This is a genomic window from Streptosporangium sp. NPDC000396 (assembly GCF_042898655.1).
In the GTDB taxonomy this organism is placed as follows: Bacteria; Actinomycetota; Actinomycetes; order Streptosporangiales; family Streptosporangiaceae; genus Streptosporangium.
Genome location: NZ_JBIAZA010000014.1, coordinates 33,941 through 145,690, shown reverse-complemented (window position 1 = coordinate 145,690; position 111,750 = coordinate 33,941). Strand labels below are relative to the sequence as shown.

The following is a 111,750-nucleotide window of genomic DNA, read 5'->3' as shown; positions in this document are numbered from 1 at the left end:
GTGCTGGTCCCGCTGGCCGGATCCGTCGCCCTCGCCGTGCTGCTCGGTGTCGCCGCCTTCGTGATCATCAACCGTGACCGGGGATGCGCCGGAGACGGCGTCACCCTGCGGGTCACCGCCTCGCCCGACATCGAACCCGCCGTGTCCCAGATCGCCGAGCGCTTCAACAAGGCCGGTCACGACGTCGACGGCAAATGCGTCACCACCGCGGTCACCAAGGGCACTCCGGCGACCGTGGCCTCGGGGCTGGGCGGCAGCGGCGGCAAAGTCAGCGCGATGGACCTGTGGATCCCGGACTCGACCCTGTGGGTGGCCAACCTGAAGGCCAAGAACGCGCTGGTTCCCGCCCCCGGCGCGACCATCGCCCACTCGCCCATCGTCATGGCGGCCTCCGGCTCGGTGATACCGAACCTGAAGAAGAGCTTCGGCGAGGCCAGCTGGAGCGGCATGATCAACGCCGCGAACGTGGCCAACCTCGACGGACCCGGCCGCAAGGTGCGCGTGCTCGCGCTGGAACCCTCGCTCAACGCCGCCGGGCTCGGCGCGCTTCTGGCCGCCTCCGGGGTGGCCACGGCCTCCGGCACCGGCCAGGGGCAGTTGGTGGGAGCGCTGAAGAAACTGTCGGAGTCAACGGTCCGCGACCAGGAGGCGCTGCTGTCCAGCCTTGGCGTCAAGGGCAGCCGGTCCCCTCTCGGCATCGCCTCGGAGCAGAGCGTCTGGGCGTTCAACAACGACAAGAAGCCCGACGTCCCCGTCGTGCCGCTCTATCCGGCCGAGGGCACCATCAACCTCGATTACCCGGTGGTGGTCACCGCCAAGGACGCCACCCTGCGTAAGGCCGCCGAAGCCTTCCAGAAGGAGCTCGGCACCGAGGCCGCCAAGAAGACTCTCCAGGACCAGGGCTTCCGCACTCCGGACGGCAAGGGCGGCAAAGCGATCTCCGACGCGGGGGGCTTCCAGGCCGAGGCGCCCCAGACCCTGGAGACCCCCGACGCCAAGACCGTCGCGAAGCTCTCGCAGACCTGGTCCCGGATGAACCTCGGCACGCGGCTGCTGGCGCTGATGGACGTCTCCGGCACCATGGCCCTGCCGGTCCCCGGCACCGGCCTGGACCGGATGCGCATGATCTCGAAGATCGCCGGTGAGGGCATGCGGCTGTTCCCGGCCAAGAGCGAGATCGGCGTGTGGGAGTTCTCGACGGACCTCGCCGGCCAGGGCGTGGACTTCCGCAAGACGGTTCCCGTCGGCCCGCTGGCCGAGAGCGTCAACGGCGTGCTCCGCAAGGACCTGCTGATTCAGAAGCTCGCCATGTTCCGGGCCAAGCCCACCGGCGACACCGGCCTGAACGACACGCTCAAGGCCGCCTACGGGCAGATGACCAAGGAGTATCAGGCCGACAAGATGAACACGGTGCTGATCCTCACCGACGGGGCGGGCAACGACGACCGGAACGGCATCTCCAACGCCGAGATCCTGAGCTACCTCAAGAAGACCTACAACCCGGAGAAGCCGGTGAGCATCCTGCTCATCGCCTTCGGCCCCGACGCCGTCGCGGGCAAGAAGCAGATGGACGCGCTGGCCAAGGCCACCGGGGGCGAGGCGTTCATCGCCCGGGACATCCTGGAGGTCCGCAAGTTCTTCCTGAAGGGCATGGAGCGCCGCATCTGCGCGCCCAACTGCTGATCCTCTCCCCTTCGTTCACCCTGTACGGCTGGCGTCCCAAGGACCCAGCCGTTTCAGTTTTACCAGGTCATACCGGGTCGGCATGATGCCGAACGGACAGGGCAACCCGCCGCGGTCACATGACGTCCTACGCGTGCGGGGTCTCGGGCATGACCCGTGAACGAGCCTGTCCCTCGGGGAGGAATGTCCGTGCCCGTGATGGCCGACCGTCGGCCGAGCCGACGACCGACGGCTTGTGGAGGCGCTGCGGCGCGCCGACGTCACGGCACCGGCGCGCCTCCACGACATCCGGTTCCGAGTCGGAGACGGCCTGACCGCCCGGCCTCTTTTGATCAACTAATTGATCACTTATCGGTCGGGACCGCAGTTATTGATCATCATTTCATGATCAATAACTGCAACTTCCCTCCGCAGCGCGGTAAACCCCACAGGTATGTCAGGCGTCGGCATTGACGCGCCCGCGGGAGATTGGTCACATGAATGTGCGATCAATCCACTCGATCACCAGCCAGGAGCCTGGAGATGCCGACCCGACGCAAGGTGCTCAGATGGGCTCTCGGCCTTGCGTGCGCGGCGGGAGCCATGATCGCCCTGGTCGGAATAGACACCCCATTGAGTTTGATCTTAGTCCCTTTGTTCCTTTTGTTAGTTCCCGGAATTGCCGCAGCGGGAATGTTGCGCGATCGTGACCATCTCGCGGCAATATCGGCTGGAGTGGCGGCAAGTCTCGTCATAAACGCTCTTCTTGCCACTGCGATGCTCTCTTTTGACGCATGGTCACCCCGCGCCGGAGTGGCAACGATTGCGGTGCTCAGCGGCTTCATCTACGCACTACGCCTGGTGCACCAGGGGAAGGCACGTTCACGGACCGGACAGGGGGCCAGGTCAGGGTGAAGATCACTGTTGTAAGCCCGCAAGAGCTCGGCGAGTCCGAAAAATCCCGATGGCGCACGCTCCAGAAAGCCTCCCCCAGCCTCGACAACCCTTTTCTCTCCGTGGACTTCACCCTGGCCATGGGCCGGCTACGTGACCATGTCAGGGTCGCGGTGATCGAAGACGCGGGTGAGATCGCGGGATTCTTTCCCCACGAACGGCACAGCCTCGGCATCGGCAAACCCCTGGGGGGATTCCTCACGACCTGCCACGGGCTGATTTCGGTTTCCGAGCTGAAGATCGATCCGCGGGACCTGCTCCGCGCCTGCAAACTGTCCGCCATCGACTTCGACTATCTGGTCGCAGGCCAGCCCACGTTCGCGCCATATGAGACGGATGTGCGGCCGTCCCCCGTCATGGATCTCCGCGGCGGTTTCGACGCCTATATCGACCAGGTGCGCGCCGGATCGCCGAAAAACTACAAGACCGTCCGTTACAAGGAGCGCAAGCTCGGCCGCGAGCAAGGTGAGCTCCGGTTCGAGTGGGATTCCACGGACGCCGGGACACTGCGCACGATCATGAACTGGAAGTCCGACCAGTACCAGCGGACGGGGCGGATCGACCGCTTCGCCCAGCCATGGATCGTGCGGCTCGTCGAAGAGCTGCACTCCCACCGGTCAGACGACTTCTCCGGCGTGCTCACCATGGTTTACGCCGGAGACACTCCCGTCGCCGGGCACTTCGGCCTGCGCACCGCGCGCACCCTGGTCGGCTGGTTTCCCGCCTACGACCCCGCCTTCGCGCGCTACTCCCCCGGGATCACGCATCACCTGCAAATGGCCGAACACGCCGCGAAAGCGGGCCTGCACCAGGTGGACATGGGCAAGGGCGGCCGCGAATACAAGGAGTGGCTCAAGACCGGCGCCCTGATGGTGGCCGAGGCTCGCATCGCGCGCCCGTCTCCGATGGCCACCGCCCAGTGGCTGCGCCGGGTCCCCGTCAGCAAACTCCGCACCGTCGTGGTGGACAACCCCACCCTCTTCCGAGCCGCGGACCGGCTGCTCAAGAGCTACGGACGGGCGAGATCCCACCTTCAGTCACGCTTCACCGCAAAGCAATCGCCCAGGGCGCGATAACCGCAGCCCCTCAAGCCCTCGCCCTCAAGCCCTCGCCTTCATCCCCTCGGCCTCAGCTCCTCACCCCCCGACCATCCCTCACTCCCAACCCCCTCGTTCTCAATCCCTCAGTCCCGAAGTCCCGAAATCCCTCAGTCCCGAAGTCCCGAAATCCCTCAGTCCCGAAGCAAAGGCTCCCTCGATCGAAGTCGTGTCGTTCTCACTCCCCGGCGAGAGCGGACGCACGGAAGGACCAAGGAACATCCGTCATCATGAATCCCGAGACCGTCAGACATAACGGTAAACAGCACGGCATGCTGCGCGCCATGCCGTCAATCGAGCGGTTCACCCCGCTCACCCCTCACATGGCCATCTCCCCGACCGTCAGCGTCGTCGTTCCCGCGATGAACGAGGCGGAGAACCTCCCGCACGTCTTCGCCACGCTCCCGCAGTGGATAGACGAGATCGTGCTGGTCGACGGCAACTCGGTGGACGACACCGTCGCCGTCGCCCGGCGCCTGCGGCCCAACATAAAAATCGTCACCCAGCGGGGCAAGGGCAAGGGCGACGCTCTTGCCGCCGGTTTCGCCGCGTGCACCAGCGAGATCATCGTCATGATCGACGCCGACGGCTCCACCGACGGCCGCGAGATCATCCAGTTCGTCGGTGCCCTGGTCACCGGGGCGGACTTCGTCAAGGGGTCCCGCTACGCCACCGGCGGAGGCAGTGACGACCTCACCTTCAGCCGCCGTGCCGGCAACAAGGTCCTGACCACCCTGGTGAACTGGATCTACGGCACCCGCTACAGCGATCTGTGCTACGGCTACAACGCCTTCTGGACCCGGCACCTGCCGGTGCTCGATCTCGACTGCGAGGGTTTCGAAGTCGAGACGCTGATGAACATCCGCGCGGCCAAGGCCGGACTTCGCATTCAGGAGGTGCCCAGCCACGAGCGGTGCCGGATCCACGGCGAGAGCAATCTGCGCGCGATCCGAGACGGGCTGCGCGTGTTCAGGACCATCCTGCGTGAGTGGCGCCGGAATCCCGACCCACCGGATCCTGAGCTCCAGACCGCTCCGGCGGCGGACCAGGGCGCGGCGTAGCCATGAGGAGCAGCGTCGTCATCTGTGTTTACACCGAGGAACGCTGGAAGGACATCCAGGCGGCCGTCGAGTCGGTCAAGAACCAGCGACGCAGGCCGTACGAGATCATTCTGGTCGTCGATCACAATCCGGATCTGAACCTTCGGCTCAAGCAGGAATATCGCGACGCGCTCGTGGTGGAGAACACGCACGAGAAAGGGCTGTCCGGCGGCAAGAACACCGGCGCGGCGGCCGCCTCCGGCGACATCGTGGCCTATCTGGACGACGACGCGGTGGCGGAACCCGGCTGGCTGGAGGCTCTGGAGGAGGGCTTCGGGGACCCGACCGTCGTGGGGGTGGGCGGGTTGACCAGGCCGCTGTGGAGCACGGGGCGCCGCCCCCGATGGTTCCCGTGCGAGTTCGACTGGACCGTGGGGTGCACCTACCGGGGCATGCCCACACGGCGGGCGCCGATCCGCAACGTCATGGGCGGCAACGCGGCCTTCCGCAGGGAGGTCATCGGCGAGGTCGGCGGGTTCCACACCGGGATAGGCCGCAGCGTGCAAGGCCGCAGGAGCCGCCCGCTCGGCTGTGAGGAGACCGAGTTCTGCATCCGCCTGTCCCAGAGGCGCCCCGGCGCGGTGATGCTGTTCGAGCCGGGCGCGGTGATCGGGCACAAGGTCTCCGCGCAGCGGGCGGGGTTCGCCTATTTCCGGTCGCGATGCTACGCCGAGGGCCTGTCCAAGGCCCTCGTCGCGTCGAATGTCGGAGCCGGCGACGGGCTTTCGAGCGAGCGGGCCTACGTGGTCAGGACCCTGCCCCTGGGGGTGCTGCGCGGTGTCGGTGACGCGCTGCGGGGCGACCTTCCGGGGCTCGGCCGGGCCTCGGCCATCGTGGTCGGCCTGGCCTGGACCACCTGGGGCTATCTGATGGGTACGGCACGCCTGAAGTTTGGACGATCATGACTCGCGTTCCGATCTTGATGTACCACTCGGTGAACGACTCCCCGAACGACGAGACACGGCCGCTGGCGGTCTCGCCAGGGCGGTTCGCCGAGCAGCTCGGCATGCTCCGCGAGCGAGGCTTCACTCCGATGACGCTGTCCGACCTGGTCGCGGCGATGCACCGGGCCGAGAAGATGCCCGCCAACCCGGTGGCGATCACCTTCGACGACGGATACGCCGACTTCCACAGCGAGGCGCTGCCGCTCCTCCAGCGGTTCGGGTATCCGGCCACGGTCTTCGTCACCAGCGGCTGGGTGCAGGACTCCGGCCCCGCGCAGGCCGGGCGGCGGCTGGCTCCCATGCTGACCTGGAGCCAGATACGGGAGGCCGTCTCCTGCGGCGTGGAGATCGGCGGTCACAGCCACAGTCACCCGCAGCTCGACCAGCTCCCGGACCGGGATCTCCGCAACGAGCTGCGAACGAACAAGGCCCTTCTCGAAGACCAGATCAGCCGGCCGGTGGCCACCATGGCCTACCCCTATGGCTACTCCAGCGCGCGGGTGCGGCAGGAGGTGCGCAAGGCGGGCTACTGGACCGCCTGCGCGGTGGCCAATGACGCCTTCCGGGAAGGTGACGAGATGCTGGCGCTGCCCCGGCTGACGGTCACCGAGCAGACCTCGATGACGAAGTTCGGCAAGGCGATCGCCGGGCGGAACCTCCCGGTGCTCTACATGAGGGAGCGAGCCCTCACCAAGGGATACGCGCTGGTCCGCCGTACGCGCTACGGGCTGCGGCAGATCTCTTCGAGCATCCACCGGGACGGGTAACGGGCGGTGACCGACACGAGTGTGACCGGCAGGAGTCTCTCCGGCGGCACGGCGAGCCGGCGGCGAGGGCCGCTGCGAACCCTGTGGAGCCGTCTCCCCAAAGACCTGAACGATCCCCTGCTGCGCAACGCCTACTCGCTGATCGTCAACGCGGGCGCCGCCGGAGCCCTTGGCCTGGCCTACTGGACCGTCGCGGTGCGCTTCTACGCCCACGAGGGCGACTACGGCCGAGGCTTCGCGCTGATCGCCACGATGCGCCTGCTCGCGGCGCTGACCGCGTTCGGGTTCGTCGGGGCGCTGACCCGCTTCCTGCCCGAAGGAGGCCGGACGACGGGCCGCCTGGTCGGTTACGCCTATCTGGTGGGCGGTGGCGCGGCGAGCGTCGCGACCGTGCTCTTCCTGTTCACCCTGGACATGTGGGGCCCCAACTTCGGCGAGCTGCGCGGGTTCGGCATGGCCGGCTGGTTCCTGCTGTCGGTCTTCCTCTGGTGCATGTTCACGCTCCAGGACGTGGTGCTCACCGCGCTGGGCAAGGCCACGTGGGTTCCCCTGATCGGGATAGCCGTCGGGGTGGCCAAAGTCGCGCTGCTGGTCGTGCTGGCCCCGTTCTTCCCCCGCACCGGGATCTTCCTGGCCTGGACGATCCCGGTGGCCGTCACCGTCATCCCGGTCAGTATCGCGATCTTCGGCAGGCTGGCTCCGACCGCCGCCGCGCGCAACGCCCACCGCGCCCCGCCCCGGCTCCGCCGTATGGGCCGCTTCCTCGCCGGAGACTTCCCCGGCACGCTGTTCATCCTGGCCAGCGTCTACCTCGTGCCGGCGTTGGTGTCCGCGGGCGTGGACGCGAGGACGGCGGGTTACTACGGCGCGGCGGTCACGCTCGTCGGTGTCTTCGACATGCTCGCGCTCAACATGGCCATCTCCCTGACCATCGAGGGCTCCGGAGACCCTTCACTGCTCGCGGGCAAGTGCAGGCTGGCACTCCGGCGGACCATGATGCTCCTCGTCCCCGTGGTGGCGGTGGCCGCGCTGACCGCGCCGCTGATCCTCCGGCTCGGCTGGGACCCGTCGTATGCCGAACACGGCGCGAACGTCCTGCGGTTGCTCGCCCTCGCGTCCATCCCGCACGCGGTCATCGAGATCTATCTGGGGGTGCTTCGCGCCCGCAGCAGGGTGCGGGCGCTGCTCGCGCTCCAGGCGCTGCTGTGCGTCCTGGTCGTGGGGCTGTCGTTCGTCCTCTTCCAGTTCCACGGCATCACCGGCGTGGGCCTCGGCACCCTCGCCGCCCAGGCGATCGTCGCGATCGCCGTCACGCCGGGCCTGGTCAAGGTGCTGCGAGGGGTACGGGCACCGGACATCGAGCTTTCCCCGGACGAGACTCCGACGCTGGTGATGATGATCGTCGATGCGCAGCCCACCCTGGCCGCCGTGCCCGGCCGGATGCCCTCCGCCGACATGGAGATGCCCGCGCGGCCCCGCACGCCGTGGCCGGTGCGGGCGAGGTCGTGGCTGCCACCGCTGATCACCGCCGAGGGCCTGGCGATCGTCGCGCTCGCCTTCGTGTCCGGCGGATCGTTCGCCCTCCCACCGGCCGCCGCGACGGCCCTGGCGGGCGTCGGGCTGGTGGTCGTGGCCTTCGTCGCCGAACTTGCCATGAGCCGCCGGCGGCCGGTGCTCTGGGCGCAGCTTGTCGCCGTGACCCTGTGCCTGCACGGGATGGAGGCGCCGGCCGGCTCGGCCGGTGCCCTCGCCGGGAAGGTCGCGCAGATCATGACCACGGGGAAGGCATCCGGCGGAGACCTGCTCCTGGCCCTGCCCGCCTTCGTGGCCCGCGCCATGGGGCTCGCCGATCCCGCTCCGCTGCTGGTGTGGGGACCGGTCGCCTTCGCCGTCGTGGCACTCGCCCCCGCCCTGCTGGTGGCCCGGACCGTCCACCGTGACGAACGGTTCCGGTGGCCGCTGGCGATGCTGACGACGATCGGCCTCTGGCTCGCTCCCGCGGAATCCATCCAGACGTCTCTGCTCTGCCTGCTCGGCCTCTGCGTTCTCGCCCTCACCCTGGCGCTGGCGCGCAAGGGGCGACGGCGTCCCGAGACGGTGGAGACGGTCGACAACGAGACGATGAGAACGGCGGCCTAGATGAACGTGATCACTGACGACCTGGCTGATCTGGCGTTCTGGACGCAGCCTCCGCAGGCGCGGCTCGCGGCTTTCGCCCGGCTGCGGGAGCTCCCGGAACCGAGGTTCTTCCCCGAGCGCCGTGTTCCCCTTCTACGCTCGGGCACCGGTTTCCACGCTCTGGTGAGGCATGCGGACGTGGTGGAGGCGAGCAGGCGTCCCGCGACGTTCAGCAGCGAGCCCGCCGTGTCGAGCCCGGAGCCTCCCGGGTGGGTGCGGCACGTGTTCGGTGAGGCGCTGGTCAACATGGACGATCCCCGTCATGCCCGGCTGCGGCGGATCGTGGCCCGTGCCTTCACTCCCCGGATGCTGGCCAAGATGGAGGAGGATCTGCGAAGGACCAGCGCCGAGATCGTGGACGACGTGCTCGCGCACCGGCCCGGCGACTTCGTCACGGCCGTGGCCGCCCGCCTGCCCATCAACGTCATCTGCGACATGATGGGCATCCCCGGCGAGGCCAGGCGCGAGGTCCACCGGCACGTGGACACCTCTACGGAGTACTCCGGGGTCCGCTCCGATCTGCTCCGGGCGCTGCGCATGGGCGTGCGGAACGCCTCGGCCCTGATGAGCCTGCAACGCCTGGTGATCCGCCTCGGACGGCTGCGCAGGGACGATCCGTCCGACGACCTGATCTCCGCCCTGGTCCACGCGAACGTCGACGGCGAGCGTCTGACGGCGCGCGAGCTCGGCTCGTTCTTCACCCTGCTTCTCGTGGCGGGCAACGAGACCACCCGCAACGCGATCGCGCACGGGCTCCATCTGCTCTCCGCCCATCCCGAGCAGCGGGAGTTGCTGCTGTCCGACTTTGACCGGTACATCCCCACGGCGATCGAGGAGATCGTCCGCCACGCGACGCCGATCATGCAGTTCCGCCGTACGGTCACCGAAGACTGCGAGCTGAACGGCCACGCCTTCCGGCGCGGCGACAGGGTCGCGTTGCTCTACGTCTCGGCCAACCGTGACGGGGCGGTCTTCGCCGACCCGGACGCCTTCGACATCACCCGGTCGCCGAACCCCCATGTGGGGTTCGGAGGTCCGGGCCCGCATTTCTGCCTGGGTGCCCATCTGGCCAGGCGGGAACTCACCGTGATCTTCCGTGAGCTGTTCACCCGCCTGCCCGGCATCCGGGCCACCGACGAGCCCGAATACCTGCTTTCCAACTTCGACAACGGCATCCAGCGCCTGAGCTTCGACTTCTAGGATTTCGAGAAAGGACCCGCCGTGAACGACTGGCCGGCGATCACCGTAGTGATCCCGACCCGCAACCGCACCGGGCTGCTCCAGGAGACGATCGACTCGATCCTCGGCCAGGACTACCCGGGCGAGCTGACCTGCGTCACCGTCTTCGACCAGAGCCCGCCGGACGAGTCGTTCGCCGTCGACGGTCCGGGCCGCCGGGTCGTGGTGACCGCCAACACCCGCGATCCGGGGATCGCCGGGGCACGCAACACCGGCGTGCTTCTGGACGACGGCGAGCTGGTCGCCTTCTGCGACGACACCGATCTCTGGCTGCCGCACAAGCTGCGTTCGCAGGTGACCGCCCTCGGGTCGGGCCACTTCGCGACGTGCGGGATCGAACTGTTCAACGACGAGGTCGCCTTCGCCAGGTCGGTGCCCATGCCGAGGGTGACCCTGCGGGACCTGCTGCGCAAGCAGCTCCCCTCGATGCATCCTTCCACCTACCTGATGCGCCGTGAGGCGCTGGTCGACGGGTTCGGGCTGGTCAGCGAGGAGTTGCCCGGCGGATATGGCGAGGACTACGAACTGCTGCTGCGGGCCGCCCGGTTCGGGCCGATCACCAACCTGCCGGAGACGGGGGTGAGAGTCAGGCTGCACACCGCCTCTCACTTCTCCGTCGTCGAGTCCAGCGAGACGATCTCCTCGGCGCTGCGCTGGATGCTGGACCGGTATCCGGAGTTCGCGGGAGCGCCCGGCGGTTACGCCCAGCTCGCCGGGAAGATCGCATTCGCCGAGGCGGCCCTGGGGCGGCCTGCCCAGGCACTGCGCTGGATCGGTCGCACCGTACGGCGGCGCCCCTGGGAGCCCCGCGCCTACCTGGCGCTGGCCGTCACCGCGGGAGTGCCCGCGGGCACGATCATCGGCCGGCTGCACCGGATGGGGCGCGGCATATGAAGATCACCGTTATCCGGCCGGAAGAGCTCGGCGCGGCCGAGATCAGCGCCTGGCGCGAGATGCAACGGGCCACCCCGCATCTGGCCAACCCGTTCCTCAGCCCGGAGTTCGTGATCGCGATTGGCGCGGTCAACGCCGAGGCCCGGGTCGCGGTGATCTCCGAGGAGAGCGGGCCCGTCGGGTTCTTCCCCTTCGAGCGGCACGCCGGCGGGGTGGGCACCGCGATCGGCGCCTGGGTGTCGCTCTGCCAGGGGGTGATCCACTCGCCCGGCGCGGAGTTCGACGCCGAGACCCTGCTCAGGGGGTGCGGGCTGCACGTGTGGGAGTTCGGCTGCATGGTCGACGGGCAGCCGTGGTTCCAGCCGTTCGAGGTCCTGCGTCAGGAGGCGGTGGTCCTCGACCTCGCCGGCGGGTATCCGGCCTACCTGGAAGGGCTGCGCGAGCGTTCGCCCAAGTTCCTCAAGAGCACCCTCTACAAGGAGCGCAAGCTCGGCCGCGACATCGGCGAGCTCACCTTCGAGTTCGCGGTCCGCGACGAGGAGCAGTTCCGTCTGCTGCGGCGCTGGAAGTCGGACCAGTACCGGCGTATGGGCCGCCCGGACCGGTTCGGCAAGGCGTGGGTCGTGGAACTCGCCGAGCGGCTGCACGCGATCGACACCGGCGACTTCGCCGGGCCCCTGTCCATGCTCTACTGCGACGGCAAGCCGATCGCGGGCCATTTCGGCCTTCGGTCGGACAGGATCCTGATCGGGTGGTTCCCCGCCTACGATCCCGCCTTCGCCAAATACTCCCCCGGCCTGATCCAGCACCTGAGGATGGCCGAGGCGGCCGCGGCGATCGGGATCCAGACGATGGATCTCGGGATCGGGACCGGCTCGGAATACAAGGAGGCGCTGCGCAGCCGGGGTGAGCCGGTGACGGAGGGATGCGTGCGGCGGAGATCGGCCGGAGCGGCGGCACACTGGCTGCGCAGCACACCGATCCGGCGGGTGCGGCAGTTCATCCTCGACAGCCCTGTTCTGTACGGCGCGGCCGACCGGACCATGAAGCGCTACGGCGATCTGAGAAGCCGGATGAGGTCACGATGAGCTCCGCTCTCGAATCCACCATGCGCGCCCGCGTCGGCGCCGAGTGTCTTCACGTGCCCTCGGCCAGGTTCGGGCTCTACCTCGCCCTGCGCCACTGGTTCGGCGCCGGTGACCGGGTGCTGATCGCCCCGACCAACTGCGAGACCGTACTGTTCGTCGTGCTCGCGGCGGGACTGCGACCGGTCATGGCACCGGTGTCTCCTCTCGACGGCAACATCGACCTGCCGCACGTGGACTGGAGCGGCCTGTCCGGCGTGCTCACCACCCACTTGTACGGCCAGCCCGACCAGGTGGTCCGGCTACGGGCCGAATGCGACCGCCGCGGTCTCATCCTGATCGACGACGCCGCGCACGCCATGCTGACGACGGTGGACGGCCGCCCCGCGGGCACGTTCGGCACGGCGGGTGTGTTCAGCCTGGCCAAGCATGGCAGGGCGATGTCCGGCGGGTTCCTCGTCGTGGAGGATCCCGGCACGCTGCCGGAACTGGCCAAGCGACGTGACAGGCTGCTGCTCGGCGGAGGGCTGCGCGGCGAGCTTCTCGGCACGTTGCGCCCGGTGCTCCGGGAGACGATCTACAAGACCGGGCTGGTCCGGCCGATGTGGCGGATGCTCAGGGCTGTGGGCGCGATCGAGTGGACGGGGCACCGCTGCGCTCCCCGTGAGGACGAGCTTCGTGCGGCTCTGGAGTCACCGGCGGAGCTCGCCGCGCTCGACTACTGGCTCAAGATCGATCTTGACGACTGGAGAACGCGGCAGGGGCCGTTGCTGCGGCGCTATCTCCGCTCCCGCTTCCGGGTGATCGACCGGGAGCGGGAACGCAGGCTGGCGGGCGTCGAGCTGCTTCGCCGCCTGCCGTGGGCGGCGCGCGGCGTTCGCGAGGCGCCGGTCCAGCCACTGCTGCGCGTGCCTTTGATGGTGGAGGATCGCGATGAGGTCGTCACCCGGCTGGAACGGTACGGCGTCGTGCCCGGATTCGTCTACGATCCGCCGCTGGACGACTATTTGGATCTCGTCCCGCCCGGACCCAGCCCGGAGATCGCGCGCTGGTGGACGAGCCACGTGCTCCCGGTGGACCCGCTTCGCGCGCACCGTATCGCCACGCTGCTGACCAGGCTGAACGTCCATACCGTGGTCGAGCCCGGGATGGAAGCGTAAGGTCGGGGCAGCGATCTGCTCGCGACGCCGACGTCCCTCCTTACGCTCGCCATAACCGCCGATTGCCAGGATTTTCGTAGAAAAATTAATTAAAATTCAAACAAGCGGAAAGTCGCGATTCATGCTGGCCATAACCGGCTCGCCGGCACCGAGTGCCTGGACGATCACATGACCCCGCCCGCCAAGAGAAGGCACGCCCGGCCGGCGAAGCTCGCGGCGTCGCGATGGATCCCCGTCGGCCTGGTCGCCGCCCTCGTGGTCGCGGCCGGCGTCTACGTCTACGCCGGGCGGGAATCCGCGGGCGGCGGGACGCCGGTGGTGCCGGGGGCCCAGGTCGCGCCCACGTCGTGCGCCCCGACCTCCACGCTCGTGCCGCCCTGCGGCGCCTGGTGGGGCATGCACGTGCCACCGGACGGCGACCGCAGGCTGGTTCCCGACGTGACCGCGATGGAGAAGAGAATCGGGCGCAGGCTCGACCTCACCATCAGCTATCACGACATGTCCAACAGCGACGCCGGACGGTTCTTCCGGGACGACGAGAGCGAGCTCGGCGCCGACCGCATCCTGTTCCTCGGCTGGGAGTCGAGCATCTGGAGCGAGAACCTCGACATCGCCTGGCGCGACATCGCCGCCGGACACTACGACCAGGCGATCACCGACCAGGCCGAACGGGTGAAAAAGTACGGCAGGCCCGTCCTCGTCGGCTTCGACGGGGAGAAGGACCGGGACGAGAGCGGCCAGACCCCGCAGGAGTACATCGCGGCCTACAAGCGCATCGTCGACGGCTTCCGGCAAGCGGGGGCGACCAACGCGCTCTGGGTCTGGGGCGTCACCGGCTACTACCCGTTCCGGGACCGGTGGAAGCCCTACTACCCGGGTGACGCCTATGTCGACTGGATCAGCTACGACCCCTACAACTTCGCCTCCTGCCGGGGCGCGACATGGCAGGACTTCGAGGAGACCGTACGGCCCACCTACGAGTGGTTCCAGCAGAACGGCTTCTCGCACAAGCCTCTGATCCTCGCCGAGTACGGCACGGAAAGCCACAGGAGCGACCCGTCGGCACGCGCCGACTGGTATCGCGACATCCCGGCGGCGATGAAGGCGATGCCCAACCTCAAGGCGATCATCCAGTGGAACAACACCGACAAGGACGGCTGCGACTTCTCACTCACCGGCCCCGGTGTCCTGGAATCGTTCGCGGAGGCGGGGAAGGATCCCTATTTCCACCAGCCCGTCGCCCGGCCACCGGCGGCCGGGCAGTCCACCGGCTGAGCAGGCGCATCGGGTTCGAACGCCTACCGGGGCACCGTCGGATCCGGACGGGGGACGAAGAGGAACACCTGGTCGGCCCGGCCGGTGCAGGTGTGCTGGGCGAGTTCGGCACCGGCGTCGACGTCGGCCTCACCGCCCAGGAGGCCGACGCATCGGCCGCTGTGGACGGGGTGGACCACGAAACCCGCCGGGGAACGCGAGCCGGTCCGCTCCAGCCCGAAGCTCTGGTGAGCGGCCCCGGTGCAGTTCGCCGGACCGATCAGCGCCCCGTTGCCGCGGTAGGCCTGGTCGACCGTCAGGCAGCCGACGCCCTGAACGGGGCTGTGCCATTCGATCTGGTAGACGCCGTGCCCGACGGCCCGCACGTAGGTGTCGGGGGAAAGACCTCGGCAGGGGCGCTGGACGGCCAGCTCCCGGGCGGTGCGTTGGTTGCGCTCGTGCCCTTCGCCCACGCACAGGTCACGCCTGGCGATGTGGGAGGGCATGATCCGGTACCAGCCGTTGGCGAGCACCTGCCCCGGGGCGATGGGGGCCGGGGTCTGCGAGCTCGGCGGGTTCGCCGTGGACGAGCGTGGCGGGCTCGCCGTGAGGACGCCGGTCAGGAACACCACCGCGAAGCCGGTCACGGCCAGCACCGCCGCGATCCCCAGCACCACCGGCATAGGCCGTCGCCACCAGGGCCTCACCGCCGGATCGGCAGGACCCGGGCGTGCGGACTTCCCGCCCGCGGAACCCGGATCGGTGAGCTCCACGTCGGCGGAACCCGGGCGGGTGGGATCCGTGTCGGCGGAACCCGGGCCGGTGGGGTCCAGGCCGGGAGGATCCTGATCGGCGGGATCGAGATCGGAAGGACTCCGATCGGAGGAAGTCCGGTGGGGGGAATCCTCCCCGGAAGGGTGCGGGCGGGCGGGGCTCTCCCCGGACGGATCCCGGTAAGACTCCCCGGACGGATCCCGGTAAGAGGAGTCATCCTCGGAAGGATCCAGGCCGGGAGCGTGAGGGATGTCGTCCCGCCGGGACTCGGCGGGGGAAAGAGCGTCGTGGGCCTCCTCGACGGGCAACAGCGGTCGCGGAGCGGCGGAGACCGCGAGGTGCCTGCGAACGGAGACCCAGTGGGCGACACCCGCCTCCCCCACTCCGCAGGCCCGAACGAAGGCGGCCACCAGCTCTTCTCTCGGCAGCATGGCCCGGCTGAGCGCACCGGCCGCGGTGCTGGGGGGCAGGACCTCGCCGGACGCCTCCGCCTTGGCCGCGAGCTGCCGGTAACTCAGGCCCGACCACTGCCGCAGCCGTCCCAGCGCCATGACGAACTCCGCCGGACTCGTGGCGTCGTCCGGATCTGGAGGAGCGCTGGTCGAGTACGGCACGCAGCCCCCTGTTTGCCGATGGATGCTTGATCAGCGGAAGATTAACTGCATCCATGGCAAAACACCACCCTTCCAGTCAATGTGGAATCGCTTCCATTTCCACGTGACCGGAAGGGCGGCCGGAGTTCTTCTATTGTCCGTTTCCTATGAATTCGCGGCTGATCATTGGTCCCGGCGGGTGGTGTAGACGAAATCGCCGAGGTTGAATCCGGATTCCAGTCCGCCGTCGGCGTCCCACTGGTAGTGCACGCCGAGGTAGACCCGGCTGCGCGCGTTCTCCTCCGCCGCCGCGGCGAAACTGGTGAAGGTACGGCTCCTCACCGTGGCGTGGGGGTCTTCCGTGGTGGCGGTGAAGGTGAGGTCGTGGCCGAACCACCGCTGCATGACGCCGGCCCAGGCCCCGGCGAAGGTGGCGTGCCCGGAGACGTAGGCCGGGAAGGGCGGGGAGAAGGGCGTGCCGTCCCGGCCCTTCGACAGGGGCACCCAGGCCGGGTCAGCCGTGGTCGCCGCGTTGTTGTCGGTGTCCGCGAGCCTGACGGCGGACTCGGGCCGCCAGAGGTCGATCGGGGTGGCGTACTTCGCGTCCCAGGCCACGATCGAGGCGTCGGCCAGTGCCATGGAGACGAGGTTGAACAGCTCGGCGTTCTCGCTCTGCTTGAGCCCCTTCAGCTTCGAGACGGTGGCGGTGATGTCGAGCAGGTGCCCCGGCGGCTTGTACGTACCGTCGAGGTCGTTGGCCCAGAAGTGCGCCACCTGGGTCTGCTCCGCGGTGCGGGTCGTGGAGGTCGCGGATCCGAGTGACTTGACCTCGTTGACCTGCGAGGCGTACTCCGGGCTGCGCAGGAGCTGGTCGTAGGAGGTGAACCCGGCCGGAGGCCGGGGCCGGAACTGCGTGGCCGACGTCATGGCGAACGGCCTGAGCCGCGCCCAGTTCGGATTGAGCGCCGCCGTCGAGCCGGTCGGACGCCAGGATCCCGGAACCCCGTCCAGTGTGTAGGCCGGGTCGAAGGCCGACGCGTCCCCGGAGCGCTCGGCGATCATCAAGGCGGCGATCTTCTCTCCGTCCGCCTTACCACCCGCGATGTAGGCGGGATTCACCCAGGAAGGGATCTGGGAGGTCGCGGTGTTCAGGGCCGACGTGAGGTCGTAGTCGGGAAACAGGTGCTTCAGGACGCCGTAGGCGGCGGCGTCCATGGTGGCCTCGATCGAGTCGTTCGGGTTCTGCTGCGTGATCCGAGGCAGGTAGGTTCTCGGCGCGGCGGGCCAGTTCGCGTCGTGCACGGCGATGTTCATCATGGCCGCGGCCCGGGCCAGCGTTCCGGGGGAGGCATCCGCTCCCCTGCGGGAACGATAGATCTTCAACAGGACGTCGTTCCAGTGCAGAGCGTGATCGAATGAGGACGCCTGCGGCGGTGGCCCCGTGACCGCCGCAGTCGCCGCCCGCGGCACCGCGGTCGTCACACATGCGGCGACCAATGTGGCGGTGACCAGACCCGCGACACGTCCTCGAGTGAACGATCTCTTCAAGTGCGACCTCCATATGTGGCCCGAATACCGACATGGCGGCAACAGGGAGAAACAGGAGGATCGTGAGTGACATCGAGGAAAGTCCGCAAGATCATCGCTGTCCCGGACAGTGCGGAACGGTACCGCTCCCTTCAGGCAGGAGCCACGCTCACGGGGCGGCGAAAGAGGATGCACGCGGAGTAAAGTTTGGGCCAAGCGATCGCATCGACTGGGCTGGGAAAGGATGCGCGTGGAGGGCAGGAAGGCCGAAGAGGTAATCGACGAAACGATCACCCGCCCGACAGGACGATCGGCCTCCGATTCGGCCCCGCGCCCCGGAGATCCCAGCGAGGCCGCGGACTCCGAGAAGACCGCGAACCTCAGGAGACCCGAGAGAGCCGGAATCCCGAGGAAAGCCGAAGGCGGCGAGGAGAAGCCGCCGGAGAACCTGGCGGTCGTCGCACCGGACGTCGAGGACGTCGAGGACTCCGGCGCCACCGTCACCTGGCGCATCCCGAACGTCGACGGAAAGCCGTACCGGCCGCGCGGAGAGCGGCACGAGGAGCACGAGAAGCCCGAAGACGAGCGCGAGCGCCAGGACAAGCGCGCGGAAGGACACGAAGACGAGCGTGAGGAGCGAGCCGCGGGGCCGACCCTGTCGGTCGTCGTCGTCAGCGGCTCGCCGGACTCGCGCCTCCGCCTTTCCGCCCTGATCAGGGCGTTACGCGCGCAGCAACCGGCTCCGGAGGAGATCGTGCTGGTCGTCGACCACTGCCCCGAGCTGGTCACGTGGGCCGAGGCCACGCTTGAAGGCGTCGTGGTCGCGCACAGCCAGGAAGCCGTCGGCGCGGCGGCGGCATGGAACCTGGGGCTGGCGAGCGCGCGAGGAGACGTGGTCGCGTTTCTCGACGACGACTCCTTCCCCGAACCGGGCTGGACCGCCTCCCTCCTGGCCGCCTATGCCGACGACGACGTGATCGGGGTTCGCGGCCGGATCGCGGTGCGCTGGAGCACCGGCAAGCCCGACTGGTTCCCCACCCAGCTGGGGTGGGTGCTGGGGGTGCCGTGCACCGGCTCGCCGTCCGAGCCGGGTCCGATAGACGACCTGTACGGCAGCGCCCTGTCGTTGCGCCGCGAGGTGCTGTCCGAGGCGGGCGGCTTCCCGGGAGAGCCGGACCGCCGGCCCGGCGGCGGCTCCGGCCTCGCCGGAGGGACCGCGACCGAGCTCCGCTCCCGCCTGCGCGATCTGAGACCCGAGGCGAAGCTGCTCCACCAGCCCTCGGCGATCGTGCGGGTGAACGTGCCGGCGCACCGGGCCCGGTTGTCCTATTTCCTGGCCCGGTGCGTCGCCGAGGGCCGATCACACGCCGGCGTCCCGCGGCGGACCGTCGGCCGGGAAGGGCTGCTGGCCCATCTGGGCCCGGTCAGGGCCGGGCTGCCGAGGGCCCTGTTCCGGGCCGTCACGTTCACCGGGCCGGCGGAGGTCAAGGGCTGGAAGGCCCTGCTGGTGATGTTCCTCGGTCTGGCGGCGGCCAATCTCGGCTACGCGACCGGGCGGCTGCGCACGACGCGGACCGACGGGGCGGCACGGCGGGCCGGCGGCGTGACGTGGTTCCTCGCCCGCACGTCGCTGCCGATCGCCACCGTGCTCTGGGGGCTCTCGCTCCGCCAGGTCAACCTCGACGACATGACCGACCTGGGACTGATCACGGTCCTGCCCGCCACGTTCTGGATCGCGATCGTGGTCATGGTCGTCGGGTTCGTCGCCCTGCTCGGCGACCGGCAGGCACTCGAACTCTGGCACACGGGATACACGCTCGTGCTGATCGCGGTGTTGCACGCGACGCCCGCCCTGCTCTACCCGTCCCTTCGCTACTCGTGGGCGTGGAAACACGTCTCGGTCATCGACTACCTGATACGGCACGGCGCGACCGACCCGGAGATCAGCCCGCTGTCCGCCTATCACCAGTGGCCCGGGTTCTTCTCGTTCTTCTCGCTGCTGACCGAGGCCGCCGGGCTGGAGAACGCGCTCTCCGTCGCCGTGTGGGGACCGGCCGTCTTCAATGTCGCGATGCTTCTGCCGCTGCTGTTGCTGTTCCGGACGGTGACGCGGAACCGCCAGCTGGTGTGGGGCGCGGTGTGGGTCTACTTCTCCTGCTCCTGGGTCGGGCAGGACTACTTCTCCCCACAGGCCACCACACTGGTCCTGTATCTGATCGTGCTCTCGGTCGTGGTGAGACGCTTCCGGCGCGGACCGATCAAGGCGGGCGACGATCCGCAGGGGCTGGCCGCGGAGCCGCCGCCCGTCTCCGGCACCTCCACCCGTCTGCTCTGGACGCTCATCCTGATCATCCCGATCGTGGCGATCGCCTCGTCCCACCAGCTCACCCCGCTGGTGCTGACGGTCGGCCTCGTCGCCCTGTTCATCCTGCGGCGGCATCGGAACCTGGGCATCCTGCTGGTCACCGGCATCACCGTGGTGACATGGGACGCCGTGTCCGCCTGGCAGCTTCTGGAGAGCAGGTTCAGCGACATCGTCGATTCGCTCGGCGATGCCGGCGGCAACCTGGACGACGGTTTCATCGCCCTCGGAGCGGCCTCCCCGGGGCAGGTGATCGTCGCCTACGCCGACCGCGCGCTCTCGGCCGGACTGTGGCTGCTGGCCATCGCCGGCGCGGTCGTCCGCCGTGGCTGGCTGCGGCGGGCGGGTTTGCCGCTGCTCGCGATCGGCCTGAGCCCGTTGCTGTTCCTCGCCGCGGGAAGCTACGGCGGCGAGATCATCTTCCGCGTCTACCTGTTCACGTTGCCGCTCACGGCGTTCCTGGCGGCGGCGCTCTTCCTGCCGGTCCGCCGGGGCTGGGTCCGGGCGCTGGTTCTTCCTCTCGTCTTCCTGCTCATGGTCACGGGCTTCTTCTTCGGCAACTACGGCAAGGAACAGACGAACTACTTCACCGCGGACGAGGTCCGGCTCGTCCGGCAGATCCACCGCGTGGCCCCGCCCGGCTCGCTGATCGTGGCGCCCACGTTCTTCCTTCCCGCGGCATACGACTACTACGAGCGCTACGACCACGCCTGGCTGGATGAGTTGCCGCCGTCGCGCACCGCCGTACGCGGCCTGCCGAAATACGTCCCCACCCTTCCCGAGCTGGTCCGGAGCCCGTTGCCGTCGCTGATCAGCCTCATGTCCAAGGTTCCGCCCGGGGCCAGGGCCTACCTGGTGATCAACCGTGCGCAGAAGGCCGCCACCGAGACGGCGGGGATCTTCCCCAAGGGGACCGTCGACCGGCTGAACCGGGAGATCGGCAAGTCAAGCCGTTTCAAGGTGCTGACACGCAACTCCGGCGGCACCGTCTACGAGTTGATCCCGGCGAGGACCCCATGAACACCTCACGCTGGCCGACGCTGCTGCTCGCCGTCTCCGGATGGCTCGCCCTGCTCGCCACCCAGGCCGCGGGCGGCGGTGTCCTGCGCGTCGCCGTGTCGCTGATCTTCCTGCTCACCTGCCCGGGTGCCGCCGTGCTCGCCCTGGTGCACCCGTTCCTCGGCCCTCGTGACCACACGGGTGACGCCATGGAGAGCATGGCGCTCACGCTGGCGATCAGCGTCGCCCTGGGCATCATCGTGAGCGAGGCGTTCTTCCTGAGCGGCACCTTCACGATGCCCGCCGCGATGGCGACGCTGGCCGCCATCACCTCGGCCGCGGCTCTGGGCTCGTTGCTGACCGCGCGGCGCGCCCGGCGGGGTCCGGCCGGACGCGCGCGAAAATAGCCTCGCCAACGGACTACCAGGTCACGTGGCCACGCCAGGAGACCGAGGAGCATAGATCCATCAGATTAGATGCATCAAGTTTGATGTATCTAATCTGATGGATTATGATCGAAGCAGAACGAAGCGGTTGTCCCCCGAACGGAAGGGTCTCCAATGAACACCACGAAGACCGGCACACTGCCCGTACCGGGCGCCACCCTCTACTACGAGGTCCGCGGCACCGGCCCCCTGCTGCTCATCTCCCAGAGCGGCGAAGGTGACGCCCGGCGCAGCACCGACCTGGTCGACCAGCTCGTCGAGGACTACACGGTGGTGACCTACGACCGCCGCGGCCTGTCACGCAGCACGCTCGACGACCCCGCCCGGGGGGTGACCATGGAGGAGCACGCCGACGACGTCCACCGCCTGCTGGCCGCCCTCACCGACGAACCGGCACTCATGCTCGGCTGCAGCCTCGGCGCCTTCATCGGACTCCACCTCGCCGTCGCCCACCCCGGGCAGCTGAGCACCCTGATCGCGCACGAGCCCGTCGCGCCGCGGCTGCTGCCCGACGCCGAGCGGGTCCACCACGAGCGCGAGCTGGCCGGCATCCAGGAGCTCTACCACCGTGAAGGCCTGGCCGCGACCTTCAAGGAGGTCGCCAAGGTCCTCGGCATCAACCTCGCCGACCCGGACGTGGAGCCGGGCCTCACCCCCCAGCCGATGACCCCCCAGCGGACCGCCAACTTCGCGTTCTTCCTCACCCACGACTTCACCGCGATCCTGCGCGACACCCTGAACGTCGCCGACGTCGCCGCCCTGAAAGACTCACCGATCCGCATCGTGCCGATCGCCGGTCGCGCCACCCCGCGCACCGTCTTCGACTACCGCTGCGCCGAAGAGCTGGCGGGCCTGCTCGGCACCGAGATCACGGAGTTCCCCGGTGGCCACAACGGCAACACCACCCACCCGAAGGCATACGCGGCACGGCTGCGCGAGGTCCTGCGCGGCGCGGCCTGATCCAGGACAGGTCGTGGTGCCGCGCCCATCGAAGACAGCACGCACACCGGTCCGGTCACCGCACCGTGACCGTATCCCCGACCGGATGAGCGCACCGGCGAAGCACCGGACCAGACCCCACGCGACGACTTCGAAGCGGCGCAGGATCATGTGTCGTCATCGCCGGGACTCGCTCCGCAGCTCGGCCAGCAGGATGCCCTGATCGGCCAGCATCTCCGTCAAGATCCGGCGCGCGGCGCGCAGCAGCTCCACCACATCCGGGGTGGACAGCGCGTACATCACCGTCGTGCCCTCACGCGCGGCGATCACGATCCCGGTCCGGCGCAACACCGCCAGCTGCTGCGACAGGCTGGAGGCCTCGACGTCGATCTCGGCCAGAAGATCGCGCACCGGCAGTGGACCATCCTGCAGCAGCTCCAGCACCCGGATCCGGACCGGGTGTCCCAGCGTGCGGAAGAACTCAGCCTTGGCCTGATACAGCGGCACCGGCATGATCACACCCCCGGCCTGCTGTCGCCGCGCCTCCGCTCCGGGCTCGACACCCCTTTGCGCACTCGCTCATATCGTGCAGTCCCCTGACCACGGAATCCGCCCGCCGCCTTTACCTCTATGAAGGCATGAAGGCATCTGGAAGATGCAGACTCATTAAAACCACACATTGCGGTGATACGCGACATCGGTTCTCGCGTCGCCACCGGTGGCGACGCGAGAACCGATCACAGGCGTTTCACCACGCTCTGCGACCTTTCAACCCTGTCTCCTTCGGCGGCGATTACCGAGGTTCTCGGCTTGCGTCCACGAGAGCGATATTTCATCTAGTAGTTATATCGCTGTCCGGGCTGTCCTCCATCGGTTCCTCACAAGTCGAGGGCTTCCTCGATGGAGCGGAGCGTGTGCCGGGCGAGCGCCAGGTTGGCCCGCTGCCGGTCGAGGGCGAGATAGAGGAAGAGCCCCTTGCCTCCGCGGCCGCTCACCGGACGGATGACGTGGTACTGCGAGTCGAGCGTCATGAGGACGTCCTCGATCGAGTCCTTGAGTCCCAGACTCTCCATGGTCCGCATCTTGGCCCTGATGACCTCGGTGTTGCCCGCAGCCGCGACCTGCAGATCGAGACTCTTGGACCCGCCGAGCATGCCGAGGGCCATCCCGCTGCCGTAGTCCACGATCACCGCGCCCAGAGCGCCGTCGATCGTCATCATCTCCTTGAGGGAGATGTCCATGCTGGCCATTGCGTCTCCTGTCACTGGGTTCGGACATGCACTGACGGTCGACCGACTCACCGCAACCTTCCCGCGGCCCCCGACCGGCTTCCAGGCCTGCGGGACGGTCTTGACCGTGGGCAACGTGGGAGCTTTTCCGGCTTCGGACCACGCCGCCCGGCCAGCGTAGACATGCACTGGACACCCGAATTTGATGTGAATAGTTAGAGTTGAAGAAATCATCAACCGCATAGGACTTCATGCATGCTCAGGCGGAGAGACTTAATCTCACGCGAACGGCGGCGAGTGACGCTCCACACCGCACGAAACTCCGCACAGCAGCAATGAGCTTTGGCTTCCTCAAGAACGCGAAGCTGGAATGAATAACATTCGCGTTATTCCGCCCGCTTCACATGATCATGGTTCGGGTGCTCGGCCCGCGCGTCAGAGACCCTCATCCGGCGCCCGGTGCGCCCTCGGCCGACGCGTCAGAGACCTTCGTCCAGTGCCCGGTGCGCCCTCGCGACCAGCGTCGGCACCGAGGCGCCGATCTGCTCGAAACCCTCACCGACGGTCTTGCCCTGCATGAAGCGGGCATGGATGCCCTCCACGATGACCGCCAGTTTGAAGTTCCCGAACGCCACGTAGAAATCCAGGTCGGCCAGGTCGGCCCCGGACACCCGCGCGTAGTGCTCGGCGAACCGCCTGGTGTCGAGGAAACCCGGGGTGAGCGTGATGTCGCCCGCCACCGGGATGGAGGAACGCTCGATGTCTCCCGGGTCCTGCCAGTAGGTCAGGGTCAGGCCGAGATCGGCGATCGGGTCTCCCAGGGTCGACATCTCCCAGTCGACCACCGCCAGGATGTCGGGGTCCGCGTCCGGCGCGAGCCGTACCAGCGTGTTGTCCAGGCGGTAGTCACCGTGCACGAGACCGGACGGGGAGTGGGCCGGGAGGCGCCGGTGCAGGCGTGCGGCGAGCCGGTCGTATTCGGGGAGGTCACGGGTCTTCGACCGCGCCCACTGCTGGCCCCAGCGTTCGAGCTGGCGGGCCATGTAGCCGTCGGGGCGGCCGAAGTCGCCCAGGCCGACCCCGGCGTAGTCCACGGCGTGGATGGCGGCGAGCACCTCGGCGAGCCGCTCCGACAGCGCGCGGGCCTGCGCCGGCGACAACTTGGTCTCGTCACGGTTGCGGACGGCTTCGCCCTCGACATGGCCCATCAGATAGAAGGGCGCTCCGATCACGTCCTCGTCGGTGCAGAGCGCGACCGGCTCGGGCACCGGGACCGCCGTCTTCGCCAGCGCCGAGATGACCCGCCACTCCCGGCGCATGTCGTGTGCCGTGGGCAGGACGTGGCCCAGAGGAGGACGGCGCAGGACGAGGGGGCGGGCCTGCGTGTCGATCCGGTAGGTCAGGTTGGACCTGCCGCCGGAGATGAGAGAGACCCCGACGGGCTCCCCCACGTCGGCGACGTTGGCGGCCATCCAGGCGACCAGGCGGGACCAGTCGATGCCGGGTGTGCTCATGACCCACCATTAGAACGCCACTCGCCTTCATTGACCAGCCGAGGTCCGGATCAGGTCGGCGACTATCGCGACACCCCGTCTGACATCGGCGAGCGAGGCGGAGCCGTACCCGATCACCAGCCCGTGCCTGCGCACCTCGCCGTAGTGGTGCCGGGCGGCGGTCGAATCCAGCAGCACACCGCGCTCCATCGCCCTCCGCAGAAGGGACGGGATGACGTCGGCCGGCAGCTCGACCATGACGTGCAGCCCCGCCGTGTCGCCCGTGACCATGGGGCCGAGAACGTCCACGATGGCGGCCCGGCGGCGGGCGTACTCCAGCCGCATGCGGCGCAGGTGCCGTTCCAGGTCCCCCCGCTCCAGCAGTACGGCCACCGCCTGCTGCGCCGGGCCACTCGTGCGGTCGCCCAGGTCGTCGCGGGTCCGGGCGACGGAGGCGAGCAGATCCGGAGCGGCGACCAGCCAGCCCACGCCGATGTCCGGGGCCAGGGACTTCGACAGCGTGCCGAGCAGGACGACCCGGTCCGGGTCCAGGCCGTGGAGGGCGGGCAACGGGGCGACGTCGTAGCGGAACTCGGCGTCGTAGTCGTCCTCCACGATGATCGCACCGGTACGGCGGGCCCAGGCGAGCAGGCGTTCCCTCCGCGGGACGGGCAGGCGCCCGCCGAGGGGATATTGGTGGGCGGGGGTGGTGTAGAGGACGCGCAGATCGTCGGGCAGCCCCTCCACGACGACGCCGTCTCCGTCGACCGGGCAGGGCACGACCTCCGCTCCCCGCGCGGCGAAGACGTTCCGCGCGACACGGTAGCCGGGGTCCTCGACACCCGCCCGGTCCCCGGCACGCAGAAGCGTGGCGGCGATGAGATCGAGGCCGTTGCCGGTGCCCCGGGTGACCATGACGTTCTCCGGGCCCACGGGGACCGCCCGGGTCCTGCGGAGGTGCCCGGCCAGGGCCTCGCGGAGCCTGAGCAGGCCGTAGGGATCGGGATTGTCCCCCGGCGGCAGGTCGGCCGCCTTACGCCAGGCCCTGCGCCAGGCCGCCTCGTCGTAGTCACGGACCCACGGCTGGCCGGGCCGCAGATCGATCATGGTCTCTCGCGCCGCGCCCGGGACGTGCGCGGCGGGAGGCCCCGCGACCGAGGCGCCGTCCGTCCGGGGCCCGTCACCGCGCCCCCGCCCGGCGGCGGCTTCGGCGGCGCCGCGCCCCGAGGCGCCGTCCGGGGTGCCACTCGAAGTGCCGTCCGGGGTGCCGATGGCCAGATCCGCCACGTAGGTGCCCGAGCCGTGACGGCCGTCGAGCCAGCCTTCGGCATAAAGCTGCTGGTAGGCCTCCGTGACGACGGTGCGGCTGATGGCGAGCTGGCGGGCGAGGGCGCGGGTGGAGGGCAGACGTTCACCCGATTTGAGGGTGCCGTCGCGCATGGCGGCGCGGAGCCTGTCACCGAGCTGGACGGTGAGGGCGATGGGAGCCTCCCGATCCACCGAGAGGGGCAGGTCGACGGAGGTACGCGGCAAAGTGGTCTCCCGAAAGCAGCAAGAAGTGGATGTGTTCTCGATGTCCACTTCTTCCTAGGTTAGTGGCATGCTCTCTACGACTTCCCGCACCACTCTCGGCCGCGCGAAGGACCGGGGCCGGACCGGCCGTGAAGATCTGTACGCGGTGCTGGACGCCGGGCTGATCTGTCACCTGGGCGTCGTGATCGACGGATCCCCGATGGTCGTCCCCACCGGCTACGGCCGGATCGGCGACACCCTCTACCTGCACGGGTCCACCGGCGCCACCTCCCTGCGAGGCACCGGCGAGGTCTGCGTCACGGTAACCCACCTGGACGGCGTCGTGCTGGCCCGATCGGCCTTCCACCACTCGATGAACTACCGCTCCGCCATGATCTACGGCCGTCCCCGCCTCGTGGAAGACCCCGAGGAACGCCTGGCGGGCCTGCGCGCGCTCACCGAACAGCTCGCCCCCGGCCAGTGGGACGCCACCCGTAAGCCGAGCAGGAAGGAACTCGCCGCGACCACCGTGCTCGCCCTCTCCCTGTCCGAAGCGTCGGTGAAGGTACGGCAGGGCCCGCCGGTCGACGACGAGGAGGATTACGCGCTGCCGGTCTGGGCGGGGGTCCTGCCCCTCCACACGACCTGGGGAACTCCCGAACCCGACCCCGCCATGACCGCGGACCTGGACGTTCCCGAGCACATCGCGTCTCGAACCATAGCCATGAAGTAAGCATTCTCTGGCAAACCAGGCCCCCAGATCACACGTCTCATAGGGAGGACCTTCACCCGGAACGCTGGAGGGGCGGCGATGGCAACCGGCGAATGGAACCTTCCCGGATACACCGAGCTGCGCCGGCTCGGTGCGGGCGGTGGCGGCCGGGTGGTGCTCGCCCGGCACGACGAATCGGGCGCCCAGGTCGCGATCAAATATCTGGCGGAGCGTCTGAGAGACGATCCGCACTTCCTCGCCCGCTTCAGGACCGAGGCCAGGCTCCTGGTGGAGCTGGTCGACGAGAACGTGGTCCAGCTCTACGAATACGTCGAGGTGGCCGGGGGTGCCGCCATCGTCATGGAGGCCATAGACGGCGTCTCCCTGCGGGAGTTGCTCCGCGAGCACGGCTCGACCGGCCCCGAGGCGGCCCTGGCCGTGCTCAAGGGCTCGCTCATGGGGTTGAGCGCCGCCCACCTGACCGGGGTGGTGCACCGGGACTACAAACCGGAGAACGTGCTCGTCCGGTCAGACGGCGCCAGCAAGCTGGTCGACTTCGGCATCGCCGTACAGGCCGGAGAGGCCGACCGTCCCGCGGGCACCCCGCCCTACATGGCGCCCGAGCAGTGGGCGGGCGGCCCGGCATCCCCGGCCACGGACGTCTACGCCGCGACGGCGGTCTTCTTCGAGTGCCTGACCGGGCACCGGCCGTACCGGGCGATCGATCCGGCCGTGCTGATGCACCAGCACCGCAACGCGCCGATCCCGGCGGAGGAGGTGCCCGAGCCGATCAGGGCGCTGGTCACCAGGGGCATGGCCAAAGATCCGATGGACCGGCCGGCCACCGCCGCCGGATTCGTGGTCGAGCTGGAGGCCGCGGCCGTCGCGGGATACGGCCAGGACTGGGAGGAGCGGGGCAGGCACAGGCTGGCCACGCTGGCCGCGCTCCTGCCGCTGCTGTTCCGGGTCCATCCCCCTGAGCCGAGCACCGGGACCACATTGTTCCGCACGGTGCTCGGCGCACTGCAGAAGAAGGCCGCGGGTGTCGCGATCGGGGCCGGGCTGGTGGTGATCGCGGGTGGCACCAGCGCGTACGTGCTGGCCGGTGCCCGAGCGCCGGAGGTCCGGAGAATCGAGACCGCCGCCGCCCAGCCGTCGCCGTCCCCGTCGCCCGAGCCGCCGGGCCCGGCGACCTTCTCACCGGCGCCGTCTCCCTCCGAGTCTCCTTCCACGGCCCCCTCCGAATCGCCCTCCGCGAACCCGGGAGGCGCCGGGCCCACCGCGGGGCCGTCCGGCGGGCCGTCGGCCGAACCGTCGCCCTTCCCGACCGGCACCGGAACGGCGAGACCGCCTGTCAAGACCCCGAAGCCCACTCCCACGGTCACCGCCTCCCCGTCTCCGACGCGGTCCCCGGAGCCGACCCCCAGCCCCTCCCCCACCCCGACCCGCACACCCTCCCCGAGCCAAACGCCGACCCCCAGCCCGTCCCAGCCGGAGGTGCGAGGGGTGGACGTGCTGCGGGCCGGCGTCGACGCGCGGGGGGCGGCCGTGGTCTCGGTCGCCGTCACCACGGGAAACTCCCAGCGAGTGAGCCTGAACGTGGCCTTCCGGGTCGGCCAGGCGGTGCAGCGGGCGGTCGTGCCGCTGTCCGGGGAGACGCGCTACACGCGGACGTTCAGGTTCGCCTTCCCCGGGGCGGCCTGCGGATCCACGTGGAACGTGGTGGCGACGACCGACCCGCCGGGCGGCTCCGGCAGCGCGAGCGGCCGGACGACTCCGTGCGCCGAGCCGACACCCGAGCCAACGCCCAAACCGACGCCCAAACCGACGTCGCCCCCCGAGCCGACGCCCAGGCCGACCGCGACCCGCACCCCCCGGCCCACCATCTCGACGCCCAAGCCGACCGCGACCCGCACCCCCCGGCCCACCATCTCGACGCCCAAGCCGACCGCGACCCGCACCCCCCGGCCCACCGTCACCCCGAAGCCCTCCACGAGGGTCACCGACAAGCCGTCCGACGGCACCGACGAATCGGAAAACGACTGATCGTACCCACCTCGCGTGGTTGATTCATGATTGATGACCAGAATTCCTTGGTCTATCGCTAAGCTACGGTCCGTCTGTTATGGGTGGGGGCCCAGGCATCTGAGGAGATCGCTATGTACGGCACGGCATCGGCCTGGCGAGTCCCCGGCTACTCGGAGATTCGCGAGTTGGGCGCCGGCGCCGCCGGGCGCGTGGTGATGGCGCGGCAGGACGCCGACGGTGTCCTGGTAGCGATCAAATATCTGTCCGACGAGCTCAGAAACGACGTCGGGTTCGTGGCGCGTTTCCGGCACGAGGCACGGGTGCTCAACACCCTGGACAGCCCGCATGCCGTCCGGCTGTACGACTACGTCGAGACCGGCGAGGGCGCCGCCATCGTCATGGAGCTGGTCAACGGCGTCTCGCTGCGCGAGATCCTCCGCTCGGAGGGACCGACCGGCCCCGAGGCCGCGCTGCTCGTGCTCAAGGGCTCGCTCCTGGGGCTGGCCACCGCGCACAAGGCTCGCATCGTGCATCGCGACTTCAAGCCGGAGAACGTGATGGTCGAAGCCGACGGCACGAGCAGGCTCGTCGACTTCGGCATCGCGGTCCGCTCCGGCGACGGAGACGCCCCGGCCGGCACGCCCCCTTACATGGCGCCCGAGCAATGGACGGGCGCCTCGGCGGGGCCGTCCACCGACGTCTACGCCGCCACCGTCGTGTTCTTCGAGTGCCTGACGGGCATCCGCCCCTTCCGTGCGACGAACATCGCCGCGCTGGCCAGGCAGCACCAGGCCACGCCGCCGCCCGTCGAGGAGGTGCCGGCGCCCCTGCAGGGCCTGGTGGAGCGAGGCCTCGCCAAGCATCCGGCCGACCGGCCGCCGTCCGCCATCGCCTTCCTCACCGAGCTGGAGGCGGTCGCCGCCGACGCCTACGGGCCCGACTGGGAGGAGCGCGGGCGGCGCCGCCTGGCCGCGCTCGCCGGGCTCATGGCCTCGCTGTTCCCGTTCCCGCAGAAGGCCAAGGCTCCCGAGAGCGACACCTCGCTGGCCGAGACGGAACTCGGCGAGCGCGACGCCACGTCCATGGTCAGCAAGCTGAGCTTCAAGATCCTGGTGGGCATCGGCTGTGTCGCGGTGATCAGCGGCGTGACCGCGGTGCTGGTCAACTCCGGCAGCAGCACCGAACTCCAGTCGCAGAGCTCGACCATCACGCAGAGCGCGGCCCCCTCGGAGCCGCTGGAGACGGTCATCCCGGGCGAGGAGACCGACGAGCCCACCGCGGAGCCGTCGGCGGAGAGCACGCCCGAGCCGACACCGAGCACGGGCGCCGACACCGGCACCGGTCCCACATCCGGCCCTCCGTCGGCGGCTCCCACCCTGAAGCCGACCCCGACGCCCAGGCCGTCGGCGACACGCGCCAGGAGGCCGGCGAAGAAGGCGACCTCCTCGCCCTCGGCGACCTCCACGGCGGAAGAGAACTCCGACCTCCGCGAATCGGGCGACCGGCCGTCCGGCTCGCCCTCGGCGAAGCCGACTCCCATTCCGACCAAGCCGACAGCCGGCCCGACGCAGACGACACGGCCGACGCCCCGGCCCACGCGGACGACGTCCCAGCCGACGACCACGCCCTCTCCCACCGACTCGACGAACCCGACCACCAGCCCGAGCCCCTCGGGAGGGGAGACGACGCCGCCACCCGCCGTCGTGGGTATGGGGTCGTCGGCGTCCACGACCGATGCGGCTCCCGCCGCGCTTGTCGCCTTCGGGCTCGTGACGGGCGGCGCCGTTCCGTTCACACTGGCGGTGAAACGGGGTGTGGCCGGACGGCACCGGAGGCGGCGGTAGATGGCAGAGCGGGCACGATCATGAACACGAACCGGGGGACCATCGCCGGGTTCCAGCTGACCCACCGGACCTGGACCGGCGAGTCGGGCACCTGGTCGTCCGCGGTCGCGCCCGACGGGCGGCCGGGGAGCGCGCTCAGGCTCGACCTGCGGCTGATCGCCGACCCGGCGGCCCGTGAACGGCTGGTCGCGGCCGTGATGGCGGACCGCGGGCTGGCCCAGGGCGGGCTGACCGGTCTGGTCCCGATCGCCGACCTGATCGCGGCCGGGAACGAGGTCTGGCTGCTCACGGCCGAGCCGGCCGGCCCGACCCTGACCGATCTGCTGTCCGTGACGCCGGGCGTCTCCCGGCCCGACGCCGGCAGCGTGGCCACCGTCCTGACAGAGACCGCGCAGACCCTGCTGGCGCTGCACGCCGCCGGGCTCGCCCACGGGGCGCTGCACCCCGGCACCGTGGTGATCGCCGCGGACGGATCCGCGCTGCTCTCCGAACGAGGGCTGGCCGAGGCCCTGCACGGGCACCCCGCCACGCCGGAACGAGACGTCACCGCTTGGGCCTCGCTCGCCCGGGGCCTGGCCGCGAGCTGGGCCACGGCCTCTCCGGAAGCGGCCGGGCTGTTCGAGCGGGCGGCGGCGACGGCCGTCACCCACGGGCTCGCACCCGCCCGCGACGTCCTGCTCGCCGGACGCGACCTGCTGCCGTCGGGATTCACCACCCGGGACAGGCTGGTGAAGACTCTGCACCAGTGGTCGGCACGCGACGTGCCCACCCAGCCCAGGCACCCGGCTCCGGCCGCCCAGGGCGGGGGAGGTGATGCGGGAGACGAGGGAGACATCGTCACGCTGCTGCACGTGCCGAAGGCCGGCGAGAGCCGCGCCGAGGATGTGATCATGCGCTTCGGCCCCGGAGTGCCGGTGGAGACCACAGCCGCGCAGATCTGGCGGGCCGGCAGGGACCAGCAGCAGACCGAGCTTCCCTCTGACAGGTTGCCCGACCGCGGAGCCCCTGCCAGGCGACGCCGGAACCGTACGGCCCTCGCCTCGGTGATCCTCGCCCTGATGGTCGTGGGCATCCTGGCCGTCTGGCTGCTTCGCGGCTCGGCGCCTCCCCTCGCGGTGACGGGGGTGGAGGTGACGGCTCCGAAGAAAACGCAGGGGTGTGACACAGCGGTCAAGATCACTGGCGTGCTCACCACCAACGGCTCGGCCGGAGAGATCCGCTACCGGTGGAAGCGGAGCGACCGCAAGGAGCCGATCGACCAGGCCGAGCAGGTGGCGGCCGGGAAGACCTCTCACGAGGTGAGCCTGGAATGGACGGTCAAGGGCGAGGGAAGCTTCAAGGGAACGGCCAGCCTGCAGCTGCTCTCGCCGCTGCCCGAGGGCAAGAAACTCCAGGACAAGGCGAGTTTCACCTACAAGTGCTCATAAAAAGACCATCAGGTCGACAATGCGCGGCAAACCCGTTCTTACTACTCTGGCGCCCATGACCACGCAGACCCCCTCCGGCTGGTATCCCGATCCCTACGGTTCACCACGGTTACGTTGGTGGGACGGCAACCAGTGGACCGACGCCACCCATCCGGTGGAGGCCCCCTCCGGGCAGGCCGTGCCCCAGGGGCCGCAGACCGGGCCATCGCCCCAGCCGGCGGGGCAGCCACCCGGTTCCACCGGACCGTGGAACCAGCCCACCCCGCCACAAGGACCTGCGAACCAGGGCACCCCGCCGCAGGGACCCTGGAACCAGGGCGCCTCACCGCAGGGACCCTGGAACCAGGGCGCCCCGCCGCAGGGACCGGCGACGGGCCAGATGGGGCAGCCGCAGTGGGGTGGCGCCCAGCCCGCCGGCGGCACCACGATGCAGATGCCGGCCGGAGAATTCGGCTACCCGGCAGGTCCGCCACCGGCCAGGCGCAGCCCGTGGCCGTGGATCCTGGGTGGCGGCGGAGTGGTGGTCCTGATCGGGATCGTGGTCGCGGCCATGTTCCTGCTGAACCCCCGGTCCAAGACGACCGCGAGCGACTCCACCCCCGTCCCGACCGTGACGCAGGAACCGACCTCCGAGCCGACTCCGGAGCCGACGCCCGAGCCGTCGGACTCGCAGAGCCCACAGGAGTCGGAGAGCGCCACCGACCTGCCCCAGCCGCAGGACGGACGCCTCACGGACCCCGTGACCGGGCTGTCCTACGAGTTCCCCGGTGACCCGTGGCAGGTGCCTCCCCGTGCCGGCGCCAGTGAGCTCGGGTTCGCGTGGACCAGCGCGGCCCTGGCCCCCTCCCAGGAGAACTACGACGGCAAGGGGAGCAACTGGCTCGGCAACATCTTCGTCGGGGAGCTTCCCGACAAGTTCGGCTACGACGGTGTCCCCAGCATGCGCGCGACCCTCGCGACGCTGCTGCTCGCGGTCGAGCCGACCTTCTACAGCCCCCAGCACACCCGGAAGATCCTCCAGAGCAAAGCCCTCAAGGTGAGCGGCAAGGACGCCTGGGTGCTCATGTTCGAACTGGACTTCTCAAAGGAGGCCGCGGCCAACGGATGGAAGTGGAAAAAGGAGCGAGCCGCCTTCGTGCTCGTGGAACGGGGCGGGGGCAGGCGCCCGGCGCTGATGTACGTGTCCGTGCCAGACAATCTCGACGCCTCGGTGGCCAACCAGGTGGTCGACTCGCTCAAGCTCTCCTGAAGGGAGTACTACCCTGAAGGCTATGAGTGACCTGCTGGTCTGGATCGACTGCGAGATGACAGGGCTTGATCTCGGCCGAGACGCGCTCGTCGAGGTGGCCTGCGTGGTCACCGACGGCGAGCTGAACCGGCTTGACGAGGGTGTGGACGTGGTCATCAAGCCCCCACCGGAGGCGGTGGAGCAGATGTCGGGGGTGGTCCGCGAGATGCACACCGCCTCCGGGCTGCTGGACGTGCTCGGCAGCGGTGTCACGCTGGCAGAGGCCGAATCCATGGTGCTCGAATACATCAAGAGCCACATCCCGGATCCGAAGAAGGCTCCGCTGTGCGGCAACTCCATCGCCACCGACCGGTCGTTCATCGCGCGTGACATGCCGGCCGTGGACGCGTTCCTGCACTACCGGATGATCGACGTGTCCTCGGTGAAGGAGCTCGCCCGGCGGTGGTATCCACGGGTCTACTTCGCCTCACCCGAGAAGCAGGGCGGTCATCGGGCGCTGGCCGACATCACCGAGAGCATCCGCGAGATGCGCTACTACCGCGCGGCGATCTTCGTGCCCCAGCCGGGCCCCGATTCCGTCACCGCTCGTGAGCTGGCCAACAACATCTCCGCGAAAGCGACCTAGGGTCTCCTCCCCCGCGAGTGGTGATCCGGACGAGTGCCTCGCGAGACGGAGGAGCCGACACCGGAAAACCCTGTGCGAAACGACTCCCGGAAACCGCTACACTTTTCATGTGTCGCTGCGGCGGACATGGTGGGCGTAGCTCAGTTGGCAGAGCGCCAGGTTGTGGTCCTGGATGCCGGGGGTTCAAGTCCCCTCGCTCACCCCAAGAGAACGGCCGGTCCTATGGGACCGGCCGTTCTGCTTTCCTCACCCCTGACTAGTCCACCAAAGATGGATATTGCGAGCTATGCTCGCTCCTATCGTTACGCCGTAAAACCGGGGGTATCGGCGACCTGACCGTGTTGATGCCACGGAGGCCGAATGAGAGTCGATGATGCCCCATTCGACGCCGAACCCAGAGTCGTGACGGGCTTGAGCAGGCGTGAGACCGAAGTCATGGAGCTGATAGCCACGGGGCGCTCCAACGGGCAGATCGCCCAGCACCTGTTTCTCAGCGAGAAAACCGTGAAGAACCACGTGAATCGGATCTATGCCAAGCTGGGCGTGGACTCACGGGTGACCGCGATAGGTGTCTGGCTGGCACGAACCACCCCCGAGGATCCCCCGGACTTCTAGTGGGTTCGCGGCGGAGGCCAGGCCCCGACGCCCGCGAAGCATGTGCCAGGGTCCTGCGGATCCTCGCCGAGCCGTGGATCCGCAGGACACCTCCCGGAACCGGGGGGTGGAACGGGTGCCCGTGCCCCCTATGCCGACATGCGCAGGTCCTGGGAGGTCGTCAGGGCCCGGCGGATGGCCGCGGCGCCTTCCTGCAGCTCCTCGGAGGTGACCGAGAGCGCCGGGCGGAACCGTACCGACCGCTCGCCACAGGGCAGGGCCAGCACGCCCTCGTCCTGCCTGAGCCGGGTCACCAGGCGGTCGCGCTCGGCCGTGTCCGGTAGGTCGAAGGCGCACATGAGGCCGCGGCCACGGGCGTTCTCGACCAGTTCGGGGAACTGGGCCTGGATCTTCAGCAGCGCGGTGAGGAGTTCGTCGCCGAGCTCCGCGGCACGCGCGATCAGACCGTCGCGCTCCACGATCTCCAGTATCCGGCGGGAGCGGACCATGTCGACCAGGCCGCCACCCCAGGTGGAGTTGATCCGGCCGCTGACCCGGAACACGTTGTCCGGCACCAGATCGACCCTGCGGCCCGCCATGATGCCGCCGACCTGGACCTTCTTGGCGAAGGCCACGATGTCGGGACGCACGCCGAGCTGCTGGTGGGCCCAGGCGGTTCCGGTGATCCCGGCACCGGTCTGCACCTCGTCCATGACGAACAACGCGTCGTGCTCGTGACAGAGCCTCTCCATGGCCTGCAGGAACTCGGGCCGCATGTGGTTGTCGCCGCCCTCACCCTGGATGGGCTCGGCGATGAAGCAGGCGATGTCGTGCGGGTGCCGTTCGAAGGCCGCCCGCGCCTGGACCAGCGCCCGCTCCTCGGCCGCCTCGACGTCGCCGAAGTGAATCGCGGGCACGTCGATCCGGGGCCAGCCGAACGTCGGGAAGCGGTCGGTCTTGACCGGGTCGGTGTTGGTCAGCGAAAGGGTGTAACCGCTGCGCCCGTGGAAGGCACGGGTCAGATGGAGCACCTTGGTGCCGAGTTCCGGGGAGCGGCCGTTCGCCTCGTTGTGCCGGCTCTTCCAGTCGAATGCGCACTTCAACGCGTTCTCGACGGCCAGTGCGCCGCCTTCCACGAAGAACAGGTACGGCAGTTCCGGATCGCCCAGCACCCGGCTGAACGTCTCGGTGAAGTCGGCGAGATGGCTGGTGTAGAGGTCGGAGTTGGCTGGCTTGTTCGCGGCGATCCGGCCGAGCAGGGCGAGGAACTCCGGGTCGTCGTCGAACGGGTTCACGCCGAGCGGCGCCGAGGCGAAGAAGGTGTAGAAGTCCAGGTAGCTCCGGCCGGTGCGGGCGTCGACGAGCCGGGATCCCCGGCTCCGTTCGAGGTCCAGCACCAGCCGGTAGCCGTCGACCAGCAGGTGACGAGCGAGACGGCCATGCACGTCCATGTCCCCTCCACATTGAGTCGGACAGATGATTCCCCGGTTAAGGGCCCATCAATATGGAGACATTACGCATATAAGCCGATTTTTGTGAAGATTCTCGCGATTACGCGACTCTCGGAGCGGCTCCCGAGGGTCCCGGCCTGTGAGAACCCAGAGACTTGACCTTGAAGGCCAGCCCTATCAGGGCGATGCCGTAAATGATGGCCATGGTGCCGATGAGCCAGACGACGGCCAGTGCGCCGGGTCCGGGCCGGGCGAGCAGCAGGATGCCGAACAGCACCGACAGCACGCCGCTGACGATGAACATCCACTCACCCTGCATCTCCTTGCGCAGCCGGATGGCGGCCACGATCTCGACGATGCCGGTGACGATGGCCCAGGTCGCGATGAGGACCAGCAGGGCGAGCGCGGTTATCTGCGGCCAGACGAAAGCCGCGATGCCGGCCAGGATCCCGAGGATGCCATAGATGATCATCCATATCCGGGAGCCGCCCCGCCCCGAGCCGAACAGGGCGAACACACCGTCGGCGATGGCGTAGGCCCCGAAAAGGATCACCAGCGCATAGATTGTGATGCCTGGCCAGATGATGGCCAGAAGGCCGAACAGGATCGCACAGGCCCCGCGGATCAAATAGACCCACCAAGTACGAGATAGCTCTTCCATATGCCCTCCCCGTGTGATCCATTCCTTTCCAGAAGTCCCCCAAGGCGAGACCACAAGTCGGCCAAATCGGGACTACTGTGCGTCCAGGTCACACGACTGCCAGGAGGAATGCCCGGTGTCACTTCGTGAATCCGCCGCCGACATGCGGGACGAGCTGGTCCGTCTCCGCCACGCCCTGCACCGGGAGCCCGAGCTCGGTCTCGATCTGCCGCGAACCCAGGAGAAGGTGCTGACGGCGTTGTCGGGCCTTCCCCTGGAAGTACGGCTCGGCCAGAAACTGAGCTCGATCACGGCCGTGCTGCGGGGCGCCCGGCCGGGCCCGACCGTCCTGCTCCGGGGCGACATGGACGCCCTGCCGGTCTCCGAGCGCAGCGGCGCGGCGGTCACCTCACAGGTGCACGGCCGGATGCACGCCTGCGGCCACGACCTGCACACCACCATGCTGGCCGGGGCGGCGCACCTGCTGGCGGCCAGACGCGACCGGCTCGCCGGGAACGTGGTCTTCATGTTCCAGCCGGGCGAGGAGGGCCAGGGCGGCGCGAAGATCATGATTGACGAGGGCGTGCTCGACGCGGCGGGCGAGCGCCCGGTCGCGGCCTACGCGCTGCACGTGATCAGCTCGGTGCTTCCCCAAGGGGTGTTCGTCACCAAGAGCGGGCCGATAATGGCCGCCGCGGACAGGCTCATCGTGACCGTCCGCGGCGCCGGCGGCCACGGCTCGGCCCCGCACCGCGCCAACGACCCGATCCCCGCCGCCTGCGAGATGGTCACCGCGCTGCAGACCATGGTGACGCGGGGATTCGACGTGTTCGACCCGGTGGTCGTCACCGTCGGCAGTTTCCACGCGGGCACCACCGACAACGTGATCCCGGAGGAGGCCCGGTTCGAGGCGACGATCCGGTCGTTCTCCTCCGCCTCCCACGCGCGGATCCAGGAGCGTGCGGTGAGCCTGGTCAAGGGCATCGCGGCCGCCCACGGGCTGGACGTTGAGGCCGAGTACGAGGTGAGCTACCCGGTCACGGTCAACGACGGCTCCGAGGCCGACTTCGTCGGCTCGACCATTCGCGAGGTGTACGGCGAGCAGCGGTTCATCAAGGCTCCGCAGCCGTTCACGGGATCGGAGGATTTCTCGTTCGTCTGCGACCAGGTGCCGTCGGCGTTCGTGGCGCTGGGAGCGTGTCCCTCTGACGCCGACCCCGGCAAGGCCGCCTACAACCACGCTCCGGAGGCGCTGTTCGACGACGCGGTACTGTCTGACGGAACCGCGCTCTACGCGGAGCTGGCGGCACGCCGCCTCGGGCTCGCCGCGACCTGACCCGCCCTACGCCGCCGCGTAGACCACCAGCGACACCGCGACGTACTGGATCAGGTAGGCGGCGACGGTGAAGGCGTGGAAGACCTCGTGGAAGCCGAACCAGCGGGGAGAGGGGTCGGGACGGCGCAGGCCGTAGACGATTCCGCCCGCCGTGTAGAGCAGCCCGCCCACGAAGACCAGGACCACCGCGGCCACCCCCGCGCCCTCCATCAGCTGAGGCAGCACGAAGACCGCCGTCCAGCCGAGGCCGATGTAGAGCGCGGTGGAGAGCCAGCGGGGAGCACCGGTCCACAGCACCCGGAACAGCACCCCGGCGACCGCGCCGGTCCAGATGACGCCGAGGACCACCGCGCTGGCCGGGCCGTCCAGGGCGAGCAGCGCGAAAGGCGTGTAGGTGCCCGCGATGATGAGGTAGATGTTGGCGTGGTCGAGGCGGCGCAGCACCTCTCCCAGGCGGGGGGAGAGCGCGCCCCGGTGGTAGGTGGCCGAGATGCCGAAGAGCAGGCCCGAGGTGATCGCGTAGACCGCGGCGGCGAGCCGCGCCTGCAGCGTGGGCCCGAGGGCGACGAGGACGAATCCGGCGATGAGCGCGACGGGCAGGGTTCCGGCGTGCAGCCAGCCGCGGAGACGCGGCTTGATCGACTCCGGGACCGTGAGCCTGGGGGCGGCGGTCGTGGTCATGAACCTACGCTAGCGTAACTTACGCCGTCGTAGGTTGTGACCTCGGCTACAGAGGACTCGCGGCTCCGGAGAAGCGGTGCTCCGGAGGACCGGTGCGACGAGCGGGGGCGACGAGCGCGGGGACCGCTCAGATGCGCGTACGGTTTCTTCAAAAAGGTGCCCCCGGAGTCTTCTTCCGAAGGCGCCCTGGAGCCACGCGTCAGAGGAAAGAGGATCAAGGGTGATGGGCAGGCGGGAATCGCGAGAGCCGATGCCGGGTCGCTATCCGGTGACCTTCGGCGAGGTCGAGCTCCTGGCGGACCTCGACCGCCCCTCCGGCTGGGTGATCTCCAAGGACGGCGTGCCCCAGTCCTACGTGGACCTGGACGACCCCACCTACCTCGACTTCGAATACGTCCAGCTGATGGCCGTCGTGATCGACTTGCTCGACGAGGGCCCGCTGGACGCCGTGCACGTGGGCGGCTGTGCCTGCACCCTGCCCCGCTACATCGCGGCGACCCGGCCGGGGTCGCGGCAGATCGTCGCCGAGCCCGACGGGAGCCTCGTCCAGCTCGTCAGGGACCAGCTCCGGCTGAAGTCGGTGCCCCGGCTCAAGGTCAAGGTCCTTGACGGCCGTACGGCCACCGCCGAACTCCCGGACGCCTCGGCCGACCTGGTCGTGCTGGACGCCTTCAGCGGCGCCACGATGCCGATCGACCTGGCCACCTCCGAATACATGGGCGACGTCGCCCGCGTCCTGCGCCCGGCGGGAACCCTGCTGATCAACGTGGCCGACGGCAAGGGCCTGCCCTTCGCCCGCCGGGTGCTCGCCACCGTCGGCGGCACCTTCCCCCACACGGCTCTGCTCGCCGAGCCCGGTGTCCTGCGGGGGCGCCGCTTCGGCAACCTCATCGTCGCCGCCTCCCGCGCCGGGCTGCCCCTCGCCGGCCTGACCCGCCGGGCCGCCGGAGGCCTCACTCAGGCCCGGTGCGTGTACGGCGAGGACCTGACCAACTTCATCGCCGGAGCGCGGCCTCTCAATGACGGTGACGCCGTCGTCGCCCCCGTGCCCCCGCCGGGAGTGTTCGGCTGAGAGGCGTGAGCCACGCCTTCAGGCGGGTGAGGGCACCCAGGCGCGCACCCGCGTGCCCTCACCCGGCCCACCCGTCAGATCCAGTCCCCCGCCGAGGGCGGTCATCCGGTCGGCCAGCGCGCCCAGCCCTCCGCGTTCTCCCGGTCCTCTGCGGCCGGTCGCGCCGGGGTCGAAGCCCTTCCCGTTGTCCGACACCACCGCCTGGAGCCGCCCGTCGGCGTGCGTCAGCCGTACCTCGATCCGGGAGGCCGCGGCGTGCTTGAGCGCGTTGGCGATCGCCTCGCTCACCGTGAAGTACAGCGCGCCCTCGATATGGTCGGGGAAGCGCCGCGTACGCAGCGCGGCGTCGGCGGCCACCGTCGTCGCCACCGGCAGCCGCGAGCAACGCTCCTCGACCGCCTCCACCAGCCCGCCCTGGCTGAGTACGGACGGGTGGATGCCCGCCGCGAGCTCCCGCAGGTCGGTGAGGGTCTGCCGGGCCTGCTCGCGCAGGAGCGTCAGGATCTCGGGCCCGCCACCGGTCGCCCGTGCCAGCTCCAGCCCGGCGATCAGCGCGACAAGCTGCTGCTGCGCCCCGTCATGGATGTTGCGCTCGATCCGCCGCCGCTCGGCCTCCTGCGCGTCGACCAGCCGGGCCGCCAGCCCCGCGCTCTGGATCGCCAGCCCGATCGGCACCGCCAGCGCCCCGAGCAGCCGCCGGTCCTCTACGGTGAAGCGCCCGGCGGTCTTGGGACCGCACGCGATGTGTCCCAGGCCGGCCGGAACGGTCAGCACGGCCTCGCCGTCCTCCTGCCCGGCCACCACGCGTGTACCGTCGGCGAGCGCGACGACGGCCCACCGAGCCTCCAGCCCGACCCGTACGGCCTCCGCCAGCCTGCCCAGTTGCTCGACCGGCTCCGCCTCCTCCAGCGCCGGGCCGAGTTCGGTCAGGAGCTCGTCCACCGTCGGCCGGAGGTCGAAGACCACGAAGAGCCGGGAGCCCCTGATGTCCACCTGGATGTCGAGGAGGTTGTGCCGGAATATGGCCGCCGCGATCACGGCGGGCAGCGAGGCCACGGTGGTCACGACGCCGATCCAGAGCCCCGCGCTGTAACCGCTGTATTGCAGGGGCCCCAGCAGCACGAACCCGCCCAGGGTGCCCACGACACCCATGATCATCAAGCGGAGCCGTCGGCGCTCGGCCGGGACGCTCCGCCGTAGCCGCAGGACGAGAGAGACCAGCACCGACAGCGCCACGAGGAAGGTCACGCCCTGCCCCAGCCCGCCTACCATGGCGGCGATCAGCCCCGCCATGCCGCTGAGCCCGATCGGGTTTCCGTTCGGAAAGGTTATGGAGTAGACCTCGTCGGGGCTCACCAGCACGCCTGCCCAGTGGGCGGTGATCGCCGTCGCGGCGACCCAGACACCCGCGCGCCAGCGTCGCGAGGGCAGCCGCCCGTCGGGGAACAGAAGGGGGATGAAAACCCAGGTCAGACCGTAGAAAACGGTGAACAGCGAGGTCAGTACGGCGCCGATGACGGCCACGGGTCCCTCGCCTGTGGCGTCCCTCACCAAGAGGGCGGTGCCGAGGCCGCCCAGCCCCATGCAGCCGGAGGCGGCCAGCAACAGCCAGCCGTAGACGTTGCCGGGGCGTCTGGCCGCGATCAGCCAGCCCAGCGCGGGCATGGTCAGACAGGCCGTGATGAACAGCCACTGGCTGAACGGTGCGGGCACTCCGGTTTCCAGCAGCCCACCCCCGACGATTCCGGCCACGGCCACCACGGCCGCCGACGTGGCCAGCGCGCGGACCGAGGTCATGGAAGGCATGGACCGCAGCGTGACCCACCGCGAAAGCCGTCGTCTATGAGGTTGTCCGCACACACGGTGCAGTTTGCCGCACCCCGTAAGCCGGAGGCTGACCGGGTACTGCGGCGTTCCCGGCTGCCCTAGTTTCAGTTGGGGCCGCTGAGGGTGGTGGCCGCGACATCCGTCTCGACAAGGAGTTTCACGTGAGAGTGCCGTTCCGATCGACCCGTTTGCTCGCTCTTGCCGCCGTCACCGCGGTCATCCCCCTGGCGGCGCTCGCGGGCGGCGGACAGGCCGCCGTGGCGGCGGTGGTCACCGCCGCCCCGCAGATCCCGGACAGCCCGGCCGGCAGGCAGCTGAGCTGGCTCCTCGACGCCGTCCCGAAGGCGCCCATCGCCGAGAGCGAGCTTCAGGAGCACTTCAGCGCGGGGTTCTTCAAGTCGATCTCCGTCGACGACCTCAACACCTTCATCAAGAACATGAACGGGATCAAGCTGGAGAAGCTGGTCGCCGTCAAGCCCGACTCCCTGGTCGGCGCGGTGACGGTCGCCGGGCAGAAGTTCGTCCTCGCGATCTCCGTGGACGGCGACGGGAAGATCGACTCACTGCGCGCGGCCCCCGAGGAGAAGCCGGTCCCCCCGGTTCCCGGAAGCTGGGACCAGCTCGACACCCGGCTGCGCAAGGTCGCCCCCGAGGTCGGCTTCCTCGCCGCCGAGATCGACGCCCGGGGCCGGTGCGAGATCGTGCACGCCGTGGCTCCGGACAAGGTCCAGCCGCTGGGATCGATCTTCAAGCTCTACGTGCTGGGCGCGGTGGCCGAGAAGATCCGCGACGGCGAGCTGAGCTGGAACACCAAGCTCACGATCAAGCCCGAATGGAAGAGCGCGGGCGAAGACGGGCTGGTGAAGCGGCCGGACAACAGCACCACCACGGTCCGCGAGGCCGCCAAGCTGATGATCTCGATCAGCGACAACACCGCCACCGACATCCTCATCCACACGGTGGGCCGCGAGGCCGTCGAGGCCAAGGTCCGCCAGTGGTCCGGCCATGCCAAGCTGAACATCCCCTTCCTCACCACGAAGGAGCTGTTCCTGCTCAAGGGGGTGAACCACCCCGAGCAGGCCAGGACCTACCTGTCGCTCGACACGGCCGGCAAGCGCGCCTACCTGAAGAACACCGTCGCCGAGCAGTCCCTGTCGGACATCAAGATCTGGACCAAGCCCCGCGAGATCCACACGTTGGAGTGGTTCGGCTCGCCGCGCGACATCTGCCGCGCCTACGCCGGGCTGATCAAGCTGAAGAGCAAGCCGCTGCACGAGGCGATGTCGACCAACGACCTCGCGATCCAGCTCGCCCCGAAGAAGTGGCCGACCGTCTGGGCCAAGGGCGGCTCCGAGAACGGAGTCCTGGACCTGTCCTACTTCGCCCGCTCCGCGAAGGGCAGAACCTACGTCGTCACCCCGCTGACGAACAACCCCGAGGCGCCGATCGACGAGAGCACGGCCGCCCCTGAGCTGATCTCGCTGAGCCGGGGCGCGTTCGCCCTGCTCAAGAACCGGTAGCCCGACCGGCTCCGAGGCCGTGGCGCACCCGGCGCCACGGCCTCCCCCATTGCGGAATAGTTGAAGAATCAACTTTGTTGGCGTCAACGAATCCCGCAGGAAGGAGCCCGCAATGCCAGCCATGACCGTGGCGAACCCGCTGACCCTGCCCCGGCTGCCCCAGCCGCTCGACGCGGTGCGCGAGCGCGAGGTGCTGACCGTGACCACCGCGCCCAGCGGTTTCGAGGGCGAGGGCTTCCCCGTCCGCAAGGCGCTGGCGACGATCAAACCCCAGTATCTCGACCCGTTCATCATGATGGACCAGATGGGCGAGGTGGAATACGCGCCGGGCGAGCCCAAGGGCACCCCCTGGCACCCGCACCGGGGCTTCGAGACCGTCACCTACATGATCGACGGCGTGATGGACCATCTGGACTCCCACGGCGGTGGCGGCACGATCTCCGACGGCGACACCCAGTGGATGACGGCCGGTGGCGGCATCCTGCACAAGGAGGCCCCGCCGGAGTGGCTCGTCAGCAAGGGCGGGCTGTTCCACGGGATCCAGCTCTGGGTCAACCTGCCCGGCTCCGAGAAGATGATCGCCCCCGCCTACCAGGACATCGGCCGCACCAACGTCGTCCTGCTCAGCAGCCACGACGGAGGGGCGCTCGTCCGCCTGATCGCGGGCGAGGTCGGCGGGTTCACCGGCCCCGGCAGCACGAGGACGCCGATCACCCTGCTGCACGCCTCCCTCAGCCCCGGCTCACGCCTCACGCTGCCCTGGCGCAAGGACTTCAACGCGCTGGCCTACGTCCTGTCCGGGCGCGGCAGCGTCGGCACCGGCAGGCAGCCGATCGAGTCGGGCCAGCTGGCCGTCTTCGACGGTTTCGGCACCCTGCCGGGCCTCGGCACCGACGGTGAGACCATCACCATCTCGGCGGCCGAGACCCAGGAGAGCCGCAGCCCCAACATGGAGGTCATCGTGCTCGGCGGCCGCCCGATCGGCGAGCCGATCGCGCACTACGGGCCGTTCGTGATGAACACCCAGGAGGAGCTCGTCAAGGCGTTCGAGGACTACCAGGCCGGCCGCCTCGGCACCATCCCCGCCGGTCACGCCTGACGCGCGGCCAGATCCAGGAAAAGTGCCGAGGACCAGCCGAAACCGCTGGTCGCCCGGGCCGCCCGAGCGCCGGTGAGCGGGTTCCAGTACTCGTACAGGCCGCCACCGGCGTTCACCATGGCCAGGGTCCGCCTGGTCAGCTCGTCGGCCGCCTCCGCGAAGCCCGAGCGGTGCAGGCCCTCGATCAGCAGGTAGTTGACGTTGAGCCAGACCGGGCCGCGCCACATGGCGTCCGGGTCGAAGGCCGGGTCGTCGAAGGCGACCGTGGGCACCGGGCGCTCGGCCCAGAAGCTCGGCGAGAGCAGGTCGGCCACCAGCCGCTCGGCGATCTCCCGGGGGAGGCGCCCGGTGAACAGCGGCATCAACTCCAGCGGCGTCCGGGTGGCGACCTCCACCTCAGCCACCCCGGCCTCCCCGGAAACCTCCGCGCCAGCCACCCCGGCCTCCCCGGAAACCTCCTTGACGATCTTCGAACCGGTTACCCGTGCTCCCCCGGCGACCTCCACCTCGATCGCCCGCCCGTTCACTCCCCCGTCCTCCCCGGAGTCCCTCTCCGATGGCGCCGCCACGGCGAGTGGCTGTGCGGTGGTGTCCGGCGCCGCCGTACGGCGGGCCGCCTTCGACAGGGTCACGAAGCGGCTGCCGTTCCAGCGCCTGGCCACCAGCAGCTCGACGTGCTCGGCCGCCCGTTTCCGCCAGGTCTCGGCCTCTTCGGTACGGCCCAGCACCCCGGCGATGTCGGCCAGCCGGTCGGCCTGCAACGCCAGGTAGGAGTTGAGGTCCGGGGGTTCGGCCCGGGGGCCGTGGTCCCAGATCGGGCTGTCGTCCAGGCCGGACGAGTACGGGTGGAGATATTCGGCGAGCCCGTCCCCGTCGGGGTCGGAGACGGTCAGCCACCACTCGTGCGAGCGGGCGATCGGCTCGTAGACCTCGGCGAGGAAGTCCAGGTCCGGGGCGACCTCGTGGATCTTCCACACGGCCCAGGCCGTCAGCGGAGGCTTGGTGACCGGGACGACGCCGCCGATCGGCTCGGATGCCTCTTCCGGATGCCCGGGCTCCTTCCCCTCCGTCCCACCGCTCGGCCCGGCGGAACCTCCCGAGCCCTCCTCACCGATTCCCGGACGCCCTCCGGCGCCGTCGGCCTGGCCGACGTGCTGGGCCAGGCGGAGGTGGTCGGAGCGGGGCAGGTCGGTGGTCTCGGCGAGCACGCCCAGATCGTGGACCACGTCGGGGATGAGGCCGTCGGGGCGCTGGTGGCTCAGGAGGATGCGGATCTGGTCTCGGGCCAACTCGGGGTCTGCGTGGCGCAGGGCGATGGTGTGGAAGTACGAATCCCAGTTCCAGATACCGACATATCCATACTTGGATGGGACGACACCCTCGCGACCGCCCGCGAACGCGATGGGCAGCAGGTTCACGCCGAGCGTCCACCATGCCTGCTCGGCCCGTTCCCGCAGCTCCTCCGGTACGGCCGGCATCCGCTCGAACCACTCCCGCCAGCGCCGTGCTGCCCCCTCCAGCAGCACGGCGCCGTCGTACGGGCGCGCCTCTCCCACGAGCACGAGGGTCCCGTCGACCTCTCCGGCGCCTCCGTCCCAGACCGCACGCGCTCCGGAGCCGGTCAGCACCAGCGTCTCGGCGTCGGCGAAGACCAGGTCAACGCCCGCGTCGAAGGAGATCCGGTCGGCACCCGCGTGCCGTACCGGCAACTCCCGGTCGCCGGAGAACAACCGCAGCCCGGTGAGCACGGTCGTCTCCGACAGGCGGGTCTCGTACTCGGCGCGGGCGATCCAGAGCGAGCCGTCGTCGGCGGCCATCACCAGCAGCCGGGAGCCGCGGTCGGTGAAGGGCCGCTCGCGAAGGTCGAGCATTGTCAGCGTCCTCCCAGGCCGGACATGGCCATGCTGTTGAGGATGCGCCGCTGGCCGATCAGGAAGGCGATCATCATCGGGATCACCGAGATGGCCGAGCCGGCGAGGATGAGGTTGTAGTCGGTGGCGCCGTGCTGTCCGGCAAACTGCTGGACCAGCAGCGGGACGGTCGCCAGCTCGGGCGAGTTGAGGAAGATCAGCGGGAAGAGGAAGCTGTTCCAGCTCGCCAGGAAGACGATGATGCCCAGCGCGCCCATGCCCGGCCTGATGTTGGGCAGCACGACCCGCCAGAAGATCGTCCAGCGGCCCGCGCCGTCGAGCCGGGCCGCCTCCTCCAGCTCGATCGGGACGGCCCGGATGAACTGGCGCAGCAGGAACACGGCGAAGGGGTTGACGAAGCCGGGCACGATCAGCGCCAGGTGGGAGTCGATCCAGCCGAGTTCGGCCAGCATCAGGTAGAGCGGCACGAGGGTCGCCTGCTGCGGCACCATCTGGGTCGCCAGGAACAGGCCGAACAGCAGGCCGGAACCGCGGAAGCGGATCCGGGCGAAGGCGTAGGCGGCCATCGCGGAGGTGATCAGGGTGAGGACCACGTTGAGGACCGCGATGTAGAAGCTGTTCCAGTAGGCCTGGGCGAAAGGCACTGCGCCGAAAACATCGGAGTAGTTCTGCGCCCGCCACGGGCTCGGCAGCCAGTCGAGCGGCGAGTTGATCATCTGGTGCGCACTCTTGAACGAGGTCAGCAGCATCCAGACGAACGGGAACAGCATCACCAGCCCGCCGGCGATGAGCGCGGTGTGCAGGCCGATCTGGCCCAGGCGGCGGGAGCCGGGGACGACAGACATCGACGATCCCCTTACGAGTCGTAGTGGACGAAGCGCTTCTGCACTCCGAACTGGACGAGGGTGATGAGCAGGGTCAGCACGAGGAGGATCAGCGCGGCGGCGCTGCTCATGCCGAACTCGAATTTCTGGAAGCCCAGGTCGTAGACCTGGTAGACGATCGTGCGGGCGCCCTCGTTGTGGTCGGGGTTGACCAGCACGTAGATCTGGTCGAAGGCCTGGAACGAGCTGATCACCGCGACCACGGTGGAGAAGAAGATGGTCGGGGAGATCATCGGCAGCGTGACCGAGCGGAAGACGCGGACCGGGCCCGCGCCGTCCATGCGCGCGGCCTCCATCAGTGAGGGCGGGATGGTCTGCAACCCGGCCAGGAAGATCACCACGTTGAGGCCGAGCGAGGACCAGACGGTCACGATCGCGATGGCCACGACCACCCAGCTCGGGTCGTCCAGCCAGTCGGGCAGGGTGATCCCGAACCAGTCGCGCACGGTGTTGTTGAGGATCCCGTAGTCGCCGCTGGCCAGGATGACCTGCCACATCACGGCCACCGCGACCGAGCTGGTCACCACCGGGAGGAAGTAGACGACCCGGTAGACGGTCTTGCCCTTGATGTTGTTCAGCGCGACGGCGATGAGCAGGGCGAGCCCCAGGCCCACCGGGACCGTCAGGATGGCGAGTTTGACGGTGTTCCAGACGGCCGTGCCGAACTCGGGGTCGGAGAGCTGGGTCGCGAAGTTGTCGAAGCCGACCCAGGACTTCTCGCCGAGCCCGTCCCACTTCATGAACGCGAGAACGACCGCGAACCCGAGGGGGAAGACCAGGAAGGCCAGCAGGCCGAGGACCTGCGGGGCGAGGAAGAGCGTGGCCCACCAGCCGTCCCGGTTCCGCACACGTGTCACCGCGTGTGCGGACCGGGACTTCGAGGCGGGGCGCGCCGAGGTGACGACGCCCACGACGGTTATCCGATCTTGCCGTCGACGAGGGACTGGAGCTCGGTCATGCCCTTTTCGAAGTCGAGCTTGCCGGTCCAGACCTCCAGCAGATGGTCGTTGATGTCCTTGGTGAGACCGGGCACGGCGACCTCTTCGGGGTAGTTCGCGAAGCCGGTGTCACGCACGTCGAGGAAGGTCTTGGCGTGCGCCGGGTAGTTGCCCTCCAGCACGACCTGCTCGGCGCCCTTGATCGACGGCACCGCGCCACCGTTCTTGAGCCGCAGGAGCTGGCCCTCCTTGCTGACGAACTCCGTCAGGAAGGTGAAGGCCTCCTTGGCGTTCTTGGAGTCCTTGTTCATCGCGAGGTAGGAGGCCGCGACCGCGCCCGGCATCGGCTGGCCCGTCTCCGACGGGAACGGCACGATGTCGTAGTTGGCCAGGTCACCGCCCTTCTTGACCACGTCGATCATCCACCGGCCACCGGCGAAGAACCCGGCGTCACCCCGCACGAACTGGGTGTTGGCGCCGTTGCTGGCGGGCAGCACGTCGGCCGACAGGAAGGTCTTGTCGGCGTAGCCCTTGGCCAGCGTCTCCAGGGCCTTGCGGGCCTTGGGGTCGGTGGTGGCGACGAACTTGCCGCCGTCCCACACCTTGCCGCCGAAGCCGCCGATGACGCTGTAGGTCGAGCCGTACCAGTTCCAGAAGATCGAACCGGCCTTGCCCGCGGCCTTGAGCTTGGCGTTCATGTCCAGGTATTTGGCCATGGTCCACTGCCCCGCCGCGTTCAGCTCGGCCGGGTCCTCGGTGATCCCGGCCTCCTTGAGGGCCTTCTTGCCGTACCAGAGGACCTCGGGGTTGGTGTCGTTCGGGACGCCGTAGATCTGGCCGTCCTTCTTGGCTCCGCCGTACACGCCGTCGAAGAAGTCCTCGGGCTTGCTCTTGCTGTCCGGACCGGCGAGCTTGTCGTTGAGCGGGGAGAGCACCCCGGCGGCGACGAACTTGCCGATGTTGTCGTCACCGACGAAGAAGACGTCGGGGGCGGTCTTGGAGGTCAGCTGGGTGAGGAGCTTGGGGTGGTAGTCCTCGTATTTGGGGACCGTCTCCATCTTCAGGACGATGTTCGGGTGACGCTTCATGAAGTCGTCGTTGAAGCCCTTGTAGAGCGCGACGTCCTCGGCCGAGCCCCAGGTCGACCACCGGATGGTGACCTTTCCGTCTGAGGACGCGCCGCCGGTCGCGCCGCCACCGCTCCCACTGCAGGCGGCCGTGGCGGTGGCGGTCAAGGCCAGGGCCGCTGCGGCCAGGACCTTCTTGGAGATGGGGAAAGACACGATGTGCCTCCTGGGGGTGTTGTTGGGGGGTGGGTTATGCGAGTCCGCCACCGTCGACGACCAGGGCCGCGCCGGTGACGTAGCTGGCGGCGTCACTCGCCAGGAAAAGGACGGCCTGGGCGATCTCGTCCGGGGTGCCGGAGCGGCCCATCGGGCGGTCGGCGGCGTCGGCGGCGAACGCCGCCCAGTCCTCCGACAGCTGCCGGGCCTCCTCGCGGAGCATCGGGGTGTCGGTGTCGCCCGGGTTGACCGAGTTGACGCGGATCCCGGCCTTGGCGTGGTCGATCGCCAGGGCACGGGTCATGTTGACCACGGCGGCCTTGGAGGCGCAGTAGGAGATGGCGTTGCCGCCGCCCTTGAGGCCCCAGCCGGAGCCGGTGTTCACGATCGAGCCGCCGTCGGTCATGGCGGGGATCGCGTGCTTGCACATGAGGAAGACCGACCGGACGTTGACCGCCATGACCCGGTCCCACTCGTCGGCCGAGATCTCCAGCGCGGTGGTGCGGCGGATGATCCCGGCGTTGTTGAACAGCACGTGCAGGCCGCCGAAGGTGTCCACGGCGGTCCGTACGGCGCGCTCGCAGTCGGCCTCGGAGGCCACGTCGGTCTGGACCGCCACGGCCCTGCCGCCCTCGGCCTCGATCTCGGCGACGACCTTCGAGGCGCCGGGGCCGTCGATGTCGGCCACCACCACGGCCGCGCCCTGACGGGCGAACAGCAACGCGGTGGCCCGGCCGATACCGGAGGCACCGCCGGTGACGATGGCGACCTTGTCAGTCAGGGTGGTCATGCCGAGAACTCCTCAATAGCGGAACAGATCCGGTACATCGCACTCTCGCGATATCCGGTGATGACGCGGACGTGGCCGCCGACCAGGGTGTCCACCTCCGGGTCTCCGGTGTCGGCCAGCAGCGGGCGCCCGCCGAGACCGGCGAGCTTCTGCTGGGTGGCCAGGACGACCAGGCCTCCAGAAGTCATGATTTCTTTGAGTACGGCCGGGCTGATCTGCTGGTTTCCCCGCCCGAACACGAACCCCTGCCCGCCGATCACCGAGACGACGGCGTAGGCCTCGCGCCCGTCGACGAGGGCGAGCAGTTCCTGCTCGGCCACGTCCGCGGCGACCAGCTCACCGTCCTGGACCACGTCCACGCCGAGCAGCGTGGTGGTCAGGCCGAGCCTCCTGCCGACGGCCATGGTGGTGGCGCCGGGGCCGAGAATATAGCGGACGCCGGACCGCATCTGGGTCACGACCTCCCTGGCGATGGCCTCGGCCGATCCCGGGGCGGCCGAGGACGACCCGACCTTGCGGCCCGAGAGCCGTCTCCTGGCGGCGGGCACGCGGAGGACGCCGTAGAGCCGGGGACTGACCCGGCCCTGCCGGTAGGCCTCCTCGTCGAGGTCCACCACCTCGGCCTCAGTGATGCCCTCACCGTCCCCGCCGTCCCCGTCGAACTCCGCGGCCATGACCCCCGCCGTGGCGGGGCTGAGCGCGAAGCATCCGGAGTAGACCTTCACCCCCGCCGGGACACCGAGGACCGGGCAGGACGGCGAACCGTCGAGCACGTCCCTGGCGGTGCCGTCTCCCCCGGCAAACAGCAGCAGGTCCGCCTCCGCCATGGCGCGGACGGCCGCCGTGGTGTCGCCGGAGGACGACGGGCTGCCGGGTACGAGCGGCAGGAGCTCGGGAACCGCTCCGGCGGCCCGCGCGCTGTCCTCGCCCATCGGCCCCGCGACGGTCAGGATCCGCGTGCCGGGGCGGCGGGCCAGCAGCGACCGCACGGCCTGCGCCGCGCGGTCGCCCGCGCGCGGGGACGACCCCCTGGCCAGCGCCTCCCGCTGCACCTCGGCGCCGTCACTTCCCTTGAGCCCGGCCGGGCCGCCGACACCCGCGACCGGGTTGACGACCAGCCCGACCGTGAAGACGTCGGTGGGAACCGCCGGGCCGCCGGTCATGCCAGGTGCTTGCGGGTGTAGGCCCGCCAGGTGGGAGACCACTGCTTGGGATCGTCCAGGGACGTTGGATCGATCTTGTGAATGGTCTGGTTGTACGGGGCGCCCTTGACGAACTCGGGGTCGCGGCGGGCCTCGTCGGCGACGTGGGCGAGGATCGCGGCGTACTCGTCGAGGTCCTCCTTGGAGTACGACTCCGTCGGCTCCAGGGTGAAGGGCTCGGGGACCACGTAGGGGTGGTGGCTGGTCCAGTAGTGCACGCCGAAGTCGGCGGCGCGGACGCCGATCTCCTCCGAGTGCACGCCCGTCTCCTCGAACAGCTCCTGCCAGGAGTAGCGGACCTGCTCCACGCGATTCTCGCCCCAGGGCGCCGAGGCGCCGCGGATCTGCAGGATCTTGTGCATCAGGTAGTTGTTGTTGAGCGCCGCGATCTCGGCGACCTCGCGCAGGCCCTCGGCGCCCAGCGCCATGACCCAGGCGTAGGCGCGGACCACGTTCGGGGTGACGCCGAGGAACGGGCGCATCTTGCCGACGGACTGCGGGCGGTCGGCGTCGAGATAGTACGCCGAGCCGTCGAACTCCACGGTCGGGCCGGGCAGGAACGGCACGAGCCGCTCGGAGACGCCGCTCGCCCCGCCCGCCGGGCCGCCGCACGCGTGCGGGGTGGAGAAGGTCTTGTGCAGGTTGAAGTGGCACAGGTCGAACCCGGCGTCGGCGGCGCGGGTGACGCCCAGGATGCCGTTGGCGTTGGCCTGGTCGTAGCAGGCCAGGCCCCCGGCCTCGTGCACCAGCGAGACGAACTCCCGGATGCGCGGGTTGAAGATGCCCGTGTCCTCGGGGTTGGTGATCATCAAGGCCGCGGTGCGGGGGCCCACGGCGGCGCGCAGGGCCTCGATGTCGGGGTAGCCGTTCTCGTCCGGCATCAGCGTGATGATCTCGTACCCGGCGACCTTGGCGCAGGCCGCGTTGGACGGGTGGGAGAACATCGTGGTGATGACCTGGTCGCGCTGCTCCCCCTCGCCGCGCGAGGCGTGGTAGGCGCGGATCATCGCGATGTTGGCGTAGATCGCGGCCGATCCGGAGGCGGGCTGGAGCGAGACCCGGTGCATGCCGGAGACCTCGGCGAGCATCTTCTCCAGCCGCCAGTAGATCTCCAGGACGCCCTGTACGGTGTCGTCGGGCTGGAGCGGGTGAAGCTCGGCCACCTTGGGGTCGCTGACGAAACGGTCGTTGACCTTGGGGCTGTACTTCATGGTGCAGGTGCCCTGGCCGACCGCGATGGCCTGGTCGACGCCCAGGTTCTCCTGCGACAGCCGGACGTAGTGCCGCAGCACGTGCAGCTGGGACATCTCGGGCAGCTTGGGGGGCTCGGCCCGCCGTACCGCGTCGGGAAGCTCCACCGCAGGCACTCCCGCGGCCGGGACGGCGATGCCCCGGCGGCCGGGACGCGACTGCTCGAAGATGATCGGCTCGTCCCAGCGGGCCTGGTGGAACCGGCGCAGCGGCGGCTTGGGCGCGACCGGCAGCTCGGCGAACGACTCTCCGGTGTGTCCACTCATGAGAGCTCCTCCTGTACGGCTGCCGCCAGCCGGTCGATGTCGTCCTTGGAGTGCCGCTCGGTCACGCAGACCAGCAGCGTGCGGTCGTCCAGCCGGACGCCGCCGAAGATGCCCCGCTCGCGCAGCGCGGCGAGGAGCCCGTCCGCGGAGGGCACCTCGATCGCGAACTCGCGGAAGTGGATCGCCTCGGCGTGGAGCACCCGGGCCCCGGCCTCGGCGAGCCGGTCCATCGCGTAGCGGGTGCGGGCGAGGATCGTCTCGCCGATCTCGCGCATGCCCTCGGGGCCCATCAGCGCGAGGTAGACCCCGGCCGTGATGCCCCACAGGGCGGCGGCGGTGCCGACCCATTCCTTGCCCTCCTCGCGGTGGGCGAAGGAGGTCCGGTCGTAGAAGACGTCGCCGAAGCCGTACTCGCCGGGGACCTTGGTGGGCGCGAGGCCGAACAGCCGCGAGGGGAACTCCGCGACCAGGCGTTCCTCGTCGCGGGTGGCGATGTATCCGGCGTGGCCGCCGCCGTAGCTCTGGTGCATGCCGAGCGACTGGATGTCGCCGCAGGCGATGTCCGCGCCGTAGGACGCGGGAGGGGCCAGCACGCCCAGGGAGATCGGGTCTGCCGAGACGACCAGCAGCGCGCCGACGCCGTGCGCGAGGTCGGCCAGTTCGCGGCCCCGGGTCTCCACGACGCCGTAGACGTTCGGGGTCTCCAGGTAGATCGCGGCGAAGGTCTCGTCGATCTCCACGTCGCCGATCTCGCCGTTCGCCGCGACCGGGGCGATGACCAGCTCGACGTCGTGGTCGAGGAAGTCGCGGAGCTTGCTCATCTTGTCGGCGCTGACGGCCCCGCTGAGGAGCACCTTCGACCGGCCGGTGTAGCGCACCGCCATCCGGATGGCGGTTCCGGCCGCCTGGTAGCCGTCGTAGGTCGGGACGTTGACGACGTCCATCTCCAGCAGCTCGGCCATCATGCTGACGTACTCGAAGAGCGCCTGGAACCGGCCGTGGTCCTCGTACGGCTCGCCCGCGTAGGCGGTGAGGAACTCCCCGCGCCCGTTGACCTCGTCGCATACGGCCGGAACGTGGTGCGGGTAGCAGCCGTGGCCGAGGAAGCTGAGGGCCTCGGTGGTGTCGGTGTTGCGTCCCAGCAGCCCGCGCATGTGCGCGACCAGCTCGTATTCCGAGGCCATCGGCGCGGGCAGGTCCAGCGGCCGGTCCAGGCGCAGGTCCGCCGGGATGGCCGCGTAGAACTCCTCGACGCTCGCGGCACCGATGGCTGCCAGCATCTCGGCCCGCACGCCCGGCTCGGCGTTCGGGATGTAGGGATGTGTCACCGTTCTCCTTCGGTCGGCTCGGCGCCGGTGCGGAGCACCACGGCGTCGCGGGCCGGGATCTCGATCCGGCCGTGCAGGTCGCGGCCTGTGAGCAGGTCGGTCCCCGGTTCCCTGAGGTTCACCGGGGCGGGGGTCGTCGCGTGGTTGAGCAGGAAGAGGTAGCGACCCCGGCGAGTGGCCTCCACACCGTCGGGCACGTCGGCCACCGGCCGGACGCCCGCCTCCGCCAGGATTTCGGACAGGACGGGGGTGACGTCGTCGAGTAGGCAGCTCAGGTAGGTCACCCGCCCTCGCCGGGTGATCGCCGGCCGGCCGTCCAGGTCGCCGCCCTCGTAGCGGGCGAGCACCTCGGCGTCCTCGACGCGCAGCCACTCGGCCCAGGTCCGTGCCGGTACGGCCCGCGCCCCGTCTTCCCCGGTTCCGGGGCCGAGCCGTACCTGCTGGATCTGGCCGTCGGGAAGCGGCCAGAACTCGTCCACCGTCAGGCCGAGCAGCTCGCGCAGCGGGCCGGGGGCGCCGCCGTCGTGCACCTGGTCGGCCGGGTCGACGATGCCGCTGAACGGGCCGACGATCAGGTGCCCGTCGAAGGCGGCCAGGTGTTTGGCCTGGTCCTCGGTGCACATGTAGAGGTTGGGCGCGATCACCACGCGGTAGCCGGACAGGTCCCGGCCCGCCGGGACGAGGTCCACCGCGATGCCGCGGGCGTGCATCGGTTCGTACCAGGACTGCAGGAGCGCCTTGAGCTTGAGCCGGTTGGACGGCATCGACTCGGGGGCCTCCAGGCCCCACCAGCTGTCCCAGTCGAGGACCAGGGCCACGTCGGCGTGCGTCTCGGATCCGGCGATCTCGGCCAGGCGTCCCAGGTCGGCGCCGAGCCGCAGCGTGTCCTGCCAGCCGCGCGAGGCGGTGCCGCCGTGCGGGAGCAGCGCGGAGTGGAATTTCTCCGGACCGTATTTGGCCTGCCGCCACTGGAAGAACATCGCGCCGTCCGCGCCGTGGGCCAGGGCCTGCAGGCTGTGCAGGCGCATCATGCCCGGCGGTTTGGGCGCGTTGACCTCCCGCCAGCTCACCGCGCTCGACGCCTGCTCCAGCAGGATCCACGGCTGCCGCTTGAGCGAGCGCATCAGGTCGTAGCTGAGCGCGACGGCCACGTGCGAGGTGGGATCGGCGGGGTCGGGGTAGGCGTCGTCGCTGACGATGTCCTCGGCGGCGGCCCACTTCCAGTAGTCCAGGCTGTGCAGGATGCTCATGAAGTTGGTGGTCACCGGGACGTCCGGGGTGACCTCGCGCAGCACGGCCTTCTCCAGCTCGAAGCACTCCAGCAGCGCGTCGGAGCTGAAGCGGCGCCAGTCGAGGAGCTGGGCGGGGTTGACCGGTCCCGGAGCCTTGCGCGGCGGGTTGACCTGGTCGAACGCGGTGTAGTGCTGGCCCCAGCAGGAGGTGCCCCAGGCGGCGTTCAGGCCGTCGATCGTCTCGTAGCGGCTTTCCAGCCATGTCCGGAAATGCCGGGCGGACTCCTCACAGAAGCACTCGACCGTGTGGTCGGCGTACTCGTTGCTGATGTGCCACATCACCAACGCCGGGTGACCGGCGTAGCGCTCGGCCATGACTCGCGCCAGCCGTATCGTGGCGGCGCGGAAGACCGGCGAGCTGGGGCAGTAGCTCTGGCGGGAGCCGAAGTCCAGACGCGTCCCCGCGCTGTCCACCGGGAGCACGTCGGGGTGCTCGCGGACCAGCCAGGGCGGCGGGGTCGCGGTGGCGGTGGCGAGGTCGGCGGCGATGCCGTGCTCGTGGAGGAGATCGAGGATCCGGTCCAGCCAGCCGAAGTCGTATTCCCCCGGGCGCGGTTCGAGGCGGGACCAGGAGAAGACGGCGACGGTCGCCATGTTCACCCCGGCCTCGGCCATCAGCCGGACGTCTTCTTCCCAGACGTGCTCCGGCCACTGCTCGGGGTTGTAGTCACCGCCGAACAACAGCCCGGGAACCCTGGTTAGGCCCACCCGAAACCCTCCATTTGTGACTGTAATATTTTGTATGCAGAATTCATAGTGCAGTATTTTGCATCTCGTCAAGTAGGTAGGCTTGGCGCAAGATCAAGTCAAGGAGTGCCATGCCGATCGAGCGGCGCCCCCTCCGTGAGCAGATCCGCGAGGAGCTCATGCTCCGGCTCGACCGTGGAGACTTCGCTGCGGGAACCGACATCAACGAGGCGGCCCTGGCCGGCGAGCTGGGCGTCAGCCGCACCCCACTACGCGAGGCCCTGATCACGCTCGCAGGCGAAGGCGTCCTGGAGAGCAACCAGGGCAGGGGTTTCCGGTTCGCGCCGGTCAGCCGCAAGGAGTTCCGCGAGCTGTGCGCCATCGTGGCGGCCCTGGAGACGCTCGCGCTGGAGAACTCGGATCCGGCTTATCTGGAGAAGATCGCCCCGGAGCTGCTCAGGATGGCCCAGGACTTCTCCGACAACATCGCCGAACGGCAGGACATCGAGCGCCACGACGACGAGTGGCACGACCTGCTGCTGAGCGGGTGCACCAACGAGCGGCTGCTCGACCTGATCACCAGCGTCAAGGCGGGCATGCGGCGCTACGCCCACCTGGTGTCCGGCGACAGCACCCCGATGGAGCGCGCCGCCGAGGAGCACTGCCGGGTGGCCGAGTGCCTGATCGCGGGAGACCTGAAAGGCGCGGAGGCCGCACTCAGGGACAACTGGGTCAACGGCATGGAACGGATGATGTCCCGCATCCCATGAGAGACCAGGGCGGCTTCCTCAGACCCCGGCGCCCGGCGAAAACGTTCCGGGACAGCACACCTAGCGCTCGGTGAGGGTGATGCAGGCGACACGGGGGCCGGCGGTGCCCGCGTCCGTTCCGGCCGTCCTGGTCGGCTCCGCGTGGATCACCAGGGACTGGGGCGGCTTGTCGGGGCGGAACGCCCAGTCCTGCCTCGCGATGGCCGTGGCGGCCCCCTGGGCGTCGGTGGTGAAATCCAGCCATACCTCGTTGTCGGCGCTCGGGTGAGCGTGGGTGTGCTGGTAGTGCGGGCCGGCGTCCTCCGGCTTGGGCCCGCAGGGATTGGCGTGCAGGTGCGCGCCGTAGGTCCGGTGGGGCAGGAAACCCCTGACCGTCGCCGTCGAGGTGGCGAGCACCGCCCCGGACTCGGCCGTGATCTCGGCGGAGGCTCCCGAGGGCGCCAGCGTCGTGTCATAGGCGATGGCCACGGCTTTGGGCGCCGGCGCGGTGAGCGTGCCTCCCCCGGAAAGCCGGATCCCGACGGCATCCGGGGCGTGCCCGGCCGGGTGGGTCGCGTCCGCCTGCTGGCTGCAGGCCGTACTGAGCAGACCGACGGCGACGAGAGCCCCGATGATGCGCATTCACCATCTCCTTGACCAGGCACAACCAATGCGGCACGTGACAAGAGCACGCCCACTGTAACGAGTAATCACCTGATCACGTTGGGTATTCGCGGTTCTCGCCCGGATCGTGGCGTTAACCAGGCCTGCCGATTGCCCCCCGGCAATGCCACCGGGGCCCGCGGACCCGGCTCTTTCCGGACGACCCGGCCCGGCGGAAGAGCCGTCTCAGAACGACCCGGAGGGGCTTCGGCGCTCCTGGCGGAGCAGGAGCGCCTTGCCCGCGGAGCGCTTCGCTTAGGGCTCGGGCCTCAGGTGGCTTCGCCGAGGGCTCGGGCCTCAGGTGTGGGAGGCGGCGATGTCGTCGATGCGGGCGGCGAGGGTGAAGTCCATTTCGGTCAGGCCGCCGGCGTCGTGGGTGGACAGGGCCAGGTGGAGGGTCCGCCAGCGGATGTCGATGTCGGGATGGTGGTTGAGCTTCTCGGCCTCGACCGCGATCTCGTCGACGATGCGGATCGCGGTCGGGAAGTCGGGAGCTTTGATCGTCCGGCGGATCTCGTCGCCTTCGCGCCGCCATGCGGGAACGGTGGCCAGCCTCTGGTCCACCGCGGAGTCGTCAAGCAGGTCCATCGGTCCAGGACATCATGTCCGCCGCCGGAGCGCCAAGCAGGACGGGCATCCTTGCGGATACCGCCGTTCGGCGGCGGCCGAGGCCGGACTCGGCGCCGGAGGACGATGTGCACGATCGCCGCCGGGCCGACGACCGTGCTCGGCGTCCGCAAGCCCGTGAACGGCGGCCGGTCCGGCCCGGACGGTGGCGGTTTGCCGCCGACGACCACCACCCCCTACTTTTGCTGACATGTTGCTGGCGGAGCAGCGTCGTCTGCTGTGTGAGTACGGCCGCAGGGCCGCCGAGATCGGTCTGGTCATCGGGACCTCCGGAAATCTGAGCGCGCGCGTCGGCGACCTGGTCGCGGTGACGCCCAGCGGGGTCGCCCTCGACCGGCTGGAGCCCGAGGCCTGTCCGGTGGTCGACGTCGATGGTTACCTGGTCGAGGGGGAGCTTCAGCCGTCCTCCGAGACGCCCATGCATCTGGCGGTCTACGCGACCACCGACGCCCAGGCCGTCGTGCACACCCACTCCACCTTCGGCACCGTGGTCGCCACGACCATGACCGAGCTGCCGCCGCTGCACTACAACATCCTGTTGCTCGGGGGGCCCGTCAGGGTCGCCGAGTACGCCACCTACGGCACCCCCGAGCTGGCCGCCAACGTCAAGGCAGCCCTGGAGGGCAGGCGGGCCGCCCTGTTGGCCAACCACGGCGGGGTCACCTACGGCGACGACCTGCACAAGGCCTTCGAGGCGACCCGGCTGCTGGAATGGCTCTGCGAGGTCTACGTGCGGGCCAGGGCCGTCGGGGAACCCCGGGTGCTCACCGAGGAGGAGCTCTCCGCGGTGGTCGAGCGCGCCTTCTCCCCTCCCCGATTCCCCCGTCGCGAGGACTGAACCGATGCCACTCCAGCTCACCGGCGCCCCGAGCGACCCGGACCTGATCCGCCTTCCCTGGGACGTCCCGCTGGAGGAGTGGCCCGCGCATCGCCTGGTCTCGCTGCCACGCGGCATCTCCCGGCACGTCGTGCGCTTCGCCCGGCTCTCAGGCAAGGTCTACGCGATCAAGGAGATCAGCGAGCACTACGCCAAGCGGGAGTATCGCCTGCTGTGGGATCTGAACCGCCTGGACACCCCCTCGGTGGAGCCGGTGGCCGTGGTCACCGGGCGGACCGACGCGAACGGGGAGCCGCTCGACTCGGCGCTCATCACCCAGCACCTGCAGTTCTCCCTGCCCTACCGGGCGGTCATGTCGGGAACGATCCGGCCGGAAACACTCAACCGGCTGCTCGACGCGCTGGCCGTACTACTGGTCCGGCTGCACCTGAACGGTTTCTACTGGGGCGACTGCTCGCTGTCGAACGTCCTGTTCCGCCGGGACGCGGGCTCCTTCGCGGCCTATCTGGTCGACGCCGAGACCGGTGAGCTCCACCCCATGATCAGCGAGGGCCAGCGGCTGTACGACATCGAGCTGGCGCACACCAACATCTTCGGCGAGATGCTCGACCTGGAGGCGGGCGGCCTCCTCCACTCCTCCCTCGACCCCGAGCAGGTCGCCGACTCGGTCTGCGAGCGCTATCACGGGCTCTGGAGCGAACTGACCTCCGACGAGATCATCGAGGAGGTTGACTGGCACATGATCGACCAGCGGATCCGCCGCCTGAACTCGCTCGGCTTCGACGTCGCCGAGATGATGGTCCGCCGTAAGGCGGGCACCGGACGGCTGATCGTCCGCCCCAAGGTCGTGGACGCCGGTCACCACCAGCGCCGGCTGCTCAGGCTCACCGGCCTGGACGTGGAGGAGAACCAGGCCAGGCGCCTGCTCAACGACCTCGACTCGTTCCGGGTGTCGTACGGCCTGCGCCACGAGGACGAGGCGATCGTGGCCCACCGGTGGCTGGCCGAGATCTTCCAGCCGACGGTGGAGACCGTCCCCCAGGAACTGCGGCACAAGCTGGAGCCGGCCCAGCTCTTCCACGAGGTGCTCGACCACCGCTGGTTCATGTCCGAGGCGGCCGGAAACGACGTCGGCCTGCCCGCTGCCGTCGAGTCTTATGTGAAGAACGTTCTTGTTTTCAAGCCGGACGAAAAAGCGATCATAACCGAGGAATAAGGATGATCCTCCTCAGGATTCACATCCTTCTACCTGGTTGCTGAATCCTCCATCTCCCCATACCTCATTGATAAATACGGCACATGGGGCCCAAGGGATATCCCTACGCTGACCGGGCGACGTTTTTTGAGTCGTTGGCGAGGGAGAGCCCGTGCTCGGAATCGAAGACTGCCTGGCTGAGGTCATGGCGATCCCCGGCGCGCTGGACGCGATCCTGATCGATCAGACCAGCGGAATGGCCGTGGCGGTCGGCGGCGGAAGCCGCCACCTCGATACGGAGAAGTCAGCCGCGGGGCTGAGCGAAACCCTGCGGGCGACGCTGGACGGACTCGCCATGAATTCCCCCAGCGGAACGGTCCGAATCAACGACATGATCATAACCACAGATAACGGACATCATTTAATGAGACCGTTGGAAACGGCTTTCGACGGCCCTCTGGTGATTTATGTCCGGCTCGACCTGGAGCGCTCAAATCTGGCTCTGGCCCGCCATCGCCTGCAGGCGCTTTCCGGCCGCCTGATAACGACCACGTGAAGCCATGCCGACCGTGGAGAGCATACTCAGCGGGCTCGCGGACGATCGCGCCACCGGCGCGCTGCGCCTGGGCAAGGCCGGAATGCTCTATCTCACCGAAGGTCGCGTGACCTACGCCGAGAGTTCGGCCGCCCCCCGGGTGGAGGACCTGCTGACCGCCGGCCACAGGATCTCCGCCTACGCCGTACGGCGGGCCAGGCAGTCCGCCGCCGAGGACCGATGGGGCGGCGAACAGCTGATCGGCCAGGGCGTGCTGACCCGGGGTGAGCTGGAGTTCTGCGTACTGAGCGCGGTGCTCGACGCCGCGTATTTCCTGTTCGACTCAGACGGGCACCGGCCGAGATTCCGGCCGGGAGACCGGCACTGGCTCGGACCCCAGTGGTACTTCGACGTGGCCGGAATGTTCCGGGAGTGCAAGCGAAGGAGGGCACAGTTGGATCAGGCCTGGCCATCCGCCGAGTTGGACTCGCTCCCGGTCGTCCCCGTAGGACGCATCCCCGCCCAGCGGGTGATGCTGACCTCGCTCCAGTGGGAGGTGCTGGTCGGGGCCGACTCCACGGCGACTCCCTCCGATCTGGCGCGCAAACTCGGCCGCCCCGCCTACTCGGTGCTGCTGGCCGTACGGCAGCTCGCCGCGGCCGGGCTGCTTCGCACCCCGCAGGCCGAGCCCGCCGCCGCACTGCCCAGGCGCAGCACGGGCACCCGGCAGGCTCCGGCCGCGGCGACCGGCGCCCTCAGATCACCTACGTCGATCCCCCAGGCAACGGGAGATCCCACCGACGTGGATCTGCTCATCCGGCTCAGAGATGCATTGGAGGCACTCACTTGACGTCCTCCCACGGTCCGGAGACCTGGGATTTCAGCGGAGGGGTTCCTCTCCGCCCCGAAGGACGAGGCTCGCGCCCCGGATATCCGGTGGGTTTGGTCCGATGCCGATGAGGCTGCGGACGCTGAAGCTGATCAGAAGGAGGATGCCGGTGGAACTGCGCGACGAGATTCACCAGGAGCTGGCACTGCTACGCGAGCGCATCCCCGACGTGAGCGGAAGCATCGCGTGCAGCGTGGACGGCTTGACGATAGCCAGCGACCTGAAAGACGACGCCGAGCAGACCGGCGCGCTCTCCTCCGCGATGCTGTCCCTCAGCCGCCGGATGACGAGCATGACCGGCAAGGGCGCCTTCGAGGAAACGTTGATCTCCGGCACCAACGGCTACGCGGCCTTCTACGCCGCCGGCCCCAAGATCGTCCTCACAGTCCTCGCCAACCCCGGGACCAACCTCGGGCTGCTGCGACTGGAGGGCCGCAAGACGGCGGCGAGTCTGGCCGCCATCTCATCTCGCATATCGATAACTCAGTGATCGGAGGCAGGCATGGGCAACATGGACATCTCCCTCAAGGAGATGATGGCGATCGACGGTGCCGTCGGGGCGGCGGTCGTGGACTACAACAGCGGCATGGCGCTGGGGGCCCTCGGCGGCTCCAAGGACCTCGATCTCCAGATCGCGGCGGCCGGTAACACCGAGGTCGTCAAGGCCAAGATGCGGACGATGGATTCGCTGGGCATCAAGGAAGGCATCGAAGACATCCTCATCACGCTCAGCGCCCAGTATCACGTGATCCGCCCGGTCAGCGGCCGGAGCGGCAAAGGGCTCTTCCTCTACCTGGCCCTCGACCGGGGCCGGGCCAACCTGGCGCTCGCGCGGCACAATCTGCGCGGCATCGAGGAGAAGCTCGAGATCTGATCCTCCGGTACGGCCCGCGCCCCGGGAGGCGTATGCCGTACCGGAGCCCGACGCTCGGCGGCGGTGAGCTCGGGCCAGAAGCGGCGCGGCAGATCGTGCTCACACCGGTCCTGGCCGGTTCCGCCGAACAGGGTGTCGTCCGGCGGAAATGAGAGCAAGGGCGAACGCCCTGCGCTGGCGTTCACCCTTGCTCTCGTGGGGGATTTGACGGCGGGAGAGCCTTAGCTCTCGTCAGCGGCCTTCCTGCGGAAGCGGCCGGTCATGCCGGTGTAGAGGAAGGCGGCGCCACCCAGAGCGGCCAGGCTGATCGCGCCCAGCGTCGAGACGGCGGACCTGACCGCGGGGGCCGGGGCGGCGACCGGAGCGGCGTCCAGGGTCGTGGTGCGGCGGCTCTCGGCGACCTTGGTCGGGACGGCCTTGGGCTTGTCGGCCTTGGGCTCGACAGCCTTGGGCTCGACAGCCTTGGGCTTGGCCGCCTCGGCCGGGGCGGCCTTGGGCGCGGCACCGCCCTTGGGCTCGGCGACGACCTCGGCCTTCTTGGGCTCCTCGGCCTTCTTGGGCTCCTCGGCCTTCTTCGGCTGCTCGGGCTTGGCGAGGACCACCTGCGGGGGCTTGGCCGGGTTGCGGTCCACGCGGCCCCACGCACCGGTGGAGAACGCCACCGGGTAGTTCTTCTTGCCCGCGCCGTCGCCCCACTTGGTGATCACGTAGTCGACCTTGATGTGGCCCATGCCACCGTTGCCGTCCACGCCGAGGGTGCCGGAGTTGAACGTGCCGCCGGTCAGGTCGGCGAAGGTCTTGGCGTCGATGTCGATCATGACGCCGCTGCTGGAGGGGACGCCAGGGCCGCGGTCACCGACGAAGAACTTGGCCTTCTTGCCGTTGTAGATGAGGTAGCCCTCGGTGAACAGCGGCCAGCTCGGGCTGGCGATCATGCCCTTCTGCATGGGCTTGCCGCTCGCGGGCAGGCCGGTGTCACCGGCGCGGCCGGAGGAGTCGTCCCAGAAGTAGGAGGCCTTGGTCGAGCCCTGCAGGAGGGCGACCTGGGAGCTGGGGCCGGTGCCGGGCTCGGCAGCGGCCGGAAGGGCCGAGGCGACACCGGCGGAGGTGACGATGCCGGCGCCGAGGAGGGTGGCAGCGACGAGACGGTTACGCAGGCCAAGCGGGAAACGCATGAAAACAGAAGCTCTTTCGTGAGGAAACAGGGCAGCCGCGTGCGACACACCAACGGAGGGCACGGGCGGAGATGCGCTCACTGAGAAGAGGTGGCGTAGCCGGAAGCACCGGGCGCTACGCGGAGCGCAGGGGGAGCGCCGCCACCGAAGGCGGCGCGGAAGTCTTAGTTGATCGGCAAGGGCAGACTAGGTACCGGCAGGAAAAGTGCGCAGTGCCCCATAAGGGGTTCTCCTCTCCATCTCGTCTACCGGGTTAGCTGACGGGTTCGGGCGGTGGAGTTGCCCTACCGCCGCACGCTCGCGGCGGATTCACCCCAGGAAGTGGGTCCCCGGCTCCCGTGGCCTGACGGCCTTCGGGACTCGACGTTGGCCGGTCGCTCCTTCCGTTGAAGGGCAGGTCACCAGCCGATAACAGTTAAGACAGTACCCACCCAAATGAGACAAAGCAAAGCAAACACCACGAAAACACCAGAAGATCTACCTCCATCGGCCAAGAAAGCCTTATTCGCCGATTCTTTACCGTTTTCCCCAGGCGTTTACTTCGGCCAGCTCCCGACCATCCGCCCCAGGCGTTGACGCCGCCTCGCGGCACGGATCGGCCCTCATCCTCGCAGGTCAGTGACCTCATCCAGGAGCGTCACGATCGCCGCCTCGGCCGCCGGAAACCGCTCGAACGCCTGATATCCAGGCGATTCTCCCCATCCGGCACCTTGCTCGAAATATCTCTGCCCCGCCCTGAGCCGCCTCGGAGAACGGGACCGGACAGGCGATCGCACGCCTGAATCGCATGCCTGATGCGATCAACGTCCGCGAGGTTTCCGATCGAGGGTTCTTTGACTTTTCGTCACGCGGCGGCTTGATCACAAACGAAGCAGAACTCGTCGGGCTCACCGCGCACTCCCTCGGCGTCCTGGCCTCTCAACGACTTTCAGCTGGATCGGCGCATATCTCCGTCTCCAGGAAGTTCGAGATCTCGTTCGCGACGACGTCGGGCATCTCGAGACCACACAGGTGTCCAAGCTCGCTCAGCAGGACCGCACGGCTTCCAGGGATGCGCCGCACGTCGTCAAGTTGCTTGGCTTGATCTACGACGACGTCCTTTCCGCCAACCGCCGGCGCGCGTACAGATTGACCATGTCCGGGCAAGTCGAAGACCAAGATGCGGAACCCGCTCAGGTGTCGCGCGATTCCGGTCATGAGGTCAGCCGAGGCGCCGAATCCCGGCAACATGACAAGTGTCAGAGGGCCCTGGCCGTGTTCCTCCCAGTAAATGTCTGAACTGGTGTGTGGCATCGCGATCTCTCCATAGCCTCGGCGAAGTTTGTTGGGCATACACGTACGGCTTGAGCACATCGGCCAGATCCACTCGCGCTGCAGGCCGGTCCCGCCATACCGGCAGCACCGGGTCCCGCCATGGGCGCATCATCTCGTTCAGTGCGCCTGGGTGGTGTGACTCGCGGTGAAGGCCAGAAGAAGCGCGGCGGTCCGCGGCGGATCCTCCATGATGGGCGAGTGCCCAACACCGGGCAGCACCTCGACCTTCGCGCCCGGAACGGCGCGGTATTCGGCGGCGGAGGAGGATCGCCATCTCTGGTCGTCCTCACCGAAGATCACTAGCAGCGGCTTGCCGAGGGGACTCAGCCGATCGGGGAGCGCGCGCTGGTTCACATAGTCGTCGCCGTCCTGCGATGTCGCGATGAAGGCGTGGTAGGTCATGCCGCGCGCGTCGTCCACGACCGCCTGCGGGACCTTGTAGCCGCGGCGGCTGAACGCGGTGCTCGCGGCGTTGCGGATCAGGCTGTCGGTCCGAAGCCGCCACAGCAGCTGCCCGATGACGGGGTCGTCCAAGAGCCCGCCGACGAAGCCGCTTGAGATGGCGGCGTCCAAGCGGGGTGCGGTGTCGATGATCGCGAGCGCGGTCACCAGGTCGGGTCGTTGCTCGGCGAGAGCGGTGGCGACCGCGCCACCGGTGGAATGGCCGACCACTACGGCGTTCTTGACCCCGAGCCGATCCATTGCCTCGCCGACCCGGCGTCCCTGCTCCGGCATCCCGTAGCCACCGCCGGCCGGTTTGGCCGACCGGCCGTGCCCGAGCAGGTCGATCCGGATGACGCGATGGGACTTGGTCAGCAGCGGAACGAGCGCGTCCCACGAGCGGGTCGACGCGGCGAGCCCGTGGATCAGTACAAGTGCCGGGGCATCGGGAGGGCCGTCCTGGCGCACGTAGATGTTCCCGCCGTCCAGAGGCAGGGTCGGACTCCCGCTGGCCTCGGCGCTCTGCCGCGACACCACCACCGCGTTCACGAGAAGCAACCCGACGACGACGGAGAGGACAGCCGAGGCGATCAAGAGGCGCCGCCGGCGCCGTGCCGCGCTGCTCACATCAGCCTGCCGGTGCGGAAACCGCAGGACGGCGTCGTCGAAACAGCAGGGTCATCGAGCCCCAGGGAAATAATCATGGGCCTACTGTCACCGCCGGTGCGCGCCGGCATCTTGTACGAATGTTCCGGTCAGTCGGCTCGCCTGGTGCCGTGACCGGAAAGGTTCACCGGGGCGGCTTCACGGCACTGGGTACGCCGCCAATCGACAGGCGCGTCCGTTCACGGCGCCAAGGGTTCATCAGCGAGACGAACCATCGATAAAGGCGTTGACCCATTCGGCGAGCGCCTGAGGGTGCGTGATGACGAGCCCGGAGACGATGAGTGCCGGAAAGACCGCGAAGTACCCGAGAATGAGTCCGGCCACTGCCAGGCCGTGCCCGGACCTGATGCCGCGTTTGGTCTTCTTGGTGGCCACATGGCCCAGGACAATGGCCACGATGGACGGGATGCCGAACAGGCACCAGCTGCCGAAGATTCCGATGATCCCAAAGATGAGGCTGGTGACGGCGACGCCTGACGTCGGCGGCGGGGGCACGTGACGAACCTGCGGTGTCGGAGGGCGATGGTCGTGGCCTCCGTAGGGAGAGTGCATATCGTCTCCGTTCCTGTATGGAACATCAGCCGCCAGGCTCTCTCACTTCTCGTTACCGATCAAGAGCGACGGTCCGCCGCACATGTGGTCGCGCCCCCGCCCGAACCCGGCCGTCATTTCCGGTCACGACACTAGACGAATCATTCCGACTCACCTCCGGCCGGCGACCGAGCGGAGATCCCTGGAGACGTGAGGCTTGGCGGGTGTTCCGCGGCTGGGCCATGCGATGTCGTCAACGGCGAGAAACGGCTCGCCGGCCACGGTCGCGGGGGTTGCCCCGGTGAACGCCATGACGTCCCGATGCAGGTGGGACTGGTCGGCGTAGCCGCCATCGGCCGCGACTCGGGCTGCGTCTTGTCCCGCGACCAGGCGGTGGGCGGCATGATCGAAGCGGACCAGCTTCGCGGCGCGCTTGGGCGGCAGGCCGATCTGCGACCGGAACCGGGACCACAGGCGCTTACGGCTCCATCCGGCCTCGGCCGCCAGTCCGTCGACCCGGGCCAGGCCACGGCTGGCGACGATCCGGTGCCAGGCCCAGGCCACCTCCGGGTCCACCGGCGGCCCCACCTCATGGCGGCGGGCGAGCAGCGCGTCCATCAACGCGAAGCGATCCTGCCATGAGGAGACATCGCCCAGTCGCTCACGGATCCGGGACGCCTCCCGGCCCCACAAGTCGTCGAGGGCCACCACGGCGCCGTCGAGGTCGGCGGGGGAGACGCCCAGAACCGCGCGGGCGATCACTGGGGACAGGCGCACCTGCACGCACTCGACGTTCTCACCCCACGCCCGGACCGCGCCGCCGGATCCGAGCCCGGGCCCGGCGACGACGCTTCCCCGCTGCTGCCGCCCGGCGGCATCGTCCACGACGGGCGAACCGGCGCCGAACTCCAGAAGCAGCGTCACGGCCGGGTGCGGGACCATCCGGAGCGCGTCCAGGTCCGGGACACGGAACCCGGCCATGGTGACACCGGCCACCCGGCTGGGCCGCTGCGGGCATGCCACGCCCCACACAGCAGCGCCGTGAACGAATGTCCGCACCGCCCCATGCTACGCGGGCCGATCGAGGGGAACATTCGTCCAATCCACCGGCGCGTACCGGCGGCGACAGTGGCCTCATGACTGTTTCTGACGGCGGGCCGTACGTGAACGGCGGCCCCGAGGCCACCGAGAGTTCGACCCTGCCTATGGACGACGGCGACATCTACGTGTGCCAGGACGGCCCCCGCGACGCCCCCGCACTCCTGCTCATCCACGGGTCCGCCTCCTCGACCCGCTCGTGGGACCCGCTGGTTCCGCTGCTGACTGGATCTCACCGTGTCATCCGGATCGACCTGCTCGGGCACGGTCGGTCGGCCAAACCGGCCGACCGTAGTTACGCGCTCCCGGACCAGGCATGCAGGGTCGGCGCGGTCCTGGACCGGCTCGGCGTCGAGCACGCCGTGGTCGTCGGCCATTCCAGCGGCGGCGCGGTCGCCACCGCCCTCGCCGAACAGCGCCCCGACCTGGTGACCGCGCTCGCATTCATCAACACCGGCCCCAGCCTGGACGCCTTCATCGCACCGGAGTCCGCCGCATTCGGACCCTCGCAGTGGCCGCCGACCGACGAGCAGCTCCGCCAGTTCGCGAGCACCGCTTTCAGCCGCACGGGCTACCAGATTCCACAAGAGCTCCTGGACGAGGTGCGCGCCATGACCTACCACACGCTCACCACGACGATGCAGGCCACCCGCCACTATATGGAGCAGCGGGCGCTCCCGGATCGGCTGACGGTCCTGGGCAAGCCGCTACTGGTGATCTTCGGCGAGGACGACCGCAGATGGCGATCCTCCTCCGCCGCCGACTACCACGCCGTTCCGGGCGCGAAGGTCGAGTTGCTGCCCGGTCTCGGGCACTCGCCTCTGCTCGAGGATCCGCCGCGGACCGCCACCCCCCTGCTGGCCTTCACCGCGATCCACACCGTACGGGTGAACTGAATGACAAGGAGGGCTGCCATGCGGATTCTCGTCTCCGGCGCCAGCGTCGCCGGTCCGGTGCTGGCGTACTGGCTCACGAGATACGGCTTCTCCGTCACCGTCGTCGAGCGCGCGCCGGCTCTGCGCAAGACCGGCGGCCACGCCGTCGACCTGTACCGGCCCGCGGTGGACATCTCGGAGAAGATGGGCGTGCTCCCGCGCGTCGAGGAGCGGGCCACCGGCACGAACCGGATGACCCTCTGCCGGGAGGGCGCGCGGCGTCCCGTCCGGGTGGACCTCTCCAAGATCTTCAGCGCCACCTCCGACCGGCACGTCGAGGTCATGCGCGACGACCTGAGCGAGATCTACTACGACGCCACGCGCGACGACGTCGAGTACGTCTTCGACGACTCGATCACTGCGATCTCGCCCGACGGCGAGGTGCGGTTCGAGAACGCCGCGCCGCGCCGCTTCGATCTCGTCGTCGGCGCGGACGGGCTGCACTCCAACGTGCGCCGCCTCGTCTTCGGCGACGAGTCCCGCTTCAGCTCCTTCATCGGGGCCTACCTCGGGGTGCTGACCCTGCCCAACACCTCCGGCCTCGACGGCGAGCTTCTCATGCACGTCGGCGTCGGCCGCACGGCCGGCATGTACGGCGCGCGGCACCTCGGCGACGCGCGGGTGTTGTTCCTGTTCCGGAGCGAGCGCGAGCTCGACTACCACCACCGCGACGTGCCCCGGCAGAAGGAGCTGCTGCGCGGCGCGTTCGACGGCCTTCACGCCGACGTGGACCGCTGGCTGGACGAGCTCGACCGCACCCCGGCGTTCTACTTCGACTCGATCACCCAGCTCCGCATGGACACCTGGTCGCGGGGGAGGGTGACGCTCGTCGGCGACGCGGGCTACTGCCCCGGCCCGGCCGTCGGCGGCAGCACCAGCCTGGCCATCGTCGGCGCCTACGTCCTCGCCGGGGAGCTGGCGCGGGCGGGCTGCGACCACGAGCGCGCCTTCCCCGCCTACGAGCGCGCGATGGCGGAACACGTACGCGGCAGCCGCGCGGTCGCGCTCAGCGCGGCGAAGACCCTGATCCCCACGTCCCGCCTCGGCGTCTCGGGACTGGCCCAGGGCGCCCGCCTGATCTCCGCCCTGCCCGCGGGACCCAGCCGCGCCCTCCTCCGTCTCACCACCAAGAGCGCACGCCTGTACAACTCCATGACCATCGACGACTACCCGCCGCGCCCACATCAGTGGGCCGGGTCGGCCTCGTGGGCGACACCGGAGGCGGCCTCGGGAGCGGGCTCGGGGTGAAGTGTCGCCAGTTCTGCCCCCTGATACGGAAGGTCATCACCGCGATCAAGGCCACCAGGCAGGCAGCATCCACCAGATAAGGCCCGGCCCCCGGGCAGCCACACCCCCTGCGGCTCACAACGCTCACCGCTGATTCTCGGCTGAACAGTCCCGGGACCCGGGTCGGCAGGGTCCACATCGGTGCTGAGGGTGACCACGTCCTCGTCGAGCACGTCTTGGATCATCAGGGTGCTGAGGTGGACCACGGCGGCCTGCAGCACTCGCAGGCACAGTACGGACAGCTCCTGCCCGTCGCGGCGGTTGGCCGGGATGTCGCCGCCCTTGTGGAAGGAACGGAAGGGTCAGTCCCACCAGAACGACCAGGCGTTCCTCCCCATGATCTGCTCGGCGTAGTCGATCAGCGTCCCGGCGCTGTAGATGACGCTGTCGGGACAGAACGTCCAGTGCTCGGCGGCGACGTGCAGGGCGTGCTCCTGGGTGACCGGGGGCGCGGCCACACTCAGGTCCAGGGTGTTGAACCCCATGCCGACCAGCCGCGCCCCGAATCTGTCTTCCCAGCTTCGCACCACGGCCGCGAGCGGGACCATCCACTCGTTGTGGTTCAGCGCGCCCTGCCACCCCATGACGGCCAGCGCGTCCGCCCCGCGCTCCGCCGCGACCAGCCCGAGAGGGGTTCTGCGCTCGGCCACCATCCCGGCGTACCAGTCGGCGACCACGCCGGGATCGGCGGCGAGCTTTCCCGCCGCAGCCGGTCCCGGGCACTGCGGGCCGAACGGCTCCAGCAGCGTCAGCTGGTCGACGTGGGCCTTCTCGATCCAGTCCGACCACACCTCGGCCATGAACGCGGCGACGTGGTAGTTGTCGATCTCGGTCACCGCGTCCGGGGCGATCTGCCCGGTCGACCACGGCTGGACGGAGTCTTCGAGCAGCACCGGCCACAGGCCCGAGCGCTCGTGCTCGGCCCGCAGCCCGGCCCACAGCTCGCCGGGCACCGCCACATCGCTGAGCCAGAACGCCGGACGGTTGTCAATTATGAACCGCGCGTAACCAGGATCGGGCCACACCACATCCCCAGGGGGCAACTGGGTCGAAAGCGTCCGTCCTTCACCGCCGTCGACGAACAACTGACCCAGCACTGGCGGAAGTTGCCCACGCTCGCAATCGCCCATCTCTACCGATCCGATCCTGACCACGGTCCAATTTTGGCCTGTCAGGCGCCGCGAGCGACAGTTACCTCCCCCAGTACCTCTCCCGGCGGGCAAAAATCAGTGGCACACCGCCGGATGCGCGGCTCCGAAACGCGCCACCCCGGCTTACTCCCCCTGCCCCTTTCCGGTGTGCTTGGTCTGTTCCTGGTGGAGGGTCAGGTGATCGAGGAGGACCTGGCTGATGTCGCCCAGCTGCCGGAGCTGCTCTGGGGTGAGCGGGTCGATCAGGTGCTCACGCAGGCTGGCCACGTGCTGGGGAGCTGCGGTCTGCAGGGCCGCCAGGCCGTCGTCGGTCAGGACGGTGAGCCAGCCTCGCCGGTCATCTGCGTAGTGCTCCCTTCGCACCCACCCCTTCTGCTCAAGCTTGTTGATCGCGTGGGAGATGCGGCTCGGCTTTGAGTTGGTCCAGTGCGCCAGTTCGCTCATGCGCATCGTCCGCTCGGGCGCCTCTGAGAGCAGGACGAGGAGCTCGTAGTAGGTGGGCGGCATGTCGGCCGCAGCCTGCAGGTCGCGCTCCAGGCGGTCGGTCAGCAGGCGGGTGGCCAACCCGAAGGCCCGCCAAGCTCGCTGTTCGTCGTTGTTGAGCCATCGTGTCACGAAGTCATCGTACTCAAAAGTTGCGCACTGAAATAAGTCAATGTACTGTCCTGCTCAATCTTCCAGCACTGAACTAATGAAATCGGAGCGAGGCAGGCATGTACCCCAGCGAATCCACCGGCGCCTACACCATCGACCCCGCACACAGCCGCTTCGGTTTCGTGGCCCGCCACGCGATGGTCACCAAGGTCCGCGGCAGCATCCCCGTCAAGGAGGCGACCGCCTTCCTGGACGCCGGCAACCCCGCCGCCTCCAGCGTCCACGTGGTCCTCGACGTGGCCGGGATCCAGACCGGCAACCACCACCGTGACGCCCACCTGCGCACAGGCGACTTTCTGGACGCCGCCGACCACCCCTCCGTCACCTTCGACTCCACCGGCATCAAGCACGTCGGCGGCGACAGCTTCGAGGTCACCGGCCGGCTGACCATCCGCGGCGTGACCAGGGAGATCACCATTCCCCTCGACTACACCGGAACCGCAGTCGACGCCCAGGGCCTGACCCGGGTCGGTTTCGAAGGCAGCACCGTGATCAACCGCAAGGACTTCGGCATCACCTACAACGCCGTTCTGGAGACCGGCGGCGTGATGATCTCCGAAAAGATCACGCTTGAGTTCGACCTGTCCGCCGTCAAGACCGCCTGATCATGTCCCCGAAAGCGACATCGTCATGCGCGCCTTCACGACCCCCGCCCTCGCCGGTGCCCTCGCCCTGACCTTGGCCACCGCCACCACCCCCGCCGCGGCTTCACCCCACCCATGGGCGGCAGCCTGGGGCACCGCCGCTCAATCAGCCACTCCCAGCACCTCCTGGTACGGCCCCAACTGGTCTCAGGAGGGCTTCGCCCGCCAAACCCTCCGCCAGGTGATCCGCGTCAGCACCGGCGGAACCTCCGTGCGCATCAAGCTTTCCAACGTGTACGGCACCGCCCCGTTGGCCGTCGACGGAGCCGCCATCGCCCAAGCCGTCGACCTCAACACCCTGTGACGCCCCAGAGCCCGACCAGCGGGAAGCCGGTCGGATCCCTCCTGAGCCCGGCCTCGCGGCCGGCGGCACGAGCCCCGGCGCGACACGAGGCGGACCGCCTCCGCCTCACCGCGCGGATTCAGCGGAGGCGGGCGGAGAGCCGAGGAGGTCGACCTCGACACCGAGTCCACGGCGCTCGGCTTCCCGGTAGGCGAGCCAGGCCAGGGCGAGGTCCTGCCACGGCAGCCCTACGGGAGAGTAGACGGTGCACTGGCCGGGGTCGGTACGGCCGGGGTGCTCACCGCGCAGGATCTCGCCGAGGGTGGCGTGGGCCGCCTCCCCCGGCAGTCCGGCCGCGGCGAGCACGCCCATGGCCGCCGCGAGCGGCCGGTCGTCGACGGCGATCAGGGCGGTCTCCAGCACGTCGTCGGCGAGTTCCCGCTTGCCCGGCTCATCGACGCCCAGGCTGGTGAGGTGCTGGCCGGGCCGGGTGTCGGCGAGGTGGAGCAGCGGGGTGCGCGACCATGTGGCGAGCAGGACGATGTCGGCGCGGGCGGCGACCTCGGCGGCCGAGCCGACGCTGTGACCGCCGTGACGGTCGGCGAAGGAGGCCGCGCGCGCTGGATCGATGTCGTGCACGACCAGCCCGCCCACGTGGCGAAGCCGTCGCAGGCCGAGGACCATCAACTCGGCCTGGGCACCCGCGCCGATGACGCCGAGGACGGCCCCTTCACGGTCGTCTCCTTCCCCGAGATCGGCGGAGGCGAGGACGTGGGTGCCGAGCGCCGCGGCCAGGCCGGTTCGCCAGGCGGTGATGGTCGCCGAGTCCAGCAGCGCGAGCAACTCGCCGTCCTGGCCGCCGTGCAGGCAGATGATCCCGCGCAGAGCGGGCCGAGCCCCGGGAAACTTGGCGTTGACCTTCACCGTGTAGGCGTCGATCCCGGGCAGCAGCCCGGGGATCAGCGCGGTGGCAGTGCCGGGGAACGGCAGATCGGTGCGGATACGCTGCCCCGGGACGGTCACGGCGTCGCTCCGGATGAAGCCGTCGCGCAGAGCCTCGACGCAGGCGTCCGGGTCCAGCAGGGTCATCAGGTCACGGTGTCCGAGGATTCGGGTCATGCGGACGATGCTCCCAGCTCAATACGGATCAGCCCAATCTAGATCAGAAGCCAGGAGCGGCGGCTGCCGGGCCTCGCCGTACTCGCCGCCGAAGTGGCACTGCTGGCGCTCGTGGCCATGACGGAGGGGCCGGTGCCGGCCTGGCACCGACGCCAGGCCGCTATGCCGCTCGACTCTCCGTATGGCACCCTGCGGGAAGAAATCGCTCGGACCGCCGGGTCCGGGACGCGGGAACCTCTGCGGTGCGGGAGCTGAGGACATCGATGCTCGCTGAAGAGTTCGGTTACCGAGTGCTGCCGGGCGCGGCCCTCGACACCCCCGGCGTGGAGGAGATCTTACGGAGCCGGGAGCGGCGCCTGCGTCCGGGCCTCGCCATACTCGCCGCCGAAGTGGCACTGCTGGCGCTCGTGGCCATGACGGAGGGGCCGGTGTCGCCCGCCGTGGTGATCCTCGTGATCCTCCTCGTGTCGACCGCCGCACCGGTCCTGCTGTGGCGCCGGGCCCGGCGCAGGGAGAGAGCGGTCATGTCCATGTACGGCTGGCAGGTGTGGCCCTGCGCCACCGAGACCGTACGGGTGGTCGCCGCCGAGGGACGGCGTGACAGAGGCCGGAACTGGGCGGGGCAGAGCCGGGTCGTGTTGCTGCGGCCGGACGGCCAGGCTCAATGCTCGTTCCCCCCGCCGGAGGAAGGCGCGCGCCCGGTCAAGGAGGTCCGGACGCCACCGGAGAAAGGCACGCGGCCGGCCAAAGAGATCCGGACATCACCGGAGAAGGACACTCGGCCGGTCAAGGAGGTCTGGTTCGCCGGTGACACCCGGTTCGGCGGGATGCTCGCGGCTCCCGGCGGGCTTCCCTTCCGCTACGTCGTCCGCGCCAAGCCGGGCCGGGCCCGGGGGACCGCCCAGGAGAACCGCGTCGCCCGGGCCTCCGGCCTGATGCCCCGTTCCTGGCGTCCCCGCGACTGAGATCCCTCGGCTGATGCCCCGTTCCTGGCGTCCCCGCAGCTGAGGTCCCTCGGCTGATGCCCCGTTCCTGGCGTTCCCGCAGTTGAGGCCCCGTTTCTGGCGTTCCCGCAGTTGAGGCCCCGCGGCCCGCCCTGCCGTCAGAGCGTGCCGCGGCGAGCCGGACGGACACTCACGGTCTTCAGCGGGCCGGCGACCCGGCCAACCCGGTGAGCGTTTCGATCACGGCCTCAGGAAGTTCCGGCCGCGACCTCAGGAGGTGGCCGTGGCGAGGACCTGCTCCAGGCCGGACGACGGGTCGGAGTAGATCTGTTCGATCTGCTCCCGCCCGAGCTCCTTGCCGTTGAGCTTCATGGTGGGCGTGGCCGTCACCTTCTGGTCCTTGGCGTACTTGGTCGCCTTCTCGATGTCCCCGGCCTTCTGCATGCCCGTCACGCACTTTTCGAAGTCGGCACTGTAGAAGCCGAGATCCCGGGCCCAGTTGAGAAGCTCCTTGTTCTCGAACCCGTTCTGACCCTCGGTCGGCTGGTGGGCGAACAGCGTCTTGGCGTACGAGGCCCACTTGTCGGCGGGAGCGCAGAACGCCGCGTTCGCTCCGCGACGGGACACCGACGGGATGGGCTCGGCGAAGTCAGGGGCGGTGAAGAGCTGGAACGGCCGGTAGATCACTCTCGCCTTGCCGTCGGCGGCCGCCTTCTTCACCGCGTCGCCCACTTTGTCTTCGAGCTGCTTGCAGGCCGGGCACTGGAAGTCCTCGAAGACCTCCAGGGTGGGGCCGGCGACGCCCTCCTTCGCCATGAGGATCGACCCGTCGGCCTGGCGGGTGGCGGGGGCCACCGGACCCGTGTACGCGACCGCCTTCTGGCCGCTCTTACTTGCATTGTTCTGGATGGTGACGACCGCGACTACCGCCACCGAGGCCGCGACAAGCCCGCCGAGCACGCCGAACAGCAGCTTGCGCTGCTTCTCGCGAGCTTTCTGCTTTTGGCGCTCCTCAGCGAGCCGCTCCCGGTTGGACCGCTGCTGGACGCTCTTACTCATTCACTCTCCTAAGAGGAAATCCCACGCCGTGACTCGACTGGCCGACGGTCAGGAGGGCACCTGGGCGATTCGGCGGTACTCGTCGAACAGGACGAGACCGAAGAGCAGGACGGTTATCACGTGCACGGCAGTACACCAAAGACAGATCTTGCCCAGGACGGCCAGCTCCGCGGTGACCAGGTAGACGACGAACAGCACTCCCCCGATCGCGCTGCCGAGCCGTCCCCACCTGAAGACCGGGTTCTGTGAGCGCCACGCCCACGGGGTGACCAGGGCCCCGAACCCGACGAAGAACGCCAGCCCCAGCAGCGGGAGCGGGATTCCGAACAACGTGGAGAACTCGCTCGACGTCACCGCGGCGCAGTCGACGTTCGCGTTCTCCGCGCAGACGAGCGCCACATCGTGGTTGTAGTGGGCGATGGTGAGATAGACCGACACCGCCAGTCCTGTGATGACCAGGAGAGCCAAGGTGACGAAGAACCATCGTGGGCGATACGGAATCGGCGCTTGTTCGACTCGCGAGCCGACATCTTGGAGCACGGGCGGTCCTTCCTCGTCAGCAGCCTCCACGCATGGGACCCTCACTCGTCGCCGACTCGTATCCAAGCCCCGGAAAACGCTAGGGCACCGCGCATATGAGGGGGATAAGCAAACCGGTGGAGAACGGGATACCTCAGGACGGGGCAGACTCGACTTCCCGAATCACCCGGTCGCCGCCGTCGTGCCCAGCCGGCGAACCACCACGCCAAGAATCCGCTCTACAGGGATGAATCCCATTGCCCGAGAATCATAGCTAACTTCGCTATTGCCCCCTAAAAGCACCACCTTGCCCGGGGGCACCCTGTCATGGGGAACGTCGGCCAGGCCCGGAACCCTGTCGCGCGGCACCGGATCGCCGGGCGCCATCAGGGTCACATGGCCGCCCTGTTCGACGACGCGGCCGTCGGAAAGCACGACGATGAGGTCGGCGTCCCGGATGGCGCCCAGCCGATGGGAGATCAGCAGGCTGGCACGTCCCTTGCGATACCTGTCCAGCGCGGTGTGGATCTCGTGCTCGGCCTGCGCGTCCAGTCCTGACGAAGGCTCATCGAGGATCATGAAGTCACGCTGGCCGCGCAGGAAGGCACGAGCCAGCGCGAGCCGCTGCCACTGCCCCCCGGAGAGCACCACTCCCGTCTCGGGGTTCTCCTTGTCGGCCTCCATGAAGGCGGATGTCCACGCCGTCCCAGAGGATCGCGCCGCGGGTCGGATCGTAGAACCGGCACAGGAGCTTCACCAGCGTGGACTTCCCCGCCTGACCGCGACGCCGGCCGTCCCGGACCGCTCGCCGGAGAACCCTGACGTACATTTCTGATCGCTCCGGCTGACGCGGCCCGCCGGACCCCCGATGCTCCCCGACCTGTACGGCTGAGGCCAAGAGGCGCTCGGGCCGTACGGCGTTGCGGACTCCCCTGCCCCGGCAAGGAGATTTCTACTCGATCGGGTGATGTGGCACGGTTTCAGGCTCGTCGAGCATGGTGGGGAGGCGGGCCGTGGCCGGGAGGGGGCAATGACATGAACCAGCAGCGGCCAGAACTTCCGCGTGACGAGTGGCGCGAGTTCTTCGACGAGATGACGCGCGAGTACGAAGGCGCCGACGTGACGATCGAAATGGTGAACAAGGAGTTCGGGGACCTGGTGCAGGCCGAGAAGATACCGCTGGCCTATCTGGAGTACGACCCGAGAAACGACCAGTTCTCCGTCGGAGTGGGAGGTCGTGACGGGCGCTACCCGGTGGTGCTGCGCCACGCCGTCGACCGCCCGCAGAGGATCCTGGCCGACACCATGCAGCACGGCGCGGTGCGGGCGTTCGACATCTTCGACCCTGAGGGGGGCCAGACGATCGTGATCGTCTACCCGGCTTCGCTTTCCGGGGAGAGATCCGCCTGAGCCGTCGTGCCCTCGTGTGACCGAGCACTTCAGTTGGCGGGTTCCGTCAAGTGCGGCGCTCGGCATTCGGCCCGGTCACCGCGCGCACGGCGGCCGGTCACCCGGCGGTGGCCAGGCGGCGCCGAAGCTCCTCATCCGAGACGTCTTCCACGTGGGTGAGGAATACCCATATGTGACCCGAAGGGTCCTTGAGGATGACGGTGCGGTCACCGTGGAACATGTCCTTCGGCGGTTGGAGGATCTCGGCGCCGGCAGCCTCTGCTATGGCCCTGACTCGCCGGCCGGAAGGCACAGCTCGCCAACGTGAGCGCTCATCCGCCAACCGATGCGCTCAGTCACACCTCGCCAGAGCCGCTCGGGCCAGGTGGCGAGGGCACGGTTGAGGCGTCCTCCTCCCGAACGTGACCTCAGCCGCCATGGAGCAGCGAGGTCCTGTTCTCGGATGTAGTACTCGCGGAAAATCGGGCGGATATAGCTCTGCCCTGGCACTGGAGGCTGCGGCGTTGTGGGCGTTACCGGCGTCGCGTCGCCGGGTCCCGGTTGTCGTGCCAACGGGCCAGTGCCCGCCTCGTCACCGCCTACGAGGGCGGGGCTAGGTTGTGCCAGCGCTTCTCCCGCCTCGCCGTCACCGGCGCGCCCCGAAGGTCGCAGGGCGCGCCGGTCGTTGCCGTATGGCCTGTGGTCAGCCGCGGTGGACGCAGTAGAGCTTGCCGTCGAAGGCAGCCAGGGCGGGCGGGGCGGAGGTGCTGCCGGGAGGGTGCTTGGGTGAATAGCTCCAGCGGTCGCCGTCGAACTGGAAAGAGTTGAGCACCCCGTTGGCGTCCCGGTAGATGCAGTGGAGCTTGCCGCCGTACGCGACGAGGGCGGGCGCGGAGGGGCTTGCAGCGCCGCCGCCGAGCTGGGTATAGCTGCTCCATTGGCTGCCGTCGAAGCTGTTCCAGTACAGGCCCTGGTCGGTGAGGCCGCGAACCATGCAGTACAGCTTGCCGTTGTAGGAGGCCAGCGCCGGCGCGCCGGGGGTACGCCCTGGGATCTGGACGTCCCCGCTCCAACCGCTTCCGCTCAGGACGGTGGAGCGTATCACGGTGCTGACGGTGGGCTCGGTCACCTCCGCCTTGATGTTGATCTGGTGGTGGCCGCCGCCGCCGTTGAAGTCCCAGAAGTCGTAGCCACCGGGGCGCTGGCTCAGGGCTTTCAGCGCCGAGCGGGTGAGGCCGATGGAGCGCTCCTTGACGAGGTCGTCTTCGTTGGTGATCAGGCTCAACAGCCAGTCAAAAAGCCTCGCGATGAGCCCGACCAGGGAGAACCAGGCGCTGCTGCCCTCGTACTCGCCGGTGTTGTCTTCCAGGTCCTCGGAGGCCTTGAAGCAGTAGGCGGAGATGTCCCGAAGGCCCTTACGCAGATTGCTGTACCAGCCGCTGCCGCTGTGGTCGGCTTCCCAGCAGGCGATGTTGCAGGTGAGCCACTTGTCCACAATGCCGTTGAACAGGTACGAACCCGCGGCGAAGTACCGGTGGCTGCCCTTGACGATTGAGCCGAACTCCGGCGACTCATACTCCTTCGCGGACCCGGCGTCGCTGCCGGCCGAGGAGGTCCAGTAGATCTCGTCCTTGCCCGCCTCACCGGACCTGCGTTTGCACCAGAAGTCGCGAAAGGACAGCTTGACGTAGAGCGCGTCCGCCCCGTCGATTCCGCGTGGTGCCTGCTCCTGTGGGCCGACGACGACGGTGATTCCGCCGCCGTGGGTCGCCAGCGCTTGCATGAACTCTTCGGTGTCCAGCGGCGCATCGGGCGCGAGTTCGTCCAGGCGGACCAGGCTGGCGTTGGGCTGTGCGGCGATCTCGGCGCCGATCCGGGGGAAGTCCGCGACCAGTTCCTCGACGGAGAAGCCTTCGGTCAGCGGCCGGCCGGTGATGGTGTCCGGGAATAGTTCCCGCGCCGTTGTGGGGAGGTCTCCTCCTGGTAGACCCGGCCGAACTCGGCGATCTCCTCCTCGGCCAGTACCGTGCCCATCGCCTCGACCAGGAGCTGTTCCAGTTCGGTCAGTTCCAGCCCCTTGGCGTTGCGGGCGGCGGCGTGCAGACTCGCGCCGATCAGCGTGTTGCCGCCGTGGCTCAGTCGCATGCGCAGGTCCCTCTTGGTGCCGGACCGCGCCCCTGACAACTGGGCCCGCAAGCGTGACAACCGTTCCTCGGTGGTCACGGGTGATTCGGACATGGTGATCCTCTCCCCAGCACAGACATTGTGTGAGCATTTCGTCGCTCTTAGTAACGATATCGGGCGTCGCGAGACGGACTTTGCGCTTGCCGGCGCCGCCCCGTCCCCCCACATGGCTGCAACAGCGCCCGGGGCTCCCACCGCTCGGCAACGAGCTTTTGATCTTCATTTTGCTACTGAATGCGCCTGCTAAATGTGCCCGTTGCGCTCCGTATTGTTTCCGTTTGTCGCAATGAAGTGAGATCATCGGTCAGCCCCAGGGGGTCGCTGCCAAGGCGCTGAGGCGCTCCTCGCATACTCGCCGCACTGAGCAGCGCGTGTGACCACCTCCGAAGTACCCGGAACAGCTCCTCCCGGCCGATCTCAGGGAACCTCTACAGGGCCTCCAGCTCCTGGTCCGCGAACACCCGCGTCGCCAACCGGCCACCTCCTGCCAGAGCCCGAAGATCCCCTGCTCACGAGCCTGTCGGGCTATATCCGCCCGATTTTCCGCGAGCACTACGGGGACCCCGCCGACCTGACACTCCCGTGCGCGGCGCGGATTCAGGATCACCTCGCCGAGGACATCCCGCAGCGACTAACGACCAGTTCAGTTACTGAGAGTTACTTTGAGGGCTCATCGCACGGACCCGAGCGGAGGGCCTTTCCGGCCAAATCCACCCCCCGCTGTTGCAACAACAGGGGGCACGTAGGTCAGAAGGAATATGCGCTGAGCTCACCTTTAAGGCAACTGAAAGATCCTTTCTTAACGTAGCCCGCATGAGATTCAGCCCATTCCTGGCGGCCATCGCCGCCGCCCTGCTCCTCGCCCCCTCCCCTGCCATGGCCACGGCCAAGGCAGGGGCCCCTGCCGCCACCGAGGAGTCCGACCGCGAGATCGTCTTAGCTCAACTCGACTACACGACCGGGCTGTCGGTGACCTTCACCGACAGCGTCCCGTCCGACGAGGTCGGGATGGTCCAGACCGGAATGATCGGTCGCGCCCCCCTCATCGCCCGTGACGACGAGGACACCCTCCTGGAGACCTATCTGGAGATCACCCCGCCCGACGTCGCGGTCCCCCGGCGTCTCGTCGAGGCCCACGGCGCCGACCTGCCCGCCGAGCTGCAGCGGCGCAGGATCACCAGCGAGCCGGTCACGGCGGGCGGCCTGACCGCCCCGGCGAGCGCGGTCCGCTCCGGCACGTCGACCTGCACCTGGTCGCCCTTCGGCTGGACGCTCTGGCACGACGACGGGGTGCCAGGCCTGCCGGCCAAGTCGTACAGCACGTTCGACTTCGGCGGCTTCAAGCAGAGCATCGCCGAGAGCTACGTCGCCAACTGCACCCCGCAGAGCTCGTCGAGCAACCTCTGGGCCCGGCACCGGATCTACTACAGGAACATCCTCGGCAACTTCGTGAAGCACTTCGAGGGCCTGGTGCCGCCGGGGCACCACCAGGCCGTGGTGAAGTCGGGCGCGATCAAGCGGCACCGCACGGTCTCCTACGACGACGCCTGGAACGCCGACCCGTCCTGCGGCGGCGGCACCTGCGTCTACGCCCGTGAGGGCCGTTTCCGCAGCTAGAAGCTCGGCGGCCGCTTCTCGCGCAGCTGGGCGCGCTGGTGGCGGCCGCCGCGCACGGTCAGATGAGCGGCCCCTGGCCGACGTTCATCATCGGCGTGGGCGCCGAGGCCGTCATCCGCGCCTGTCCCGACCGAAACCTGCAACCGCAGCGAGAAACCATCACCTGGGGTCACCCGCGACGATCACTCCATTTTGGGGCCGGGGCCACGCTCGGGAGGAGGACGCCCGGTAGAGGGGAGCGATCCTGGCGGGTTTCGGGCGGTAGCATCCTGCAAGTCGATCAGGTCGGTGAGCAGGGTGGGCAGCAGTTGCTGCGGGTACGGTGGCCGCCACACCCACCCTGATGCTCGCCACCGATGTCGCCACCATCGCTGGGGTGTCGCACCACAGCCTGCTCTCCGGCAACCGGGGCGCGCTGCACCCAGCGCTGCCCCGATTCCTCAGCGCACGTCAGGAGACCCGATGAGCACCCCGCGACAACGCCTCTACCTGCTGCTGCTCGCCATTGGCATCATCGTCCCCTATCGCCACGCCATCGGCTGGCTCAGAGAGCACGGGCTCGACCTGCCGCGTTTCGTCGACGACATGCTCGCCAACGACATCGCCGCGTTCTTCGCCTGGGACGTCGTCATCGCGGTGGTGATACTGCTCGCCGCGGCCGTCACCGACCGCGCCCTGCACGTCCGCGATCGCGTGTGGGTCGTCATCGGTTCGCTCGCCGGCGCCTCGGTCGGGCTCCCGCTCTACCTGTGGCTGCGGGAGCGCCGACGGCGACCGGCGGAAGGCGCGGCCCTAGCCGGTGGCGTGCGGCTCTCGCGCTGAGCTGCACGATAGTCATTGGATGCCGATGGTCACGGGGTCCCGGTAGTCCTGAAGAAACTTTGGTCGGATACGCCCCTGGCTTGCGATGATGCGGGGATTCCTGGTAGCCCAAAAGCCGCAACGCATGATCGTTAAGTGACACGAACGTTCGTTCGCGATACAGGTGAAGGTCACTCCGTGGAAGGCGGCGTGGCTGGTGAAGGTCGCCCCATCGAACTTGGTGTAGTCCGTGAAGGTCGCTTCGCGGAACATGGCGTCACGGACGCGGCAGCCGTTCAGGTTCAGATTGATCAGGGTGGCGCCGGTGAGATCGAGCTGGATGCCGGGCCAGTGGCGGGCGTTGAGATCGGCATCGCGTGGCTGCCACCAGCGGCGGGCGGGCGGCTGGTAGCGCAGATGGTCGGCCAGGATGCGCTGGGCGGTCAGACGCACCTCCTGTTCCTCGTGCGGGTCGCGGCCGCGACCCGCGTCCGGGCGGGAGGCGCCGGCGCGGGCAGCCCGCTGGGCGGCGCGGATCCTCGTGTGGCGGTCCTGCTCGGACGGCGGGGTGAACGGCATGCGCAGGTAGGCGCAGATCACGTTCACGATGGTCTGGCGCAGCGCCGAGGTGTCCTGGGCGAGGCGTTCCAGAGCCTACAGGCCGCCGAGACGGACCGGGGCCTGGTCGTTGCCGAGTTGCTCGACCGCCTTGGTGTACAGCTCGATGACCCGGCGCTCGGCCGCGTCGTGCGTGGTGTGCGCGGTGGCCAGCTCCTGGTGCCGCTGGCGGCGTACGGCCAGCAGCAACGTCACCGCAGCACCGACGCCTGCACCGGCCGCCAGCGCGGTCCGAACGGCCTCGATCCGAGCCGAGACCTGCCCGGCGACGGGCACCGTGTCCAGACCTTGCAGCAGCCAGGCGCTGGTGCCCCAGACCGCCGCACCGACCAGCAACGCCGCAGGAAGAGCCCACCACCACATCGAACGCGGTGGCCGCAGCTCGGGCGGACGCACAGACGGCCGAGGAGAGCCCCGGAGAAAGCCCATGCACCCGATTCCACCCCGCATAGCACCCGCTTCGGGGTCAGTTGCTCAACTCGTGATGCGACGCTCTCTGACCTGCGGCACCACCTCTACTTTGCGGCTCATCGCACCGACCCGAGTAGGCGCCCTCCTCCCGAACGCGGCCCCGGCCCCAAGTGAGCTGATCAGTGCAGGTCACCGAGGTTCCAAGAAGACCGTGTTCTCAGAAGCGGAGACGCTACCGACTTTCGAGAACACACGTGATTCCGGCTTGAAACCCCAGCTCAGTACCTCCGAGAACAGGACCTCACTGCTCCATGGCGGCTGAGGTCACGTTCAGGAGGAGGACGCCGTTGAAGCGCGCCTCAACGGGTCAGTCGAGTGGGCGCTTGTCTTTCAGCGTGTAGCCGCCCTTCGTCACCGGCGCGTCGGGAGCCGGGGCCATGCACCTGGTCAGGGGCGGCTCTCCCTTCAGCGTCGCCCCGGACAGCCCGATCCGGCTGGGACCGGCGCCCTTGCCCGCGACGTAGAAGCTCACCCCCATACGGACACGGCGCTTCACCAGGTCCTCCCACGGACCACCGGGAGTGGTGCGGACGAGTATCCCGGTCACGGTGGCGGTGGGGCCGCCGGTGGTCAGGCAGTCGACTTCGAGTTCTCCCCAGTTCTCCTGATGAGGCTTCCCCGGCTCGTCGACCCCGTGGTAGATGCGGAACGTGCCCCAGGACCGGGTGGGAATGCTGGGGCTCTCCTGGGTGAACTCGCTGTGCGCGTCGACCGTGATCTGGACATCGTTGCCGGGGGCGGGGAAGTACATCCGCGCCCACCCCTTGATGCTGGAGGTGGTCGTGGCGGTCGGGGTGCTCTCGGCCGGTGCCGTGGTCACGGCAGGGGCAGCGGGCTCTACGGCCGGGGCAGCGGGCGCGGCGACCGCGACCGAGGCGCCGGTCACGGTCGTCGTGGCCGCCAGCGCGAGGACGGCGATGATTCGAGGAGCCGCCTGAATCATGGTGGTTCTCCGATTTGGGAGTGGCGTGAACTGACACCACGACTGTCGTGGACGGCCGGATCTCCCACCTCCCCCTCCCAGGGGAGTCTCCTGACCCGTGGTACGCACGGGCGCCACGTCCGCACGATGTGGCAGCGCCCACCCGATCACCCGGTTTCAACAGCCGCCATCGGCTATGGCGGGCATCGCTTGCCCGGCTCGTTCCGAAGGTCCCAGCTCCACCGGCACATGATCATCCACCGCCGGGCGGCGAGTGAGCACGCGGCGTCGCCGGCGGTCAGCCGCGCCGGTGCCGCGGCAGCAGCAAGCTGACCGCCGCGATGGCCAGGCCGAGCCCGGCCGCCATGAGGAAGACCAGGTCGTAGCCGGCGGCGAGGGCATCGGACGGGGAACTCCCGCTGGCTTCCGACGCGGCTCTGGTGCCGGCGGCCGTCGCGAGCACCGCCAGGCCGATCGACCCGCCGACCTGACTGGCGGTGTTGGCCAGGCCGCCGATGATCCCCGCGTCGCCCTCGGGACCGTCGGCGGTCGCCGCGGCCATGAGGGTGGAGAACGTCAGCCCGATGCCGACCGCGATGAGCAACGTAGGCCCGAGCACGCTGGTGACGTAGCCGCTGTCGGCGTGGGCCAGGGAGAGCCAGCCGAAACCGGCCAGGAAACAGGCGCTGCCGGCAAGCACCAGGGGGCGCACACCGGTTCTCGGCAGCAGGACGGCGGCCCATCGCGCGACCACCATGAACATCACCGCCGCGGGTGTCTGCCCGAGCCCGGCTTGAAGCGCGCTGAAGCCGAGTACGTTCTGCAGGAAGAGTGACGTGAAGTACCACATCGCGATGGCAATTCCGCCGAACAGCAGCAGCATGCCGTTGCCGACGGCCACCCCCCGGATCTTGAACAGTCGCAGGGGCACCATCGGCCGGGTGGCGAAACGCGCCTCCACCGCAGTGAAGACGACGAGCAGGAGCAGGCCCGCCACGGCCGGCCCGACGACCAGCACGGACGACCAGCCGTGATCGGCGCTCTGCATGACCCCGTAGATCAGTGCAGCCAGCCCCGCCGTCCCCGTGACCGCGCCAGTAAGATCGAGCGATTCCCGCCGGCCGGTTCGCGTGCCGGCCAGCGACATCATGGCCACGACGATCAGCACCGCGCCGATCGGCACATTGATGAGGAAGACCCACCGCCACGACAGGCCAGTGGTGATGGCACCGCCCGCGACCGCGCCGACCGTCCCGCCCACGCCGCCCGCGGCAGACCATGCGCCGAACGCCTTGGCACGCGCGTTCGGCTCGGTGAAGGAGGTGTTGATCACGGCCAGCGTCGCCGGGGCCATCATGGCGGCTCCGATGCCCTGCGCGAGGCGGGCCGCCACCAGGATCTCCGGAGCGGTCGCCAGGCCGCCGACCAGACTCGAGGCGGAGAACAAGAACAACCCGGTGACCAGCATCCGGCGCGGGCCGAACAGGTCAGCGGCGCGGCCACCCAGCAGCATGAAGCCGGCGAAGGTAAGCAGGTAGCCGTTCACCACCCAGGCCAGGCCAGTGGGTGTGAAGCCGAGGTCTTCGCGGACCGAGGGCAGGGCGACGTTAACGATGGACGCGTCCAGAATGACCATGAACTGGCAGGCACCCGCCAGTGACAGGACCAACCAGGCGGGGCCGGCGTGCGGCCTGGCCCGCTGAGTTATGGTGCTGGTGCTTGTCATGACTTCCTCCTCGCTGACTCGCCGCTCACGCGGTCCGGGAGGTTGTCCCGGCCATGGTTTCGCGGGCGTTCCCATTGCCCGCGGCGGCATCGGTGACGCGGCTGCCTTCCAGCAGCCGGATCGTGATCTGGGCCAACCGCCGTCCCTGGTACCTGGCCGCTTCCAGCGCCGCGGCGTCTGAGCCGTCTCCGGTCGGGCCGGTCACAGACGACGTGCCGTAGGGGTTGCCGCCGGCGGCGTACACGACCGGATCGGTGAATCCGGGCGGGACGATCAGTGCCCCCCAGTGGTAGAAGACATTGCCCAGCGACAAGATCGTTGCCTCGCTGCCGCCGTGCCGGTTGAACGCCGAGGTGAAGGCCGTCACCGGTTTGTCGGCCAGTCCGCCTTCGTGCCACAGCCCGCCGGCCTGGTCGATGAACTGCTTGAGCTGCGCGGCAGGCGCACCGAACCGCGTCGGCGTCCCGAACGCAAATGCATCGGCCCACGCCAGGTCCTCAACCGAGGCCTGGGCGATCGAACTGGCGGCATCGGCGTGCCGCCGCCACTGCGGGTTCTGGTCAATCGCGCTGTCGGGCGCCAGCTCGGCGACCCGCCGCAGCCGCACTTCGGCCCCGGCCGAGGCGGCGCCCTCGGCGACGGCCTGCGCGAGTGCGTGCACAGTGCCTGTCGCGCTGTAGTAGATGACGGCGACCTTCACGGTCATGTCCGGCTCCTCGATGTCATGTAGGATTAGTTATGCGAATAAATATTATGCGCATAACTAATCTGTCAAGGAGAGCCCATGGACTTCGAGCACGCCGACGCTCTCAACCAGGCCATCCGCCTGTTGAGCCTGCGCCACCGGGCCAGGGCCGCGGCGCTGCTGGCCCCGCTCGGCCTGCACCCCGGACAGGAGGCGCTCCTGCTTGAGCTCGCCCGGACCGGCCCGAGAATCCAGACCCAGCTCAGCGAAGCGCTCGGCTGCGAGCCGCCCAGCGTCACGCTCATGACCCGCAAGCTCGAAGCCAGCGGCCACATCCGCCGCAAACCCGTCCCCTCCGACAAGCGCGCCAGCATCGTCGAACTCACCGACAGCGGCAAAGCTCTAGCCGACCAGGTCAAGCACCTTTGGTGCGCCCTGGCGGAGGAGACCGTGGCCGGCCTGCCTGCCGAAACGGTGGCAGAACTACCCGGCATCCTCAGAACCTTGACCGGCAACGTGGATACCAGGCGCCCCCGCCGCCCACACGGCGCCGGCACGGCCTAGCGCGCCGGGCGCTCACCCAGCGTCGGCCGGGGCCATCCGCTCGCCCGGCACCTCAACGACTTCCTCGCCAGATCGCGCCGAAAGTGGCCAAAGTCCCTACATAGGTGAGTCTCTGGCCTCTGTCATGCGGGGTTCACGGTGAGCACCCTGGAGTCAGATGCTGACATCAAGGGGTCACAGGATGTGCAACTACTGCGGTTGCCGGGAGTTTCCGCTGATCGGGCGGCTCACCGAGGAGCACGGCGCGATCGAGGAGACCGCCGGGGCACTACGCCGGGCGATCAACGAGGGCCGGTACGGCGATGCCGTACTCCTGCTCGACGAGTTGGTCGCCCAGCTGGTCCCGCACACCGTCACCGAGGAGAACGGGCTCTTCGCCGAGCTGCGCGCCGAGGGGTCGCTGGCCGAAGCGGTGGACCTGCTCTGCGCCGAGCACGACGACATCCATGGAGTGCTCAGCGGAATCGACCGCGCGGGGCCGGACTGGACCGCCGTGCTGGAGGCGCTGCACAAGCTGCGCCGGCACATCGACAGCGAGGAGCACGGCCTGTTCCCCGCAGCGGTCATCATGCTGCCGATACCGGCCTGGGACCGCATCACCGCAGAACAATCCGCGGCCAGCGGATAGCGGGACAGGACAAAGGTCCCAGAAGCCGCGTGCCCAAGGTCCCGCACCCGGATGCGTCACGCGGTCTGACAGCTACCCCCCATGGCGGTCCGGGCCTTCCTCCCCGGACGCCCCGGCGCCGGACGGCCTCCTCTCAGCCGTCCGGCGCCGACCACCGCTCACGAACGACCATTCATAGACCGCAAAACCAAAGGTCACGGCCATACAGGAGGACTTTCATGACCGAGCGGACGAAAGGGAACGCAAACGACGTCGTCCTGGAGACGATCCGCGCCCACCATGACCGGCTCGGCCGGACGATGTCCGACCACGCCGTGACCATCGGCCGTTCGATCGACCGGCTGGCGTCACCCTCCGCCCGGCAGGCGGTGCTGGTCGCCTTCTGCACCGGGGAGGTACTCCCGCACGCGGTCGCCGAGGAGGAGACGCTGTATCGCGTCGCGGCGGATCTGCCCGAGACACGGCTGCTCGTGCGCGCCATGAGCGCCGAGCACGTCGTCCTGCGCGACCTCGTCGGCGAACTTGAGAGGGCGAGCACGCCGGGAGAGGCCGTCAGCACCGCCGCGGCGCTGAACGCTCTGTTCCAGTCGCACCTGAGCAAGGAGAACGACGTCCTGCTGCCCGCTCTGGCCGACGCCGGTGTCGATCTCGGTGCCCTGCTCGACGGGATGCACGAGATCCTCGGGGAACCCGCCCCCGAGCAAAGCTGCGGGTGTGGCGGCTGCGGGTGCGGCGCTCAGGACCTGGTGACGGAGGGCACCGCCGGCAGCGCGTTCGGCGGCGCGAAGGCCGCCGCCGGGGAATTCCTCGTCGGAGAACTCGACGTACGCCGCCTGGTCCCCGCCCGGCGCCACGAGGAGATCTTCGCCACCTTCCGGGAGCTGCCGACGGGCATGGCGTTCGTCCTCGTCAACGACCACGATCCCCGGCCGCTCTACTACCAGTTCGCCGCCGAGCACCCCGGCGAGTTCACCTGGGACTACACCGAGTCGGGCCCGGCCGTGTGGCGGGTTCGCGTCGGCCGCCCCTGATCGGCGCGGAACCGTACCCGGAGGTCACCCCACATACGCCCAAAATCCACATTGGGGTGATCTTGAAGGGTCGAGTGGCGGGGTTGATGAAGCTGTACCGCGCTGGACATGACCGACGTGCTGCGCCTGCGCCCCAACGCCTTCGACCCCGACCTACCCCAGATCGACTTCACCGCCTTGACCGAGGCCGCCTAATTGTATGAGGCCAGTACGTTGTCGCCGATTCAGTTGGAGCTGTGCGAGCACCCGGCTGACCGTGCGCCGGCTCACTGGGACGTCCTGCTGGCTGAGTTCGAAGGCGATCCGTGCCGCCGACTACTTGTGGCTGCGGCGCATAGTTTCGATCTGTACGACAACGTCGCCTGGGGTCGCGGTGGGTTGCCGGTGCGGCGTCGAGGGCCGGTCGACTAACCCGAGGTCGCCGAACTGCCGGTATCGATTCACCCATTTCGACGCCGTGGCTCGCGAAATGCCCATTTCGGCGGTCACGTGGGAAATCGGTCGGCTCCGGCACCGCTCCACCAGTCGCCGCCTGCCTTCGACCGACAGCGGCGAGTTGCGGTGCGTCATCCTGCGGTTGAGCAGAGCCTTGAGCGCGCTGCGTTGCATGGTGCCGGTTAGGGTCTGAGCACGATTTTGCCGTGGGTGTGTCGGCGTTCGAGTTCGGTGTAGGCCTGGCGGACCTGCGTCAGCGGGTAAACGTTGGCGATCGGGACTTCGAGGTGTCCGTCGGCGATCAGGGCGGCCAGTTCGGCAAGTACCTCGGCGCCAGGTCTGGCGTTGGTTCCGGGTTCGGTCTTGACTCCGTACCTCGCGGCTGCCGCGAAGTCGGCGATCGTGTCGATCCGTTCGACCGCGACGCCGAGAGCCAGGGCCAGTTCGACGTACCCGCCGCCGTAGGTGTCGATGAAGGCATCGATGCCGCTCGGTGCGGCGGCCTTGATCCGGTCGGCGACGCCGTCACCGTATGCGACCGGAATCACACCGTGTGTTTGCAGCCATTCATGGTTGTGCTCGCTCGCCAGGCCGATGACCGTGGCTCCGGCACGGCGCGCGAGCTGAACGGCGAGCGAGCCGACTCCTCCGGCTGCTGCGGAGATGACGACGGTCTCCCCGCTGTCGAGTTGTATGGAATGCACTGCCCCCCACGCAGTCACTCCGGCGACGTACAGGCCGCCCGCTACCTCCCATGAGATGCTGTCCGGCTTGGGTGTGAGGTTGTCGACGTCGACCAGGACCAGCTCGGCCTGTGCTGCCCGCCGCTCGGAGAACCCAATCACCTCGTCGCCGACCACGAATCGGTCGACTCCGGCGCCGACCTCGGCGACAACTCCGGCGAGGTCGCTGCCCTGCCCGGATGGAAAGGTCGAGGGAAAGATGTCGGCCATCGCGCCGGTGCGTATGGCCGCCTCACCGGGGTTGATGCCTGCGGCCTTGACCCGCACGAGGACCTGCCCGTACTCGGGCACTGGCCGGTCGACCTCGGCGACCCGCAACACCTCGATTCCACCGAACTCGTCGTATCTGACTGCCTTTGTCATTGTCTTGCTTCTCCTGTGGCGCGCGATGCGCGGCTGACGTCGAGAACGGGAATGGTTCGTGCCGGTGTGGCTGTTACCAGGGCACCGTTCCGGCGTCGTCGAAGAATCCGCCGGTCGGTCCGTCGTCGGGCAGGGTTGCGAGGTGAATCGCGATGGCCGCGCCCTGTTGTGGTGTGCGGACGCCTTGGAAGCCGTTGAGGTCGGTGGCGGTGAAGCCGGGGCAGCCGGAGTTGATCAGGATGTTGGTGTCGCTCAGTTCCTTGACGTATTGGATGGTGAGGGCGTTGAGGAAGGTCTTCGAGGCCAAGTAGGCGGCGGGAACCGGGCCCATGTCGATGCCCGGTGTGGTTTGCAGGGCGAGCGAGCCGACGCTGCTGGACATGTTGACGATCCGCGGTGATGCCGAGTCGCGCAGCATCGGCAGCATCGCGTTGGTGACCCGGATGACGCCGATCACGTTGGTTTCCACGACAGCTCGCACGGTCGCGGGCTCGACCGTGGTCGGTGTCTGTGGCATACCGCCGGTGATCGCGGCATTGTTGACCAGGACGTCGAGCCCTCCGGCATGGCCGGCGATCAGCTCGGCCGCGGCGGCGACACTTTCGTCGTCGGTGACGTCGAGCGGCACGCCGAACGCGTCGGTCCCGGCCGCGCGCAGCTTCTCCACCGCGGTGTCGCGGCGTTGTTGATCCCTCGCGCCCACACCGATTCGCCAGCCAAGCGCGCCCAGGCCAGCGGCGATCTCGTATCCGATTCCCTTGTTCGCGCCGGTCACCAGCGCGATCGTCCGTTCACTCATACCGTCGATCATGTTGCGGACTCGGGTGGGGCGTCCAAGACCGGTCGGGTGGGCGGCGATACCGCACGGGTATTGGTCGTGGTCAGCGCCGGATACGATGAGCGGGTGGAGACGCGGGAGTTGCGATACTTCGTCGCCGTCGCCGAGGAGTTGCACTTCGGGCGGGCGGCACAACGGCTCGCGATGGCGCAACCACCACTGTCGCGGGCGATCCAGCAGCTGGAACGGCGGCTCGGAGTCGTTCTGCTGCACCGCACCGCTCGCGCCATCGCCTTAACCGAGGCCGGGTCGGTGCTGCTGCGGGAGGCGCGGACCGCGCTCGACGCGGTCGAAGCCGCCGAGCGGCGCACCCGCCGCGCCGCGGGCGACCAGCCCGGTGTGGTGCTGGCCGCCAAGGCCGGAGCGTCCAGGGAACTGTTGTCGAAGCTTCTGGACGCCTACGCCGCTGAACCGGGCGCCGTGGCCGTCGAGGTGATGCTGTGCGGGCCGGGCGAGCCGGAAAGTCTGCTGCGCACCGGGCGTGCCGACGTTGCTCTGCTCCACCGACCTTACGACACGACAGCCGGATTCGACACCGAGGATCTGCACACCGAACAGCAGGTCGTGGTCCTGCCCAAGGGTCATCCCCTCGCCAACCGGGCGCATCTGTCGTTAGTCGAGGTCAACGCCCAGACGGATCTTCCCCTGCCGCGCTGGCCTGGACGGGATGGCGGCCATCCGGACGGCCCCGGCCCGCAGGTGCGCGACCATACCCAACTGTTCCAACTGATCGCGCTCGGACTGGCCTGCGCCGTCGTACCCGAGTCGCTCCGAGACCAGCTACGCGACGACCACGCCATCGTGCCGGTGCCGGACGCACCGGCCGTCACGACCGTCATTGCCTGGCCGCCACACAGCAGATCCAAAGCCGTCGCCGACCTCGTCCGCATCGCGACACGCCTCTAGCCGATACCCGCTGCAGCACCGCTGTTCGCAGGCCGCACGACTGTACCGAGCATCACCAATGTTTCGGGATACATCCGGATTCGGGATACATCCGGAAATGCCGCGTGGAGTTCGCGGGTTAACGGTGAGGGCCCGCGAATACGCGGTGATCGCCCCCACGATCGCGCCACCGCTCGGCGCGCCTAGTTCAAACGTCGCAAACCAAGCGGTGGGCGGATAGGCCAAGAGGCCCACGACTAGGCCGACGCAACAACCGGACAGGCCAGCGACGACGGCACCGACCGCTCCGAAGCGCCCGACCGTCTCTGGCCAATCCGAGGTTCTCCCGCTGGTCACGGCAATATCGTCTTCCGGTCACCGACTGGCGACAAGATCCGACCGCTCATGCCGGGATTGACGAAGTTCAGCCGTGACCACCACCGACGACAACGTCATGGCCAGCAACACCTAATAGGAGGCGGCCGTGGCAAGAGCGTGGCCGGCTCGTTGTCCTCACGCGATGGCTTCCTTGCCGTCGCTCACCACGAACTCGCCGGTGCCGGTGGTGGCGAACGCAGTCTGACGCAGGGTGAGCGAGACCGCTCCAGAACCCCCGCTCAGCACCTGCGACTCGGTGATCTGGTAGGTCGCCGGGATGGCGCCGTCGGCGAACAGGCGCTTGCCCTCGCCCACGACGACCGGGAACTGGATCAGCCGGTAGACATCGACCAGCCCGGCGTCGTGCAGGGCGCGTACCAGCTGCCAGCTGCCGTGCACCTGCAGTTCACCGCCGGGCTGCTGCTTGAGCCGGCGCACCTGCTCGATGATGTCGCCGCGCAGCACCTCGGTTTTGCCCCAGGCCGCGTCGGCGTCGGACAGGGTGTCGCTGACGACGTACTTCTGCCAGGTGTTGAGGGCGGTGGCCACGATGTTGTCCGGGTCGGTCACCTGCGACCAGTAGGGGCGCATCATCTGGAAGGTGCTGCGCCCCAAAAGGATGGCGTCGGCCTTGCGGAACCAGCCGTCGACGGGGGCGAGCTGGCCGTCGGCGGCGTGGGGCACCATCCAGCCGCCGCGCTCGAAGCCGTTGCTGGGGTCTTCCCCGGCCCCGCCCGGACCCTGCATGACGCCGTCGAGGCTGATGAAGGTGTGAACGCTGAGCTCCATGATTATTTGCTCCCCTTTGTGTACGATGTCCACATCTGCGGACAGGCGGAACATTACACACACAAGTGAATGCTGTCCACATTGGGGGGACGACATGGCCGACCTGGCCAAACGAAGCACCTACCGGCACGGCAACCTGCGCCAGGCCCTCCTGCAAGCAGGCATCGACCTGGCCCGTGAGGGCGGCCCGGAGGCGGTGGTGCTGCGCGAGGCCACCCGGCGCGCCGGAGTGGCCCCCAACGCCGCCTACCGCCACTTCGCCGACCGGAACGCCCTCGTGCACGCCGTCTCCCTGGCCGCGATGGCCCAACTGGCCCACGCCATGGAAGCCGAGATGGAAACCGCGCGAGCCGGCCTGCTGCCGCTCGCCGAGGCGGCCCAGGCGGCCTGCGCGCGTTTTCGCGCCGTCGGCACCGGCTACCTGCGCTTCGCCCGGGCGGAGCCGGGGCTGTTCCGGGCGGCGTTCCTGGTCCCCGACACCATGGCCGAAGCCGCGATCGACACCTCCGCCGGAGACAGCGGGCTGACCCCCTTCCAACTGCTCGGCGCGGCCCTGGACGCGCTCGTCGAGTGCGGCCGCATGCCCGCCGAACGCCGTCCAGGCATGGAGTTCCTGGTCTGGTCGTCCGTGCACGGCCTGGCCGTCCTGCTCATCGACGGACCCTTGCGCGGCCTGCAGCCCGACCAGGCCGACCAGACCACCCACCTCCTGATCGACATGATCGAAAGAGGACTGTGACGATGATGGGACATCGACGCACGGCCGGGGAGGGATACGGCCGGCGTCAGTCGTCGGCGCCCAGCCACAGGTCGGGGCCGAAGACCTCGTAGTGGATGTCGCGGGCCGCCACACCCGCCTTGATGAGCTGGGCGCGCACATCGCGCATGAACGGCAGCGGGCCGCACATGTAGGCCACGGCCCCCTCGGGGATCTCCACGCCGGTCAGGTCCATCCGGCCGGTGCGGGCGTGGCCGCACGCCTTCTCCTCGTACCAGAGGATCCGCTCGGCGCCAGGCAGTGTGTCGATGAACTGTTCCATGTCCTCCCGCAGCGCGTGGTCGGCCCTGCACCGGTCAGCGTGCAGCAGCAGGACCCGGCGGGTGGAGCCGGTGGCGACGAGGTGTTCGAGCATCGCGGCCATCGGGGTGTAGCCGATGCCCGCCGAGACGAGCACGAGTGGCGCTTCACCGTCCTCCAGGGCCACGTCGCCGAACGGCGCCGACAGGGTCAGCTCGTCGCCCACCTCGACGGTGGCGTGCAGCAGGGTGGACACCTCTCCGTCCGGGGCGTCGCCGCCGCGCACCCGCTTGACGGTGATCCGGCGCAGTCCACCCTCGCTACAGCCCGACAGCGAGTACTGGCGGAGCTGATACACCCCGTCGGGCATTCGCATCCGGACGCTGACGTACTGGCCGGGACGGCCGGGCGGGACCGGGTCGTCGTCGGCCGGGCGTAGCAGGAAGGAGGCCACGTCGGGCGTCTCCTCCCGGCGCCCGATGACGTGCCACTGCCGCCAGGTGTTCCCGTCGCGCGCGCCGGCCTCGGCGTAGATCTGGGCCTCCAGGGCGATCAGCGCGCCGGCCATCAGCCAGTACACCTCATCCCAGGCCGCGGCGACCTGCGGGGTGACCGCGTCGCCGAGCACCTCGGCGATCGCGCCGAAGAGGTACTTCTGCACGATGATGTAGTGATCGGAGGTGATACCGACCGCGGTGTGCTTGTGGGCGATGCGCGCGAGCATCCGGTCGGGGCGCTCGTCGGGGCGCTCGATCAGCGCGGCGGCGAACGCGGCGATGGAACCGGCGAGGGCCTTGCGCTGTTCACCGTTCGCCTGGTTGCCGCGGTTGAACATGCCGTCGAGCAGTTCCGGGCGCTCAGTGAACATCGTGTCGTAGAACCGCGTGGCGATGGCGTCGAGCGAAGCGCCGACGACGGGCAGCGTGGCGCGGATGATCCCGGCGGATTCCGGGGACAGCATGGGGCCTCCTGGCACACGAGGGGACGAGATTCCAGAGAGAAAAATTGGAATCTCATATGCATATTAAAAGCCGCACCCTGGGCCCCTCCATCCGGGGGCCGGGGTCAGCGGACGGCCAGACCTGGCAAGGTGAGGGAGAGCAGCACCGGTCCCGTAGGCGACGCCACCAGGGAGTCGACCGTGACCGGGTCGAGTGAGGCGAAGAACGCCTCCTGCGCCTCGCGCAGCGCCGCCCGCAGACGGCAGGCGGCCCGCAGCGGGCACGGCGGGTCATCCTCGCAGCCCACCACGTCTCCCGCGCCCTCCAACGCTCGGACGATGCCGCCGACCGACGCGCGATGCCCCGCCTCTGTGAGCCGCAGGCCGCCGCCCCGCCCCCTCCTCGTCTCCACGAGCCCCAGCTCACCGAGACGCGCGACCGCCTTGGCCGCGTGGGTGTACGGCACTGCAAGCGCCTCCGCGACCGAGCGGGTCGTCGGCAGTTCGGCCTCGTCCGCCACCGCCAGCCGCATCACGATGCGGAGCGAGATGTCGGTGAAAGCGGTCAGGCGCATGCCTCCACGGTAGAGGGTCTCCTCCCCCCGATCCGCTCCCTACGCGGGCCGACCGCCTCCCGTCCTTTGACCGAATGAGACGATCTCCAGAACGGTCAGGCCAGCCGGTCGAACTCGCCCGCCTTGACGCCCTCGACGAAGAACCGCCACTCGGCGGGAGCGAAGAGCAGCTTGGGACCAGCGGGGTTCTTGCTGTCACGAACCGCGACCACACCGGGCAGGTTGTCGGCGACCTCGACACACTGCCCGCCATTGTCCGAAGAACGCGACGACTTCCGCCACACGGCGGCACTCAGGTCCATTCCCGCCTCACTTCCTCGATCATTTTGATCGATACACGCTCAGGATAGGCCCACAGCCGTATCGCTTCATATCGGTTTCGGATGGAAATCACGAATTCGCGGTCGGTCGTGACCTGGCCCTGGACCGGCGAGTCCGCGTGAATGGTGTCCGGTTCCCCATTCGGAAGTTCGGCGATCATAAAAGCTCCCGCCAGCCCCGCCAAGCACTCCGGATCGACTACCTGGATGGAGACGGTGGGCCGCTCCGCGACCTCCAGTAGGTAGCCGAGCTGCTCTCGCATCACCTCCGGGCCTCCGACCCGGCGACGCAGCACACCCTCGTCGATGAGGACGAGAACCAAAGGGGGACGGCTCTTGTCGAGGATCCGGCGGCGGCGCATGCGAGCCTCAACGCGTTTCTCCACCTCATCGGGAATGACCCGAGGGCCATGACTAAAGAGGTGCCTGGCGTAGGACTCGGTTTGGAGGAGACCCGGGACGAGAAGGGGGTCCCAGGAGCGGAGGACGAGGGCGGCGGGCTCGATCTCCTCGACCCAGCCCCTGAACCAGATCGGCCCGCCGGAGCGGGAGACGATGCGTTGGTACAGCCCCATGAAGTAGGTGCTGTCGCCCGACCCGAAGAGCCGGTCCAGCTTCTCGGCGTCGACCCTCGACGGCGTCCGGGTGGCGGCCTCCAGGCGGCTCACCTGTGTCTGCGTGCACCCGAGGCGGGAGGCCACGGAGGCCTGCGACAGCCGGGCCGCCTCGCGCAGGCGGCGCATCTCGGCTCCGAAGCGCGCACGGGGGGATCCGGGGTCGGGGAAGGGTTCGACGCCCATCGCATTCCTCTCGAAATAGAGAAAAACGGACTTTCTAATGGCGTGGCGATACCGAATTCAGGCTGCGGTAAACCAGCGCCCGTCATTATCAGACATGCCCTGGACTGCAAATCCGATTACGAATTCACCCGCCGTGAAGGCAATCTAAGCACACGTCTTCTCTGTACGACAGAACGAAAAAGAAAGCGGTCGAGGACCTTTAAACCAGGGATGAGGCGAGTGATGCGTGATCAGAACGACGGCCTTTCACACCCCGGCCGCATTCACCGGCGGCTCCCGGCGGGCGAGCGGCACGAGCGGCACGAGCGATTCATTCATCTGACGCGGCTGGGCTGGGACCTGCATGGTTTCGGCGTGTGCACCTCGCTGGTCCTCCCCGCGACCGGGCAACCGGTCCTGGAGATCTGGTCGGCGGCCGGGACCCTGACCCGGATCACGGTCATACGGCGTTACTGCGGGTGGGTCTTCACCTGGCGGCCGTGGTGGGCGCGCCTGTGGCGGCGGGGCGAATGGGTGTGGGCGGACGCCGACAACGCGGCCGACATCATCATGTCGGCGGTGATCTTGTGAGATCCGGGGGACGGCTCGGTCACCACGGCGACACGGAGGTCCTGCCCCACACATGGCGAAGGGAGTTCCCCGGCGAGGGGGCCTCCATACCGGAGGCCCGGGTGTGGGCGCGAGAGCTGCTGGGCGGGCGGGTCGCGGCTCCGATCCTCGACGATGTCCTGCTCCTGCTGAGCGAGGTGGTCACCAACGCGGTGACCCACTCGGATTCCGGCCGGACGCTGGACGGGCGGGTGACGGTGTATGTGACCCGCGCTCCGGGAGTGATCCATGTCGAGGTGGTCGACGACGGGTCGGCCACGAGCGCCCCGGCCGTACAGACGCCGGAGGCCGACAGCGACGGCGGGCGGGGACTGTGGCTGGTGGATCTGATCGCGACCGCCTGGGGGTCCCACCACGACGACGAGGCGGGCGGGTCGGTCTGGTTCCAGGTCGCGGACTAGATCCTTGGGTTCGGAATTCTTAACACATGAGCCCGAAGTGGGAGGGGTTTCGGGGTCTGGCTCAGGCAGGTGGTCAGGCCGCTGGGCGGAGCCGGGCTCGGGTGATGTAGTCCTCGACGTGGCGGTCGATGGCGGCCATGGCGTGGCGGAGACCGGGTGGAGCGTGTGGCTGGTCAGCGGCGGTGATCGAGCGTAACAGCCGGTTGTGGAGCTTGCTGTAGAAGATCGCGATGCGCCGGCCGTCGGGGGTCAGGACGTAGGTATGGCTGTGTTCGAGACGGTGGATCAGTCCCTTGGCGGCCAGGCGGCGCAGATCGTAGGTCATCTGACTGGCCGAGTACGGCGCGCCGAGCAGCCGGGCCACCAAGCCGCGAAGGGTCTTGTTGGTGAAGCCGGTGACGGCGAACAGCGATAGACACAGGGCGCCGGTCAGGGCCATGACCCGAGGGTCGCCGAACCGCAGGGCCGGGGCCCTCCTGCCACCTTCGGTGAGGGTGGGCCGGGTGATCGGCTCCAAGGCTGGGCTCACCAGGACGCAGCCCTGACCGACACCGATAGTCGCCAGCAGGCGACGGTTGGCGTCACGGGTCTTGGCGATGAGGTCGGGCAAATGGTCGATCCGGCGCAGCACCGCCAGGGCGTAGGTGTCGTTGATGACGGTCTCCACGCGCAGGGCGCGGCGGTCTTTGAGGTAGTACGTGATCCGCGAGTGGCGGTAGAAGGCGTTGACGACGATGCCTTCGTTGTCGCGGTCGATGGCGGTGCGGAAGGTTCCCTTGGTGGTGGCGCGGACCTGCCGGTTGAAGATGATCTCCATGTTGTCCGGTCGGCCGATGTCGAGGTTGTCGGCGGCCAGTGCCTCGAAGAAGGCGCGGGCATGGCGGGGCGCGGTGAAGGTGATGGTGGTGGCCATCTCGATCTGCCGCATGGAGATGGCCCACCAATAGCCCGCCTGCCGGTCTGCGGGAGTGAACGGCAGGGGCAGGCGTGCCCACCAGCGTTCGGCGAAGACCGTGATGTGGCCCGGGCCGAAGGAGTCGCAGATGTTTTGCAGCGCGGCCGGATCGGTGGCCGAGGCGAACCCGTTGGACAACTCGGTGAAGCCGATCCCGGCCTTGAGTGCTTGCCGCTTGGCCCACTCGTGTCCGTTGAACCAGATCTTGCCGGGGTAGGGGAAGTAGGCGCAGATCTTGAAGAACGCCGGGCCGAAGTCGGTATCCCACAGGTAGAAGTAGTAGCAGGTCACTCGGCGTTCGACTCGGGTGAAGGAGAACCAAACCGCGCCGGTTTCGGTGGCGGTCTTGGTGGCGGTCTTGGTGGCGGTGAAGACCCGTTGATACTCCTGGGCCGCGCCGATGGCCACCACCTGCGAGCGGCCGGTGGCCGCTGCTTTGCGCATCAGCGGCGTCACCTTGTCGATTTTCCGTTCCGGCCACGGGCTGTCGGCCGGCATCCCGGGGCGCCCCTTGTCGCTTTTGGCCTTGAAGTCGAGGATCGGGATATCACCTGCCTCGGCGAACGACATCACCGCCCGGCGGAATTGCTGTCCCCGCCGATCCAGCAACGCTGGGGAGGGGATCGGTGCGCCCTCGTGCTGGGTGAGGAAGCTGACCACTTGCCCGCCCACGACGAGGTTGGGCACGTAGGTCGTGAGGTAGACACGATCAAGGCAGTCGATTCGCAGCAGCGTGTGTCCGTCCAGCACGTCGTTGACGGTGACAGTGTTTGCTCTTGCCAGCCGTGAGCTCATGGCCGCTCCCCGCACTCGCCTTATGAGGGCCAGGATGAACCCACCCGCGCAGATTGTCCTGCCGAACCAGAAACCTCGGCGGTCCGAGGCGGAGCCTCACTGGTGCTGTGACCGAATAGGTTCACCGGGTTGTTGGACTTGGCGATTGGATGTGAGGACTCATCCGATGCATCGTCAGGAGGGCTGGTGGCTGAGCCGGTCAAAGTACGTAGGCTGACTGATCAAGAAGGGCAGCGGCTGCAGCAGATCGCGCGGCGGGGCAGTACCAGTTCGGTGCGCTATCGTCGGGCGATGATGCTGCTGGCCTCGGCGGGCGGCAACCGCGTGCCGGTGATCGCTCAGCTGGTGCAGGCCGACGATGACACGGTGCGCGACGTGATCCACGACCTGGGAGGAGTCCACCGACCCCGAGCGCGATGCCAAGCTGGAGCGAATCGAGCACGTCCTGGAGCACTTCCCCGACCGCACGTTCGCGTTCGATGAGTTCGGCCCTCTTGGCATCCGCCCCACCGGCGGCAGTTGCTGGGCCGAGCAGAGCCGGCCCAGCCGGCTCCCGGCTCCCTATCACCGCACCCACGGAGTGACCTACTTCCACGGCTGCTACTCGACAGGCGATGACACCCTGTGGGGCGTCAATCGCCGTCACAAAGGCGCCGCGAACACCCTGGCCGCGTTAAAATCGATCCGCGCGGCTCGCCCAGACGGCGCCCCGATCTACGTGATCTTGGACAACCTCTCCGCGCACAAGGGCGTCAAGATCCGCCAGTGGGCACGGAAGAACAAGGTCGAGCTGTGCTTCACGCCGACCAACGCCTCGTGGGCCAACCCCATCGAGGCGCACTTCGGGCCGCTTCGGCAGTTCACCCTGGCCAACTCAAATCATCCAAATCACACGGTGCAGACCCGGGCTCTGCACCGTTACCTGCGCTGACGCAACGCCCATGCCCGCCACCCCGACGTGTTGGCCGCCCAACGCCGTGAACGCGCCCGAATCCGCGGAGAGAAAGGCATCCGCTGGGGCGGACGACCCCTCTCCTCAGCCGCATGACTGCTTCGTCTCATCGTCGTCGGCACGGATTCGCGACCAGTGCTGGCGCGGTGCGAAGCCTTCCCGCCGCAGCCAGTGCTCGGTATAGACGACACGGTCGGCGGCCACCCGCACCAGGGGATTGCATGGCACCTCCAGCACCGACCTTCCTCGCTCGGCCGCATCCGACTGCCAGCGGTAGACGGCCATTCCCTCATCGAAGTCTACGGAACCGGGTAGCAGCACCTCAGCCCTCCCGAACAGCTGAGCGCCCCGCGAGCTGGCTTGGCCGACCAGCGGTGCGAACACGCCGATCGAGACACGCGGCTCTTGCTGGATGTTGCGCAGCTTCGGCGTCCCGGCTTGGGAAGTGAAGAACAACGTCAGGTCACGGTGGTAGTAGCGGACCGGCGTGGCCAGCGGGCCACCCGGGCCGACGGTCGCCAGCACACACATGTTCTGCGACGACAAGAGGTTGAGAATCCGCTCTTCGAGTCGCGTTCGTGTCAGCGATGCCGTCGGAGCCGGGCCCACCAGCCACGGAGATGTCACGGAAACCGAAAACTGATCATCAACCATGCGACACCCTACCGCCGCTACCGGTATCCGTCAGCGCCCACCCGGTGAACCTATCCGGTCACAGCACTAGATGCCCGTTCGCTGATCGACTCGAGCGGTCAACGGGATCGTTCCGCTGGCTGTCGTCGGTCCCGTCGAGATCGCCCTATCCTGGTGGCCCCTCAGCGCTGGGTGGAGGTCTGGTTCGTGTCACGCCGGTAGGCGTAGTGGATGAGCCCCTTGTGAAACTTGCCTACCTTGTCGTAAAGCGCCCGAGCCGGGGCGTCTTCCAGCGTGTTCCAGTAGAGGCCTGGGAAGCCGTGCTCCTTGGCGTCCCGCGCCACCCACTCAATCACTGCCGTCGCGATACCTCGCCGCCGGACTTCCGCGTCCACGAACAAGTCCGCCAAATAGCATCTCCCGGCGTACCAGACACTGGCGTGGAACAAGTAGTGCGCGATGCCGACCATTCTGCCGTCCAGCCGGGCGGCGATCCCACGTATCTGCTCGTCGTCGAGCAGGCGTCGCCAGGTTCGTTCGTAGTCGTCGTCACTGCGTTCGACCTCGAAGTATGTGTCCTTACCACGGGCTAGCAATTCCCAGCAGGCGCGGTCGGATTCGGTCAGGAAGTTGATCTCCATCATGGCGGCCATCCTGCCGTACGGTCAGGTCTGCGTTGGGCGCGTATCAGGAAGCCGGTCAGGTTCGCGTCGAACGTGACGGCTGACCCGAGCCGGGGCAACTGGCGTTGGCAGATCCACGGTCCGGGCTTGCGCGCGAAGCTTCCGCATTTGCTGAAGCTTCTGGCGGGCGCCGGCGAGACCCACCTGGAGCCCTTCGACCTCGCCGAGCCAGCCACGTTCCGTCGCTTCACGGACTCGCTCATGAAGGTTCGTGATGATCTCTGCGAGCCGCATCGCTTGTGCCGGATCTGGCTGCAGCATCGGACATCTCAGGCAGACTTAACCGAACTGATCTTGATTGGCTGGGAGGATCATGGCCTTCGAGCGCGGCAACAGAGAGTGATTGAGCAACATGTTCGACGTCAGGTCTTCGGCGTGTCGCTAGTTGTACTGACCTGAGAGGTTAGGTACGCGACTGGCGGGTGGGTGGCCGCCGAGTGCGGTGTGTGCTCGGTGGTGATTGTAGGCGTGGAGCCAGGGGTCGAAGGCCTGGCGGCGTTCGGCCTCGGAGGTGTAGGGCCGGTTGTAGGCCCATTCGTCGGCCAGGGTGCGGTGGAAGCGTTCGACTTTGCCGTTGGTCTGGGGCCGGTAGGGGCGGGTGCGTTTGTGGGTGATGCCCAGGCTGGTGAGGGTGTCGCGCCAGAGGAAGGACTTGTAGCAGCTGTCGTTGTCGGTCAGAACACGGCGGATGGTGATGCCCAGGCCGGTGAAGTGGGCGTGGGCGCGGTGCCAGAACGCGGTGGCGGTTTCTTTGGTCTCATCGGGCAGGATTTCGGTGTAGGCCAAGCGGGAGTGGTCATCCAGGGCGGTGTGCAGGTAGCTGTAGCCGATCTTGGGTTTGCCGTGCTTGTAGCGGGCGGTGGTGGTGGCCTTGCGGTTGTGGTGGCCGGTCTGCCGATCGGTGATGCGGTGGCCGCCGCCGTCGGGGATGTTGCCGAGTTTCTTGACGTCCACATGCACCAACTCGCCCGGCCGATCGTGCTCGTAGCGGCGAATGGGCTGGGCGGAGGCTCGATCCAGATGCCGTAGGCGGGCCAGCCGGTAGCGGGACAGGACGCGGTGCACGGTGGAGGGGTGCAGGCCCAGCAGGTAGGCGATGCGGGCCGGTCCCCACCGGCGTGTCACCCGCACCTTGATGATCCGTCGTTCGGTTCGGGTCGGGGTGCGTCGGGGACTGTGGTGTGGCCGGGAGGATCGATCGGCCATGCCGGCCGTGCCGTGCTGTCGGTAGCGGTCGGCCCACCGTTTGGCTGTGGTCACTGCCACCTGGAAGCGTTCGGCGGCGCGGCGCAGGGGCCAGCCGTTGTCGACGACGCAGCGGGCCAGTCGAAGCCGGCCCGTTTCGCTCAGCGGGGCGTTACGGTGGGACACGAGGGCCTCCGGGAAGCTCGGCGTAGATGTCGCAATCCACACCGAACCCGCAGGCCCTCCCTCATTTCAACCACATCGGGCTCGTGTCCTTGGCGTACTCAACCTCTGTGGTCATTACAGCTAGTGCCGGTTCACGCATACGTTCGCCAGGTTGTTAACCGCGCTACTCGTTCCACGTCTTAGTGCCGAATGTCTTGGCCAGAGAACTACTTCTGGCGCAGGCTCTCGATTTCGGCGGCCAATATGGCCATGTCGCGCACATGAGCGTAGTACTTGGTTGCATACTCGTCGTCGATCGCCGGGAGAACCTCCTCGAATACCGACGTCAGCCGCGTCAGGCCAGCGCGGTGTTGTTCGCTGAGCGGGCCTTTAAGAACGCCGCCGGCGAAGCCGTAGGCGTTCGCGTCGAGCATCACCATGTCCTGGTCCTCGATGTCGAGGCCGCGGAAGCCGGGTGGGAATGGCATGGCCATGTGCTCGGCCATCATCTGCGAGAGCGCGTCGAGCTTCTCTTCCAACATGCGGGAAATCCTCCCAGGGCACGCGGGCGTCCCCGAGTGCGGTTCGCGTCGTTGGACCGGATGTCCCGGCATGCCAAACGCGGGCCCCAACCCGGTGAACCTATCCGGCCAGAGCACTAGCGGTAGTTTGTTAGATCAAGGTGGCAGGTAGAGGTATAGGCCCTGACCCGCGCTGACCGCGTTGATCAGGGCTTGGAGCTCAGCGGGTGGGAGCGCTGTCGACCATGCGCGCCACCAGCGTTTCAGCACGAGCGCGGGGATCAGCCAGCCGCGGACGGCCCGGAGTGTTTGAGGCCAACTGGGGGGATGCGGCTGCGGGAAGGCGGCGACGGCGCCCCCCCTCTCTCGGCCCTGCCGGCTGCGCAGGGCCAATGGCGCGGGCGGGCCGGGCGGCAGATCGGCGAACCAGGTGTCCCAGCAGAAGGAAAACGCGCAGTTGACCAGGGTCTGATGACGGCGGATGGCCAGGTCGGAGCGCACTTGAAAGTCGGCCCAGCCCAGCTCATCCTTGATCTGTTTGTAGCTTTGCTCCACCCAGTGGCGCAGGCCGTAGATCCGCACGAGTTCGGTCAGGCCGACGGGTGGGTGGGGGCTGTCGGCCTCCCGGGGCCCGCCGGGGCGGGGCAGGTCGGTGGCCAGGTACCAGGTGGCCTTGTCCGGCAGCGTGGCCGGGTCGGCGGTAGCAACCACCAACCGGGTGCTCCCGTCCGGGCCCCACCAACCCAAGCGGGCCTCGGCGGCCCACCAGATCTCGGTGTGCCCATCACGGAAGCGGCGCGGCACGGCCGTCCAGTCCCCGGGCGACTCGGGCCCGTTCCAGGACAGCTCGCGCGCAGCATCGCGCGGGGTAGGCGCGTCGGACCCGTAGGCCCAGATGCCATGCCGGGCCCGCACGGCCAGCACCCAGGGCAGGCCCGCCGCGTGCAACTCGGCGCGGAAGGCGTCCAGATCGCCGTAAGCGCAGTCGGCCACCACCGCCCGAAAGGCCACGCGGCTGTGCCGGGCCCGGACGGCCAATGCTGCGGCGATCTGTGGCTTGGTACGAAAACCCGGGTCGGCCTTGCCTTTGTCGAACCAGTGGGCCGGGGTGTAGGGCACCGCGTGCAGCGGATAGTAGATCCGCTCATCGGCCCACAGCGTGGTGACCGTCACGATGCCGCGCTCGGTCTTGCCGACCGAGCCCAGATACTGGTGCCCGACATGCGCGGTGGCGGTGCCGTCCTTGCGGTCCCCGCTGTCATCGACCACCAGCACCCCGTCGGCATGTGGCGCGGTCCGGCGATCGGTCAGTAACACCTTCAGGCGCCGGGCGTTGACCGCATCGGGATCCCAGCACGACTCGGACAGAAAGTACTGCAGCCGCTGCACCGCCGCGTGCTGGGCCCCGGCCACCGGCTCGGTCCCGGCCAGGCAGGTGAGCGTCTTGTTCCGCCCGGCCGGGGCCAACAGCCCGGTCAGATACTCCCGGAATCCGCGCCGTTGCCCCAGATGCGAAAACAGATCATCGAACCGGGCTGCGTAGGCCTCCAACGGCCCCGGCGCGGGCGGGCACGGCAGTTGCTTGGTCATCACCGGCTCCCCCCATCAGGGAACACCGGTCTCTACCCCGCACAACCTTGATCTAACAAACTACCGCTAGAGACCTTCAAGGGTGGGGGTTACACGGCCTGGCCTGGGCGTGGGCCGACAGGCGGTCGTCGCGGTGCTACCTGGAGTGGATGAGGTGTCCCGAGGGCGATGGTCTGACCGCTGAGCAGCGATTACGGCGGGAGCAGGTGCGAATGCGGGCCGCTGGGGCCGAAGTGCCTGCGCTGGAATTGCGGAATCAGCGTGCACGCGTGCGCGGGGTTGTTCAACCTTTGCCCATCAGGGCCTCCCAGAAGGCGCCCACGGGTACGGTGACAAGGGCCAGCCACGGGCTCAACGCCAGCAGCAGCGAGAGTCCCACCTGCGCCAGCGTGCTCCAGCCGAACCCGAGTACACCGTGCCCGTAGGAGTACGGATCCGAGCGGCCCTCCGTGGCCTGCTCCAGGTCGAGCGGGGACGGGCGAAGGACCACTTTGCCGGTGTACAACACGAGGGCGAGCAGCACGTTGAGGAGCTGAACGCCGAGCCCCAGCCAGACGGCGTCGCGAAGCTGTACGTCCTGGAGCGTCACCACGCCCAGGCGTGCGAGCTCAACGAGGATGCCGGCCGTCAGGCTCAGGACCGTGGTCGCGGGGCCGGCCATGGTGGGGTGTGCCAGGTCCGATGACAGCCTCCATGGCAGGAGGACCAACAAGCCCGGGATCACGGCGGCCAGGATGGCCAACCCCAGGCCCCATAACAGTGCGGGCCAGGAGAATCCTAGGAGGATCGCGGCCATGACGCCGAGAACGAGGAGCGGGGCCGCCTGTGTGACCAATGTGCTCTGCAGCCGGGCACGCGCCTGACCCCATTGCCACGAATGGCTCTGTGTCGTGAGCCCCATATACGCCCCCTTGGCCGCAGTCACCGATCAAAAGAGAGACGATCTAGACGGGACCCGGGTTCCCGCGTCAGCGCCGTGAGGTGCGGAGGTGGATGCGTTCGCCCTGCTTTCCGAAGAGGCTGAGCACTTCGACGCTGCCGCGTCCGGCGGCGCCGAACCAGTGCGGAATCTGGCAGTCGAACTCGGCTGCCTCGCCCGCTCCCATGACGAAGTCGTGGTCGCCCAGTTTCACGCGGAGTCGTCCGCGGAGCACGTAGAGCCATTCGTAGCCCGCGTGGGTCCGCAGGTGGGGCTGTTCGTCGTGCGCTGGAATGGTCATCTTGTACGCGCGTGGTTCTCCCTGATGGCGCGACAACGGGATCAGCACCCGGCCGTCTTTTCCGGTGGGCTGCTGCGGCACGCGCGGGTCGACTATCCGGGGTGCGGCGACGATCTCGTCGAGGGGGATGCCCAGCGCCGCGGTGATCGGCAGGAGCAGCTCCAGGCTCGGCTTGCGCTGGGCTGATTCCAGCCGGGACAGCGTGCTGGTCGAGATGCCGGTGGCGCGCGCGAGATCGGCCAGGCTGATGCCCTTCTTCTCCCGGGCACGTCGCAGCCGAGGAGCGATCTGTCCTATCACGGCGCTGACGCTCGGTTGCTCGTCCATGGGATGCAGTCAATCAATGTGTCCCGGAATCAGCAACGAAGTTTGTTGATTCCGGCCGGCTCTCCCGATCCTCTCGGTGGAGGTGATCCGAATGGACGCAACAACGGATCCAACGAGCGGATCGGTGTCAGAGGTGTCAGAAGTGTCAGAGGTGCTGTGGGACACGATCATCGTCGGCGGCGGAGCCGCCGGATTGTCGGCCGGGGTCGTGCTCTCGCGAGCACGGTTCGCGACTCTGGTCGTTGACGGCGGCGAGCCCCGGAACGGGCCCGCCGATCACATGCACGGGTACCTGACCCGGGACGGCATGGCGCCGAGAGAGTTCGTCGCGACCGGGCGAGACGAGCTCACCCGTTACGGCGGGACGCTTGTGCGGGCATCAGTGATCGACGCGCGGCGCGCCTCGGACGGCACGTTCGAGTTGCGACTCGCCGACGACCGCGCCCTGCGCGCCCGGTCGGTGCTGGTCACAACCGGGCTGACCGACGAGCTACCCGACATCCCGGGACTGTCCGAGCGATGGGCATCCGAGGTGCACCACTGCCCCCACTGCCATGGCTACGAAGTGCGGGGGCGCACCATCGTCGTGATCGGCAGCACGATGGCGACGGTATCGGCACATCTGGCCGCGCTGATGCGCCGCTACAGTTCCTCGGTGACGTTCTGCGTCAACGGCGCCGAGGTCGGCGCCGCCCAGCGGCAGCGCCTCACGGCGTACGGCGTGCGCCTGATCGACGCGCGCGTCACGCGGGTCTCGACGAGTGCCTGCACCGCGGGCGGGGGCCCGGTCGCAATCGAGCTCGACAACGGCGAGACCGTCGCGTGTGAGGCCGTCTTCGTGGCGCCTCGCCCGGTGCCTCATGACGCGATCCTGACCATGCTCGGCGTGGGCAAGGACCCGGTGAGCGGACTCGTCGCCGTCGATTCCCAAGGTGCCACGAATGTCCCCGGGGTCTGGGCGGCCGGGAACGTGGTCAACCCCCGGGCGCAGGTCGTCGCCGCCGCGGGCGCGGGCTCCACCGCCGCCATCAACATGACCGGCTGGCTGCTCGAACGGGAACTGTCCGCCGCCGTCTCGCCTGACGGGCTCGACGTCAAGGGTGCGATCTGATGGCCGGCATCACCGCGGAGACGTCCCGGAACACTTCCTCCGACAGGTTGCCTGCCGGTGTGTACCTGCTCGGGTTCAGCCTGTTCGCGATGGGAAGCGCAGAGTTCCTGCTGGCCGGCGTACTGCCGGCGGTGGCCGCCGATCTGGACGTCACGCTCTCCTCGGCCGGGTTCCTGATCACCGCGTTCGCGCTGGGTGTCGTGATCGGCGGGCCACCGTTCGCCGTGCTCAGTCTGCGTTGGCCTCGCCGTACCGCGCTGGTGGCGACCCAGGTCCTCTTCGCAGCCGGCATCGTCGTCGGACTGCTGGGCGACTACCAGGTCCTGCTGCTGACGAGGGTGGTCTCGGGTATCGCCTATGCGGGCTTCTTCGCCGTCGCGTCGGTGACCGCGATCAGCCTGGTGACGCCGGACCGGAACGCCCGCGCCTCCGGAGTCGTGGTCAGCGGGCTCAGCGTGGCGATGGTCGTCGGCGGTCCCGCAGGCACACTGCTCAGCCACTTCGTCCAATGGCGCGGCGGCTTCTGGGCCGTCGTGGCCCTGACGGTCGCCGGGATCATCGGTTGCCTCCTCGGACTCCCTGCCCCCGACTCAGGCATCGACCGGCCCAGCGAGCCGAGTGTTTCGCGGGAGCTCGCCACGATGCGGAAACCGATGCTCTGGGGCATCTACGCGATCACGATCCTGACCACTGCGGCGTACATGATCACGTTCAACTACCTGGCAGCCATGCTCGCCGACATCACCGCCATCCCCGAGGTCTGGATCCCGGCGATCCTCGCGCTCTTCGGGGTCGGCGCCTTCGTCGGTCTGTCCATCGGCGGACGTGTCTCCGATCAGCGCCCTCACCTCGCACTCCTCACCGGCGCATCGGCGATCGTGATCCTGTCGGTCGTGATGGCTGTCGTGATCCAGCAGGTCTGGGCGGTGGTACCCACGGTTTTCCTGATCGGCATCGCCGCGTTCGTGCTGAACCCCGCCCTCTACGGACGCGTCTTCGCCATCGCAGCCGATGCGCCGACCCTCGCCGGCGCCACCACCGTGTCGGCGTTCCAGCTGGGCATCAGCATCACCCCCGTCCTGGCAGCCGCCTCACTCACGCAAGGGGCCGACCTCACGTCGGTCTGCTTGATCGGGGCCGCCCTCGCCGCGGCTGCCGTACCCTTCATGCTCCTGGACCGGGCACGACAGGCCCGCCCAACACAACGCACGGCGGCTGACCCGACGGACGCTCCAGCCTGATCGCGGACGGCTCACCGGAGCACCGCCCGGGAGACCTCGGCCCGTTACCCCGATCTCCACGACGGTCAGTTTCCGACGGCGACAGCCGCGTTGAGCGGGCCGCGGTCGGCCAGGCAGCGAAGGATGCAATCGGCCAGGTCGGCGCGGGACAGGCGGATGCCACCGCGCACGTTGCGGTCGATCGCGCTGCGGTAGGAGCCGGTGCGCGGGCCGTCGGTCAGCATCGGAGGGCGCACGATCGTCCACTCCAGGCCGCTGGCCCGCACCAGGCCCTCCATCCGCCGCATGTCGGCGAAGGGGTGCTCCAGCACCCTGGTGAGGATCGGCTTGGCCAGGAAGCGGGTGAGGGGGCCGTCGCCCTCGGTGAACATTCCGCTGGCGCTGACCACGACGAGCCGCCGCACGCCCTCGATCTTCATCGCCTTGACGATGCCGGTCGCGCCGTCGGCGCAGATCGTGGTCGGCGCGCGGCCCTGGCGCGACCCGAGCGCGGAGACCACCGCGTCCCGGCCGGCGATGGCCGGGCCGATCGCGGCCGGTTCCGTGACGTCCGCCTGGAGCACGGTCAGATTCGGGTGAGAGTGGTCGAGCCGGGCCGGATCCCGGACCACGGCCGTCACCTCGTGTCCCGCATCCAGGGCCTGCCGCAGAACCTCCCGGCCGGTGCCGCCGGTGGCACCGAACAAAGTGATCTTCATTGTCCACCTCGGTTAGTGAATGCTTACTAACCTGTAGAATGAGTGAGCATTCACTAACTTGTCAACAGGGAGGTGCCATGGGCACTCGGGACCGGATCCTCGACGCCGCCGCGCACGTCATGCGTGTCCACGGGCTGGCCCGGGCGACCACCCGGGAGATCGCCAAGGCCGCCGGCTACTCAGAGGCCACGCTGTACAAGCACTTCCGCGACAAGGTCGACCTGTTCCTGGCCGTCCTGGCCGAGCGCACGCCCGCCAACCTCCGCCCCCTTCTCGCGGATCTCCCCGCGCGTGCCGGGCGGGGAACCGTCCGGGACACACTCGTGGAGGTCGCCCGCGCCGCCATCGGCTTCTACGGCGAGACCTTCCCGATGGCGGCCTCACTGTTCGCCGAACCGCAGATCCTGGCCGCCCACCGCGACGCCGTACACGAACGCGGCGCCGGTCCTCACCACGTCAACCAGGCACTGGCCGCCTACCTGGCGGCCGAGCGGAATCTGGGCCGCATCCGGCGCGAATGCGACCCCGAGGCGGCCGCGACGCTCCTGCTCGGCGCGTGCTTCCAACATGCCTTCCTGAACAGCTTCAGCGGCAAGGAAAATGATCAGGAGTCGGCGGAACGCCTCGCGGCGGCCCTCACCGACACCCTCACTCTCGGCCTTTCCCCCCAGGACGCCCCGCCCCCCGCAGGACAACCCTCCACTTCCCCATCCTGACCACCCGGTCGCCCCGCTCGCCGAAGACACAACGCGTGGAGGCGGTCGCGCCCCACCGAGGCCTTGCCGCATTTCACGTCTTTCTCCTGCCTCCTCTCGGCTGGGCCGGTCTGGTCGCCGAAGCCGTTTCGCCACCGGCTCGGCCGCCGGCGGGGCGATGCTCCGGGTGATGCTCCAAAGCTTTCATGATCTCGGGAGCCAGAGCCTCTGCCAGCGCGGGCGCGAGAGCGTCGGCCAAGGCTGACGCGAGGAACTGCGCGACCAGGAGTCTTTCAACTGCCGATGCCATCGGCGTCGCGCGCGACGCCGAAGCCAGAGCCGTTTCGATCAGGGTTGCCATGGGGTCCCCGCCGCGCATACGGGTTTTCGTGGCGTGACCGGCCTCACTGAATATGTCGTGGATGAGGTCGTCGATCAACGACTCCACCGGTTCATGTCCGGCTTGCTTGCCCGTTTCCTCCGACACCACGAGTTGCTCCTTTACGGTTGATGTGAGCCGTCCCCCAGTTGCCGATTTCGCAGCAGCTGGGGGACGACGTCCTTGCCTGCGGTCCGGCGGCCTGCCGCTACCGGCCCGCGAGCGCGGCCAGCAGAAGCGGGTGCTCGATACCGCTCTCGCCACCCTCCTCACGGCGACGCATGAGCATGGCCAGCAAGATCGGGTGCTCGAAGAGACCTCCGCCGCGCTGCCTCCGGCGACGCATGAGCGCCGCGAGCAGAAGCGGGTGCTCGATACCGCTCTCACCACCCTCCTCACGGCGACGCATGAGCGCGGCCATCAGAAGCGGGTGCTCGAAGAAGCTCTCACCACCCTCCTCACGACGGCGCATGAGCATGGCCATCAGAAGCGGGTGCTCGAAGAAGCTCTCACCACCCTCCTCACGACGGCGCATGAGCATGGCCATCAGAAGCGGGTGCTCGAAGAAGCTCTCT

Annotated in this window: 112 protein-coding genes, 1 tRNA gene, 2 pseudogenes and 1 riboswitch (1 of these 116 running past the window's edge); of the genes and pseudogenes, 55 read left to right on the top strand and 60 right to left on the bottom strand. The window is 68.7% G+C overall.

Annotation, left to right across the window (positions count from 1 at the left end):
- From ACFY2X_RS23495 to ACFY2X_RS23445, 11 genes are all read left to right on the top strand, one after another.
- A protein-coding gene (locus ACFY2X_RS23495) for a substrate-binding and VWA domain-containing protein (RefSeq protein ID WP_389941032.1) crosses the window boundary here: on the top strand, positions 1-1,683 show its 3' portion. 90 nt of this gene lie to the left of the window's left edge; the window shows 1,683 of its 1,773 coding nt (coding positions 91-1,773); its start codon lies off the left edge, out of view; it ends in the stop codon at positions 1,681-1,683.
- 890 nt (positions 1,684-2,573) lie between these two features.
- On the top strand, positions 2,574-3,692 hold the full coding sequence (locus ACFY2X_RS23490) for a GNAT family N-acetyltransferase (protein ID WP_389941030.1): 1,119 nt from the start codon (positions 2,574-2,576) through the stop codon (positions 3,690-3,692).
- A gap of 251 nt (positions 3,693-3,943) precedes the next feature.
- The gene (locus ACFY2X_RS23485; RefSeq protein ID WP_389941028.1) at positions 3,944-4,774 is read left to right on the top strand and encodes a glycosyltransferase family 2 protein; all 831 of its coding nucleotides are present in this window, start codon (positions 3,944-3,946) and stop codon (positions 4,772-4,774) included.
- Between the two features lie 2 nt (positions 4,775-4,776).
- Positions 4,777-5,718: a glycosyltransferase family 2 protein gene (locus ACFY2X_RS23480; RefSeq protein WP_389941026.1), complete on the top strand. Its 942-nt coding sequence runs from the start codon at positions 4,777-4,779 to the stop codon at positions 5,716-5,718.
- Positions 5,715-6,524, top strand: coding sequence for a polysaccharide deacetylase family protein (locus ACFY2X_RS23475; protein WP_389941024.1), 810 nt, complete (start codon positions 5,715-5,717; stop codon positions 6,522-6,524). Before ACFY2X_RS23480 ends, ACFY2X_RS23475 begins: the two co-directional genes overlap by 4 nt.
- A 6-nt stretch (positions 6,525-6,530) precedes the next feature.
- Positions 6,531-8,663 carry a lipopolysaccharide biosynthesis protein gene (locus tag ACFY2X_RS23470; protein WP_389941022.1) on the top strand — a complete coding sequence of 711 codons (2,133 nt, stop codon included), beginning with the start codon at positions 6,531-6,533 and terminating at the stop codon, positions 8,661-8,663.
- Entirely contained in the window at positions 8,664-9,902 is a 1,239-nt protein-coding gene (locus ACFY2X_RS23465; RefSeq protein WP_389941020.1) for a cytochrome P450, read from the top strand.
- A gap of 21 nt (positions 9,903-9,923) precedes the next feature.
- Positions 9,924-10,835 carry a glycosyltransferase family 2 protein gene (locus ACFY2X_RS23460; protein WP_389941019.1) on the top strand — a complete coding sequence of 304 codons (912 nt, stop codon included), beginning with the start codon at positions 9,924-9,926 and terminating at the stop codon, positions 10,833-10,835.
- Positions 10,832-11,923, top strand: coding sequence for a GNAT family N-acetyltransferase (locus ACFY2X_RS23455; protein ID WP_389941017.1), 1,092 nt, complete (start codon positions 10,832-10,834; stop codon positions 11,921-11,923). Before ACFY2X_RS23460 ends, ACFY2X_RS23455 begins: the two co-directional genes overlap by 4 nt.
- Positions 11,920-13,080: a DegT/DnrJ/EryC1/StrS family aminotransferase gene (locus ACFY2X_RS23450; RefSeq protein WP_389941015.1), complete on the top strand. Its 1,161-nt coding sequence runs from the start codon at positions 11,920-11,922 to the stop codon at positions 13,078-13,080. The genes ACFY2X_RS23455 and ACFY2X_RS23450 overlap by 4 nt, the downstream gene beginning before the upstream one ends.
- A gap of 168 nt (positions 13,081-13,248) precedes the next feature.
- The gene (locus tag ACFY2X_RS23445) at positions 13,249-14,355 is read left to right on the top strand and encodes a glycoside hydrolase family 26 protein (RefSeq protein ID WP_389941013.1); all 1,107 of its coding nucleotides are present in this window, start codon (positions 13,249-13,251) and stop codon (positions 14,353-14,355) included.
- Between the two features lie 23 nt (positions 14,356-14,378).
- On the opposite strand, the gene ACFY2X_RS23440 is transcribed toward ACFY2X_RS23445, so the two are convergent.
- Both ACFY2X_RS23440 and ACFY2X_RS23435 read right to left on the bottom strand, forming a co-directional pair.
- Complete coding sequence (locus ACFY2X_RS23440) at positions 14,379-15,722, bottom strand: hypothetical protein (protein WP_389941011.1); 1,344 nt, start codon at positions 15,720-15,722, stop codon at positions 14,379-14,381.
- A gap of 162 nt (positions 15,723-15,884) precedes the next feature.
- Positions 15,885-17,249 (bottom strand): vanadium-dependent haloperoxidase, encoded by a 1,365-nt coding sequence (locus ACFY2X_RS23435; RefSeq protein WP_389941009.1) that lies wholly within the window; start codon positions 17,247-17,249, stop codon positions 15,885-15,887.
- A gap of 229 nt (positions 17,250-17,478) precedes the next feature.
- Between ACFY2X_RS23435 and ACFY2X_RS23430 the strand changes: the two genes are divergently transcribed.
- The 3 genes from ACFY2X_RS23430 (at position 17,479) to ACFY2X_RS23420 (ending at position 21,995) form a co-directional block, all read left to right on the top strand.
- Positions 17,479-20,610, top strand: coding sequence for a glycosyltransferase (locus ACFY2X_RS23430; protein WP_389941007.1), 3,132 nt, complete (start codon positions 17,479-17,481; stop codon positions 20,608-20,610).
- Positions 20,607-20,996, top strand: coding sequence for a hypothetical protein (locus ACFY2X_RS23425; RefSeq protein ID WP_389941005.1), 390 nt, complete (start codon positions 20,607-20,609; stop codon positions 20,994-20,996). The genes ACFY2X_RS23430 and ACFY2X_RS23425 overlap by 4 nt, the downstream gene beginning before the upstream one ends.
- A 153-nt stretch (positions 20,997-21,149) precedes the next feature.
- Positions 21,150-21,995: an alpha/beta fold hydrolase gene (locus ACFY2X_RS23420; RefSeq protein WP_389941003.1), complete on the top strand. Its 846-nt coding sequence runs from the start codon at positions 21,150-21,152 to the stop codon at positions 21,993-21,995.
- Between the two features lie 156 nt (positions 21,996-22,151).
- Here ACFY2X_RS23420 and ACFY2X_RS23415 read toward each other — a convergent pair whose 3' ends face one another.
- The 4 genes from ACFY2X_RS23415 to ACFY2X_RS23400 form a co-directional block, all read right to left on the bottom strand.
- A complete protein-coding gene (locus ACFY2X_RS23415) occupies positions 22,152-22,487 on the bottom strand; it encodes an ArsR/SmtB family transcription factor (protein ID WP_389941001.1) in 336 nt (111 codons plus the stop codon).
- A 365-nt stretch (positions 22,488-22,852) separates the two neighbouring features.
- Positions 22,853-23,224: a hypothetical protein gene (locus ACFY2X_RS23410; RefSeq protein ID WP_389940999.1), complete on the bottom strand. Its 372-nt coding sequence runs from the start codon at positions 23,222-23,224 to the stop codon at positions 22,853-22,855.
- Positions 23,225-23,682: 458 nt separating this feature from the next.
- Positions 23,683-24,717 carry a phosphotransferase family protein gene (locus tag ACFY2X_RS23405; protein ID WP_389940997.1) on the bottom strand — a complete coding sequence of 345 codons (1,035 nt, stop codon included), beginning with the start codon at positions 24,715-24,717 and terminating at the stop codon, positions 23,683-23,685.
- A gap of 27 nt (positions 24,718-24,744) precedes the next feature.
- Positions 24,745-26,229, bottom strand: coding sequence for a PLP-dependent aminotransferase family protein (locus ACFY2X_RS23400; protein WP_389940995.1), 1,485 nt, complete (start codon positions 26,227-26,229; stop codon positions 24,745-24,747).
- 67 nt (positions 26,230-26,296) lie between these two features.
- Between ACFY2X_RS23400 and ACFY2X_RS23395 the strand changes: the two genes are divergently transcribed.
- From ACFY2X_RS23395 to ACFY2X_RS23360, 8 genes are all read left to right on the top strand, one after another.
- Positions 26,297-26,941, top strand: coding sequence for a pyridoxamine 5'-phosphate oxidase family protein (locus ACFY2X_RS23395; protein ID WP_389940993.1), 645 nt, complete (start codon positions 26,297-26,299; stop codon positions 26,939-26,941).
- 78 nt (positions 26,942-27,019) lie between these two features.
- Positions 27,020-28,966, top strand: coding sequence for a protein kinase (locus ACFY2X_RS23390; RefSeq protein WP_389940991.1), 1,947 nt, complete (start codon positions 27,020-27,022; stop codon positions 28,964-28,966).
- A 113-nt stretch (positions 28,967-29,079) separates the two neighbouring features.
- Positions 29,080-30,792 (top strand): protein kinase, encoded by a 1,713-nt coding sequence (locus ACFY2X_RS23385; RefSeq protein WP_389940988.1) that lies wholly within the window; start codon positions 29,080-29,082, stop codon positions 30,790-30,792.
- A 20-nt stretch (positions 30,793-30,812) separates the two neighbouring features.
- Positions 30,813-32,219: a hypothetical protein gene (locus ACFY2X_RS23380; RefSeq protein ID WP_389940986.1), complete on the top strand. Its 1,407-nt coding sequence runs from the start codon at positions 30,813-30,815 to the stop codon at positions 32,217-32,219.
- Positions 32,220-32,274: 55 nt separating this feature from the next.
- Positions 32,275-33,468, top strand: coding sequence for a DUF2510 domain-containing protein (locus ACFY2X_RS23375; RefSeq protein ID WP_389940984.1), 1,194 nt, complete (start codon positions 32,275-32,277; stop codon positions 33,466-33,468).
- A 22-nt stretch (positions 33,469-33,490) separates the two neighbouring features.
- Positions 33,491-34,093 (top strand): oligoribonuclease, encoded by a 603-nt coding sequence (gene orn / locus ACFY2X_RS23370; protein ID WP_389940982.1) that lies wholly within the window; start codon positions 33,491-33,493, stop codon positions 34,091-34,093.
- A 129-nt stretch (positions 34,094-34,222) separates the two neighbouring features.
- Positions 34,223-34,298: transfer RNA gene (locus tag ACFY2X_RS23365), tRNA-His, on the top strand.
- A gap of 155 nt (positions 34,299-34,453) precedes the next feature.
- On the top strand, positions 34,454-34,708 hold the full coding sequence (locus ACFY2X_RS23360; RefSeq protein WP_389940980.1) for a LuxR C-terminal-related transcriptional regulator: 255 nt from the start codon (positions 34,454-34,456) through the stop codon (positions 34,706-34,708).
- A gap of 128 nt (positions 34,709-34,836) precedes the next feature.
- Here the strand turns inward: ACFY2X_RS23360 and lat are convergent, their stop codons facing one another.
- Together lat and ACFY2X_RS23350 are read right to left on the bottom strand one after the other, a co-directional pair.
- Complete coding sequence (gene lat / locus ACFY2X_RS23355) at positions 34,837-36,138, bottom strand: L-lysine 6-transaminase (protein WP_389940978.1); 1,302 nt, start codon at positions 36,136-36,138, stop codon at positions 34,837-34,839.
- Between the two features lie 100 nt (positions 36,139-36,238).
- Positions 36,239-36,799, bottom strand: a complete 561-nt coding sequence (locus ACFY2X_RS23350) for an HdeD family acid-resistance protein (RefSeq protein WP_389940977.1) — start codon at positions 36,797-36,799, stop codon at positions 36,239-36,241.
- A gap of 115 nt (positions 36,800-36,914) precedes the next feature.
- On the opposite strand from ACFY2X_RS23350, the gene ACFY2X_RS23345 reads away from it, so the two are divergent.
- The gene (locus ACFY2X_RS23345) at positions 36,915-38,114 is read left to right on the top strand and encodes a M20 family metallopeptidase (protein ID WP_389940975.1); all 1,200 of its coding nucleotides are present in this window, start codon (positions 36,915-36,917) and stop codon (positions 38,112-38,114) included.
- A 6-nt stretch (positions 38,115-38,120) separates the two neighbouring features.
- Here the strand turns inward: ACFY2X_RS23345 and ACFY2X_RS23340 are convergent, their stop codons facing one another.
- Positions 38,121-38,795, bottom strand: coding sequence for a hemolysin III family protein (locus ACFY2X_RS23340; protein WP_389940973.1), 675 nt, complete (start codon positions 38,793-38,795; stop codon positions 38,121-38,123).
- A 223-nt stretch (positions 38,796-39,018) separates the two neighbouring features.
- Here ACFY2X_RS23340 and ACFY2X_RS23335 point away from each other — a divergent pair, with 223 nt between their 5' ends.
- Positions 39,019-39,867, top strand: coding sequence for a spermidine synthase (locus ACFY2X_RS23335; protein WP_389940971.1), 849 nt, complete (start codon positions 39,019-39,021; stop codon positions 39,865-39,867).
- A gap of 18 nt (positions 39,868-39,885) precedes the next feature.
- Here the strand turns inward: ACFY2X_RS23335 and ACFY2X_RS23330 are convergent, their stop codons facing one another.
- Positions 39,886-41,673: a sensor histidine kinase gene (locus ACFY2X_RS23330; protein ID WP_389940969.1), complete on the bottom strand. Its 1,788-nt coding sequence runs from the start codon at positions 41,671-41,673 to the stop codon at positions 39,886-39,888.
- Positions 41,674-41,855: 182 nt separating this feature from the next.
- Here ACFY2X_RS23330 and ACFY2X_RS23325 point away from each other — a divergent pair, with 182 nt between their 5' ends.
- Entirely contained in the window at positions 41,856-43,214 is a 1,359-nt protein-coding gene (locus tag ACFY2X_RS23325; protein WP_389940967.1) for a serine hydrolase, read from the top strand.
- A gap of 112 nt (positions 43,215-43,326) precedes the next feature.
- A complete protein-coding gene (locus ACFY2X_RS23320) occupies positions 43,327-44,313 on the top strand; it encodes a pirin family protein (RefSeq protein WP_389940965.1) in 987 nt (328 codons plus the stop codon).
- Here ACFY2X_RS23320 and ACFY2X_RS23315 read toward each other — a convergent pair.
- Genes ACFY2X_RS23315 through ACFY2X_RS23275 form a run of 9 tightly spaced genes read right to left on the bottom strand, consistent with a single transcriptional unit; the run spans position 44,304 to position 56,126 of the window.
- Positions 44,304-46,184 carry an amylo-alpha-1,6-glucosidase gene (locus ACFY2X_RS23315; RefSeq protein ID WP_389940963.1) on the bottom strand — a complete coding sequence of 627 codons (1,881 nt, stop codon included), beginning with the start codon at positions 46,182-46,184 and terminating at the stop codon, positions 44,304-44,306. The two genes, ACFY2X_RS23320 and ACFY2X_RS23315, sit on opposite strands and share 10 nt — an antisense overlap.
- A 2-nt stretch (positions 46,185-46,186) precedes the next feature.
- Positions 46,187-47,029 (bottom strand): carbohydrate ABC transporter permease, encoded by an 843-nt coding sequence (locus tag ACFY2X_RS23310; protein WP_389940961.1) that lies wholly within the window; start codon positions 47,027-47,029, stop codon positions 46,187-46,189.
- 11 nt (positions 47,030-47,040) lie between these two features.
- On the bottom strand, positions 47,041-47,925 hold the full coding sequence (locus ACFY2X_RS23305; RefSeq protein WP_389940959.1) for a carbohydrate ABC transporter permease: 885 nt from the start codon (positions 47,923-47,925) through the stop codon (positions 47,041-47,043).
- Positions 47,926-47,984: 59 nt separating this feature from the next.
- Positions 47,985-49,289: an ABC transporter substrate-binding protein gene (locus tag ACFY2X_RS23300; protein WP_389940957.1), complete on the bottom strand. Its 1,305-nt coding sequence runs from the start codon at positions 49,287-49,289 to the stop codon at positions 47,985-47,987.
- A gap of 34 nt (positions 49,290-49,323) precedes the next feature.
- Positions 49,324-50,079: an SDR family NAD(P)-dependent oxidoreductase gene (locus ACFY2X_RS23295; RefSeq protein WP_389940955.1), complete on the bottom strand. Its 756-nt coding sequence runs from the start codon at positions 50,077-50,079 to the stop codon at positions 49,324-49,326.
- Positions 50,076-51,242, bottom strand: coding sequence for an ATP-NAD kinase family protein (locus ACFY2X_RS23290; protein ID WP_389940953.1), 1,167 nt, complete (start codon positions 51,240-51,242; stop codon positions 50,076-50,078). Before ACFY2X_RS23290 ends, ACFY2X_RS23295 begins: the two co-directional genes overlap by 4 nt.
- Entirely contained in the window at positions 51,239-52,798 is a 1,560-nt protein-coding gene (gene gcvPB / locus ACFY2X_RS23285; RefSeq protein ID WP_389940952.1) for an aminomethyl-transferring glycine dehydrogenase subunit GcvPB, read from the bottom strand. Before gcvPB ends, ACFY2X_RS23290 begins: the two co-directional genes overlap by 4 nt.
- The gene (gcvPA, locus tag ACFY2X_RS23280; protein ID WP_389940950.1) at positions 52,795-54,126 is read right to left on the bottom strand and encodes an aminomethyl-transferring glycine dehydrogenase subunit GcvPA; all 1,332 of its coding nucleotides are present in this window, start codon (positions 54,124-54,126) and stop codon (positions 52,795-52,797) included. Before gcvPA ends, gcvPB begins: the two co-directional genes overlap by 4 nt.
- Positions 54,123-56,126, bottom strand: a complete 2,004-nt coding sequence (locus tag ACFY2X_RS23275) for a beta-galactosidase (RefSeq protein ID WP_389940948.1) — start codon at positions 56,124-56,126, stop codon at positions 54,123-54,125. The genes gcvPA and ACFY2X_RS23275 overlap by 4 nt, the downstream gene beginning before the upstream one ends.
- 110 nt (positions 56,127-56,236) lie before the next feature.
- On the opposite strand from ACFY2X_RS23275, the gene ACFY2X_RS23270 reads away from it, so the two are divergent.
- On the top strand, positions 56,237-56,875 hold the full coding sequence (locus tag ACFY2X_RS23270) for a GntR family transcriptional regulator (protein ID WP_389940946.1): 639 nt from the start codon (positions 56,237-56,239) through the stop codon (positions 56,873-56,875).
- Positions 56,876-56,935: 60 nt separating this feature from the next.
- Here ACFY2X_RS23270 and ACFY2X_RS23265 read toward each other — a convergent pair whose 3' ends face one another.
- Positions 56,936-57,496, bottom strand: coding sequence for a superoxide dismutase family protein (locus ACFY2X_RS23265; protein WP_389940944.1), 561 nt, complete (start codon positions 57,494-57,496; stop codon positions 56,936-56,938).
- 318 nt (positions 57,497-57,814) lie between these two features.
- On the bottom strand, positions 57,815-58,105 hold the full coding sequence (locus tag ACFY2X_RS23260; RefSeq protein WP_389940942.1) for a 4a-hydroxytetrahydrobiopterin dehydratase: 291 nt from the start codon (positions 58,103-58,105) through the stop codon (positions 57,815-57,817).
- A 105-nt stretch (positions 58,106-58,210) separates the two neighbouring features.
- Between ACFY2X_RS23260 and ACFY2X_RS23255 the strand changes: the two genes are divergently transcribed.
- From ACFY2X_RS23255 to ACFY2X_RS23225, 7 genes are all read left to right on the top strand, one after another.
- The gene (locus tag ACFY2X_RS23255) at positions 58,211-58,333 is read left to right on the top strand and encodes a hypothetical protein (protein WP_389940940.1); all 123 of its coding nucleotides are present in this window, start codon (positions 58,211-58,213) and stop codon (positions 58,331-58,333) included.
- A gap of 1 nt (position 58,334) precedes the next feature.
- Positions 58,335-58,982, top strand: a complete 648-nt coding sequence (locus ACFY2X_RS23250) for a class II aldolase/adducin family protein (protein WP_389940938.1) — start codon at positions 58,335-58,337, stop codon at positions 58,980-58,982.
- 4 nt (positions 58,983-58,986) lie between these two features.
- Entirely contained in the window at positions 58,987-60,198 is a 1,212-nt protein-coding gene (locus ACFY2X_RS23245) for a DUF4032 domain-containing protein (protein WP_389940936.1), read from the top strand.
- 151 nt (positions 60,199-60,349) lie between these two features.
- Entirely contained in the window at positions 60,350-60,733 is a 384-nt protein-coding gene (locus ACFY2X_RS23240) for a roadblock/LC7 domain-containing protein (RefSeq protein WP_389940934.1), read from the top strand.
- A 13-nt stretch (positions 60,734-60,746) separates the two neighbouring features.
- The gene (locus ACFY2X_RS23235; RefSeq protein ID WP_389940932.1) at positions 60,747-61,562 is read left to right on the top strand and encodes a hypothetical protein; all 816 of its coding nucleotides are present in this window, start codon (positions 60,747-60,749) and stop codon (positions 61,560-61,562) included.
- A 148-nt stretch (positions 61,563-61,710) separates the two neighbouring features.
- Complete coding sequence (locus ACFY2X_RS23230) at positions 61,711-62,091, top strand: roadblock/LC7 domain-containing protein (RefSeq protein WP_389940930.1); 381 nt, start codon at positions 61,711-61,713, stop codon at positions 62,089-62,091.
- Between the two features lie 12 nt (positions 62,092-62,103).
- Positions 62,104-62,475: a hypothetical protein gene (locus tag ACFY2X_RS23225; protein ID WP_389940928.1), complete on the top strand. Its 372-nt coding sequence runs from the start codon at positions 62,104-62,106 to the stop codon at positions 62,473-62,475.
- A gap of 221 nt (positions 62,476-62,696) precedes the next feature.
- Here the strand turns inward: ACFY2X_RS23225 and ACFY2X_RS23220 are convergent, their stop codons facing one another.
- The 5 genes from ACFY2X_RS23220 to ACFY2X_RS23200 form a co-directional block, all read right to left on the bottom strand.
- Positions 62,697-63,650: a hypothetical protein gene (locus ACFY2X_RS23220; protein ID WP_389940926.1), complete on the bottom strand. Its 954-nt coding sequence runs from the start codon at positions 63,648-63,650 to the stop codon at positions 62,697-62,699.
- Positions 63,651-63,877: 227 nt separating this feature from the next.
- Positions 63,878-64,026, bottom strand: a riboswitch (cyclic di-AMP (ydaO/yuaA leader).
- 542 nt (positions 64,027-64,568) lie between these two features.
- Positions 64,569-64,943: an alpha/beta fold hydrolase gene (locus ACFY2X_RS23215; RefSeq protein WP_389940924.1), complete on the bottom strand. Its 375-nt coding sequence runs from the start codon at positions 64,941-64,943 to the stop codon at positions 64,569-64,571.
- Positions 64,944-65,081: 138 nt separating this feature from the next.
- A complete protein-coding gene (locus ACFY2X_RS23210) occupies positions 65,082-65,999 on the bottom strand; it encodes an alpha/beta fold hydrolase (protein ID WP_389940922.1) in 918 nt (305 codons plus the stop codon).
- A 270-nt stretch (positions 66,000-66,269) separates the two neighbouring features.
- Entirely contained in the window at positions 66,270-66,566 is a 297-nt protein-coding gene (locus ACFY2X_RS23205) for a DUF4190 domain-containing protein (protein ID WP_389940920.1), read from the bottom strand.
- A 207-nt stretch (positions 66,567-66,773) separates the two neighbouring features.
- Positions 66,774-67,661, bottom strand: coding sequence for a helix-turn-helix domain-containing protein (locus ACFY2X_RS23200; protein ID WP_389940918.1), 888 nt, complete (start codon positions 67,659-67,661; stop codon positions 66,774-66,776).
- A 77-nt stretch (positions 67,662-67,738) separates the two neighbouring features.
- Here ACFY2X_RS23200 and ACFY2X_RS23195 point away from each other — a divergent pair, with 77 nt between their 5' ends.
- Positions 67,739-68,596, top strand: coding sequence for an alpha/beta fold hydrolase (locus ACFY2X_RS23195; protein WP_389940916.1), 858 nt, complete (start codon positions 67,739-67,741; stop codon positions 68,594-68,596).
- Positions 68,597-68,614: 18 nt separating this feature from the next.
- On the top strand, positions 68,615-69,883 hold the full coding sequence (locus ACFY2X_RS23190; RefSeq protein ID WP_389940914.1) for an FAD-dependent monooxygenase: 1,269 nt from the start codon (positions 68,615-68,617) through the stop codon (positions 69,881-69,883).
- A gap of 341 nt (positions 69,884-70,224) precedes the next feature.
- Here ACFY2X_RS23190 and ACFY2X_RS23185 read toward each other — a convergent pair whose 3' ends face one another.
- Together ACFY2X_RS23185 and ACFY2X_RS23180 are read right to left on the bottom strand one after the other, a co-directional pair.
- Positions 70,225-71,019, bottom strand: coding sequence for a DUF4253 domain-containing protein (locus ACFY2X_RS23185; RefSeq protein WP_389940912.1), 795 nt, complete (start codon positions 71,017-71,019; stop codon positions 70,225-70,227).
- Positions 71,020-71,196: 177 nt separating this feature from the next.
- Positions 71,197-71,688 carry a MarR family winged helix-turn-helix transcriptional regulator gene (locus tag ACFY2X_RS23180; protein WP_389940910.1) on the bottom strand — a complete coding sequence of 164 codons (492 nt, stop codon included), beginning with the start codon at positions 71,686-71,688 and terminating at the stop codon, positions 71,197-71,199.
- 98 nt (positions 71,689-71,786) lie between these two features.
- Between ACFY2X_RS23180 and ACFY2X_RS23175 the strand changes: the two genes are divergently transcribed.
- On the top strand, positions 71,787-72,332 hold the full coding sequence (locus ACFY2X_RS23175; RefSeq protein WP_389940908.1) for a YceI family protein: 546 nt from the start codon (positions 71,787-71,789) through the stop codon (positions 72,330-72,332).
- Between the two features lie 25 nt (positions 72,333-72,357).
- Positions 72,358-72,675, top strand: coding sequence for a hypothetical protein (locus tag ACFY2X_RS23170; protein ID WP_389940906.1), 318 nt, complete (start codon positions 72,358-72,360; stop codon positions 72,673-72,675).
- 105 nt (positions 72,676-72,780) lie between these two features.
- Here ACFY2X_RS23170 and ACFY2X_RS23165 read toward each other — a convergent pair whose 3' ends face one another.
- Positions 72,781-73,773: an ornithine cyclodeaminase family protein gene (locus ACFY2X_RS23165; protein WP_389940904.1), complete on the bottom strand. Its 993-nt coding sequence runs from the start codon at positions 73,771-73,773 to the stop codon at positions 72,781-72,783.
- Between the two features lie 263 nt (positions 73,774-74,036).
- Here ACFY2X_RS23165 and ACFY2X_RS23160 point away from each other — a divergent pair, with 263 nt between their 5' ends.
- On the top strand, positions 74,037-74,738 hold the full coding sequence (locus ACFY2X_RS23160; protein WP_389940903.1) for a hypothetical protein: 702 nt from the start codon (positions 74,037-74,039) through the stop codon (positions 74,736-74,738).
- 249 nt (positions 74,739-74,987) lie between these two features.
- On the opposite strand, the gene ACFY2X_RS23155 is transcribed toward ACFY2X_RS23160, so the two are convergent.
- The 4 genes from ACFY2X_RS23155 to ACFY2X_RS23140 form a co-directional block, all read right to left on the bottom strand.
- Positions 74,988-75,776 (bottom strand): DsbA family protein, encoded by a 789-nt coding sequence (locus tag ACFY2X_RS23155; RefSeq protein ID WP_389940901.1) that lies wholly within the window; start codon positions 75,774-75,776, stop codon positions 74,988-74,990.
- A 48-nt stretch (positions 75,777-75,824) separates the two neighbouring features.
- Complete coding sequence (locus ACFY2X_RS23150) at positions 75,825-76,316, bottom strand: vitamin K epoxide reductase family protein (protein WP_389940899.1); 492 nt, start codon at positions 76,314-76,316, stop codon at positions 75,825-75,827.
- Positions 76,317-76,478: 162 nt separating this feature from the next.
- Positions 76,479-76,979 (bottom strand): S26 family signal peptidase, encoded by a 501-nt coding sequence (locus tag ACFY2X_RS23145; protein WP_389940897.1) that lies wholly within the window; start codon positions 76,977-76,979, stop codon positions 76,479-76,481.
- Complete coding sequence (locus ACFY2X_RS23140; RefSeq protein WP_389940895.1) at positions 76,879-77,124, bottom strand: ATP-binding cassette domain-containing protein; 246 nt, start codon at positions 77,122-77,124, stop codon at positions 76,879-76,881. Before ACFY2X_RS23140 ends, ACFY2X_RS23145 begins: the two co-directional genes overlap by 101 nt.
- 206 nt (positions 77,125-77,330) lie before the next feature.
- Between ACFY2X_RS23140 and ACFY2X_RS23135 the strand changes: the two genes are divergently transcribed.
- Positions 77,331-77,705 carry a DUF5335 family protein gene (locus ACFY2X_RS23135; protein ID WP_389940893.1) on the top strand — a complete coding sequence of 125 codons (375 nt, stop codon included), beginning with the start codon at positions 77,331-77,333 and terminating at the stop codon, positions 77,703-77,705.
- 97 nt (positions 77,706-77,802) lie between these two features.
- On the opposite strand, the gene ACFY2X_RS23130 is transcribed toward ACFY2X_RS23135, so the two are convergent.
- From ACFY2X_RS23130 to ACFY2X_RS23120, 3 genes are all read right to left on the bottom strand, one after another.
- A complete protein-coding gene (locus tag ACFY2X_RS23130) occupies positions 77,803-77,997 on the bottom strand; it encodes a VOC family protein (RefSeq protein WP_389940891.1) in 195 nt (64 codons plus the stop codon).
- Positions 77,998-78,387: 390 nt separating this feature from the next.
- Positions 78,388-79,467 (bottom strand): hypothetical protein, encoded by a 1,080-nt coding sequence (locus ACFY2X_RS23125; protein WP_389940889.1) that lies wholly within the window; start codon positions 79,465-79,467, stop codon positions 78,388-78,390.
- 134 nt (positions 79,468-79,601) lie between these two features.
- A complete protein-coding gene (locus tag ACFY2X_RS23120) occupies positions 79,602-79,922 on the bottom strand; it encodes a hypothetical protein (protein ID WP_389940887.1) in 321 nt (106 codons plus the stop codon).
- Positions 79,923-80,681: 759 nt separating this feature from the next.
- Between ACFY2X_RS23120 and ACFY2X_RS23115 the strand changes: the two genes are divergently transcribed.
- From ACFY2X_RS23115 to ACFY2X_RS23105, 3 genes are all read left to right on the top strand, one after another.
- Positions 80,682-81,485 (top strand): hypothetical protein, encoded by an 804-nt coding sequence (locus ACFY2X_RS23115; RefSeq protein WP_389940885.1) that lies wholly within the window; start codon positions 80,682-80,684, stop codon positions 81,483-81,485.
- Between the two features lie 343 nt (positions 81,486-81,828).
- The gene (locus ACFY2X_RS23110) at positions 81,829-81,951 is read left to right on the top strand and encodes a hypothetical protein (protein ID WP_389940883.1); all 123 of its coding nucleotides are present in this window, start codon (positions 81,829-81,831) and stop codon (positions 81,949-81,951) included.
- Positions 81,948-82,307, top strand: coding sequence for a DUF2834 domain-containing protein (locus tag ACFY2X_RS23105; RefSeq protein ID WP_389940881.1), 360 nt, complete (start codon positions 81,948-81,950; stop codon positions 82,305-82,307). Before ACFY2X_RS23110 ends, ACFY2X_RS23105 begins: the two co-directional genes overlap by 4 nt.
- A 12-nt stretch (positions 82,308-82,319) precedes the next feature.
- Here ACFY2X_RS23105 and ACFY2X_RS23100 read toward each other — a convergent pair whose 3' ends face one another.
- The 5 genes from ACFY2X_RS23100 to wrbA all read right to left on the bottom strand — a co-directional run bounded on the left by ACFY2X_RS23100 (position 82,320) and on the right by wrbA (position 86,729).
- Positions 82,320-82,886 (bottom strand): pentapeptide repeat-containing protein, encoded by a 567-nt coding sequence (locus tag ACFY2X_RS23100; protein ID WP_389940879.1) that lies wholly within the window; start codon positions 82,884-82,886, stop codon positions 82,320-82,322.
- A 54-nt stretch (positions 82,887-82,940) separates the two neighbouring features.
- Positions 82,941-83,240: a hypothetical protein gene (locus tag ACFY2X_RS23095; RefSeq protein WP_389940877.1), complete on the bottom strand. Its 300-nt coding sequence runs from the start codon at positions 83,238-83,240 to the stop codon at positions 82,941-82,943.
- Between the two features lie 442 nt (positions 83,241-83,682).
- Positions 83,683-84,318, bottom strand: coding sequence for a hypothetical protein (locus ACFY2X_RS23090; protein ID WP_389940875.1), 636 nt, complete (start codon positions 84,316-84,318; stop codon positions 83,683-83,685).
- Between the two features lie 277 nt (positions 84,319-84,595).
- Positions 84,596-86,023 carry an MFS transporter gene (locus ACFY2X_RS23085; RefSeq protein ID WP_389940873.1) on the bottom strand — a complete coding sequence of 476 codons (1,428 nt, stop codon included), beginning with the start codon at positions 86,021-86,023 and terminating at the stop codon, positions 84,596-84,598.
- 25 nt (positions 86,024-86,048) lie between these two features.
- Positions 86,049-86,729 (bottom strand): NAD(P)H:quinone oxidoreductase, encoded by a 681-nt coding sequence (gene wrbA, locus ACFY2X_RS23080; protein WP_389940871.1) that lies wholly within the window; start codon positions 86,727-86,729, stop codon positions 86,049-86,051.
- Positions 86,730-86,807: 78 nt separating this feature from the next.
- On the opposite strand from wrbA, the gene ACFY2X_RS23075 reads away from it, so the two are divergent.
- The 3 genes from ACFY2X_RS23075 (at position 86,808) to ACFY2X_RS23065 (ending at position 88,931) form a co-directional block, all read left to right on the top strand.
- Positions 86,808-87,272 carry a MarR family winged helix-turn-helix transcriptional regulator gene (locus ACFY2X_RS23075; RefSeq protein WP_389940869.1) on the top strand — a complete coding sequence of 155 codons (465 nt, stop codon included), beginning with the start codon at positions 86,808-86,810 and terminating at the stop codon, positions 87,270-87,272.
- A 181-nt stretch (positions 87,273-87,453) separates the two neighbouring features.
- Positions 87,454-87,900: a hemerythrin domain-containing protein gene (locus ACFY2X_RS23070; RefSeq protein ID WP_389940867.1), complete on the top strand. Its 447-nt coding sequence runs from the start codon at positions 87,454-87,456 to the stop codon at positions 87,898-87,900.
- Between the two features lie 218 nt (positions 87,901-88,118).
- Positions 88,119-88,931: a DUF2249 domain-containing protein gene (locus ACFY2X_RS23065; RefSeq protein WP_389940865.1), complete on the top strand. Its 813-nt coding sequence runs from the start codon at positions 88,119-88,121 to the stop codon at positions 88,929-88,931.
- A 213-nt stretch (positions 88,932-89,144) separates the two neighbouring features.
- Here the strand turns inward: ACFY2X_RS23065 and ACFY2X_RS23060 are convergent.
- The 3 genes and pseudogenes from ACFY2X_RS23060 to ACFY2X_RS23050 all read right to left on the bottom strand — a co-directional run.
- Positions 89,145-89,501: pseudogene (locus ACFY2X_RS23060) on the bottom strand (helix-turn-helix domain-containing protein); the annotation flags it as partial.
- A gap of 47 nt (positions 89,502-89,548) precedes the next feature.
- Positions 89,549-90,472 (bottom strand): NADP-dependent oxidoreductase, encoded by a 924-nt coding sequence (locus ACFY2X_RS23055; protein WP_389940863.1) that lies wholly within the window; start codon positions 90,470-90,472, stop codon positions 89,549-89,551.
- A 73-nt stretch (positions 90,473-90,545) separates the two neighbouring features.
- On the bottom strand, positions 90,546-91,271 hold the full coding sequence (locus ACFY2X_RS23050) for an SDR family oxidoreductase (protein ID WP_389940861.1): 726 nt from the start codon (positions 91,269-91,271) through the stop codon (positions 90,546-90,548).
- Between the two features lie 48 nt (positions 91,272-91,319).
- Between ACFY2X_RS23050 and ACFY2X_RS23045 the strand changes: the two genes are divergently transcribed.
- The gene (locus tag ACFY2X_RS23045; protein ID WP_389940859.1) at positions 91,320-92,216 is read left to right on the top strand and encodes a LysR family transcriptional regulator; all 897 of its coding nucleotides are present in this window, start codon (positions 91,320-91,322) and stop codon (positions 92,214-92,216) included.
- A gap of 492 nt (positions 92,217-92,708) precedes the next feature.
- Here ACFY2X_RS23045 and ACFY2X_RS23040 read toward each other — a convergent pair whose 3' ends face one another.
- Positions 92,709-93,362, bottom strand: a complete 654-nt coding sequence (locus tag ACFY2X_RS23040) for a dihydrofolate reductase family protein (protein ID WP_389940857.1) — start codon at positions 93,360-93,362, stop codon at positions 92,709-92,711.
- A 94-nt stretch (positions 93,363-93,456) separates the two neighbouring features.
- On the opposite strand from ACFY2X_RS23040, the gene ACFY2X_RS23035 reads away from it, so the two are divergent.
- Positions 93,457-94,101 carry a TetR/AcrR family transcriptional regulator gene (locus ACFY2X_RS23035; protein ID WP_389940855.1) on the top strand — a complete coding sequence of 215 codons (645 nt, stop codon included), beginning with the start codon at positions 93,457-93,459 and terminating at the stop codon, positions 94,099-94,101.
- A 46-nt stretch (positions 94,102-94,147) separates the two neighbouring features.
- On the opposite strand, the gene ACFY2X_RS23030 is transcribed toward ACFY2X_RS23035, so the two are convergent.
- The 4 genes from ACFY2X_RS23030 to ACFY2X_RS23015 all read right to left on the bottom strand — a co-directional run bounded on the left by ACFY2X_RS23030 (position 94,148) and on the right by ACFY2X_RS23015 (position 97,015).
- On the bottom strand, positions 94,148-95,341 hold the full coding sequence (locus ACFY2X_RS23030) for a globin domain-containing protein (RefSeq protein WP_389940853.1): 1,194 nt from the start codon (positions 95,339-95,341) through the stop codon (positions 94,148-94,150).
- Positions 95,342-95,445: 104 nt separating this feature from the next.
- Complete coding sequence (locus tag ACFY2X_RS23025) at positions 95,446-95,895, bottom strand: RrF2 family transcriptional regulator (protein WP_389940851.1); 450 nt, start codon at positions 95,893-95,895, stop codon at positions 95,446-95,448.
- A gap of 95 nt (positions 95,896-95,990) precedes the next feature.
- Positions 95,991-96,197 (bottom strand): DUF397 domain-containing protein, encoded by a 207-nt coding sequence (locus ACFY2X_RS23020; protein WP_389940849.1) that lies wholly within the window; start codon positions 96,195-96,197, stop codon positions 95,991-95,993.
- Positions 96,188-97,015 (bottom strand): helix-turn-helix domain-containing protein, encoded by an 828-nt coding sequence (locus ACFY2X_RS23015; RefSeq protein ID WP_389940847.1) that lies wholly within the window; start codon positions 97,013-97,015, stop codon positions 96,188-96,190. The genes ACFY2X_RS23020 and ACFY2X_RS23015 overlap by 10 nt, the downstream gene beginning before the upstream one ends.
- A gap of 222 nt (positions 97,016-97,237) precedes the next feature.
- Between ACFY2X_RS23015 and ACFY2X_RS23010 the strand changes: the two genes are divergently transcribed.
- A complete protein-coding gene (locus ACFY2X_RS23010) occupies positions 97,238-97,585 on the top strand; it encodes a hypothetical protein (RefSeq protein ID WP_389940845.1) in 348 nt (115 codons plus the stop codon).
- Positions 97,582-98,025, top strand: a complete 444-nt coding sequence (locus ACFY2X_RS23005; protein ID WP_389940843.1) for an ATP-binding protein — start codon at positions 97,582-97,584, stop codon at positions 98,023-98,025. The genes ACFY2X_RS23010 and ACFY2X_RS23005 overlap by 4 nt, the downstream gene beginning before the upstream one ends.
- A gap of 73 nt (positions 98,026-98,098) precedes the next feature.
- Here ACFY2X_RS23005 and ACFY2X_RS23000 read toward each other — a convergent pair whose 3' ends face one another.
- On the bottom strand, positions 98,099-99,775 hold the full coding sequence (locus tag ACFY2X_RS23000; protein WP_389940841.1) for a hypothetical protein: 1,677 nt from the start codon (positions 99,773-99,775) through the stop codon (positions 98,099-98,101).
- A gap of 186 nt (positions 99,776-99,961) precedes the next feature.
- Here ACFY2X_RS23000 and ACFY2X_RS22995 point away from each other — a divergent pair.
- Positions 99,962-100,823 (top strand): annotated as a pseudogene (locus ACFY2X_RS22995) (transposase).
- Here the strand turns inward: ACFY2X_RS22995 and ACFY2X_RS22990 are convergent.
- Positions 100,812-101,381, bottom strand: a complete 570-nt coding sequence (locus tag ACFY2X_RS22990; protein ID WP_389940839.1) for a pyridoxamine 5'-phosphate oxidase family protein — start codon at positions 101,379-101,381, stop codon at positions 100,812-100,814. The pseudogene ACFY2X_RS22995 and the gene ACFY2X_RS22990 sit on opposite strands and share 12 nt — an antisense overlap.
- Before the next feature lie 161 nt (positions 101,382-101,542).
- Positions 101,543-102,004 carry a GNAT family N-acetyltransferase gene (locus tag ACFY2X_RS22985; protein ID WP_389940837.1) on the bottom strand — a complete coding sequence of 154 codons (462 nt, stop codon included), beginning with the start codon at positions 102,002-102,004 and terminating at the stop codon, positions 101,543-101,545.
- A gap of 126 nt (positions 102,005-102,130) precedes the next feature.
- Here ACFY2X_RS22985 and ACFY2X_RS22980 point away from each other — a divergent pair, with 126 nt between their 5' ends.
- A complete protein-coding gene (locus ACFY2X_RS22980; protein WP_389940835.1) occupies positions 102,131-102,442 on the top strand; it encodes a hypothetical protein in 312 nt (103 codons plus the stop codon).
- Here ACFY2X_RS22980 and ACFY2X_RS22975 read toward each other — a convergent pair.
- The 5 genes from ACFY2X_RS22975 to ACFY2X_RS22955 form a co-directional block, all read right to left on the bottom strand.
- The gene (locus tag ACFY2X_RS22975) at positions 102,425-103,414 is read right to left on the bottom strand and encodes an IS481 family transposase (protein ID WP_389940834.1); all 990 of its coding nucleotides are present in this window, start codon (positions 103,412-103,414) and stop codon (positions 102,425-102,427) included. The two genes, ACFY2X_RS22980 and ACFY2X_RS22975, sit on opposite strands and share 18 nt — an antisense overlap.
- Before the next feature lie 206 nt (positions 103,415-103,620).
- Entirely contained in the window at positions 103,621-103,935 is a 315-nt protein-coding gene (locus ACFY2X_RS22970; RefSeq protein WP_389940832.1) for a hypothetical protein, read from the bottom strand.
- A gap of 135 nt (positions 103,936-104,070) precedes the next feature.
- Positions 104,071-105,504 carry an IS701 family transposase gene (locus tag ACFY2X_RS22965; RefSeq protein WP_389940830.1) on the bottom strand — a complete coding sequence of 478 codons (1,434 nt, stop codon included), beginning with the start codon at positions 105,502-105,504 and terminating at the stop codon, positions 104,071-104,073.
- A gap of 283 nt (positions 105,505-105,787) precedes the next feature.
- Positions 105,788-106,405, bottom strand: coding sequence for a hypothetical protein (locus ACFY2X_RS22960; protein WP_389940828.1), 618 nt, complete (start codon positions 106,403-106,405; stop codon positions 105,788-105,790).
- 67 nt (positions 106,406-106,472) lie between these two features.
- Positions 106,473-107,051 carry a helix-turn-helix domain-containing protein gene (locus ACFY2X_RS22955; protein WP_389940826.1) on the bottom strand — a complete coding sequence of 193 codons (579 nt, stop codon included), beginning with the start codon at positions 107,049-107,051 and terminating at the stop codon, positions 106,473-106,475.
- A gap of 142 nt (positions 107,052-107,193) precedes the next feature.
- On the opposite strand from ACFY2X_RS22955, the gene ACFY2X_RS22950 reads away from it, so the two are divergent.
- Positions 107,194-108,162 (top strand): NAD(P)/FAD-dependent oxidoreductase, encoded by a 969-nt coding sequence (locus tag ACFY2X_RS22950; protein ID WP_389940824.1) that lies wholly within the window; start codon positions 107,194-107,196, stop codon positions 108,160-108,162.
- The gene (locus ACFY2X_RS22945) at positions 108,162-109,403 is read left to right on the top strand and encodes an MFS transporter (protein ID WP_389940822.1); all 1,242 of its coding nucleotides are present in this window, start codon (positions 108,162-108,164) and stop codon (positions 109,401-109,403) included. The genes ACFY2X_RS22950 and ACFY2X_RS22945 overlap by 1 nt, the downstream gene beginning before the upstream one ends.
- Before the next feature lie 65 nt (positions 109,404-109,468).
- Here ACFY2X_RS22945 and ACFY2X_RS22940 read toward each other — a convergent pair whose 3' ends face one another.
- Positions 109,469-110,101, bottom strand: a complete 633-nt coding sequence (locus ACFY2X_RS22940; protein WP_389940820.1) for an NAD(P)-dependent oxidoreductase — start codon at positions 110,099-110,101, stop codon at positions 109,469-109,471.
- Positions 110,102-110,178: 77 nt separating this feature from the next.
- Between ACFY2X_RS22940 and ACFY2X_RS22935 the strand changes: the two genes are divergently transcribed.
- Complete coding sequence (locus ACFY2X_RS22935; protein ID WP_389940818.1) at positions 110,179-110,817, top strand: TetR/AcrR family transcriptional regulator; 639 nt, start codon at positions 110,179-110,181, stop codon at positions 110,815-110,817.
- A gap of 73 nt (positions 110,818-110,890) precedes the next feature.
- Here ACFY2X_RS22935 and ACFY2X_RS22930 read toward each other — a convergent pair whose 3' ends face one another.
- Entirely contained in the window at positions 110,891-111,286 is a 396-nt protein-coding gene (locus ACFY2X_RS22930) for a hypothetical protein (protein WP_389940816.1), read from the bottom strand.
- A gap of 97 nt (positions 111,287-111,383) precedes the next feature.
- A partial coding sequence (locus tag ACFY2X_RS22925; RefSeq protein ID WP_389940815.1) for a hypothetical protein occupies positions 111,384-111,750 on the bottom strand: 367 nt, incomplete at its 5' end.

Coding starts and splice junctions, on each gene's coding strand:
- ACFY2X_RS23485 (WP_389941028.1), top strand. CDS start 3,944: ATGAATCCCGAGACCGTCAGACATAACGGTAAACAGCACGGCATGCTG.
- ACFY2X_RS23480 (WP_389941026.1), top strand. CDS start 4,777: ATGAGGAGCAGCGTCGTCATCTGTGTTTACACCGAGGAACGCTGGAAG.
- ACFY2X_RS23475 (WP_389941024.1), top strand. CDS start 5,715: ATGACTCGCGTTCCGATCTTGATGTACCACTCGGTGAACGACTCCCCG.
- ACFY2X_RS23465 (WP_389941020.1), top strand. CDS start 8,664: ATGAACGTGATCACTGACGACCTGGCTGATCTGGCGTTCTGGACGCAG.
- ACFY2X_RS23455 (WP_389941017.1), top strand. CDS start 10,832: ATGAAGATCACCGTTATCCGGCCGGAAGAGCTCGGCGCGGCCGAGATC.
- ACFY2X_RS23450 (WP_389941015.1), top strand. CDS start 11,920: ATGAGCTCCGCTCTCGAATCCACCATGCGCGCCCGCGTCGGCGCCGAG.
- ACFY2X_RS23445 (WP_389941013.1), top strand. CDS start 13,249: ATGACCCCGCCCGCCAAGAGAAGGCACGCCCGGCCGGCGAAGCTCGCG.
- ACFY2X_RS23425 (WP_389941005.1), top strand. CDS start 20,607: ATGAACACCTCACGCTGGCCGACGCTGCTGCTCGCCGTCTCCGGATGG.
- ACFY2X_RS23420 (WP_389941003.1), top strand. CDS start 21,150: ATGAACACCACGAAGACCGGCACACTGCCCGTACCGGGCGCCACCCTC.
- ACFY2X_RS23415 (WP_389941001.1), bottom strand. CDS start 22,487: ATGCCGGTGCCGCTGTATCAGGCCAAGGCTGAGTTCTTCCGCACGCTG.
- ACFY2X_RS23410 (WP_389940999.1), bottom strand. CDS start 23,224: ATGGCCAGCATGGACATCTCCCTCAAGGAGATGATGACGATCGACGGC.
- ACFY2X_RS23405 (WP_389940997.1), bottom strand. CDS start 24,717: ATGAGCACACCCGGCATCGACTGGTCCCGCCTGGTCGCCTGGATGGCC.
- ACFY2X_RS23395 (WP_389940993.1), top strand. CDS start 26,297: ATGCTCTCTACGACTTCCCGCACCACTCTCGGCCGCGCGAAGGACCGG.
- ACFY2X_RS23390 (WP_389940991.1), top strand. CDS start 27,020: ATGGCAACCGGCGAATGGAACCTTCCCGGATACACCGAGCTGCGCCGG.
- ACFY2X_RS23385 (WP_389940988.1), top strand. CDS start 29,080: ATGTACGGCACGGCATCGGCCTGGCGAGTCCCCGGCTACTCGGAGATT.
- ACFY2X_RS23380 (WP_389940986.1), top strand. CDS start 30,813: ATGAACACGAACCGGGGGACCATCGCCGGGTTCCAGCTGACCCACCGG.
- ACFY2X_RS23375 (WP_389940984.1), top strand. CDS start 32,275: ATGACCACGCAGACCCCCTCCGGCTGGTATCCCGATCCCTACGGTTCA.
- orn (WP_389940982.1), top strand. CDS start 33,491: ATGAGTGACCTGCTGGTCTGGATCGACTGCGAGATGACAGGGCTTGAT.
- ACFY2X_RS23360 (WP_389940980.1), top strand. CDS start 34,454: ATGAGAGTCGATGATGCCCCATTCGACGCCGAACCCAGAGTCGTGACG.
- lat (WP_389940978.1), bottom strand. CDS start 36,138: ATGGACGTGCATGGCCGTCTCGCTCGTCACCTGCTGGTCGACGGCTAC.
- ACFY2X_RS23350 (WP_389940977.1), bottom strand. CDS start 36,799: ATGGAAGAGCTATCTCGTACTTGGTGGGTCTATTTGATCCGCGGGGCC.
- ACFY2X_RS23340 (WP_389940973.1), bottom strand. CDS start 38,795: ATGACCACGACCGCCGCCCCCAGGCTCACGGTCCCGGAGTCGATCAAG.
- ACFY2X_RS23335 (WP_389940971.1), top strand. CDS start 39,019: ATGGGCAGGCGGGAATCGCGAGAGCCGATGCCGGGTCGCTATCCGGTG.
- ACFY2X_RS23330 (WP_389940969.1), bottom strand. CDS start 41,673: ATGCCTTCCATGACCTCGGTCCGCGCGCTGGCCACGTCGGCGGCCGTG.
- ACFY2X_RS23320 (WP_389940965.1), top strand. CDS start 43,327: ATGCCAGCCATGACCGTGGCGAACCCGCTGACCCTGCCCCGGCTGCCC.
- ACFY2X_RS23315 (WP_389940963.1), bottom strand. CDS start 46,184: ATGCTCGACCTTCGCGAGCGGCCCTTCACCGACCGCGGCTCCCGGCTG.
- ACFY2X_RS23310 (WP_389940961.1), bottom strand. CDS start 47,029: ATGTCTGTCGTCCCCGGCTCCCGCCGCCTGGGCCAGATCGGCCTGCAC.
- ACFY2X_RS23295 (WP_389940955.1), bottom strand. CDS start 50,079: ATGACCACCCTGACTGACAAGGTCGCCATCGTCACCGGCGGTGCCTCC.
- ACFY2X_RS23290 (WP_389940953.1), bottom strand. CDS start 51,242: ATGACCGGCGGCCCGGCGGTTCCCACCGACGTCTTCACGGTCGGGCTG.
- gcvPB (WP_389940952.1), bottom strand. CDS start 52,798: ATGAGTGGACACACCGGAGAGTCGTTCGCCGAGCTGCCGGTCGCGCCC.
- ACFY2X_RS23270 (WP_389940946.1), top strand. CDS start 56,237: ATGCCGATCGAGCGGCGCCCCCTCCGTGAGCAGATCCGCGAGGAGCTC.
- ACFY2X_RS23265 (WP_389940944.1), bottom strand. CDS start 57,496: ATGCGCATCATCGGGGCTCTCGTCGCCGTCGGTCTGCTCAGTACGGCC.
- ACFY2X_RS23260 (WP_389940942.1), bottom strand. CDS start 58,105: ATGGACCTGCTTGACGACTCCGCGGTGGACCAGAGGCTGGCCACCGTT.
- ACFY2X_RS23255 (WP_389940940.1), top strand. CDS start 58,211: ATGTGCACGATCGCCGCCGGGCCGACGACCGTGCTCGGCGTCCGCAAG.
- ACFY2X_RS23250 (WP_389940938.1), top strand. CDS start 58,335: ATGTTGCTGGCGGAGCAGCGTCGTCTGCTGTGTGAGTACGGCCGCAGG.
- ACFY2X_RS23245 (WP_389940936.1), top strand. CDS start 58,987: ATGCCACTCCAGCTCACCGGCGCCCCGAGCGACCCGGACCTGATCCGC.
- ACFY2X_RS23225 (WP_389940928.1), top strand. CDS start 62,104: ATGGGCAACATGGACATCTCCCTCAAGGAGATGATGGCGATCGACGGT.
- ACFY2X_RS23220 (WP_389940926.1), bottom strand. CDS start 63,650: ATGCGTTTCCCGCTTGGCCTGCGTAACCGTCTCGTCGCTGCCACCCTC.
- ACFY2X_RS23215 (WP_389940924.1), bottom strand. CDS start 64,943: ATGCCACACACCAGTTCAGACATTTACTGGGAGGAACACGGCCAGGGC.
- ACFY2X_RS23195 (WP_389940916.1), top strand. CDS start 67,739: ATGACTGTTTCTGACGGCGGGCCGTACGTGAACGGCGGCCCCGAGGCC.
- ACFY2X_RS23190 (WP_389940914.1), top strand. CDS start 68,615: ATGCGGATTCTCGTCTCCGGCGCCAGCGTCGCCGGTCCGGTGCTGGCG.
- ACFY2X_RS23175 (WP_389940908.1), top strand. CDS start 71,787: ATGTACCCCAGCGAATCCACCGGCGCCTACACCATCGACCCCGCACAC.
- ACFY2X_RS23170 (WP_389940906.1), top strand. CDS start 72,358: ATGCGCGCCTTCACGACCCCCGCCCTCGCCGGTGCCCTCGCCCTGACC.
- ACFY2X_RS23165 (WP_389940904.1), bottom strand. CDS start 73,773: ATGACCCGAATCCTCGGACACCGTGACCTGATGACCCTGCTGGACCCG.
- ACFY2X_RS23160 (WP_389940903.1), top strand. CDS start 74,037: ATGCTCGCTGAAGAGTTCGGTTACCGAGTGCTGCCGGGCGCGGCCCTC.
- ACFY2X_RS23155 (WP_389940901.1), bottom strand. CDS start 75,776: ATGAGTAAGAGCGTCCAGCAGCGGTCCAACCGGGAGCGGCTCGCTGAG.
- ACFY2X_RS23145 (WP_389940897.1), bottom strand. CDS start 76,979: ATGGAGGCCGACAAGGAGAACCCCGAGACGGGAGTGGTGCTCTCCGGG.
- ACFY2X_RS23140 (WP_389940895.1), bottom strand. CDS start 77,124: ATGTACGTCAGGGTTCTCCGGCGAGCGGTCCGGGACGGCCGGCGTCGC.
- ACFY2X_RS23135 (WP_389940893.1), top strand. CDS start 77,331: ATGAACCAGCAGCGGCCAGAACTTCCGCGTGACGAGTGGCGCGAGTTC.
- ACFY2X_RS23125 (WP_389940889.1), bottom strand. CDS start 79,467: ATGCAAGCGCTGGCGACCCACGGCGGCGGAATCACCGTCGTCGTCGGC.
- ACFY2X_RS23120 (WP_389940887.1), bottom strand. CDS start 79,922: ATGTCCGAATCACCCGTGACCACCGAGGAACGGTTGTCACGCTTGCGG.
- ACFY2X_RS23115 (WP_389940885.1), top strand. CDS start 80,682: ATGAGATTCAGCCCATTCCTGGCGGCCATCGCCGCCGCCCTGCTCCTC.
- ACFY2X_RS23110 (WP_389940883.1), top strand. CDS start 81,829: ATGCTCGCCACCGATGTCGCCACCATCGCTGGGGTGTCGCACCACAGC.
- ACFY2X_RS23105 (WP_389940881.1), top strand. CDS start 81,948: ATGAGCACCCCGCGACAACGCCTCTACCTGCTGCTGCTCGCCATTGGC.
- ACFY2X_RS23090 (WP_389940875.1), bottom strand. CDS start 84,318: ATGATTCAGGCGGCTCCTCGAATCATCGCCGTCCTCGCGCTGGCGGCC.
- ACFY2X_RS23085 (WP_389940873.1), bottom strand. CDS start 86,023: ATGACAAGCACCAGCACCATAACTCAGCGGGCCAGGCCGCACGCCGGC.
- wrbA (WP_389940871.1), bottom strand. CDS start 86,729: ATGACCGTGAAGGTCGCCGTCATCTACTACAGCGCGACAGGCACTGTG.
- ACFY2X_RS23075 (WP_389940869.1), top strand. CDS start 86,808: ATGGACTTCGAGCACGCCGACGCTCTCAACCAGGCCATCCGCCTGTTG.
- ACFY2X_RS23070 (WP_389940867.1), top strand. CDS start 87,454: ATGTGCAACTACTGCGGTTGCCGGGAGTTTCCGCTGATCGGGCGGCTC.
- ACFY2X_RS23065 (WP_389940865.1), top strand. CDS start 88,119: ATGACCGAGCGGACGAAAGGGAACGCAAACGACGTCGTCCTGGAGACG.
- ACFY2X_RS23055 (WP_389940863.1), bottom strand. CDS start 90,472: ATGACAAAGGCAGTCAGATACGACGAGTTCGGTGGAATCGAGGTGTTG.
- ACFY2X_RS23050 (WP_389940861.1), bottom strand. CDS start 91,271: ATGAGTGAACGGACGATCGCGCTGGTGACCGGCGCGAACAAGGGAATC.
- ACFY2X_RS23040 (WP_389940857.1), bottom strand. CDS start 93,362: ATGGAGCTCAGCGTTCACACCTTCATCAGCCTCGACGGCGTCATGCAG.
- ACFY2X_RS23035 (WP_389940855.1), top strand. CDS start 93,457: ATGGCCGACCTGGCCAAACGAAGCACCTACCGGCACGGCAACCTGCGC.
- ACFY2X_RS23030 (WP_389940853.1), bottom strand. CDS start 95,341: ATGCTGTCCCCGGAATCCGCCGGGATCATCCGCGCCACGCTGCCCGTC.
- ACFY2X_RS23025 (WP_389940851.1), bottom strand. CDS start 95,895: ATGCGCCTGACCGCTTTCACCGACATCTCGCTCCGCATCGTGATGCGG.
- ACFY2X_RS23020 (WP_389940849.1), bottom strand. CDS start 96,197: ATGGACCTGAGTGCCGCCGTGTGGCGGAAGTCGTCGCGTTCTTCGGAC.
- ACFY2X_RS23015 (WP_389940847.1), bottom strand. CDS start 97,015: ATGGGCGTCGAACCCTTCCCCGACCCCGGATCCCCCCGTGCGCGCTTC.
- ACFY2X_RS23010 (WP_389940845.1), top strand. CDS start 97,238: ATGCGTGATCAGAACGACGGCCTTTCACACCCCGGCCGCATTCACCGG.
- ACFY2X_RS23000 (WP_389940841.1), bottom strand. CDS start 99,775: ATGAGCTCACGGCTGGCAAGAGCAAACACTGTCACCGTCAACGACGTG.
- ACFY2X_RS22990 (WP_389940839.1), bottom strand. CDS start 101,381: ATGGTTGATGATCAGTTTTCGGTTTCCGTGACATCTCCGTGGCTGGTG.
- ACFY2X_RS22985 (WP_389940837.1), bottom strand. CDS start 102,004: ATGATGGAGATCAACTTCCTGACCGAATCCGACCGCGCCTGCTGGGAA.
- ACFY2X_RS22970 (WP_389940832.1), bottom strand. CDS start 103,935: ATGTTGGAAGAGAAGCTCGACGCGCTCTCGCAGATGATGGCCGAGCAC.
- ACFY2X_RS22965 (WP_389940830.1), bottom strand. CDS start 105,504: ATGACCAAGCAACTGCCGTGCCCGCCCGCGCCGGGGCCGTTGGAGGCC.
- ACFY2X_RS22960 (WP_389940828.1), bottom strand. CDS start 106,405: ATGGGGCTCACGACACAGAGCCATTCGTGGCAATGGGGTCAGGCGCGT.
- ACFY2X_RS22955 (WP_389940826.1), bottom strand. CDS start 107,051: ATGGACGAGCAACCGAGCGTCAGCGCCGTGATAGGACAGATCGCTCCT.
- ACFY2X_RS22945 (WP_389940822.1), top strand. CDS start 108,162: ATGGCCGGCATCACCGCGGAGACGTCCCGGAACACTTCCTCCGACAGG.
- ACFY2X_RS22940 (WP_389940820.1), bottom strand. CDS start 110,101: ATGAAGATCACTTTGTTCGGTGCCACCGGCGGCACCGGCCGGGAGGTT.
- ACFY2X_RS22935 (WP_389940818.1), top strand. CDS start 110,179: ATGGGCACTCGGGACCGGATCCTCGACGCCGCCGCGCACGTCATGCGT.